Source organism: Rhodococcus sp. OK302 (genome assembly GCF_002245895.1).
In the GTDB taxonomy this organism is placed as follows: Bacteria; Actinomycetota; Actinomycetes; order Mycobacteriales; family Mycobacteriaceae; genus Rhodococcus_F.
The window spans coordinates 5,664,530-5,779,872 of sequence record NZ_NPJZ01000001.1 but is presented as its reverse complement, the minus strand read 5'-3'; the positions used below and the strand labels follow the sequence as shown (position 1 = coordinate 5,779,872).

The 115,343-nt window shown below is 61.1% G+C and carries 104 protein-coding genes, 3 tRNA genes and 2 pseudogenes (2 of these 109 running past the window's edge); 62 read left to right on the top strand and 47 right to left on the bottom strand.

What is annotated here, in order from left to right; translation table 11 throughout:
• The 5 genes from egtA to BDB13_RS26345 form a co-directional block, all read left to right on the top strand.
• Positions 1–1,100: the 3' portion of an ergothioneine biosynthesis glutamate--cysteine ligase EgtA gene (gene egtA / locus BDB13_RS26365; RefSeq protein WP_094274382.1), read on the top strand. Its footprint begins 124 nt before the window's first position; only the last 1,100 of its 1,224 coding nucleotides appear in the window; its start codon lies beyond the left edge, outside the window; its stop codon occupies positions 1,098–1,100.
• Positions 1,100–2,440, top strand: coding sequence for an ergothioneine biosynthesis protein EgtB (gene egtB, locus BDB13_RS26360; RefSeq protein ID WP_176459672.1), 1,341 nt, complete (start codon positions 1,100–1,102; stop codon positions 2,438–2,440). The genes egtA and egtB overlap by 1 nt, the downstream gene beginning before the upstream one ends.
• A 1-nt stretch (position 2,441) precedes the next feature.
• Positions 2,442–3,188 (top strand): ergothioneine biosynthesis protein EgtC, encoded by a 747-nt coding sequence (gene egtC / locus BDB13_RS26355; RefSeq protein ID WP_094274381.1) that lies wholly within the window; start codon positions 2,442–2,444, stop codon positions 3,186–3,188.
• Positions 3,185–4,150 (top strand): L-histidine N(alpha)-methyltransferase, encoded by a 966-nt coding sequence (egtD, locus tag BDB13_RS26350; protein WP_094274380.1) that lies wholly within the window; start codon positions 3,185–3,187, stop codon positions 4,148–4,150. The genes egtC and egtD overlap by 4 nt, the downstream gene beginning before the upstream one ends.
• Before the next feature lie 191 nt (positions 4,151–4,341).
• Positions 4,342–5,556, top strand: a complete 1,215-nt coding sequence (locus BDB13_RS26345; RefSeq protein ID WP_094274379.1) for a PQQ-dependent sugar dehydrogenase — start codon at positions 4,342–4,344, stop codon at positions 5,554–5,556.
• A gap of 6 nt (positions 5,557–5,562) precedes the next feature.
• Here the strand turns inward: BDB13_RS26345 and BDB13_RS26340 are convergent, their stop codons facing one another.
• From BDB13_RS26340 to BDB13_RS26315, 6 genes are all read right to left on the bottom strand, one after another.
• Positions 5,563–6,174: a cyclase family protein gene (locus BDB13_RS26340; protein ID WP_094274378.1), complete on the bottom strand. Its 612-nt coding sequence runs from the start codon at positions 6,172–6,174 to the stop codon at positions 5,563–5,565.
• Complete coding sequence (locus BDB13_RS26335; RefSeq protein WP_094274377.1) at positions 6,174–7,754, bottom strand: SLC13 family permease; 1,581 nt, start codon at positions 7,752–7,754, stop codon at positions 6,174–6,176. Before BDB13_RS26335 ends, BDB13_RS26340 begins: the two co-directional genes overlap by 1 nt.
• A 134-nt stretch (positions 7,755–7,888) precedes the next feature.
• Positions 7,889–8,557, bottom strand: a complete 669-nt coding sequence (locus BDB13_RS26330) for a hypothetical protein (protein WP_206041052.1) — start codon at positions 8,555–8,557, stop codon at positions 7,889–7,891.
• Positions 8,558–8,796: 239 nt separating this feature from the next.
• Positions 8,797–9,777 carry a ribose-phosphate diphosphokinase gene (locus BDB13_RS26325; RefSeq protein ID WP_094274376.1) on the bottom strand — a complete coding sequence of 327 codons (981 nt, stop codon included), beginning with the start codon at positions 9,775–9,777 and terminating at the stop codon, positions 8,797–8,799.
• Positions 9,774–11,249: a bifunctional UDP-N-acetylglucosamine diphosphorylase/glucosamine-1-phosphate N-acetyltransferase GlmU gene (gene glmU / locus BDB13_RS26320; RefSeq protein ID WP_094274375.1), complete on the bottom strand. Its 1,476-nt coding sequence runs from the start codon at positions 11,247–11,249 to the stop codon at positions 9,774–9,776. The genes BDB13_RS26325 and glmU overlap by 4 nt, the downstream gene beginning before the upstream one ends.
• Positions 11,250–11,302: 53 nt before the next feature.
• Positions 11,303–11,373: transfer RNA gene (locus tag BDB13_RS26315), tRNA-Gln, on the bottom strand.
• A 164-nt stretch (positions 11,374–11,537) separates the two neighbouring features.
• Here BDB13_RS26315 and BDB13_RS26310 point away from each other — a divergent pair.
• The 12 genes from BDB13_RS26310 (at position 11,538) to BDB13_RS26260 (ending at position 26,120) form a co-directional block, all read left to right on the top strand.
• Positions 11,538–12,191, top strand: coding sequence for a TetR/AcrR family transcriptional regulator (locus tag BDB13_RS26310; RefSeq protein ID WP_094274374.1), 654 nt, complete (start codon positions 11,538–11,540; stop codon positions 12,189–12,191).
• A 189-nt stretch (positions 12,192–12,380) separates the two neighbouring features.
• The gene (locus tag BDB13_RS26305; protein ID WP_094274373.1) at positions 12,381–13,022 is read left to right on the top strand and encodes a ScbR family autoregulator-binding transcription factor; all 642 of its coding nucleotides are present in this window, start codon (positions 12,381–12,383) and stop codon (positions 13,020–13,022) included.
• A gap of 143 nt (positions 13,023–13,165) precedes the next feature.
• Complete coding sequence (locus tag BDB13_RS33160) at positions 13,166–13,294, top strand: hypothetical protein (protein WP_254922971.1); 129 nt, start codon at positions 13,166–13,168, stop codon at positions 13,292–13,294.
• A 48-nt stretch (positions 13,295–13,342) separates the two neighbouring features.
• Positions 13,343–13,654, top strand: a complete 312-nt coding sequence (locus BDB13_RS26300; RefSeq protein WP_254922970.1) for a holo-ACP synthase — start codon at positions 13,343–13,345, stop codon at positions 13,652–13,654.
• Positions 13,655–13,802: 148 nt separating this feature from the next.
• Positions 13,803–14,045 (top strand): acyl carrier protein, encoded by a 243-nt coding sequence (locus BDB13_RS26295; RefSeq protein ID WP_094274372.1) that lies wholly within the window; start codon positions 13,803–13,805, stop codon positions 14,043–14,045.
• An 8-nt stretch (positions 14,046–14,053) separates the two neighbouring features.
• Positions 14,054–15,232, top strand: a complete 1,179-nt coding sequence (locus BDB13_RS26290; RefSeq protein ID WP_254922969.1) for an acyl-CoA dehydrogenase family protein — start codon at positions 14,054–14,056, stop codon at positions 15,230–15,232.
• Positions 15,229–16,176 carry an amino acid--[acyl-carrier-protein] ligase gene (locus BDB13_RS26285; protein ID WP_441347218.1) on the top strand — a complete coding sequence of 316 codons (948 nt, stop codon included), beginning with the start codon at positions 15,229–15,231 and terminating at the stop codon, positions 16,174–16,176. Before BDB13_RS26290 ends, BDB13_RS26285 begins: the two co-directional genes overlap by 4 nt.
• Positions 16,176–17,162, top strand: coding sequence for a DUF1839 family protein (locus BDB13_RS26280; protein ID WP_094274369.1), 987 nt, complete (start codon positions 16,176–16,178; stop codon positions 17,160–17,162). Before BDB13_RS26285 ends, BDB13_RS26280 begins: the two co-directional genes overlap by 1 nt.
• The gene (locus BDB13_RS26275) at positions 17,162–19,711 is read left to right on the top strand and encodes a glycosyl hydrolase 2 galactose-binding domain-containing protein (protein WP_094274368.1); all 2,550 of its coding nucleotides are present in this window, start codon (positions 17,162–17,164) and stop codon (positions 19,709–19,711) included. The genes BDB13_RS26280 and BDB13_RS26275 overlap by 1 nt, the downstream gene beginning before the upstream one ends.
• Positions 19,712–19,814: 103 nt before the next feature.
• The gene (gene mfd, locus BDB13_RS26270; RefSeq protein WP_441347217.1) at positions 19,815–23,459 is read left to right on the top strand and encodes a transcription-repair coupling factor; all 3,645 of its coding nucleotides are present in this window, start codon (positions 19,815–19,817) and stop codon (positions 23,457–23,459) included.
• A gap of 7 nt (positions 23,460–23,466) precedes the next feature.
• Positions 23,467–24,294 (top strand): MazG family protein, encoded by an 828-nt coding sequence (locus tag BDB13_RS26265; RefSeq protein ID WP_254922968.1) that lies wholly within the window; start codon positions 23,467–23,469, stop codon positions 24,292–24,294.
• A gap of 344 nt (positions 24,295–24,638) precedes the next feature.
• Positions 24,639–26,120, top strand: coding sequence for a sugar transferase (locus BDB13_RS26260; protein WP_094274366.1), 1,482 nt, complete (start codon positions 24,639–24,641; stop codon positions 26,118–26,120).
• 59 nt (positions 26,121–26,179) lie between these two features.
• On the opposite strand, the gene BDB13_RS26255 is transcribed toward BDB13_RS26260, so the two are convergent.
• Positions 26,180–26,665, bottom strand: coding sequence for a YdcF family protein (locus BDB13_RS26255; RefSeq protein ID WP_254923064.1), 486 nt, complete (start codon positions 26,663–26,665; stop codon positions 26,180–26,182).
• A 498-nt stretch (positions 26,666–27,163) separates the two neighbouring features.
• On the opposite strand from BDB13_RS26255, the gene BDB13_RS26250 reads away from it, so the two are divergent.
• Positions 27,164–28,789: a hypothetical protein gene (locus tag BDB13_RS26250; RefSeq protein ID WP_141210697.1), complete on the top strand. Its 1,626-nt coding sequence runs from the start codon at positions 27,164–27,166 to the stop codon at positions 28,787–28,789.
• 17 nt (positions 28,790–28,806) lie between these two features.
• Here the strand turns inward: BDB13_RS26250 and BDB13_RS26245 are convergent, their stop codons facing one another.
• The 7 genes from BDB13_RS26245 to BDB13_RS26215 form a co-directional block, all read right to left on the bottom strand.
• A complete protein-coding gene (locus BDB13_RS26245) occupies positions 28,807–29,895 on the bottom strand; it encodes a cellulase family glycosylhydrolase (RefSeq protein WP_254922967.1) in 1,089 nt (362 codons plus the stop codon).
• Positions 29,896–30,124: 229 nt separating this feature from the next.
• Positions 30,125–31,210, bottom strand: coding sequence for a GH39 family glycosyl hydrolase (locus BDB13_RS26240; protein WP_094274363.1), 1,086 nt, complete (start codon positions 31,208–31,210; stop codon positions 30,125–30,127).
• The gene (locus BDB13_RS26235; RefSeq protein WP_254922966.1) at positions 31,203–32,285 is read right to left on the bottom strand and encodes a glycosyltransferase family 4 protein; all 1,083 of its coding nucleotides are present in this window, start codon (positions 32,283–32,285) and stop codon (positions 31,203–31,205) included. The genes BDB13_RS26240 and BDB13_RS26235 overlap by 8 nt, the downstream gene beginning before the upstream one ends.
• Positions 32,282–33,871, bottom strand: coding sequence for a flippase (locus tag BDB13_RS26230; RefSeq protein ID WP_094274362.1), 1,590 nt, complete (start codon positions 33,869–33,871; stop codon positions 32,282–32,284). The genes BDB13_RS26235 and BDB13_RS26230 overlap by 4 nt, the downstream gene beginning before the upstream one ends.
• Before the next feature lie 10 nt (positions 33,872–33,881).
• Positions 33,882–34,814, bottom strand: a complete 933-nt coding sequence (locus BDB13_RS26225) for a glycosyltransferase family 4 protein (protein WP_254922965.1) — start codon at positions 34,812–34,814, stop codon at positions 33,882–33,884.
• Positions 34,815–34,849: 35 nt separating this feature from the next.
• Positions 34,850–36,253 carry an O-antigen ligase family protein gene (locus BDB13_RS33155; protein ID WP_254922964.1) on the bottom strand — a complete coding sequence of 468 codons (1,404 nt, stop codon included), beginning with the start codon at positions 36,251–36,253 and terminating at the stop codon, positions 34,850–34,852.
• Entirely contained in the window at positions 36,250–38,043 is a 1,794-nt protein-coding gene (locus BDB13_RS26215) for an alpha/beta fold hydrolase (protein ID WP_094274360.1), read from the bottom strand. Before BDB13_RS26215 ends, BDB13_RS33155 begins: the two co-directional genes overlap by 4 nt.
• A gap of 156 nt (positions 38,044–38,199) precedes the next feature.
• Between BDB13_RS26215 and BDB13_RS26210 the strand changes: the two genes are divergently transcribed.
• Positions 38,200–39,336 (top strand): glycosyltransferase, encoded by a 1,137-nt coding sequence (locus tag BDB13_RS26210; protein WP_094274359.1) that lies wholly within the window; start codon positions 38,200–38,202, stop codon positions 39,334–39,336.
• On the opposite strand, the gene efeB is transcribed toward BDB13_RS26210, so the two are convergent.
• The 3 genes from efeB to efeU are packed head-to-tail and all read right to left on the bottom strand — an operon-like array spanning position 39,309 to position 42,629.
• A complete protein-coding gene (gene efeB / locus BDB13_RS26205; RefSeq protein ID WP_094274358.1) occupies positions 39,309–40,589 on the bottom strand; it encodes an iron uptake transporter deferrochelatase/peroxidase subunit in 1,281 nt (426 codons plus the stop codon). The genes BDB13_RS26210 and efeB overlap by 28 nt on opposite strands.
• A 1-nt stretch (position 40,590) precedes the next feature.
• Positions 40,591–41,721, bottom strand: a complete 1,131-nt coding sequence (efeO, locus tag BDB13_RS26200; RefSeq protein WP_094274357.1) for an iron uptake system protein EfeO — start codon at positions 41,719–41,721, stop codon at positions 40,591–40,593.
• A gap of 14 nt (positions 41,722–41,735) precedes the next feature.
• Positions 41,736–42,629, bottom strand: a complete 894-nt coding sequence (gene efeU / locus BDB13_RS26195) for an iron uptake transporter permease EfeU (RefSeq protein WP_094275221.1) — start codon at positions 42,627–42,629, stop codon at positions 41,736–41,738.
• Positions 42,630–42,786: 157 nt separating this feature from the next.
• On the opposite strand from efeU, the gene BDB13_RS26190 reads away from it, so the two are divergent.
• The 10 genes and pseudogenes from BDB13_RS26190 (at position 42,787) to BDB13_RS26150 (ending at position 51,410) form a co-directional block, all read left to right on the top strand.
• The gene (locus BDB13_RS26190; protein WP_094274356.1) at positions 42,787–43,572 is read left to right on the top strand and encodes a lytic transglycosylase domain-containing protein; all 786 of its coding nucleotides are present in this window, start codon (positions 42,787–42,789) and stop codon (positions 43,570–43,572) included.
• A 139-nt stretch (positions 43,573–43,711) separates the two neighbouring features.
• Positions 43,712–44,998: a phosphopyruvate hydratase gene (gene eno, locus BDB13_RS26185; protein WP_094274355.1), complete on the top strand. Its 1,287-nt coding sequence runs from the start codon at positions 43,712–43,714 to the stop codon at positions 44,996–44,998.
• Between the two features lie 20 nt (positions 44,999–45,018).
• Positions 45,019–45,669, top strand: coding sequence for an FtsB family cell division protein (locus BDB13_RS26180; protein WP_094274354.1), 651 nt, complete (start codon positions 45,019–45,021; stop codon positions 45,667–45,669).
• On the top strand, positions 45,666–46,211 hold the full coding sequence (locus BDB13_RS26175) for a DUF501 domain-containing protein (protein ID WP_094274353.1): 546 nt from the start codon (positions 45,666–45,668) through the stop codon (positions 46,209–46,211). The genes BDB13_RS26180 and BDB13_RS26175 overlap by 4 nt, the downstream gene beginning before the upstream one ends.
• Before the next feature lie 11 nt (positions 46,212–46,222).
• Positions 46,223–47,176: a Ppx/GppA phosphatase family protein gene (locus BDB13_RS26170; RefSeq protein ID WP_094274352.1), complete on the top strand. Its 954-nt coding sequence runs from the start codon at positions 46,223–46,225 to the stop codon at positions 47,174–47,176.
• 62 nt (positions 47,177–47,238) lie between these two features.
• Positions 47,239–47,312 (top strand) — tRNA-Leu (locus BDB13_RS26165).
• A 552-nt stretch (positions 47,313–47,864) separates the two neighbouring features.
• Positions 47,865–48,203 (top strand): hypothetical protein, encoded by a 339-nt coding sequence (locus tag BDB13_RS26160; protein ID WP_176459671.1) that lies wholly within the window; start codon positions 47,865–47,867, stop codon positions 48,201–48,203.
• A 19-nt stretch (positions 48,204–48,222) separates the two neighbouring features.
• Positions 48,223–49,932 (top strand): ABC transporter substrate-binding protein, encoded by a 1,710-nt coding sequence (locus BDB13_RS26155; protein ID WP_254922963.1) that lies wholly within the window; start codon positions 48,223–48,225, stop codon positions 49,930–49,932.
• Between the two features lie 385 nt (positions 49,933–50,317).
• A pseudogene (locus BDB13_RS31780) lies at positions 50,318–50,449 on the top strand (RNA-guided endonuclease InsQ/TnpB family protein); the annotation flags it as partial.
• Between the two features lie 142 nt (positions 50,450–50,591).
• A complete protein-coding gene (locus BDB13_RS26150) occupies positions 50,592–51,410 on the top strand; it encodes an SDR family NAD(P)-dependent oxidoreductase (protein WP_094274351.1) in 819 nt (272 codons plus the stop codon).
• Between the two features lie 57 nt (positions 51,411–51,467).
• Here the strand turns inward: BDB13_RS26150 and BDB13_RS26145 are convergent, their stop codons facing one another.
• Both BDB13_RS26145 and BDB13_RS26140 read right to left on the bottom strand, forming a co-directional pair.
• Positions 51,468–51,893, bottom strand: a complete 426-nt coding sequence (locus tag BDB13_RS26145; RefSeq protein WP_254922962.1) for a zinc-binding dehydrogenase — start codon at positions 51,891–51,893, stop codon at positions 51,468–51,470.
• Between the two features lie 95 nt (positions 51,894–51,988).
• A complete protein-coding gene (locus BDB13_RS26140) occupies positions 51,989–52,993 on the bottom strand; it encodes an acyltransferase family protein (RefSeq protein ID WP_094274350.1) in 1,005 nt (334 codons plus the stop codon).
• A gap of 143 nt (positions 52,994–53,136) precedes the next feature.
• Here BDB13_RS26140 and BDB13_RS26135 point away from each other — a divergent pair, with 143 nt between their 5' ends.
• The gene (locus BDB13_RS26135) at positions 53,137–53,409 is read left to right on the top strand and encodes a hypothetical protein (RefSeq protein WP_094274349.1); all 273 of its coding nucleotides are present in this window, start codon (positions 53,137–53,139) and stop codon (positions 53,407–53,409) included.
• Positions 53,410–53,620: 211 nt separating this feature from the next.
• Here the strand turns inward: BDB13_RS26135 and BDB13_RS26130 are convergent, their stop codons facing one another.
• On the bottom strand, positions 53,621–54,298 hold the full coding sequence (locus BDB13_RS26130) for a TerD family protein (RefSeq protein ID WP_094274348.1): 678 nt from the start codon (positions 54,296–54,298) through the stop codon (positions 53,621–53,623).
• Between the two features lie 310 nt (positions 54,299–54,608).
• On the opposite strand from BDB13_RS26130, the gene BDB13_RS26125 reads away from it, so the two are divergent.
• From BDB13_RS26125 to BDB13_RS26085, 9 genes are all read left to right on the top strand, one after another.
• On the top strand, positions 54,609–56,915 hold the full coding sequence (locus BDB13_RS26125; protein ID WP_254922961.1) for a putative bifunctional diguanylate cyclase/phosphodiesterase: 2,307 nt from the start codon (positions 54,609–54,611) through the stop codon (positions 56,913–56,915).
• 187 nt (positions 56,916–57,102) lie between these two features.
• Positions 57,103–59,268: a putative bifunctional diguanylate cyclase/phosphodiesterase gene (locus tag BDB13_RS26120; protein ID WP_254922960.1), complete on the top strand. Its 2,166-nt coding sequence runs from the start codon at positions 57,103–57,105 to the stop codon at positions 59,266–59,268.
• A 95-nt stretch (positions 59,269–59,363) separates the two neighbouring features.
• Positions 59,364–60,194 carry an SDR family NAD(P)-dependent oxidoreductase gene (locus BDB13_RS26115; RefSeq protein WP_094274346.1) on the top strand — a complete coding sequence of 277 codons (831 nt, stop codon included), beginning with the start codon at positions 59,364–59,366 and terminating at the stop codon, positions 60,192–60,194.
• 3 nt (positions 60,195–60,197) lie between these two features.
• The gene (locus BDB13_RS26110) at positions 60,198–61,106 is read left to right on the top strand and encodes a TIGR03619 family F420-dependent LLM class oxidoreductase (protein ID WP_094274345.1); all 909 of its coding nucleotides are present in this window, start codon (positions 60,198–60,200) and stop codon (positions 61,104–61,106) included.
• Between the two features lie 35 nt (positions 61,107–61,141).
• Positions 61,142–61,828: a nitroreductase gene (locus BDB13_RS26105; protein WP_094274344.1), complete on the top strand. Its 687-nt coding sequence runs from the start codon at positions 61,142–61,144 to the stop codon at positions 61,826–61,828.
• A gap of 75 nt (positions 61,829–61,903) precedes the next feature.
• Complete coding sequence (locus tag BDB13_RS26100) at positions 61,904–63,037, top strand: class I SAM-dependent methyltransferase (protein WP_094275218.1); 1,134 nt, start codon at positions 61,904–61,906, stop codon at positions 63,035–63,037.
• Positions 63,038–63,214: 177 nt separating this feature from the next.
• Positions 63,215–64,072 carry a Bax inhibitor-1/YccA family protein gene (locus BDB13_RS26095; protein WP_176459670.1) on the top strand — a complete coding sequence of 286 codons (858 nt, stop codon included), beginning with the start codon at positions 63,215–63,217 and terminating at the stop codon, positions 64,070–64,072.
• Positions 64,073–64,203: 131 nt separating this feature from the next.
• Positions 64,204–64,959 carry an enoyl-CoA hydratase/isomerase family protein gene (locus BDB13_RS26090; protein WP_094274342.1) on the top strand — a complete coding sequence of 252 codons (756 nt, stop codon included), beginning with the start codon at positions 64,204–64,206 and terminating at the stop codon, positions 64,957–64,959.
• On the top strand, positions 64,956–65,750 hold the full coding sequence (locus BDB13_RS26085) for an enoyl-CoA hydratase (RefSeq protein WP_094274341.1): 795 nt from the start codon (positions 64,956–64,958) through the stop codon (positions 65,748–65,750). Before BDB13_RS26090 ends, BDB13_RS26085 begins: the two co-directional genes overlap by 4 nt.
• 57 nt (positions 65,751–65,807) lie before the next feature.
• On the opposite strand, the gene BDB13_RS26080 is transcribed toward BDB13_RS26085, so the two are convergent.
• Positions 65,808–67,025 (bottom strand): acetyl-CoA C-acetyltransferase, encoded by a 1,218-nt coding sequence (locus BDB13_RS26080; RefSeq protein ID WP_094274340.1) that lies wholly within the window; start codon positions 67,023–67,025, stop codon positions 65,808–65,810.
• A gap of 123 nt (positions 67,026–67,148) precedes the next feature.
• A complete protein-coding gene (locus tag BDB13_RS26075; RefSeq protein WP_094274339.1) occupies positions 67,149–68,132 on the bottom strand; it encodes an SGNH/GDSL hydrolase family protein in 984 nt (327 codons plus the stop codon).
• A gap of 50 nt (positions 68,133–68,182) precedes the next feature.
• On the opposite strand from BDB13_RS26075, the gene BDB13_RS26070 reads away from it, so the two are divergent.
• Complete coding sequence (locus BDB13_RS26070; RefSeq protein WP_094274338.1) at positions 68,183–69,568, top strand: cystathionine beta-synthase; 1,386 nt, start codon at positions 68,183–68,185, stop codon at positions 69,566–69,568.
• Here the strand turns inward: BDB13_RS26070 and BDB13_RS26065 are convergent.
• Positions 69,532–70,011, bottom strand: a complete 480-nt coding sequence (locus tag BDB13_RS26065) for a hypothetical protein (RefSeq protein WP_094274337.1) — start codon at positions 70,009–70,011, stop codon at positions 69,532–69,534. The two genes, BDB13_RS26070 and BDB13_RS26065, sit on opposite strands and share 37 nt — an antisense overlap.
• On the opposite strand from BDB13_RS26065, the gene BDB13_RS26060 reads away from it, so the two are divergent.
• The 3 genes and pseudogenes from BDB13_RS26060 (at position 70,010) to ilvA (ending at position 72,719) form a co-directional block, all read left to right on the top strand.
• Positions 70,010–70,201, top strand: coding sequence for a hypothetical protein (locus BDB13_RS26060; protein WP_094274336.1), 192 nt, complete (start codon positions 70,010–70,012; stop codon positions 70,199–70,201). The two genes, BDB13_RS26065 and BDB13_RS26060, sit on opposite strands and share 2 nt — an antisense overlap.
• Before the next feature lie 67 nt (positions 70,202–70,268).
• Positions 70,269–71,441 carry a cystathionine gamma-synthase gene (locus BDB13_RS26055; RefSeq protein ID WP_094274335.1) on the top strand — a complete coding sequence of 391 codons (1,173 nt, stop codon included), beginning with the start codon at positions 70,269–70,271 and terminating at the stop codon, positions 71,439–71,441.
• Between the two features lie 115 nt (positions 71,442–71,556).
• Positions 71,557–72,719: pseudogene (ilvA, locus tag BDB13_RS26050) on the top strand (threonine ammonia-lyase).
• A 1-nt stretch (position 72,720) separates the two neighbouring features.
• Here ilvA and BDB13_RS26045 read toward each other — a convergent pair.
• Complete coding sequence (locus tag BDB13_RS26045; RefSeq protein ID WP_094274334.1) at positions 72,721–73,521, bottom strand: FAD:protein FMN transferase; 801 nt, start codon at positions 73,519–73,521, stop codon at positions 72,721–72,723.
• Positions 73,518–73,814, bottom strand: a complete 297-nt coding sequence (locus BDB13_RS26040; RefSeq protein ID WP_254922959.1) for a hypothetical protein — start codon at positions 73,812–73,814, stop codon at positions 73,518–73,520. Before BDB13_RS26040 ends, BDB13_RS26045 begins: the two co-directional genes overlap by 4 nt.
• 144 nt (positions 73,815–73,958) lie before the next feature.
• On the opposite strand from BDB13_RS26040, the gene BDB13_RS26035 reads away from it, so the two are divergent.
• Complete coding sequence (locus BDB13_RS26035) at positions 73,959–75,032, top strand: C40 family peptidase (protein WP_094274333.1); 1,074 nt, start codon at positions 73,959–73,961, stop codon at positions 75,030–75,032.
• A 74-nt stretch (positions 75,033–75,106) separates the two neighbouring features.
• Here BDB13_RS26035 and greA read toward each other — a convergent pair whose 3' ends face one another.
• Entirely contained in the window at positions 75,107–75,601 is a 495-nt protein-coding gene (greA, locus tag BDB13_RS26030; RefSeq protein WP_094275216.1) for a transcription elongation factor GreA, read from the bottom strand.
• A gap of 301 nt (positions 75,602–75,902) precedes the next feature.
• On the bottom strand, positions 75,903–76,328 hold the full coding sequence (locus BDB13_RS26025) for a DUF4307 domain-containing protein (RefSeq protein ID WP_176459669.1): 426 nt from the start codon (positions 76,326–76,328) through the stop codon (positions 75,903–75,905).
• A gap of 213 nt (positions 76,329–76,541) precedes the next feature.
• Here BDB13_RS26025 and mca point away from each other — a divergent pair, with 213 nt between their 5' ends.
• Genes mca through BDB13_RS26010 form a run of 3 tightly spaced genes read left to right on the top strand, consistent with a single transcriptional unit; the run spans position 76,542 to position 79,761 of the window.
• Positions 76,542–77,420, top strand: a complete 879-nt coding sequence (gene mca / locus BDB13_RS26020) for a mycothiol conjugate amidase Mca (protein WP_094275215.1) — start codon at positions 76,542–76,544, stop codon at positions 77,418–77,420.
• Positions 77,417–77,731: a hypothetical protein gene (locus BDB13_RS26015; RefSeq protein ID WP_094274331.1), complete on the top strand. Its 315-nt coding sequence runs from the start codon at positions 77,417–77,419 to the stop codon at positions 77,729–77,731. Before mca ends, BDB13_RS26015 begins: the two co-directional genes overlap by 4 nt.
• A 20-nt stretch (positions 77,732–77,751) precedes the next feature.
• Positions 77,752–79,761, top strand: a complete 2,010-nt coding sequence (locus tag BDB13_RS26010) for a thioredoxin domain-containing protein (protein ID WP_094274330.1) — start codon at positions 77,752–77,754, stop codon at positions 79,759–79,761.
• Here the strand turns inward: BDB13_RS26010 and trhA are convergent.
• Positions 79,754–80,422 carry a PAQR family membrane homeostasis protein TrhA gene (gene trhA / locus BDB13_RS26005; protein ID WP_094274329.1) on the bottom strand — a complete coding sequence of 223 codons (669 nt, stop codon included), beginning with the start codon at positions 80,420–80,422 and terminating at the stop codon, positions 79,754–79,756. The genes BDB13_RS26010 and trhA overlap by 8 nt on opposite strands.
• 163 nt (positions 80,423–80,585) lie before the next feature.
• Here trhA and BDB13_RS26000 point away from each other — a divergent pair, with 163 nt between their 5' ends.
• Complete coding sequence (locus BDB13_RS26000) at positions 80,586–81,353, top strand: isoprenyl transferase (RefSeq protein WP_094274328.1); 768 nt, start codon at positions 80,586–80,588, stop codon at positions 81,351–81,353.
• On the opposite strand, the gene coaA is transcribed toward BDB13_RS26000, so the two are convergent.
• Positions 81,350–82,282: a type I pantothenate kinase gene (gene coaA / locus BDB13_RS25995; RefSeq protein WP_094275214.1), complete on the bottom strand. Its 933-nt coding sequence runs from the start codon at positions 82,280–82,282 to the stop codon at positions 81,350–81,352. The genes BDB13_RS26000 and coaA overlap by 4 nt on opposite strands.
• 172 nt (positions 82,283–82,454) lie before the next feature.
• Between coaA and BDB13_RS25990 the strand changes: the two genes are divergently transcribed.
• From BDB13_RS25990 to BDB13_RS25975, 4 genes are all read left to right on the top strand, one after another.
• Positions 82,455–83,726, top strand: coding sequence for a DUF885 domain-containing protein (locus tag BDB13_RS25990; protein ID WP_254923063.1), 1,272 nt, complete (start codon positions 82,455–82,457; stop codon positions 83,724–83,726).
• Positions 83,723–85,030, top strand: coding sequence for a serine hydroxymethyltransferase (gene glyA, locus BDB13_RS25985; RefSeq protein ID WP_094274327.1), 1,308 nt, complete (start codon positions 83,723–83,725; stop codon positions 85,028–85,030). The genes BDB13_RS25990 and glyA overlap by 4 nt, the downstream gene beginning before the upstream one ends.
• 76 nt (positions 85,031–85,106) lie before the next feature.
• Positions 85,107–86,066, top strand: a complete 960-nt coding sequence (locus tag BDB13_RS25980; protein ID WP_094274326.1) for a patatin-like phospholipase family protein — start codon at positions 85,107–85,109, stop codon at positions 86,064–86,066.
• A gap of 283 nt (positions 86,067–86,349) precedes the next feature.
• Complete coding sequence (locus tag BDB13_RS25975; protein WP_094274325.1) at positions 86,350–87,690, top strand: PhoH family protein; 1,341 nt, start codon at positions 86,350–86,352, stop codon at positions 87,688–87,690.
• A 43-nt stretch (positions 87,691–87,733) separates the two neighbouring features.
• On the opposite strand, the gene BDB13_RS25970 is transcribed toward BDB13_RS25975, so the two are convergent.
• Genes BDB13_RS25970 through BDB13_RS25960 form a run of 3 tightly spaced genes read right to left on the bottom strand, consistent with a single transcriptional unit; the run spans position 87,734 to position 90,265 of the window.
• On the bottom strand, positions 87,734–88,138 hold the full coding sequence (locus BDB13_RS25970; RefSeq protein ID WP_094274324.1) for a carboxymuconolactone decarboxylase family protein: 405 nt from the start codon (positions 88,136–88,138) through the stop codon (positions 87,734–87,736).
• 29 nt (positions 88,139–88,167) lie between these two features.
• Complete coding sequence (locus tag BDB13_RS25965) at positions 88,168–88,596, bottom strand: limonene-1,2-epoxide hydrolase family protein (protein ID WP_094274323.1); 429 nt, start codon at positions 88,594–88,596, stop codon at positions 88,168–88,170.
• A gap of 10 nt (positions 88,597–88,606) precedes the next feature.
• Positions 88,607–90,265 (bottom strand): serine hydrolase, encoded by a 1,659-nt coding sequence (locus BDB13_RS25960; protein ID WP_094274322.1) that lies wholly within the window; start codon positions 90,263–90,265, stop codon positions 88,607–88,609.
• 132 nt (positions 90,266–90,397) lie between these two features.
• Here BDB13_RS25960 and BDB13_RS25955 point away from each other — a divergent pair, with 132 nt between their 5' ends.
• Positions 90,398–90,664 carry a hypothetical protein gene (locus BDB13_RS25955; protein ID WP_094274321.1) on the top strand — a complete coding sequence of 89 codons (267 nt, stop codon included), beginning with the start codon at positions 90,398–90,400 and terminating at the stop codon, positions 90,662–90,664.
• Between the two features lie 48 nt (positions 90,665–90,712).
• Here the strand turns inward: BDB13_RS25955 and BDB13_RS25950 are convergent, their stop codons facing one another.
• Complete coding sequence (locus tag BDB13_RS25950; protein ID WP_094274320.1) at positions 90,713–92,116, bottom strand: class II fumarate hydratase; 1,404 nt, start codon at positions 92,114–92,116, stop codon at positions 90,713–90,715.
• Positions 92,117–92,195: 79 nt separating this feature from the next.
• Entirely contained in the window at positions 92,196–93,230 is a 1,035-nt protein-coding gene (glpX, locus tag BDB13_RS25945; RefSeq protein ID WP_094274319.1) for a class II fructose-bisphosphatase, read from the bottom strand.
• Between the two features lie 179 nt (positions 93,231–93,409).
• Here glpX and BDB13_RS25940 point away from each other — a divergent pair, with 179 nt between their 5' ends.
• Complete coding sequence (locus BDB13_RS25940; protein WP_094274318.1) at positions 93,410–93,979, top strand: DUF4245 domain-containing protein; 570 nt, start codon at positions 93,410–93,412, stop codon at positions 93,977–93,979.
• Positions 93,980–93,998: 19 nt separating this feature from the next.
• Here the strand turns inward: BDB13_RS25940 and BDB13_RS25935 are convergent, their stop codons facing one another.
• From BDB13_RS25935 to BDB13_RS25925, 3 genes are read right to left on the bottom strand one after another with little or no spacing between them, the layout of a single operon-like run.
• Complete coding sequence (locus BDB13_RS25935; protein WP_094274317.1) at positions 93,999–94,229, bottom strand: exodeoxyribonuclease VII small subunit; 231 nt, start codon at positions 94,227–94,229, stop codon at positions 93,999–94,001.
• Positions 94,226–95,497, bottom strand: coding sequence for an exodeoxyribonuclease VII large subunit (gene xseA / locus BDB13_RS25930; protein ID WP_094274316.1), 1,272 nt, complete (start codon positions 95,495–95,497; stop codon positions 94,226–94,228). The genes BDB13_RS25935 and xseA overlap by 4 nt, the downstream gene beginning before the upstream one ends.
• Positions 95,494–96,096: a lipid droplet-associated protein gene (locus BDB13_RS25925; RefSeq protein ID WP_141210695.1), complete on the bottom strand. Its 603-nt coding sequence runs from the start codon at positions 96,094–96,096 to the stop codon at positions 95,494–95,496. Before BDB13_RS25925 ends, xseA begins: the two co-directional genes overlap by 4 nt.
• A gap of 119 nt (positions 96,097–96,215) precedes the next feature.
• Between BDB13_RS25925 and BDB13_RS25920 the strand changes: the two genes are divergently transcribed.
• On the top strand, positions 96,216–97,229 hold the full coding sequence (locus BDB13_RS25920; RefSeq protein ID WP_094274314.1) for a 4-hydroxy-3-methylbut-2-enyl diphosphate reductase: 1,014 nt from the start codon (positions 96,216–96,218) through the stop codon (positions 97,227–97,229).
• Here BDB13_RS25920 and BDB13_RS25915 read toward each other — a convergent pair.
• Complete coding sequence (locus tag BDB13_RS25915; RefSeq protein WP_254922957.1) at positions 97,207–98,349, bottom strand: DUF6542 domain-containing protein; 1,143 nt, start codon at positions 98,347–98,349, stop codon at positions 97,207–97,209. The two genes, BDB13_RS25920 and BDB13_RS25915, sit on opposite strands and share 23 nt — an antisense overlap.
• Positions 98,350–98,443: 94 nt before the next feature.
• Between BDB13_RS25915 and BDB13_RS25910 the strand changes: the two genes are divergently transcribed.
• Together BDB13_RS25910 and BDB13_RS25905 are read left to right on the top strand one after the other, a co-directional pair.
• Positions 98,444–99,619 (top strand): exonuclease SbcCD subunit D, encoded by a 1,176-nt coding sequence (locus BDB13_RS25910; RefSeq protein ID WP_094274313.1) that lies wholly within the window; start codon positions 98,444–98,446, stop codon positions 99,617–99,619.
• Positions 99,616–102,594, top strand: coding sequence for an AAA family ATPase (locus BDB13_RS25905; protein ID WP_094274312.1), 2,979 nt, complete (start codon positions 99,616–99,618; stop codon positions 102,592–102,594). The genes BDB13_RS25910 and BDB13_RS25905 overlap by 4 nt, the downstream gene beginning before the upstream one ends.
• On the opposite strand, the gene BDB13_RS25900 is transcribed toward BDB13_RS25905, so the two are convergent.
• Complete coding sequence (locus BDB13_RS25900) at positions 102,595–103,785, bottom strand: AI-2E family transporter (protein WP_254922956.1); 1,191 nt, start codon at positions 103,783–103,785, stop codon at positions 102,595–102,597.
• Positions 103,786–103,943: 158 nt separating this feature from the next.
• On the opposite strand from BDB13_RS25900, the gene BDB13_RS25895 reads away from it, so the two are divergent.
• Positions 103,944–104,381, top strand: a complete 438-nt coding sequence (locus BDB13_RS25895) for a hypothetical protein (RefSeq protein ID WP_094274310.1) — start codon at positions 103,944–103,946, stop codon at positions 104,379–104,381.
• Between the two features lie 24 nt (positions 104,382–104,405).
• On the opposite strand, the gene BDB13_RS25890 is transcribed toward BDB13_RS25895, so the two are convergent.
• The 3 genes from BDB13_RS25890 to BDB13_RS25880 all read right to left on the bottom strand — a co-directional run bounded on the left by BDB13_RS25890 (position 104,406) and on the right by BDB13_RS25880 (position 108,549).
• Positions 104,406–104,600, bottom strand: a complete 195-nt coding sequence (locus tag BDB13_RS25890) for a YbdD/YjiX family protein (protein WP_169632362.1) — start codon at positions 104,598–104,600, stop codon at positions 104,406–104,408.
• 2 nt (positions 104,601–104,602) lie between these two features.
• Positions 104,603–106,885: a carbon starvation CstA family protein gene (locus tag BDB13_RS25885; RefSeq protein WP_094274309.1), complete on the bottom strand. Its 2,283-nt coding sequence runs from the start codon at positions 106,883–106,885 to the stop codon at positions 104,603–104,605.
• 86 nt (positions 106,886–106,971) lie between these two features.
• The gene (locus BDB13_RS25880) at positions 106,972–108,549 is read right to left on the bottom strand and encodes an FMN-binding glutamate synthase family protein (protein ID WP_094274308.1); all 1,578 of its coding nucleotides are present in this window, start codon (positions 108,547–108,549) and stop codon (positions 106,972–106,974) included.
• Between the two features lie 57 nt (positions 108,550–108,606).
• Here BDB13_RS25880 and BDB13_RS25875 point away from each other — a divergent pair, with 57 nt between their 5' ends.
• The 3 genes from BDB13_RS25875 to ychF all read left to right on the top strand — a co-directional run bounded on the left by BDB13_RS25875 (position 108,607) and on the right by ychF (position 110,825).
• Positions 108,607–109,185 carry a class I SAM-dependent methyltransferase gene (locus BDB13_RS25875; RefSeq protein WP_094274307.1) on the top strand — a complete coding sequence of 193 codons (579 nt, stop codon included), beginning with the start codon at positions 108,607–108,609 and terminating at the stop codon, positions 109,183–109,185.
• Between the two features lie 57 nt (positions 109,186–109,242).
• Positions 109,243–109,668, top strand: a complete 426-nt coding sequence (locus BDB13_RS25870; protein ID WP_094274306.1) for a CD225/dispanin family protein — start codon at positions 109,243–109,245, stop codon at positions 109,666–109,668.
• A gap of 77 nt (positions 109,669–109,745) precedes the next feature.
• Positions 109,746–110,825 carry a redox-regulated ATPase YchF gene (ychF, locus tag BDB13_RS25865; RefSeq protein ID WP_094274305.1) on the top strand — a complete coding sequence of 360 codons (1,080 nt, stop codon included), beginning with the start codon at positions 109,746–109,748 and terminating at the stop codon, positions 110,823–110,825.
• A gap of 472 nt (positions 110,826–111,297) precedes the next feature.
• Here ychF and BDB13_RS33150 read toward each other — a convergent pair whose 3' ends face one another.
• Both BDB13_RS33150 and BDB13_RS25855 read right to left on the bottom strand, forming a co-directional pair.
• Positions 111,298–111,423, bottom strand: coding sequence for a hypothetical protein (locus tag BDB13_RS33150; protein WP_254922955.1), 126 nt, complete (start codon positions 111,421–111,423; stop codon positions 111,298–111,300).
• A 241-nt stretch (positions 111,424–111,664) separates the two neighbouring features.
• Positions 111,665–112,642: a pseudouridine synthase gene (locus BDB13_RS25855; protein ID WP_094274303.1), complete on the bottom strand. Its 978-nt coding sequence runs from the start codon at positions 112,640–112,642 to the stop codon at positions 111,665–111,667.
• Positions 112,643–112,852: 210 nt separating this feature from the next.
• Between BDB13_RS25855 and BDB13_RS25850 the strand changes: the two genes are divergently transcribed.
• Positions 112,853–112,925, top strand: a tRNA-His gene (locus BDB13_RS25850).
• A gap of 1 nt (position 112,926) precedes the next feature.
• Here the strand turns inward: BDB13_RS25850 and BDB13_RS25845 are convergent.
• The 3 genes in view from BDB13_RS25845 to BDB13_RS25835 are tightly spaced (at most 5 nt apart) and all read right to left on the bottom strand, a layout consistent with a single transcriptional unit that may run on beyond the window.
• Complete coding sequence (locus BDB13_RS25845; RefSeq protein ID WP_141210694.1) at positions 112,927–113,628, bottom strand: TetR/AcrR family transcriptional regulator; 702 nt, start codon at positions 113,626–113,628, stop codon at positions 112,927–112,929.
• Between the two features lie 5 nt (positions 113,629–113,633).
• Entirely contained in the window at positions 113,634–114,716 is a 1,083-nt protein-coding gene (locus BDB13_RS25840) for a TIGR03857 family LLM class F420-dependent oxidoreductase (protein ID WP_094275211.1), read from the bottom strand.
• Positions 114,716–115,343, bottom strand: partial view of a phosphotransferase family protein gene (locus BDB13_RS25835; RefSeq protein WP_094274302.1) — the 3' portion only. Its footprint extends 482 nt past the window's final position; the window shows 628 of its 1,110 coding nt (coding positions 483–1,110); the start codon falls outside the window, past its right edge; the stop codon is at positions 114,716–114,718. Before BDB13_RS25835 ends, BDB13_RS25840 begins: the two co-directional genes overlap by 1 nt.

The following is a 115,343-nucleotide window of genomic DNA, read 5'->3' as shown; positions in this document are numbered from 1 at the left end:
ACGGCGTCGGCGGTGAGCGTCCGTCGTTGGAGGCACTCGCCGTTGCCTTGGGGGGACATGCTCCTACCAGCATCAACGCGCAATCGCCGGCGATGACACTTCCCGGCGGGAGTATCGTCACCGTCGAACCCGGCGGCCAGATCGAACTGTCCTCCGCGCCGCGCACGTCAGCCCGGGAAGTCTGCGATTATCTCGAAGAAGACCGTAAGGCGCTGCGCGTTCTCCTTGCTACTCAATCCATCGAGATGACAGCTGCTCCGGCGGATCGGGGGCGCCCGCCGCACCGAATACTGCAGATGCCGCGATACCGCGCGATGGAACAACAATTTGCCGACATCGGGCCCTACGGCACCCTCATGATGTGCAACACCGCCGCTGTACAAGTGAGCGTCGACGCCGGAAGTAGTCCCGAAGCAATAGCGAGACGATGGCGGCTCCTCGGCGACATCGGGCCGGCACTGATCGCCGCATTCGCCTGTTCTCCACAGCTGGAAGGGATTCCGCGAGGATCGTGGGCATCGCAACGCATGCGGACGTGGCTCGAGCTGGACGCTCGACGCACCATGGCCGTAACGGACGCGGCGGACTATCCGCGGTGGGTACTCGGCGTGCCCCTGTTGTGCGTGCAGAACTGCACCGACGATTGGACTGCCCCACGGGGCGCCACGTTTGGAGACTGGATCGACGGGGCACTCGACTCCGAGATAGGGCGCGGCCCCACCGTCGAGGACCTGGACTATCACCTGTCCACGCTGTTTCCGCCGGTTCGCGCCGTCGGACACATGGAGGTGAGGTACATCGACGCTCAACCCGGAGACCTGTGGCGAGTACCGATTGCCGCGGTCGACGCCTTGCTTTCCGGGCCCGCCGTCATGCAGGAAGCGCGAGATGCGGCAGCATCGACGGCAGGTCGGTGGCGGGACGCGGCTGAGTACGGATTGTCGGACGTCGAGCTACGTTCGGCAGCAACCTCTCTGATGTCGCTGGCGGCCTCGTATGCGCCGGATCCGGAGTTCGTGCGACTCCTCGATCGCGCGGCTGAACGATGCTGTCGAGGTCTGACGTCGATCCAGGACTTGGCGCGGGTCGAGGGACACTGATGTCGATGGATGTCACCAAGATCGAGGTTGCCGAAACTTCCGTGGTCACCAAAGAATTCACGGAAGCCGTCCTTGTGCGGTCGCGGAACCGTTCACTTCTGCTCACCGATTGCCTCGATGACACCGAACTGATTGCTGCGCACTCACCACTCATGAGCCCTTTGGTCTGGGATCTCGCGCATATCGGTAATCAGGAAGAGCTCTGGCTGGTGCGCGATGTCGGCGGCCGTGAACCGGTGAGGCGCGACATCGACGAGTTGTACGACGCCTTCAAGCATTCACGGTCTTCGCGACCCGAGCTTCCGTTGTTGGATCCACGGCAGGCACGCCACTACATACGTACGGTCCGCGGCAAGGTGTGGGACGTCCTCGCCGCCAGCACTTTCAGTGGATCGCCGCTCGAGCTGAACGGGTTTGCGTTCGGGATGATCGCTCAGCACGAACAGCAGCATGCTGAAACCATGCTCGCGACGCATCAATTGCGTTCCGGCTCAGCGGTACTCGTAGCAGAACCGCCGCCGAGTGTCCGGCGCAAGCCGCTACTGGACGAGGTGATCATTCCCTCCGGCGCCTTCGTCATGGGTACGGACGACGAACCGTGGGCGCTCGACAACGAGAGAACCGCACATCAGGTGTATCTCACCGAGTACGCAATCGACAGATTTCCCGTCACCAACGGGCAGTACATCGAATTCATCGACGACGGTGGGTACTCCCGTCCGGAACTGTGGTCGAGGGAAGGGTGGCGCCATCGCATCGACGCCAAACTTCAGGCGCCACAGTTCTGGGAACGTGATGGATCACGCTGGTGGCAAAGAGTATTCGGTATCGACAAGCCGGTGGCCCTGCGCCGTCCGGTTGTTCATGTGAGCTACTACGAGGCGCAGGCGTATGCAACGTGGGCCGGGAAACGGCTACCCACCGAGGCTGAGTGGGAAAAGGCTGCGCGGTGGGATCCGGAATCCGGTCGCTCCCGCAAGTTCCCGTGGGGCGACGCGTTGCCGGACGAGAACCGCGCCAATCTCGGCCAACGGCACCTCAGTCCCGCCGATGCCGGGGCCTACCCCGAGGGGGCGTCGGCGCACGGCGTGCAGCAGTTGATCGGGGATGTCTGGGAATGGACCTCGTCCGGCTTCCATCCTTATCCCGGTTTCCATGCCTTTCCCTATCGTGAGTACTCCGAGGTCTTCTTCGGTGGTGACTACAAGGTATTGCGGGGAGGCTCGTTCGGGACCGACAGTGTTGCCGCTCGGGGAACCTTCCGAAACTGGGATCATCCGATTCGTCGGCAGATATTCTCCGGATTTCGCTGCGCCAGAACGCTGTCCGGTCGCCCCTGACATGTGCCGACACCTCGGGTACGTCGGGCCGGTCACTTCTGTCCGCGACCTCCTGCACTTCGGATCGCATTCGCTGGTGCGGCAGTCGTGGGCACCCAACGAGATGCGCGGCGGTGGAACCATCAACGCCGACGGCTTCGGTGCCGCATGGTGGCGAGGGGGCACACTCGGTCGCTACCGCAGCGTTTTGCCGATCTGGTCGGATCTCACTGTCGAGGAAACGCTTTCGCATGTCGACTCCGGGTCCGTCATTGCGGCAGTGCGTTCCGCGACGGAGGGAATGGCAGTACAGATCGGCGCCTGCGCTCCGTTTGTGGATGATCGCTACGCCTTCAGTCACAACGGAGCTGTTTTCGGCTGGCCCGAGTCGGTTTCTTCTCTGGCTGAGGACATTCCGGCGGTTCAGTTGTTGAACATGCCGGCACCGACGGATGCCGCACTGCTGTGGACGATGGTGCGACGCCGTCTGCAGTCGGCATCAGCGGAGTCCGCATTGACCACCGTCGTCCATGATGTCGAGGCAGCGGCATCCGGCTCGAAACTGAACCTACTGCTCGGCGACGGGAACGAAATGTGGGCGACAGCTTGGGGACACACGTTGTACGCGCTCGTCGACGAATCGTCGGCCCTGATCGCCTCGGAACCATTCGACGATTCGCCCGGTTGGGAGCAAATCCCCGACAGAGCATTGGTCTGCGCCCGTCCCGGGCACCTGATCATCACCCCGATCCCGATGGGAGAACGATGAGTACCCCAATGCTCAACGTCTATCTGACCCCGGAAGACTTAGTCGACGCGCTACGCGTCGACGCCCGTGCCGGGCTGACTGCATCTCCGAAGTGGCTCTCGCCCAAGTGGTTCTACGACGCACGCGGAAGCGAATTGTTCGAAGAGATCACACAATTGCCGGAGTACTACCCGACGCGCACCGAGCGGGCCTTGCTGGCGGACTGCGCGCCGGCGATCGCCGAGTTGACCAGACCGGAGATGCTGATCGAACTGGGATCCGGTTCGTCGGAGAAGACACGCTTGTTGCTGGACGCGATGAAAGGTTCGCTGCACACGTATGTACCGCAGGATGTTTCGGTGACCGCACTGGAGGGTGCCGCTCGTCAGATCGATGCCGAGTTCCCCGATCTGGATGTTGTCGGAGTGGTCAGTGACTTCACTGGATCGCTGCATCACCTACCCAACGGCGGCAAGCGGGCAGTCGCTTTTCTGGGCGGTACTCTCGGAAACCTGATTCCGGCTGAGCGCGCAGAGTTTCTCGCCGGTGTTGCCGCAGTGCTGGATTCGGGGGAGAGCCTGATCCTCGGCGTGGGGCTGGTGACCGATCCGGCTGTGCTCGTTCCGGCCTACGACGACAGTGTCGGAGTGACAGCGCAATTCAATCTCAATGTTCTCAGCGTTCTGAACAAGCAACTGGGAGCTGACTTTCCGATCGAAGCTTTCCGTCACGTAGCCCTCTGGGACAGTGAGAACCAGTGGATCGAGATGCGACTTGAAGCGTCGCGCGATCTTTCGGTGCGTATCGAAGACTTGGATCTGGAGATCACCTTCGCGAAAGGAGAGCAGTTGCGTACCGAAATTTCTGCGAAGTTCACGGTCGACAGTATTTCCGCGGAACTCGAGGCCGCGGGATTTGCGGTGCAGAAAGTGTGGACCGATGACGATCAGCGGTTCGCGCTGCTCTGTGCGGACCGGGTGTGATCGGTGCGGCTCCTGTTGTATTGATGCCCGTGCATAACTGTCCACAAACTGTCCCGGGATGCGGGTTTCCGCATAGAACGGCATCTAGTGGACGGTTATGCGCACGCATGCAGGCGATATTTGCCCCAATTATCCCTATTGACTGTTTATAGTGAGGCTTTGCAGAACGGTTGCCAAGCTGAGGAGCACGTGTGCGTCACCCGAAATATGCTGTCCTGACAGCAGCCACTATCGCGATTCTGACAATCCCGGTGACCCAGTGCTCGGCTCAATCACTGCCGTCGTCGGGGAGCCTGGGCTCACTGAACAGCGGCTCACTGAGTAGCAGCAGCGGTTCCCTGGGCAGCTCGGAAACCCCCACCGAAGACACGCTTCCCGAGCTTTCGGTCACCACAGTCTTGGACGGACTCGATCACCCGTGGGACGTTGTGGCAGCTCCCGACGGCGCGGTGCTTACCGGGCAACGTTCGGGTGGTTTCTTCGTCCGGAGAAGCGATGGCACGACCGGGTCGGTGAGCGCAGACCTCTCGGATCTCTACGCCAAGGTGGAGACCGGGTTGATGGGAACGGCTCTCGCCCGAGATTTCGAGCAGTCGCGAATTCTCTACACCTGCCAGGGATTTCAGGGCGGGGGAGTCACTGACATCCGAATTGTGGCCTGGACGGTTGACGCAGGATGGACGGCGCTTACCCGCACCGGAAACGTACTGACGGGAATCCCCGTGGAAGCCGGTCGTCACGGCGGCTGCCGGATCCTCGCAGCAGTGGACGGTACCTTGTTTGTCGGAACCGGAGACACCGCGATGCCTACTGTTCCGCAGGATCCGAACTCTCTGGGCGGCAAGGTATTGCACATCAATGCCGATGGAACGCCGGCAGCAGGAAACCCCAACCCGGCTAGCCCGGTCTACACCCTCGGTCATCGGAACGTGCAGGGTCTGGCGGTTCAACCGGGCACCGATCGGGTGTACGCGGTGGAGCAGGGCACCGGTGTCGACGACGAAGTGAACCTCCTGACGCCCGGCGGAAACTACGGCTACCGCCCGGACCGTTTGCCCGGATACGACGAGTCCGTGCCGATGACCGATCCGAGCAGAGTGCCGGGAGCCATTGAAGCAGTGTGGCGTTCAGGCAACTCGACGCTGGCCACCGCGAGCGGCGCCTTTGTGACCGGACCGCAATGGGGAGCGTGGAACGGGGCGCTGGTGATGGGCGCATTGAAGACCAAGAAACTGGTCTTCGTGCGACTGAGTGACGACGGTCGATCCGTCGACGCTCAGACCTACGGGTTGGAGAACCAGTTCGGTCGCCTGCGCTCGGTTACTCCGACTGGCGACGGTTCACTTCTGGTCACCACGGACAACGGCACCAACGACAAAGTGCTTCGAGTGACTCCGGTGTCTTAGAAACCGTCAGTGCCAGGCGATAACCCGGCACGGTCCACCGGAGCCGCCGGCATGGGTGGGCGCACCGATCATCACGGTGGCGCCCACCGGTGGAAGCGTCGACAAATTGGCCAGGGCCTCCACCGCGTATTTGCCTGAGCCCAGTGCGTTTCGGTGAGCGCCGTAGGTTGTGCTGCGGCCGGCGACGAGGTCTGCGACGGGGATCTTCTCCACGGTGATTCCGTCTGCACTGGCATGCGCGGGCGCGTCGATGTGGGTGCCGGTGTGTTCTCCCATCCGAAGTTCGTTCAGATAGAAAGCGCTCTCAGTCAGTGAGCCCAGCGACCCTACTGACCCCAGCGATCCGCCTGTCGACGCGATACTTGCCAGATTCTTCATCTCGAACGACGGTGCACCCGGCCAGACGGGAAAATCTGTCGTCAGCACGTGAGTGAGATCGACCAGTGTGGAACCGCCAGATGGAAGCGCTGCCGGGGCTGCCGACGCGGTTCCGCGGGCGAGCGCCGTTGCGCCGAGCGCGGTAACGCCCAAAGCGGCGAACATCGATCGCCGGCTGACTTTCCGGTCTTCGCGTCCGATCGATTCGTACACCTGGGACAAGAGCCGCGGTGAGCACATCAGAAACTCCAGATCACCGGAATCAGTACCGTCGCGACTACCAGGAACCACAGGAGCAGCGGCAATCCGAGCTTCCAGTAGTCACCGAACTTGTAGCCACCCGGACCCATCACCATCATGTTGGCGGGAGTCGCAACCGGCGTCAGGAACGACGCGGCGGCGGCAACGGTCACCGTCATCAGAACCGGCAGTACCGAAATGTTCAACTCAGATGCCACGGACACTGCGATCGGGGTGATGATCAATGCCGTCGCAGTGTTGCTGATGAGCTGACCGAGTGTTGCCGTCACGAGGAACAGACCGGCGATCACGACATAGGGGCCGGAGTCGCCGACAAGGTCGACAAATCCGTTGGCCAGCTTCTCGGCCGCACCGGTTTGTTGAATTGCCGTGGACAGCGGGATCATTCCGCCGACGAGGATCAGGGTGGTCCAGGAGATCGAGCGGTGTGCCTGCTCGACGCTGATGACGCGCAGCAGGACCATCGCGCAGGCAGCGAGCAGACCCGCGATGGCGGACGGGACGATGCCGAAGGTCAGCATGATCACCATGGCTGCGACGACGGCCAGGGAGAGGACGGCGCGGGTGCCGAGCGGTGCGGCCTGCTTGCGAATCAATGCGGGCGGATCGACGACGAGGACGTTCGGGTCGACGGAGGTGCGTGCGTCCAGGTCGTCCCAGCTGCCCTGGAGCAACAAAGTATCGCCGGGTGCCAGGTGGACGCCGTTGGGTCCGCAGTTCTCGCCGGCGCGCTGGACGGCGAGGATCACGAGATCGCCGCTGTCGGTCACCATGCCGGGAAAAACCTTGTCGCCGATGATCTCCGAACGCGGCGGCACGATCACCTCGACGACGCCGTCTTCCTTGGTGATGAGCGGGGCTTCGGATTGATCGCAACCGCCCGCGATGCTGTATTGCTGCGCGAGCGTTTTTGCGTGGCGGCTCAGATCCGGGGACATCGAAACGCCCGCGCGGTGGGGGAGCACACGCGGGCCGAGAAATACTGCGATCGTGATGGTTCCGAGTACCAGCGGTGCACCGATCAGGGTGAAGTCGAAGAACCCGAACGCGCCGGCACCGGCGTCGGCGGCGGCGTCCGAGACGATGATGTTCACCGGAGTACCGGTCAACGTGAGCATCGAACCGGCGTGCGCGGCGAACGCGAGGGGGAGTAGCAACTGAGAGGTGGATCGGCCCAGCCGAACGGCCAGGACGACAACCATCGGGATCAAGGCAGCTACTGCTCCGTTGACACTGATCAACGCGGTCAGCGCCGCAACCAGCAACATGATCGCGCTCACCAACCGAACCCGCGAATCACCGACCTTGGCGAGCAGTTTCTCGCCCGCCCACGTAGTTACGCCGGTGGCGTCGAGCGCCTCACTCACGACAAACAGCGCGGCGATGAATACGACTGTCGGATCGCCGAATCCGGCCAGTGCCTGCTCCATCGAGATCACCCCGGTCGCGTACAGTGCCAGCGCTGTTCCGATTGCGATAATTCCGACCGGGATCCGGCCGATGACAAAGAGCGCCACGACTACGGCAAGCACGACAAAGGTGATGGTGATGTCATTCACGATTCGTAAAGCTACCTGCGATCGGGCAACCGCCCCGCATCGCCGTGTCGGTGGATGAGTTGAAGCCGTGCCGGGAATACAGAACGGCCCCATCTCGACAAACGAGACAGGGCCGTGGGACGGACGCGAGGGAATTAGTTGGAGGCGGCGATGCGAGCCTTCTCGAGGGCAGCCAGCGTGCGGAGCACAGTTGCTTTCTGCTTGTTGAGATCGCTCAGACGGGCGCGAGCCGGAAGGCCCTGAGCGAGTTCGGCGACCTTGATCTGCTCGTCGACGGTGCCGAGCTGATCAAGAAGCCCCAGAACGCGCGTCTGCAGCGTGTTGATGTCGACGGTGTCCGTCTTCACCGGAGCGGCTACGCGTGTCGCGGTGCCGGTGCTGGAGGGGCGAGCGGCGCGCGCGGGTGACGTGTCGGCGACGACGGATGCGGCGCGGGGGCGAATTGCCTTGCGCACGGCGGTTGCGTCGGGAAGGACGTCCATTCGGATTTCGTTGAGGACGCGGCGAGCTTCGCGGGCGGTGACGCGGTACTCGCGCTCTTCGTCGTCGTCGGACTGCAGCGTTCCGCCGAGCGGGCGCAAGCCGTACATTCCGAGGAAGCGCTTGGCGTCGTCGATGATGCCTTCGTTTTCGCGGCACTTTTCGCAGCGCGGTTCATTGCGGAACATTTCGACGGAGGTGTCGTCGCCACACCAGACACAAGATCCTGGGCGCCACCGCCGGACCGTCGGAACTGATGAATTCAGTGAATGAGATTCTGGCCGGGATTCCAAGGTTTGCGCGTCGATCACGACGAGCCACATTAGGCGAAGTTTGCGGGGCGGTGAACACCGGCCCAACATCGACCTGGGATTCTCCACGAGGGCGTGATCAAGATCATGCCGATTGTCGGATTTGGCGGTATCTGTGTGTCGCGCAAATGGTTTCGTGAAGACTGATCGGTCTGGTCCGGATGTGGGTACACCAGGCTCGGTGAAATGCGAAGGGCGCGTATCGGGGACCGTGAAAAAGTCGCCGATACGCGCCCGTGGACACGCTAGAACTATGCGCTGCCGTCGAACAGTGAAGTCACAGAACCATTCTCGAAAACTTCCTTGATGGTCCGAGCGAGCAGAGGTGCGATGGACAGAATCGTCAGCGTCGGGAACTGCTTGGACTCGGGGATCGGGAGCGTGTTGGTCGTGATGACCTCCTTGGCGCCGCAGGCAGCCAATCGCTCGGCAGCCGGATCCGAGAAGATGCCGTGGGTGGTGGCGATGATGACATCACCCGCACCGGCGTCCTTGAGAACCTTGACGGCGCCGGCGATGGTGCCGCCGGTGTCGATCATGTCGTCGATCAGCACGCAGGTGAGTCCGTTGACGTCGCCGACGACGCGGTTGGACTTGACCTGGTTCGGGACCAGAGGGTCGCGGGTCTTGTGCACGAACGCCAGCGGAGCGCCGTCGAACGCATCGGCCCACTTCTCGGCAACTTTGACGCGGCCGGCGTCCGGGGAGACGACGCAGATGTTGTCGGTGCCGTAATTCTCTTTCACGTACTGGGCGAGCTGGCCCTGCGCGTGCATGTGGTCAACGGGGCCGTCGAAGAAGCCCTGGATCTGGTCGGTGTGCAGATCGACCGTGATGATGCGGTCGGCGCCGGCGGTCTTGAGCAGATCCGCGATGAGGCGAGCGGAGATCGGCTCGCGTCCGCGGTGCTTCTTGTCCTGACGGGCGTACGGGTAGAACGGCAGAACTGCGGTGATGCGCTTGGCGGATCCACGCTTGAGAGCGTCGATCATGATGAGCTGCTCCATGACCCACGTGTTCAGGGGCGCCGGATGGCTCTGCAGAACAAACGCGTCGGAGCCGCGAACAGACTCTTCGAAGCGAACAAAGATCTCACCGTTCGCGAAATCACGCGCAGTCTGCGGAGTGACGCGGATATCGAGTTCCTTCGCCACCTGCTCAGCCAATTCGGGATGCGCTCGACCCGAGAACAACATCAAGTTCTTCTGGTTGTCGATCCAATTCGCGGTCACTGGTTCATGCCATCCTTTTGTACTTGCTGATCTGTGCGCTCTGATTCCGCAGCCGTTGCAGCTGCAACGGCTGAAGGAGTGCCGGGACGTTTCTTCTCGACCCAACCCTCGATATTGCGTTGCTGCCCACCCGAGACTGCGAGAGCCCCCGGCGGAACGTCGAATTTCAGTACCGTGCCGGCGCCGGTGTAGGCACCGTCACCTACTCGAACCGGAGCGATGAACATGGTGTCCGATCCGGTCCGGACATGCGACCCCACAACAGTACGGGTCTTGTTCACCCCGTCGTAATTGACGAAGACGCTCGAAGCTCCGATGTTGCTGTGATGGCCGATGGTGGCATCGCCGACGTAGGTAAGATGCGGAACCTTCGAATGTGCGCCGATCTCGGCGTTCTTGGTCTCCACGTAGGCGCCGAGTTTGCCGTGGGCGCCGAGGTTCGTTCCCGGGCGGATGTAAGCGAAGGGTCCGACCGTGGAGTCCTCGCCGAGCGTCGACCCGCTGGCGTGTGAACGGACGACAGTTGCTCGGGCGCCCACCGTCATATCCGTCAGAGTTGTATCCGGGCCGATCACAGCGTCTTCGCCGACCGAAGTGGTACCGGTCAGCTGCACTCCGGGAAGCAGCGTGACGTCCTGCTCGAGGGTGACGTCGCAGTCGATCCACGTACTCGCGGGATCAACGACGGATACTCCGGCGCGCATCCACTTTTCGACGATCCGACGGTTCAATTCGCGACCCAGGGTAGCGAGCTGCACACGATCGTTGGCGCCGGCGACGAGAACCGAATCCGCGATGTGCTGCGCTCGAACTCGTTTTCCGGCTCGTCGGGCGATCATGATCACATCGGTGAGATAGAACTCGTGTTGCGCGTTGTTCGAATCGAGCGATGCCAGTGCGTCGCGCAGCGTCTCGAAATCGAAGGCGTAGACGCCCGAGTTGACCTCGGTGATCGAACGCTGCGACTCGGTCGCTTCCTTCTCCTCGACGATGGCGTTGACTTCGCCGTCGGTAGTGCGCAGGATCCGGCCGTAGCCGGTGGGATCCGTAGCCGTGGACGTCAGCACCGTCACGGCGGCGGCCGGTGCGCTCGTGTGGCGCTCGAGAAGGTTTGCGATGGTCGTGCCGTCGAGGAGGGGGACGTCGGCGGCGGTGACCAGGACGGTGCCGCGGAAATCGGCCGGCAAGCCTTCGAGGCCGCAACTGACGGCGTGCCCGGTGCCCTTCTGCTCGTCCTGCACCGCGATGGTGATCGAGCGGTGCAGATCTGCGGCGACGGATGTCACGGCTGCGGCTACTCGCTCACGATCGTGTCCGACGACGGTCACGAGATGAGTCGGATTAAGGGCCGCCGCGGCGTGGAGTGAATGCGCGAGCATGGTTCGGCCGGCGAGAGTGTGCAAGACCTTGGGAGTTTTGGACTTCATCCGAGTGCCTGCACCCGCTGCGAGAACGATCACGGCGGTTTGCACTGGTTTGAGCTCCCTCTATAGATCAACAACTGCGGCAGATCATCAACTACCAGCTCCGCCGCCAGGACTCGAACCTGAACTATCTGAACCAAAATCAGAGGTGCTGCCATTACACCACGGCGGACTGCCACGCTCTCCGTACCTTTCGGTGGATTGCGCGAGAGAATAATCGCATGCCGACCCCACGTAGGTCGAACCGCTCCTCGGTTTCGGGTCGCGAGGTGCCGATAGGCTTGCTTCCACAGGTGCGGTAACAACCGCCCGACGGCACGGTGGAAAGAGGCAGTCATGGCAACGGTTCCCGGTCCGACGGGCGGTGACCGCGCACCCGAGCGAGCGATTCGGGTCCGGATGACGGGCACCCAGCGTCGCCAGCAGTTGATCGAGATCGGTCGGGCGCTCTTTGCCGAGCGTGGATACGAAGCAACCTCGATCGAGGAAATCGCTCAGCGTGCCAACGTGTCGAAACCGGTCGTCTACGAACATTTCGGCGGCAAGGAAGGTTTGTACGCCGTCGTGGTCGACCGGGAGATGTCGAGGCTGCTGGAGATGGTCACGTCTTCGCTGTCCCAGAATCGCTCGAGAGTTCGAGTCGAACGGGTTGCGTTGGCTTTGCTCACGTATGTCGAGGAACATACCGACGGCTTCCGGATCCTGGTTCGCGATTCGTCTGTCGTGGCGCCCAGCGGTACTTATTCCAGTCTCCTCAACGACGCGATCAGTCAGGTGGGATACCTCCTGGCCGGGGACTTCTCGCGGCGTGGATTCGACCCCGGACTAGCAACGATGTACGCGCAGGCGCTGGTCGGAATGGTGTCGACGACGGCTACGTGGTGGCTCGACGAGCGCTCGCCGTCCAAGGAAGTCGTAGCAGCGCACTTGGTGAATTTGTGCTGGAACGGGCTCACCAATCTCGAGGCCGACCCTCAATTGGAGGGTTAACGCAGGCGTGCCTGTCGGTAGAACCGGGATCGCAGTCTAAGCTGTGTTGGCTGTATCACGATCGTTTGATGGACAAATGCGATTTGTTTGTAAAGGTGCGCCGAAAGCTGGACCGTGCCTTCCATTTTGACGCTGTGAACGGGTGAGGGTCAGGATGCGTTCGATGTGTGGTTATTGGAGGCCGGATCGATGGTGAGGCAGGAACGGGCGGAAGCCACCCGTGATTCGGTACTGCGCGGAGCGGCGGGCGTATTCATACGTCTGGGGTACGCAAACGCCAGTTTGAGCGAGATCATCGCTGAATCGCAGGTGACCAAGGGGGCGCTGTACTTCCACTTCGGTTCCAAGGAAGAGCTGGCCAGGGCGGTGATCGATGAAGGTGCGGCCCGGTTCGACGCCAAATGCGAGCTGTGGTTGGACCGTCGGACACCGGCATTGGAATCGCTGATCGGCATATCTTCGGTGACGGTCGACATCGGTGCACACGACGTGCTGGTTCGGGCGACATTCCGTTTGCTGGTCGAGATCGGTGACTACCGGGGATCGGGGCCCGCAACATTCGACGTCTGGCTCGACATCTTCCGGGAACTCGCCAGTCGCGCTGCCGACGAGGGCGACTTGCGTCATGACGTCGATTCATCGGACATTGCACGTTTCTTGCTTCAGATGGTGTCGGGTGTCCGATTGGTAGCGGCGGCGACCGGAACTGTGCGCGAGTTGTCCGAGTCGATGAAGTCGTCTTGGAACATGGTCCTGCCGGTTGTCGTGCCTGAGTCGAAGGTCGAATACTTCCGTCAGTTCGCTGCACGACGTCTTGGGACTGAACACTGAGCTCAGGCTAGGTGTAGGCAATCGCGGACGGGTGTTTCCGGGGTTCGGAAACCGCTGCTCTCGTTGTGTTCCCGAGTTTCGCTCTGTGGGCATTTCATGGTGTTGGCACTTTGAAACAAACCAAGAGTATGTTTGATGGGTAGTTGAATGTCCGTCGGTCCGATCTTGCTGACCATCTGGACGTTGCGGTATGTTCTCTGGGTAGCCAGGCAGTTGCTGCACTGATCGGGTTGGTCATGGCGGACGGGTTCGACGACAGCAAGTCGGTGTAGCGGGCGGTGTAGGGGGCCGCCCGGTACACCGATGGAAGGGGTAACCAGATGAGCAGTGGGCGCATGCCGGCCGTCGACCCTCGGGATGTCGAATCTCGAGACTTCGGACCTCGGATTGGTTGCGACGTCGTCAACGTTGTCGACATCAGTCGGAGTATCGATCTTTTCGGACGTCGTTATCTGGAACGGACGTTCACAGCGCACGAGTTGACGACGTGTGACGGTCCGGCCCGCGATCAACGACTGGCTGCTCGCTTTGCGGCCAAGGAAGCGGTGGTCAAGGTTCTCCGGCCACTCGACTCGGCGCTTCCGTGGAATTCGATCGAGATAACGCGAGAACTGTGGGGGGATGTGGAGTAGTACTTTCCGGTGAAGCGGCGAAACTTGCCTTAGCGCAAGACCTTCAAGATTTTCAAGTATCTATTTCGCATGAGGCGGACGTCGCCATCGCAATGGTGATTGCCACGCGCTGCGACATTTCGCAAAAAACAGAAGGACGATGTCACCGATGAGTGATCAGGCAATTCGCAAGGTGCTCGTGGAGCACGGTCGGCTCGCAGTCGACGTCAGTACGATTGATGTGGAAGCCGATCTTTACGAATTGGGGTTGACATCCCACGCCAGTGTCAATGTGATGCTGGCACTGGAAGATTCGTTCGATATCGAATTTCCGGACGAGTTGCTGCGCAAGAGTACATTCGCGAGCGTCAAATCGATCGAAGACGCATTGATCGGTCTGGGTGCCGCGTGAGCATGCCGATGTCCGAGTTAGTCGTCGGAACCGCCCACGAACGAGCGCGACTCGTTGCGGACGAGGTTGCCGCACTGTGGGCCGACGAGGTCGACACAGAAGCGCGCTTTCCCGCAGAAGCAGTTGCTGCGATGCGTACACAGCGGTTGCTGTCCGTGGCCGTGCCGACGGAGTTCGGCGGTGAAGGGTTGTCCTTGCGTGAGGTCGCCGAGATCGCACGGATTCTCGGATCACGCTGCGCCGCCAGCGGAATGATCTTCGCGATGCATCAGACCCAGATCTATTCGTTGGTCAAGCACGGAAATACCGAGGCACTTCGGGCATTTGTTGTCGAGGTCACTGCGAATCAATTGTTGCTCGCATCTGCAACCACGGAACTGGGTATCGGCGGAGATGTCAGCCGAAGTTATTGTGCGGTCGAAGATCTCGGTGGTCATTTGCTGTTGATCAAGAATGCACCTGTTATTTCGTACGGCGAGGACGCAGACGCGATAGTCGTCACGGCTCGCCGAACACCGGAAAGTCAGCCTAATGACCAGGTGCTCGTCGTCTGCCGTCGAGCTGATCTGACGCTGGAGAAGACTACCGACTGGAATACCCTCGGACTGAGGGGCACGTGCAGTGCCGGATATATCCTTCGAGCCACCTCCACCCCGGACATGGTGGCGAAGACACCGTATTCCCAAATCTCCACCAACACCATGCTTCCGGTCTCGCATGTGGTGTGGAGTTCGGTCTGGCTGGGTATTGCGGATGCAGCGCTCGAGAAAGCGCGCAAGTATGTGCGTGCAGCAGCCCGGAAGCAGCCGGGAGTTTCATCTCCCGGTGCTCTACGGTTGGCCGAAACTGCAGCTGCAGCACAGCAATTCGCCGATCTTGTCGATTCATCTGCTCGTCGGTACGACCTCGCTACGCAGACCCGAGACGGGTCCGACGAGCTGGCAACCACCGATAGCGTCGGTTTTGCGTTGTCGATGAACAACTTGAAGGTCACCACGTCGATCTCGGTGGTGGAGATCATCGGCCAGGCAATGCTCATCTGCGGGATCTCGGGTTATCGCGAGGACAGCGAGTATTCGCTCGGTCGGCATCTCCGTGATGCACACGGCGCCGCGGTAATGGTGAACAACGATCGAATTATGGCGGGGTCTGCCCAGATGGCTATCGGATACCGAGGAACACTGTGACGACTAGTACCGAAACTGATGTTTTCCCTTCTGAACTCGACCTTGCCAGGGCGGAGTTTCAGCGAGAGTTGTTGGCAGGCGGCCTCCTTATCAAGACTGATGTGGACGGTTTGTACGGACGCTCCGGGGTTTTCGAGGACATCATCGACGGCATCGATCGCGTGGTGGTGGCAGCAGGTCCCGGGTCATCGGCGACACGCCTGCGCTTTCCTCCTGTTTTTCCGCGGACCAGTTTCGAACGGACCGATTACATCGCGTCCTTCCCGAATCTGACCGGTGCGATCAACACGTTCACCGGAAGCAATCTTGATCACGCTCAGTTGCTCTCTGATCGTGCAAGTGGTGAATCGTGGGACCGCTACCTCCGGCCGACCGAGACCATGCTGGTCTCCGCTGCCTGCCATCCGGCCTATGCCCAGTACTCGGGCGTCCTCCCCGAGGGTGGAGTGCTGCTTGATATCTACGGTTTTTGCTTCCGTCACGAACCCGCGATTGACCCGGCGCGTATGCAGGCGTTCCGGATGCACGAGTTCGTGACCATCGGCGATGCCCACGCGGCGGCCGCTCACCGTGAAACCTGGATCCGACGCGGACTCGGGGTCCTCGACGAACTTGGCCTCGAGGCCACGCCGGTCATTGCAAATGATCCCTTCTTCGGGCGGGCCGGCCGTATGTTGGCCGCAAACCAACGCGAAGAAAATCTGAAGACGGAGTTGGTCGTTCGACTCTACGGCGACCACGACGAGGGCACTGCGATCGTCTCGTCCAACAATCACCTCGACCACTTCGGCCAGACGTTCGGAATTACGACGTCCGATGGCGAGGTTGCTCACAGTTCCTGTGTCGGATTCGGAATGGAACGTATTGCTTTGGCGCTCTTGCGGACACATGGCTTGAAGGTCTCAGGCTGGCCGGCAGAAATTCGCGGACGTATGGGTTTGTGATGGCACGCCTCCTGGATATTGTCCCCGACGGGTACTCCTCGCACGCCATTCACCGCGATGATCGAGTGTGGGCGCAGACCAACTGCTACCTGGACTTGTGGATCGAGGTGCTGCATTCGCTCGGGCTTGACCCGGTGCCGGCCTTGGCCTGTGCTTTTTCGTCGCGGTTCGACGGTACGCAGTGGACTTTTCTGAAGCTCAAGGCCGAAGACATTGTGGCGCTGTACGGAATCGACGTCGCAGAGATGAATGTCTGGCGAGCTCCGCTGGTACATATCGAGGACAATTTCGAGGCGGGGATGTTGTCGACCGTGGAGGTCGACGGCTATTGGCTTCCCGACACATTGGGGACGAGTTACCATGAGGCGCATACCAAGACCACGATCGTTCCCAATCGGATCGATCGGGTAGCGGGAGAGCTCGAGTACTTCCACAACAGTGGATACCACGTTTTGCGGGGTGAAGATTTCTCCGGTGTTTTCGACCTCGATCGTTCGAGTTTGCCGTCGTTCGTTCCTTACGTCGAACAGATTCGACTCGCTCCAGGCTATGCAATGAATGCCGGGAACGTCGCGGAAGTTGCGCGTCGAAATGTTGCAGTCCGTCCGCCGGGAAATCCGGTGCGCGAGTTGGGCCGACGAGTGGTCGAGGATTCCGAGTGGGTCCAGGCGGCAGGTATGGATGCGTTTCATCTCTGGTCCTTCGGTTTGTTGCGTCAATGCGGTGCCAGCGCTGAACTTGCGGGCGATGTCAGCGAATTTCTCGACACGGCAGGGTTTTCCGGAACAGTGGAGGCTGCCGCAGGCTTTCGCAAGGTTGCTGCGGGAGCAAAGAGTGTTCAATTCCAGATGGCGCGTGCGGCGAGGGGACGCGCCGTGGACCCCCGTGATCAACTCGACGAGATGGCCGTGTCCTGGAAGAATTCCATGGAAATCATTACGTCCATCGTCGGAGTCGAATCGCAGCGCCACCTCAGGCTGGTGTGATGGCACGCTACTCTCGAGCAGATTTGCTTGACGGAGCAGATTGGCGTTGTATCGCAACAGATCCCGGGGTGGTTTCGAATCCGGCTGAGCTGGCCGCGATCGCCGGGGAGTGGCACCGGGCGACGGTACCGGGAACCGTGGCGGGGGCGATTCGCGATGTGGATGGGCCCGGGCCCATTGATATCAAGTCGCTCGACACCATGGACTGGTGGTTCGTTACTCGGGTGGCCACGACCGGTGAGGGGTCGTGGCTGCTCCACTTCGACGGGCTGACAGCTTTTGCTGATGTCTGGGTAGACAACACGTTGACCATCTCGTCGGAATCGATGTTCGTTCCCGGTGAAGCGATCGTGACTCGTGATACGACGAGCGGGCGTGAGATCACGATCGCCATCCACTTTCATTCGATGGCAGCGGTATTGAGTTCCCGTCGACCACGCGGCCGGTGGCGTTCGGCTTTGGTCCGCGAGCAAGGGTTGAGGTGGATTCGTACGACCATGCTGGGGCGGGCGGCGGTGTTTTCCGGAGTTCCGGTTCCGGTGGGGCCGTGGCGAGGCGTCCGATTGCTTGATACCCACAAGGTTGGTGTTGTTTCGCGGGTGTTGGAGGCCAGCGTCAATGACGATGCAGGTCAGGTCGAGATCACCGCACGGCTCTCGGGTTTGCCGAGCGGTGTCGTGGCTGTCGCGGTCGTTGTCGGTGCGGTACGTGGGTCGCTCGCCGTCAAACCTGGCAGAGACGGACTGTCCGACGTCACGGGTGTCGTCGAGATTCCCGACGTGGATCTCTGGTGGCCGCACACGCATGGCGTCCCGCACCGGTACCCGGTGTCGATCGAGGTCGGCGGAAAGGTGTTCGAGCTGGGGAACGTCGGTTTTCGCAGCCTCGAGGTTGATCGAACGGCGGGCGGATTTCGCCTGTCGGTCAACGATATTGACGTGTACTGCCGGGGCTCGCTGTGGGTGCCTACCGATCCGATCTCCTTCCAGTCCGAGACCTTGACAACTCAGGTGCTCGAACGGTGCGCCGGCGCCGGCGTGAACATGCTTCGGGTTCCGGGAACCATGGTGTACGAGAGCGATCATTTCTGGAACGAGTGCGCGCGGCTGGGTATTCTCGTCTGGCAGGATGCGATGCTCGCGACGCTCGATCCGCCGGACACTGCAGAGTTCTTTGCGCTGTTCTCAGCTGAGATACGTACGTTTCTCCGGCGCGTCGGCGGTAATCCGGCCCTCGTGGTCTTCTGTGGTGGAAGCGAAACCGAGCAGCAACCGGCCATGCTCGGTTTGGTCGATCAGAAGATCTCGATCATTCACTCTCAGTTGCCGTCGTTGATTGCAGATCTCGCACCCCACGTCGAATACGTGACGTCGTCGCCGTCCGCTCCGCCCGAGCGAGAAGAGTTGGTTACCCACGTCGGTAGCGGTATCGCGCACTACTTCGGAGTGGGTGCATACCGTCGTCCGCTCGACGACGTGACGCGCGCGCGAGTGCGATTTGCGGCAGAGTGCCTGGCATTTGCGATTCCGCCTTCCAACAACGTGATCGAATCCGCATTCGGTTCTGTTTCGGCAGCGGGGCACCATCCGGCGTGGAAAGCGGCGGTTCCGCGCGACAACGGTTCGTCGTGGGATTTCGAAGATGTTCGCGATCATTACGTCAAGACGCTGTTCGGAGAGGATCCGAGCGAGGTGCGCTGGTCCGATCCCGAACGGTATCTCGACCTGGGCCGGGCAGCGATCTGTGAAGCGTTCGGCGCAGTCCTCGGCCATTGGCGTCGAGCAGATTCCGGATGCGACGGAGCCCTCACCCTGGCACTGATGGATCTTGAACCGGGGCCGGGATGGGGAGTCCTCGATTGGCAGGGCACCCCCAAAGCGCCGTGGTACGTGCTTCGGCGCTACTCGAAACCACTGGCTCTCATCGTCACGGACGACGGAATGGATGGGCTTCGTCTCGATGTCCTGAACGAGACTGCGCAACCGGTCGTCGGCGAAATCCGCATCCGGGCGCACAGCCGGTCCGGGATCGTGCCGGTGAATGCCGTCGCCGCGGTCAGGATCGAGGCTCACGGAAGCCAGAGCCTGTCCGTCGACACCGTCGTGGGACGATTCACCGATCTCACTCATGTTTTCAAGTTCGGCCCGGCCAATTATGATGCCGTCACGGTCACCCTCGAAAATTCCGAGGGCATGGTGCTCGACGAGGTGGTGCACCTGTTGGGGAGCGTCGCCAGGCCTTTGGAACGCTCGTTGGGACTCTCGGCAATTGCACGCTCGGTCGGCGAAGAGGAGTGGGTCGTCGACGTTACGTCCGAAGGCACGGCGCAGTACGTTTCGCTGGACCTGCAAGGATTCGATCCGGAGGATTCCTGGTTCCATCTGGCACCCGGAGGCTCGCGGACAGTGAGGTTGCGCCGCGTCGGTCAAGCGAAGATGGTGATCGGTCGGGTGAGGGCGCTCAACTCACATGCCAGCGTGGCGGTCGCGCCGCCGACGGTGGCCGATCCTCCTCGAGTGTCGACACCGAAGCGGGTTCCGCGTAGATAGGGCGCGCTCGCGGATAGAATCAACTCGGTGTCACTCACTCTTGAAGTGGTGACGCCCGGGTTGTTCGTCCGCAGCTCGTCGTTACCGCTGAGGAGCGCATTCGTTGACTGCCCTGCCGCCCGCTGCCCAGACTTTGCTTGCCGGACTTGCCGAGGCCGCACTCGCGGACACTGCATTTACTGCGGTGACCGAGGCGATCGGCAGCGCCAGACTCGATATCGTTGCGCCTAAGCCGGCGAGACCGTTCGTCGCGGCTGCGCTCGCAGCGCACAATCCGGTGCTACTGGTCACTGCGACGGGTCGTGAAGCCGACGATCTGACTGAGGAACTCACCGAGATGATCGGGGGTTCCGTCGCGCAGTTCCCGTCTTGGGAAACGTTGCCGCACGAGCGGTTGTCACCGAGCGCCGATACCGTCGGGCGACGCATCGAGGTGCTGCGTCGGCTCGCACGTCCGGACGACGCGTCGTACGGCGCTCCGTTGCGTGTTGTGGTGACGACGGTGCGCTCGCTGGTTCAGCCGATGGCGCCCGGGTTGGGGGAGATCGAGCCGATTACCTTGCGAGCGGGCACCGAGATCGACTTCGAGTCCGTGCTGGTCCGACTCGTCGAGATGGCGTACACGCGCGTCGACATGGTGGGCAAACGAGGTGAGTTCGCGGTTCGTGGCGGCATTTTGGACCTCTTCTCACCGACTGCCGATCATCCTGTTCGAGTCGAATTCTGGGGCGACGAGGTCTCGGAACTGCGGTATTTCTCCGTCGCAGATCAGCGGTCACTGCCTGATATCGACGTCGACGTCGTGATTGCGCCACCGTGTCGGGAATTGCTGATGACGCAGGACGTCCGGGATCGGGCAGCGAAGATCGCAGCCGAAAACCAGGCCGACGCGTCGCTGGTGGAAATGCTGGACAAGATCTCGGCGGGTATTGCAGTCGAAGGCATGGAAGCGCTCCTGCCGGTGTTGAAACCCGGTGAACTGCAACTACTTTCCGATATTCTTCCGGACGGAACCCATATCGTTCTGTGTGATCCGGAGAAGGTGCGCACGCGCGCAACGGATTTGGTTCGAACCGGGCAGGAGTTCCTGGAAGCGTCCTGGACTGCGGCATCGATCGGCGGTGCGGCGCCTCTCGATACGTCCATTCTGGCCGGCGAGTCCGGTCTGGGTGCCTCGGCCTATCGGTCGTTGCGTCAGGTACGCGAGTCCGCAGAAGCCGGTGGGCGTCCGTGGTGGACCATCAGCCCGCTGGCGTCGGGCAACGGCGAAGAACTGGAACTTCCGATTCAGGCGGCCCCACAGATACGTGGATCCGACGACCTCCTGGCCGAACTTTTTGTCAGTCTCCGAGCGCATGTGAGCACCGGTGGGCGTGCGGCAGTCGTCGTCGCCGGCGCTGGTACCGCAAAGCGCATCTACGAGCGACTCGGCGAGGCCGAGGTTCCGGCCACGATGCTCGAGCCCGGCGCGGTTCCGGCCCGTGGTCAGGTCTCGGTGTTGCGCGGATCGTTGCACGACGGTCTGGTTCTGCACGGCGGTAGCAGTGTGCCCGGGCAGGGTGATGTGCCGGGAATGGTCATCGTCACCGAAGCCGACCTCACCGGCAATCGGGTTGCCGCAGTCGGTGACGGCAAACGACTACCGGCGAAGCGTCGTAACCAGGTGGATCCGCTCGCGCTTGCCGCCGGCGACATGGTTGTTCACGATCAGCACGGCATTGGGCGGTTTGTGGAGATGGTGGAGCGCACCATCGGCGGCGCGCGACGCGAGTACCTGGTCATCGAATACTCCGCCAGTAAGCGTGGGCAGCCCGGAGACCGGCTGTTCGTGCCGATGGAGTCGCTGGATCAATTATCCCGCTACGTCGGTGGCGAGATGCCGGCGCTCAGCAAGCTCGGCGGATCCGACTGGGCCAATACAAAAACAAAGGCACGCAAGGCAGTTCGCGAGATCGCCGGCGAGCTCGTGCAGCTCTACGCTGCGCGTCAGGCAGCCCCCGGGCACGCGTTCGGCCCGGATACACCGTGGCAGAAGGAACTCGAGGATGCGTTTGCCTTCACCGAGACCGTCGACCAGTTGACGGTGATCAGTGAAGTCAAGGGAGACATGGAAAAACCCGTCCCCATGGACCGCGTTGTCATCGGCGACGTCGGCTACGGCAAGACGGAGATCGCAGTCCGCGCAGCGTTCAAGGCTGTTCAGGACGGCAAGCAGGTTGCGGTTCTGGTCCCGACGACTCTGCTTGCGCAGCAGCATCTTCAGACCTTCACCGAGCGGATGGCATCGTTCCCGGTCAAGGTTCGTGGGCTCTCACGCTTCACCGATGCGCGAGATTCCAAGGAGATCATTGCCGGGATGGCCGAGGGCGAGGTCGACATCGTCATCGGAACACATCGTTTGTTGCAGACTGCCGTCCGCTGGAAGGATCTCGGTCTGGTCATCGTCGATGAGGAGCAGCGATTCGGCGTCGAGCACAAGGAACACATCAAGGCGTTGCGTACCCACGTCGACGTACTCACGATGTCTGCCACCCCGATCCCTCGTACGCTGGAAATGAGTATGGCGGGTATCCGGGAGATGTCGACAATTCTCACGCCTCCCGAGGAACGTCATCCGATCCTGACGTACGTCGGCGCCTATGCGGACAAGCAAGTTGCCGCGGCAATTCGTCGTGAACTTCTGCGTGACGGTCAGATCTTCTATGTTCACAACCGCGTGAGTTCGATCGGCAAGGCAGCCAAGAAGATTCGTGAACTCGTTCCGGAAGCGCGCGTCGTGGTCGCGCACGGACAGATGAACGAGGACACACTCGAGAAAACTGTTCAGGGATTCTGGGAGCGAGACTTCGACGTCCTGGTGTGTACCACCATCATCGAGACCGGGCTCGATATCTCCAATGCGAACACGCTGATCGTCGAGCGCGCCGATTCGCTCGGGCTTTCGCAGCTCCATCAGTTGCGAGGCAGGGTCGGGCGTAGCCGCGAGCGCGGATACGCATACTTCCTGTATCCCCCCGAAAAGCCGTTGACCGAAACGGCCTACGACCGCCTGGCCACTATTTCGCAGAACTCCGATCTCGGTGCCGGCATGGCCGTCGCTATGAAGGACCTCGAAATCCGTGGCGCCGGTAACGTTCTCGGTGCCGAGCAGTCCGGTCACGTAGCCGGCGTCGGATTCGACCTCTACGTGCGGTTGGTCGGCGAAGCAGTCGAGGCGTATCGGGCAGCGGCAGACGGACGTCCTATCACCACCGACGATGCGCCCAAGGAAGTCCGGATCGACCTTCCCGTCGATGCGCACATTCCGCCGGATTACGTCACCAGCGATCGGCTCAGGCTCGAGGGCTACCGGAAGATCGCTGCCGCAACGGATTCCGACGGCATTGCAGCCGTAGTCGAGGAACTCGTCGACCGTTACGGGCCGATACCGGAAGAAGTCCGACGTCTTGTTTCCGTGGCGAAGCTGCGACTCCTGGCTCGGGAGTACCAACTCGAAGAGGTGGCGGTCACCGGAACGCAGATCAAGGTTGCGCCGATGGCATTGCCGGATTCCAAGCAGATCAGGCTCAAACGGATCTATCCGAGCGCGCAGTACCGGGCAACCACAGGCTTGGTGCAGTTGCCGATGCCGCGAACCGGTGGTGTCGGTTCCGATCGTCTGCGTGATGTGGAACTGCTCCAGTACATCGCGGACTTCATCCTGGCGCTCGACGGTCGGGCAGCCGGCGCTGTTGTCATGGAGGCTTGAGCGCGTCGTGGCCGAAGTATCTACCGTCGTACTACTCGATCCACTGCGGCCGGATGTTGTTCCGATCGAAGCGGTTTCGTTCTTGTCCGGACCCGTCCAGATCGACGGCACGGTGCCGGAACCGGTTCGGGTAGCCCTACCTCAATCCACAGCGGGGGCTGCGGTGATCGTGATGATGGACGGCGATGGCCCGCGGATTGCGGCCTTGGCTACGTCGGGTGCTCGGATAGTCCGGGCGGCGCCTGTGCACGGCGACAGATTGGTGGAGGCAGCTTCCATCATGGACCGGTTGTGGAAGCGCGGCGGGTGGGAAGCTACGCAGACACACGAGAGCCTCTCGGTCTATCTCGTGGAGGAGACGTACGAGGTGCTCGACGCCATCCTCAGCGGTGATGAGATCGACCTGCGGGAGGAACTCGGTGACCTTCTGCTTCAGGTGCTGTTCCATTCGCGTATCGCGCAAGCACATGGTGTCTTCGAGTTGGACGACGTCGCCGGCGCGCTGATCGACAAGTTGGTTCACCGCAGTCCGCACTTGACGAGTTCCGGAGTAGTGGACATCGCCGAGCAAGAGTTGGCGTGGGAGCGACTCAAGGATGTGGAGAAGGCCCGCGCGTCGTCGATGGACGGCATCGCCAAGTCGCAACCGCCGATACTGCTGGCGAAGAAGGTGATGAACCGGGCAGCCCGAGCCGGGGTGACCGAGATCATTCCCCAAGCAACGTTGGAAAGCTTGATCGAGCGGTGTCGAGAAGCTGACGCAGCGCTTGTCGACGCCCTCGACCTGCTGATCGCCGAAGTTCGCAACTGGGAGACTCAACAGTCTCGTGCGTAGCAGGCTTTGCGCGGTACGTCCGTGATTCCTGGTAATTAGTTGGCAATCTCTCGGTAGCTCGACGCTCTCGAGTGCACTGCAAACAAACCTGAGGTATGTTTGCGTACGGGAAGAGCGCAATGCGGTCGGATTATGCAGGAATTGGCCCCTGGTCAGCAGTTTGACGAAGGGGTTGGTGGGGGAATTTTATTAGCGTCAGTCGACGCCAGGCACGGCAACCGGCGGGGTGTTGCCGTTCCTGGATCCCACAGTTGGTTAATGATCAGCGATTTCTGGAAAAAGGCCCGATACGGCCCGCGACTCAACCCGCGACACCAATCGATGACAAGAAAGACTGATGACCAATGAGCGTTCATGCTGAGGTGGGGATCCAGCCGACGGCACTGCGGAATTCGGCTGATCTGAGTCGGGACTGGCGGCGTGCGTATCGGCGCAGAATTGCGATCACCGACTCCGTCACCGTAATTCTTGTGATTGCGCTCGCGCAGTTCGGCAGTGTTTGGCCCCATCCTTTCGAGTGGTTGACTCCGCTCAAGGTTGTTGCATCCGTTTTGCTCGGTGTGCTGTGGATGATCACGCTTTCGCGTGGTCGTAGTCGCCATCAATCGATGTTGGGAGACGGCGGCGACGAATACGAGCGTGTTCTGTTGGCAACCGGTCAAGTATTCGGACTCGGCGCACTGGCCGGGATCGTTCTCGGCGTCGAAATTGCTCGAAGCTACCTCATGATCGCTCTGCCACTCGGCTTGGGTGCCTTGCTTCTCGGCCGGTACCTCTGGCGTCGAGATATTCGTAACAAGCGAGCGTCCGGGCAATGCCGGAACGCAGTTCTGCTGGTCGGTGGGCATGCTTCCGTTGTTGCCACTACGCGGTCCTTCGTACGAGCGGCATCGGCAGGATATGACGTCGTGGGCACCTGCATTCCGCGTCGCGCCACGGTGCTCGACGACCACATAATGGTCGACGGTGCTCATGTTCCGGTGTTGGGCAATGAATTTGAAGTGATCGAGGCCATGCGGGCATGCAATGCCGACACGGTCATCGTGACCGGCACCGAAGATCTTGGCCAGGTCGGAATCCGCAAACTGATGTGGGATCTGGAAGCAGAAGGTGTCGATCTTGTTGTTTCGCCGGTCATTGCGGATGTATCCAAGGCCCGACTGATGTTTAGGCCCGTAGCCGGGCTGCCGCTCATTCACGTCGAGCGTCCACGCTACGAAGGCGCAAACCGTTGGGCACCGGCAATTTTCGACACTCTGTTCGCGGTCTTGATGATCCTGCTGGTTGCGCCCGTCATGATTGCGGCGGCAGTCGCAGTCAAGGTCACATCGAAAGGCTCTGTTTTCTACAAGGCGGAGCGCATCGGATTGAACGGGAAACCGTTTCCCATGTACAAGTTTCGTACGATGGTCGCCGGTGCAGATCAACAGGTCGTCGATCTGATGGGCGACAACGAGGGTGCGGGCGGTGTGCTCTTCAAGATGCGCGAAGATCCGCGCATCACACCGATCGGCAAGATTCTCCGCCGGTTGAGCATCGACGAACTTCCGCAGTTCTTCAACGTCATTCGCGGTGAAATGAGTGTCGTCGGTCCGCGTCCGCCACTTCGGCGCGAAGTCGAGATGTACGACGACGAGGTGTCTCGCCGGTTGTTCGTGAAACCCGGTATCACCGGACTCTGGCAGGTCAGCGGCCGTAGTGATCTCTCGTGGGAAGAATCGGTTCGTCTGGATTCCTCGTACGTCGAGAACTGGTCAGCGGCACAGGATCTTTCGATCATCGCGCGTACGGTGTCCGCTGTGGTTCGCAGTGATGGAGCCTACTGAACGGGGTCCGCGCAGGCTCGGGTTCCATCGCTGCTGACCGCTAGGACAAGCCTGGCTGGTCAGCAGCCGGCGCGCAAATTTCTGAGATATCCAGCAGTTTGATAGACGTAGTTGAATGCCCATGTGCGGAGCGATAGCTCAGGACGGCTCGCAACCATCAGCAGTTCACCGGAATAGCACCGCGAAATAATGTATCGAGCTCGCGAGATATGAGGAACGAAGGTCACGACAATGACGGTGTTCCAATCATGCAGGCGCGCAAGCCGTTCGATCTCGAACCCTTCGCCTTCTGTCGTAGATGGGGACGGTACAAAACAGTCGACCGGAAAATCGAATGATCCTTCGCATATCGATCGCATCTTTTTGTCGTTGTTGCCGTATGGATTCGAGAAGACAATCCGTGGTGCGTAACCTTGCCTCATCAAGTCGAGGCCCACTTCCTCACGCCCGTCGTGGGCGCCACCGAGCACGACAATCGCATCGGCAGCGTGTGGCTGGTCAAGCTTGGGTGCGACATAGACCGGCCAACCTGCGATTGTTGTCATCACGAGCGCTGACAGTGAAATGGCCGCGGCCTTCGAGACTTTCGACATCTTTTTGATATCCCGATGATACCCGGATCAAGGAACAACGCATGAGTAGATGGCAAGATCCCCTGCCTGTCGCAGTAGTCTACGTCTTACGAAATGCATACGGGCAAAACATGTCTGGTCTTGTTCCGTCTACAAGTCTTCACATCTTGGAGGATGGTTGGTGGATGGCCCTGACGGGCGCACCCGACCCTAGTTGCAACCTGGCACTGATGCACGATGGTGACGTGCCGGAGGTACCCGCCGATGTGGTCGAGGGCTCGGGAGCTTCTGGGTAGCTGATTAGCAGACTTCGGGTATGTTTATAGAGATCTAGCAAACTGCTGGTTTCTTTTGTTGGTCGTTTAGAGTTTTGCCGAGCTGGAGGTTTTCGACGTGTCAGATGTGCGGACTAGGGACGCAGTGATTCGTAGAGAGCTGGGCGTGCCGCCAACATTCGACTTGGTTGGCCACGTGCGAAATTTGTCGCGAGTGGTCCTTCCTGCGCTGGTGATCGCATTGATTGTCGGTGGCTTCGTGTACATGGTCAGAGGAAGTGCGACGCCGGTGTACGAATCCGATATCGTCGCGGAAGTCCAGACCGGTGCGCAGGTTGTGGTTACCGATGCCAACCTGGGCCAGATGGTCGCGCCATACATAGCGCTATCGACAGATAGCGCTGTAGTTGCCGAAATTGAGCGGAAGATGGGCAACGGGTGGGCCGGCGCTGACGTTTCGAGTCACATAGCGGTGGCCCCTGGAACTTCACCCGCGCTGGTCTTCGTGAAGGCGACAGGATTCAGTCAGGACGAGTCCGACAAGCTTGCGCGCGTCGTCGTGGAGACATTGAGTGATGCTCAGGGGCAACGCAATGCCGAAACTCTCGATCGACGGACCAAGATACTGACCGACGACATCGCGCGGCTCAACTCACAGTTGGCGGCGGCGCGCCAAAAGAGTATCGACAACTACGAAACAGCCAAGGATGATCCGACAGTCGCAGCGGATCTTGATGCCAGGCTCGAGCAATTGAGGCAACTGCGCGCTGCAGAGTCAAATTCTGACAGGTTGCAATTGCTGTCGGCGCCGTCAGGGACGGGACTTCCTGTTGCCCCCAAGCCGTTTGTCGAATCTGCGGTGGCCTTCCTGGTCGTCCTGATTCTGGTGGCAGAGATTCTCGTGGTATGTCGCGGACGTTTCAGTTCTCGCGTCACTGATGCCTGGGCCCGTCGTACCGCGAAGAAATTCGGCGCGTCACTGCTCGTACAACACTCTTCTGTCGCCGAGATGCCGTCTAATGTCGCGCTCACGTTGAGTCAACGCACGAGCCTGGGAGATCACGTTCTCGTATTGGTCGGGGAGGGCGTAGACATGAACTCGTGGGACGTGCCGGAAGGCTTGCAGGCGCGTGTATCCGTCCATGCATTGAGCTCGAACTGGTGGAGCGTCGTCGATTCCAGCGGCACAGCGTTTGCGATTGTTGTCGTTTCGGCACAAGATGCTGATCAAAGTGAAATCGCCAGTTGTCTTCGGACTTTGGCGGAAGTTGATGTGGCGCGGTCGTTGGTGTTGGTCGGACCGGCAGCGCCCGAACCTGTCATCGACTTCATCACATTGTCCTCGCTACGGGGTCGGAGTGGTGATACGAAACCGGTGAGTTCGGCTGCAGTAGTGGGAGAGCCGATGTTGCGGGAAGACACGTCACTGCATTTGCGTGGAGTCACGGAAGATGTGAACGGAGTCATGGGAGCTCCATCAAGTAGTGCGAAGGTGGCGTCCGGACCAGTGGTTGATTCCGGTGACCGTAGAACACGAGCGGGGTTGATCGATGCGCAGACTGTGACGATCGACCGTCGACGGTTGTCGGCGCTGGAGCCTGAGAAGCATCCGTCTCCGGTGGAAAGCCCACGAGCAGTCGATGCTGGTGACCTCGACGGAGTTGATGTCGTTAATCACGTCGACGATATCAACTCCGAAGCGGCTACCGAGCGAATTATGTTGAACACCAGTAAAAAAGGCAAGACTCGAGATGGTCGGCCAGTTTCACGCGTGGGACTACTGAGGCATGAAGGAACCCGGGGTACGTCCAAGGTGGACTGACCGTCGGCGGAGTCAGATCAAATTTTGGGTGTAGTGCACCCACCGATCGCTTGCTTCACAGCGTCCAGTGCGGGTTTCGGAGTGAAGTTCATTGTCATCAGTCCGAAGTTCTGCTCGATGTCACTGGTGTTGGTTCCGCGATCACGCATGCTGTAGATGAAAATTCGCTCGATGTACCCGAGTGAATTGGCCTGTGCGAATCCGTCGGCGATGATACTGGCTTGAAGTTGGGGGCTGACAGCGGTCGGTCCAGTTCCGGTGGGAGCGCCGAATTCGGTTGCCCAGACCTTCTTTCCGCTGTCACCATTCTTGACCATCGTCTCTCGCATGAGGCGAATTCGGTAGAAGGTGTTCCAGCTTTGAGTGGACGCGTCGGAGGGCAACGCGGGCCAACTGTAGGGGTGTATGGAGAAGGCATCGAAGGACGATTTCGCCCCGGCAGCGTAGAGGGAGTTGAGATACGTGACCGGTGAGATGTCGGAACCGTTGTCGACTGCCGGCGCCAATCCGCCGTTGAGAATCTTTGCACCAGGTTGTGCGGCTCGAATGCTTGCCGCTGCGGCCTTCAGCATTGACGTGTAAGTATTGGCATTGGGCTTCGGGCGGAAGAATTGAGCGAGATTCGGTTCATTCCAGATCTCCCAGGTGCTGATCTTGTTCGAATAGCGTTGTGCCGCTTGCTGTGCGAACTTGGCATACGCTGCAATGTCGGATGGGTAGCCGTGACTGTCGGCGGCTCCGGCAATGCGTGCCCACGGAGGTGTGTAGGTGACGATGGCAAGAAGGCTCAAGCCTTGTAGCCTTGCCCGTTCGACGACACGATCGGTTGCTGACCAATTCTGTTGGCCCTTGGTTGGTTCGACTGCCGACCAGTCGATATCGAATCGGAGCCATGTGGTGCCCGCATTCTTCATTGCGGTCAACTCTGCATCAAGGTCGTTTTGCGAGAGCCAGTTCAAGGGGGCGCCGCCAGCGATGCCGAAACTGGCAGAACTGCAAGTCGATGGTGGGGAAGTTGTTGGAGGTGGAGGGGGAGTGGAGGTGCAGGCACTCAACGATCCGACGGCAAGGGTCAGGGAACACAGGAGGAATCGAAGTCGACGCACGTCGACCACCTTCTTTCCACAGGGGTCGCGAAACAGGGGCCACAATAAGAGGATGGATCCGGATATCGCTGACGAATCCGGCAATAAGTAGAATTGCACGAATTCGGTCTGTGGGGAGCAGTCTCGAGGTCGGTTCTTCAGCACCTGTGCTTGCTTGTGAAGGCGATTGGAATGCGTCGGTTGGTATTGTCCGATTTTTTCTGAATGGGGATGAAGTTGGCGAATCTTTTCAGAAGCACCCTCCAGTTTTGTTGGCATTTTCCAGGACGGTCATTGCAGGCTTCGGATCGGAGTTTGTGTCCAGAAGTCCGAAGTTCTGTTCGCGATCCCCTAAATCGGATCCAAGGTCCTGGAGGCTGTAAACGAACAACTTGGAGACGAATCCGAGCCTGCGGGCCTCGTTGATTCCGTCGCGGAGAATTTCAGCTTGAACGGCCTCTGTGACAGCTTCTGGACTGCTGCCGGTTGGCGAACCGAATTCCGTTGCCCAGATTGACTTGGCTGTGTCGCCGTTAGTCACCATGGTGTCGTGCATGAAGCGCATTCGGTAAAACGAGTTCCAACTCTGGGTGAGGGCATCGGACGGTAGTGCGGGAAAGCTGTACGGATGCATACCTACGATGTCGAAATAGGGGCCAGCTCCAGTGTCGTACAGATCGGACAGAAAGGTCGTGGGGCTGATATCCGTACCGTTGTCCGTTGCGGGGGACAGGCCACCGGACACGATCGTCGCATCGGGCTGAACCTTTTTGATCGAGGCGCTCGCAGCTGTCAGCATCTCCGAGTAATACCCTACGTCTGGCGCAGGGTTGAAGAACGACTGGAGATTAGGTTCGTTCCAGATCTCCCAGGCAGATACCGCGTCGATGTAGCGTTCTGCAGCAATACCTGCGAAGTCACCAAATGTTGTGGGGTCAGCAGGGCGAGTGTGACTATCCGCTTCCGAATCCGACGCGGCGCGAGCCCATTCCGGTGTATAGGTGATCAAGCCGAGCACATGGAGTCCGCTGGCCTTCGCGGCCTCGACGAGTCGGTCAGTTCCTGACCAATCGAACGTTCCCTGTGTGGATTCGATAAATGACCAGTCGAAGTCGAATCTGATCCAATCGGAACCCGAGTCCTGAATATCCTCGATGACCTTGTCTATTTCAGGCTGACCTAGTGCAGTGTAACCAGAACCGAGGGCTATGCCGGTGCTGTCGGTGGACGGAGCTGGTTCGCATGGCTTACTCGATTCGGAGACCGACGACTGAACGACAACTCCGAGGACAACGAGAACCACTGCGGCTGCTGATAGGCGAAGCGCTTTAGTCACGAACGAGTTCCTCGAGGAGCGCCGGTAGGTTCTTTCGGATGTCATAGCGCTCAACCACTCTTTTTCGACCAGCGCGCGCAAATGTAGATCGCGCGCATTCGTCGTTCAACAGTCTGGCGATTTCTGCAGCTAGTTGGGCGGGGTCATCAACTGCGATGAGGGAACCCGCACCGTCCGCGAGTAGCTCGCTCGTTCCCCCATGGTCGGTTCCGATGACGGGCACTCCGAGGCTCATGGCTTCGAGAACTACCAGCGGACTGGCCTCAGGAGAGGTGCTGGCTGAGATAGCGAGGTCCCAGTTTCTGACGGTGGACAGTGAATCGACGTATCCAAGGAACCGGACACGGCCCCTCAAATCGGGTTCTTCGGAACGTTGTTTTAACACTTCGGCATACGGCTCGTCTCCGGGAAATGGGACACCGGCAATTTCGAGTAATACGTCAGGCGTTCTGGCAATTGCCTCCAACAGGACGGTGTGGCCCTTCCACGGAGTGATAGATCCGATTATGCCGACAACCCCGGGCGCGGGGGATTGAACTACCGCGATTTCGTCGGGTACCGCAACACCGAGTCGCGCGATCGTAGTGGGGATGCCTAGCGCGCGTACAGGTATTGCTGTGGGCCCGGAGACGGAAACTGCTCGTCGGATGGAAGGCTTGGCAATGCGGACGACAGTGCGTTGTTTGGTGTTGGAGAGCGTGTCGTGAATGAGCCAAGTTGCGCCGCCATCGACCCGGCCGAATCTGATTGCCGGCAATGCAAACAGGGAATTGACGATCACTTTTGCATTCTCGGATCGCGTACGGGACGCGATCATGCGTCCTGCGATTCGCCAGTTCTTCACCACGGTAGCGATAGCGAGAATGCGATTGATGCCACCTTCCCCCTTGAGCGCGAGGCTCGGTATTGGGAGAACTTCGCAGATGTCAGTGACTCGCTGAGTCAGCGGGCCGTCCGGGCATACCAAAATTACGGTGGCCCCGCTTTCTTTCGCGAGTTGCATCGCCTGAATCATGACGAGTTCGGCTCCGGAAACCTCTCCGGTGTGACTGACGAAGATCAGTGTTCGAATCATGTGTTGTCTCCACCGGGTTTGATGAGCGCCAACAGGGTTTTCCCGTTGGAGATCGGAACGACTACGAAGATTGCCGCGATTACGACAGGTGCGGCGATCGACACGAGAAGCCACGGAATGGAAAATCGTTCGACGCAGATGGTCCCCACCGTCGTGACCAGTACGCCGATCGCTGTCGTCGCGACGACAGGGATAGCAGGAAACAGGTTGTGGGCAGGAACTGTTCGAACTACGACGATCCAAATCGCAATGAACAGAAGCATTTCGGTGACAACTGTTGCAATTGCGGCGCCGTTGAACGAGAAGCGAGGGATGAGGACAAGGTTGGCAACGATATTGAAACCGAGTCCGGCCAGCGCCACCCAGGGGTACGTGCGATGCCGTCCACTGGCTATCAGCACCATCAGGCCGAGTTGAGTTAGCATCGAAAAGCAGGCACCCAAGACGAGGAGTCGTGTGGAAGTTCCTGCAACAGTGAATCTTTCGCCGTACAGCAGTGACAGGACTTCGGTTGCCGCCGGCCAGAACGCCGCGATGGACGCGCTTCCGAGAATGGCAAGGACGATGAACGCTTCACGACTGCGCTCCCGAAAGATATCGAGTTTGTCAGGCCATGAGGAGACGAGGAGTGTGGTTACGGGGGTGACGACGGTGATGGCGACGATCTGTAGAAGATCCGCGAACTTGTATCCGATGCTGTACAACCCGACAGAATCGAACGTGTCGAGTTTGCCGAGCATGAGGACGTCGATTTTGGAAAGCAATGTGATGAAAGCGAATCCGATGCTGAGTGGGATCGCTTCGATCAGCATTTCTCGCCACCGTCGAAACTGGGCGCGCGAGGCGGGGAGCGGGCCGGCGACACCCTTGCGAACACCGCGGATCTTGATGACGGCAGCGACCACTTCGTTGATTACTGCTGGAATCACGAGGATGATGAGGAGGGGTTGCCACAGTACAGCTGCGATTGTCGCCATCAGCTGCGCAAGTTGTCCGGCGCCTTCGGCAACTGCCACATAGGTCATCTTGAGACGACTCTGGTACATCACCGAAAGCGCGTGACTTGGTGTCGCGACAACGACGACGAGGCCTGCAATCGCAGTCGCTTCGATGACTTCTGCGGGGTATCCCATTATCCAGACGTATCCGACAGCCAAGACGTATCCGAGCAGTCCCAAAGCGATGCGTAGCGAGATGAATGCGGTTGTAACCAGCGAGATTTCCCAAGGATTGCTCTCGACCAGTTTTGCAAGTACAACTCGTCCGACGCCGAGATCAGTGATGACGGAAAGCAATCCGAGCAGACCGAAGATCAATGAGAACTGACCGAATTGCTCGGGGCTGATTGCGCGAGCGATCAAAACGGAACCGGTCCAGCCCATTGCGGCGACGGCGACTCTACTTCCCAACATGATCGCCGTGCTACGACGGGCCGCGTTTGCCGTCAACTCAGGTGTTAACGGTTGGTGAATCTTGGTTTCTCGTTCGAGGCGTTCCTTCTCGAACTTCAGTTGCGCAGCATGCTTCAGTTCGGCGAATTTACGAGGTGACACATGGTCGGTATCGGAGGATCGGCGGTCTGTCATAAAGCCCAACTCATACGTCCAACCCGGCAGTCCGGTATGCCTCGACAGTGAGCTCGGCAGTTTGTGCCCAAGTGAATCGGGATGCAACTCGAGGCGCTGAGGTGCGCAGGGCCGCATTGTATTCGGAGTCGTTGATCACCGAGCGGAGCGCACGCACCCATGAATCCTTGTCGTGTGTGTGGACTAAGGCTGCGGCGTCGTCCGCAAAATCAGGCAGTGCCCCGACGGCGCTGGCGACGACAGCACTGCCACATGCCATCGCCTCGAGTGGCGGGAGACCGAAACCCTCGTAGTGCGACGCGTACGCAACAGCAGTTGCTGCAGAATATAGTGCTGGAAGATCTTCTGTCGCAACGTAGCCAAGGCCGATCGCGGAACTGGGTGCGTCAGGTCCGCGAGATCCGGACCCGGCGAGGACAAAGGGTATTGATAGTTCGGAGCAGGCATTTGCAACCAGTGCGACGTCTTTGCGCGGTTCGATGGTTCCGACTTGAAGTACAAATCGCTCAGGTAGGCTCAAGCGGTGACGGACCTCGGCTACTTCGGTAGGCGTTGGTACCGTGGCCCACGGTGCAGGTGCTAGTGGAGTGACGATTGCCTCGCGGCCGCTCAGTGATTTGATTCGCTCGGCGGTAAAGTCGGACACGGCGATGAGCACATCAGCCTTACGCAGGGCCATCGACAGTAATTGGCGTTCGCCGGCGGCTCGGAATTTGCTGAATGCCCAGGGAACATCGAATACCGCCATATCGTGGAACGTCGAAACAGTCAGTCCCGCTTGCCTGATCGGGAGATCGACATCGAGACTGTGGTACAAAGCCGACCCGCGGATCGGCACCATCGCCCACGCTGCCCTTCTGGCACCGGCGACCACTGGTCGCGGGATGACACTCAACGATGCCGGAATCTCGGAGACTGCGTCGCTCTGGATCGAGGCACTCAACTTTACCGTTCCATTGATCAGCGGGGCAATCTCTTTCAGGACTTCGCGAGCGTAGGTCTGTACTCCGCCTCCGCCTGGGCGGAGGGCCATCGCGCCGAAGGTGATTCCTGAACCTCCGTCGTTGCTTGTACGGAGTGATGTTGGCTCAATGCGCATCCCACAGTTCCAATCAGTAACCAGAAGTACAAGTCGAGAGGGAAAATCTCGAAGTACGTAGCGAACACCGACGCACAGGCTGCGGCGATGATGGAAGCGCTGACACCCAAGGCGAAGGCGCCGTCCTGTCCGGGGAGCACTCGAGAGCTTCTGAGTGCAGTGAGTGCTGCGGAGATCAGGAGTAGGGCGAAGATCCACATCCCGACTGGACCCAGTTCGACAAGGACTTTGATGTAGTAGTTGTCGGGTTGGTATGGAATCAGCCCAAGAGTGGTTGCTGCTTTGATGGTCATCGTGTTCAGCATCGGGTGGGCGGTTTCGGCAGCTTTCGCGGCCGCGGACCCAGTTGCTCCAAGTCCCTGGCCAAGCGGATGGACAAACAACGAACTGATCGTCGACGACCAACCGCTGCCACGCTCCGACAGGCTGTATGAGGAGAACAATGGCTTGACGACGGAGGCCGGTGCGACCAGCAATGCGACTGGAACTGCGGCAGCGATACCGGCGAACAATACAAGCAGAGAACGATATCGGTAGATCGCCAGGTAGAAGAGACCGACAGCGAGCGCGATATAACTGGCACGCACGATGGAAACCCCCATCCCTGCGATCATGAGCGGAGTTGCGGCTAGGAAGATCTTGTTACGCAAGCGTTTTGGATCAGCGAGGCTGACTGATATACCGATGATCAGGCTCATACTGACAAAGAGTGCAAATGCGAATGGGCCGGTGAACGTGCTGAAGCTGCGAAGCAGCGAACCGGTAATTCTGATCTGTTCGGTGTAGCTGTAGCCGAGTTCGACAAGATATGCAGGCCCGACGATTTGCTGGAGTAGTCCGATCGCCGCAGTGAAGATGCCCATACCCATGAGGATCGTGACCAGATGGTCTCGATCTGTTCGGGTGAAGGGCGTACGCCAGAGGATGACCGGGATCAACGCGTAGAAGTATGTGATCTTGATCGATACCAGTCCACCTAATCCGGAAAGGATCAGTGCGGACACAGATCCCATGAGCACCCAGGCGACTGCTGCCGGCCACCAGGGCATCGATGGACGTACGGCCTGTTGGCGATTCGGACTCACGAAGGTGCACAACAAGGTCAGCAGGATCAAGCCCTCTTTCCATCCGGCCAAGGATTGCCCGTTCGGGACGATTGCCAGCAGGCCGTGAAGGGGCGCGAGAAGCGCGAGGAGCAGGAGCCCTCGTTGTGGTCGTCTGTAGAGGGCAACTGCAAGCGGGGATGCAGCCATCACACCGAGCAGCAAGATCGCGGGGTTCACACCGTTGTCCGCTTCGCATCAGTGCTGCTGATCGATCGTCGTGTCGAACTGCCGAATTGTGTTGTTATCGCAGAGATCGACTCACGATGGATGATGCTTCGCAGGTCGCGATGGTAAGACGGGTGGTCTCCGATACTGGGCATGACAACGTCGAAGGTGTAGCCACGGAGCATCATTCGTTCGATACCTTGCGCGCCGCGCTGGTGGTGGAACCACTCCGCGTCGGCGGGTGAGAGAATGGCCTTCGTGTGCACGCCGCGCCGGTAAAGTGCGTCGAGCATGACTTCGGGAACCTGAGTTATTCCATTGTTGCCCAGTATCTTCCATGCGAAGTAGGGAAGTCGTGCCTGCAACAGTGTCTTGATTCTCGCCCGGAAAGGCAGCTCTATCGTGTCGCCTTCAGGACTTATTTTCGGGGATTCGGGTAGCACTGCGTCTGTGAGAGCTCGCTTCCTTCGCACTGACCACAAGATCATGTTGACGAGAATCGTTGACCGAGCACCCACCTTCAGTGCTACCGACGCGGCAGTCCAACCGCCCGAACACAATCCCGCCAGAATCAGGTTTTCGGGAGCTGCTCCAAGTGCAGCGACGGCCGTCATCGCATCATCGTCTGCCGAAAGTGAATATACCGACGTCGGGTTGTTTGCATCGATGCGCCCGGTGTCACCGACGCCTCGTCGGTCGAACCGCAAAGTGGTCACAGAGTGCTCAGCGGCTTCGCGCGCAATCTTCACCCAAGAACGTCCGGGACCGATGCGATGCTCGATGGCAGTTGTGAAGAACACCAGCCCACGTCCAGGCTCCGGGAAGGAAGCAGACTGAGCTTCAAGAGCAGGTTCGGCGGCGGGACTCGCAGGATGTGTGCGGATCGCGAAAAGTTGATGGGCACCGACTCGTTCGAGTGATTCGTAGACTTCCTCCCCACTTGCAGTCACGGCCACGCGCGCCGTGGGCACGATGATGGGGGCGAAGGCATCGGAATCCTCCGGCGCATTTTTGTCGATCCAGTCGGCGATCTCGTGGATGTAACCGTACGGAATATCGACATAGAAGCTCGGGGGAGACGTGAAGGTTTCGTGATTCTCCAGAACCAGAACGTCAGGTTGAATCGTCGACGTCAGTCGGGTGATTGCACTGCTGTCTTTCATCGATGACCGGACGGCGAGTAGGGCGCGCGGATTTCCCGGAAACGGACCGTTGATGCGACTGGTCATGAGTTCGTCGGCACATTCGGGCGCCAACGTTCCACCCATGATCGACACGCGTGGGTCGGCAGGATCGTCTTTGCCCACACTGATTGCGTAAAACGCGCGCTGTTCCCTGACGTAGTTGCGCCCATTGATGATCGGATCCCAAAGGACGATCGAATTGATAGTCCCGCACTCCGCGAGCGCTGCAGCAGCCAAGAGCGCACCGAGTCGCAGTCCGACAATACTCACGGACTGCGCACCGCTCTTTCTTACATAATCGATGGCACTGACAATGCTGTCCTGCCAACGGCGCATTGCGTCGGGAGCATCTTCTGCACCGGCTGAATCACCGACGGACTCGTAGTCGAAACGGAACGCCACGATCCCGCGGGCCGCGAGCTCGTCCGCCAGGAGTCGCATCCCGCGGTAAGTATCGATGTGTTCCTTGCCGATGGGCGAGCACAGCACGACAGCTTCGCGGGCAGTGCCCGACTGCGGTACATGGACGAATCCGAGCAGCGGTGTCTCTGCCGGTCCGAACCACGTTGCCAGTTGAGTCTCGATTGGGATCACTCCGTGTAGTGCGGACAGGGCCATGAACTGACGTTCTCGCAGACCCCGAATTGAGCCGGGATGAGCTAGCTGATTGAGGTTGCCTGTATGTTGCTGTCAAACATACCATCGGTTTGTTTGATGATGCATTTTCCGTCAACAGGTATCTGATCTAGCCCAATGGGCATACGGGAGTCCGATATGGCAGGTGTACTCGTCCATGAATGGATCGAGCGTTCAGGCGGAGCTGAGAAGGTGCTCGACGAGTTCGTTCATTGCTATCCGGATGCGGATTTGTACTGTCTCTGGAACGATGCGCCGGACCGGTACCCGGCCGCGATTGTCCGTGAAAGTATCCTGGCCAGGACGCCACTGAGGGGGAGAAAAGCGCTGGCGCTCCCGGCGATGCCGTTCACGTGGCGCGGGCTCGAGAATCGGGACTACGATTTTGCCCTGATCAGTTCACATCTGTTCGCGCACCATGCAACATTTGCCGGAGGATCGGCCGAACTTCGTAAGTTCGTCTACGTTCACACGCCGGCTCGGTACGTGTGGAATCCGGAACTCGACGAGCGAGGAAATTCGCTGCCGGCGAGGCTGGCCTCTCCGTTCTTGCGGAAGGTCGATCGCAAGCGGGCATCGGAAGGTGCGTCCTTCGCGGCCAACAGTGAGTTTGTCAGTAGCCGCATAGAGCGTGCTTGGGGTGTGCAGTCGAAGGTCATTTATCCGCCGGTCGATGTTGTTCGAATCGCCGGGGTTGCCGACTGGCGTTCGAGGTTGACGCAGGAAGAGTCTCAGTTACTCTCCAGTTTACCTTCGTCGTTTGTTCTCGGCGCTTCGAGGTTTATTCCGTACAAGCGACTCGACTGGGTGATCAAGGCTGCGGAGAAGGCCGGCATCGCGGCCGTGGTTGCAGGGTCGGGGCCGGAGGAAAAGCGACTGCGCGCGATGGCGTCGGCAGCGTCCGTGCCCGTTCGGATTCTTCATCGGCCCTCGGACGCAATGCTGTTCGCTCTGTATCAGCAGGCGCTGGCCTACGTATTTCCGCCGATCGAAGACTTCGGGATCATGCCGGTGGAGGCGATGGCAGCCGGTGCGCGATTGATCACCAATAGTGTTGGGGGTGCGTCGGAAACCGTTGTGCAAGGCGTCGACGGACTGCATTTTCACGACGACCGGTGGGAGTCGATTGCGGAGTGCATCCTGAATATCGACAGCGTGAATACTGCTCGATCGAATAATTATGATAAGTACTCTGTGGGGCGGTTTCATGCCGAGATCGCGACGTGGACAGGCATCGAAGCGGCTACCTACGTGAACAGTGTGGAACCCCAGTAACTTCCACTCGAAAGTCCGCCGGGGCAGGCAAAGACTGCGGAACCGACGTGCTGGATGTATTCGTTCAAAGCGTCGTGCCGCGAAAGGTTTTGCTGCATCGGAACAAACTGTTCGACGGGATTGCGACAATAGGCCACAAAGAACAATCCGGCATCGAGGTGGCCGAATCCGTCTGACCCTTCCGTGAAGTTGTATCCGCGCCTCAGGATTTGGATTCCACCCAACTCCTGGGCTGAGGCAAGGCGGACGTGCGAATCGGCGGGAATGACAAAGTCGTGTCCGACCTTGGAGTCGAGATCGAGTTCGTCGAACTCGTCCTTGCCTCCGAGGGGTGCTCCGCTGCGCTTGTCGCGCCCGATGACGGCTTCCTGCTCTTTGAGTACTGCGCGGTCCCACTGCTCGATCAGCATTCGAATTCGTCGGGCGACGAGGAATGATCCGCCGGCCATCCATTCTTGATCGTCGACGGCGTTGACCCAGACGTGCTCATTCAGCACTTCGGGGTCCTCGGCCTTGATATTTGCAGTTCCGTCCTTGAATCCGAAGAGGTTTCGCGGAGTCGCCTGAGTCGTCGATGTTGACGACGTACGGCCGAACCCGAGTTGTGACCACTTCACCGAGGCCGTGCCGAACGCGACGCGGGCTAGGTTGCGGATCGCGTGGACGGCTACCTGCGGATCGTTGGCACACGCTTGAATCGCGATGTCGCCGCCGCTGCGATTCGGGTCGAGGTTGTCGGCGCGGAAATGCGGAAGATCCAGCAGTGCAGCGGGTTTCTTGTCGGCCAGACCGAAGCGGTCGTCGAAGAGCGACGGGCCGAACCCGATGGTCAGGGTCAGTTGCGAAGGCGCGAGGTCGAGGGCCTCGCCGGTGTCGCTCGGCGGCGCATACGGACCGTCGCCGGTTGCGCCGTCCTCGGTTGCTTCTTCACCCTTGGTCATCCGTTCTGCCATCGCAGTCCAGGTCTGCAGCAGCGCGATCAGTTCGTCGCGTGACTTTGTTGTCACGTCGAAAGCCACGAAGTGCATGCGATCCTGCGCGGGCGTCGAGATGCCGGCCTGATGGTCGCCGCGAAACGCGACTACATCATCGTGATCGGCAGAGTTTCCGTTGTCAGCGGTGACTCGGCCGACGACGGCACCCGCGCCGGCCAGTACGGCACCGGCGCCTACCGCGCCGAACAGTCGACGACGTGAAAGACCTTGTGGTGCTGAGTTTTCCGGAACGGATGAACCTTCGGATGAATCGGCCATATTACTGTCCTGCAACTACTTCCTGAACTTGGCTGACCTCGGCGGAGAGCGCATCGATCTTGCGTGAGAGTTCCTGACGCTGAGCCTCGGTGACGGTGTCGTAGAACACGAATCCGTCGCCGATGCGGAACTGCGCCAGCGTTGCGTCGAGATCGGCAAAACGATCCGAAATGCGCTGGGCAAGTTCCGGGTTACGTTCCTGCAGAATCGGATTCAAAGCGGCAATCGCGGCCTGGGAACCGTCGACATTGGCCTGGAAATCCCAGAGGTCGGTGTGCGAGAAGATGTCTTCTTCGCCGCTGATCTTGGATGTCGAGATCTCGTCGAGCAGCCCCTGGGCGTCGCCCGCGATCTTGGTGGGGTCGATCGAGTAGTCCGCAGCGTTGACCTGATCTGCCAGGTATGCGATATCTACCTTCAACTGATCTGCAACAGCATTGGTATCGGGCTGAATTCCGGTGACCCACAAGTCTTTTTCGAGGCGGTGGAAGCCGGTCCAAACCTGACCCGGCTCGAGATCGGCCTCACGCAGATCGAGCTTCGGGTCGAGCTCGCCGAAGCTCTCGGCCTCGGGTTCGATGCGCTCGTAATAGGTGCGAGCAATCGGGAACAGCGCCTTGGCCTGCTCGATGTTGCCGGCCTGGATCGCGGCAACGAACTGAGCGGTGGTGTCCTGCAACGCCACGATCTGGCTGCGGATGTATCGGCGGTAACCGTCGGCGGCCTCGGCGAGCTGACCACTTTCGTCGGTGGCTGCCTGCGAATCGCCGGTGACGACGAAGTCTTGGCGGATACCGGTTCCGACCATGCCGGGCTTGCAGGCAAGTTGGTACGTCGCAGCTTCGGGGAGCGTGACGATCAGCTGACGCTGCAGGCCGGGGCCGATGTTCTCGACTTCACCCATCGCTCGATCGCCCTCGGCGAAGACGTAGAACTCGGTGACCTTCGAGCCGTTGTTCGTTACCTGGAAGGTGGTCTTACCCGTTGTACCGGTGGTGGCACTGATGTCGCACGAGTCGTCGGTGGCAGTGACGATGACGTCGCCGTCGCTCGCCGTCGACTTCTCGGTGCACGCCACAAGTGAAAAGGGAAGTGCCGCAGCCGCCATGAGCGCGAGGGTGGATTTACGCATCGGAGAAATGCCTCTCAGGATTCATGAGTTTCGGAAGCAGAGATAGTCGTCGCAGCGGCGGGCGCCGGTGACGATTGTGGGCGTAGGAACAGTGCGAGCACGACGACCAGATAGATCACCCAAGCCGACGCTTGCAGAACCGTCGGGTCGGGACGGAAGTTGAAGATGCCGGCCAGAACCGTGCCGTACCAGGTGGAGGGGTCGTAGCCGGTGAGGTTGAAAGCGAAGTTGCCGGCGCCTGGCAAGACGTTTCCGGTCTGCAGGGCGCGAATACCGTACGAGAGGATTCCGGCAGCTACGACGATGAGGAAGATTGCGGTGTAACGGAAGAACGTCGTGAGATTGAGTCGGAGGGCCCCGAAGTACATGGCAACGGTCAAGACGGCGGCCACAAGAATTCCGAGCAGCAGGCCGATAAGTGGCCATGAACTGCCTGCCGTGTTCTCGGCGTAACCCACCATCAGGAGTGCCGTCTCGACGCCTTCGCGGCCGACGGCGAAGAACGCGAGAGTCAAGATCGCGACAGGCCCGGCGACGAGTGCCTTCTCCATGCCGGCTTTCAGTTCACCCGAGATGTTCTTGGCGGCGGTTCGCATCCACAGGACCATCGCGGTCACGATGACCACGGCAATGAGCGACGCGATTCCGGCGATGACCTCGGCGGTCAGTCCGTCGACTGTCGAGGTTCCGTAGTGGATCGCAAAGAAGATGATGGCCACCATGACGACAGCCGCGAGGACACCCAGCCACACCCATTTCAACGCGTCTTTGCGCTGGGCCTTGACCAGATAGGCGGCCAGGATCATGACGACGATGCCGGCTTCGAGGCCTTCGCGGAGCCCGATCAGGCCACTGCCGAAAAGCTGGGTGGCAACCGAGGGGGTGCTTGCGGCAGCGAGTACCGACACGGACACGGGGACTCCTGACTGGATGACTGAGATGCACGATTTAGGCTAGGGCAGCCTTAACTCAGACGAAGATACTCCACATTTTTTGTCGGCTCTGAGCCCCCACCAGGACTTTTGCATTTCTTTACCATTAGATTCGGGCCTTCGTTCGGGTCGCATGGATGATGGGGACGTGCACCCAAACCCCGCCAAGTCCTCGAGACCGCGGCGCTTCGTACGCGCTGTCGCCGCGCTAGCTGCCGGAACAATCCTGGTGGGGGCGGGCGCGGCAGCCTGTGGATCGGATGAGCAGAAGGTCGTGATTCCGGAAGGAATCCCGCCCGGAGTGGGGGCGCCGACGCCGCCGATCGACATCAACGCACCCGGTCGCAGTGCTGATCAACTCGCAGATTGGGCAGCAGGTCTGAGCGGTGATGTCGGAATCGGCACAACAGCACTCGGGGCCTATGGCTATGCAGCAGCTGTCATGACGGAAACGTTGCCGGGTTGCGGAATCGGATGGACGACCCTCGCCGGGATCGGAAGCGTCGAAAGCCGCCACGGAACGTATGACGGTTCGAAAGTCTCCATGTTGGGACAGGTTGCCCCGGCCATTCGCGGAATCCCGCTCGACGGCGGACCCGGCGTAGCCGAAATCGCAGACACCGATGGCGGCATGATGGACGGCGATCCGGTCCACGACCGGGCCATGGGGCCCATGCAATTCATTCCCGAAACTTGGCTGAAGTGGGGCGTCGACGCCAATGGTGACGGGAGAATCGACCCGGACAACATTGACGACGCAGCCCTCACTGCGGCCCGGTATCTGTGCGCGCGTGGGGGAGACCTGACGACCGCCGCCGGGTGGCAACAGGCGCTGATGGCCTACAACCTGTCCGGTGACTACCTGGCGCTGGTCCGGGACCGAGCGTCGGCGTACTCGGTGGGAACACGACCCGACTGAATCGAATGACCGCAGGTCGGGCCGATGTGTAAGCGTCGATCAAGAAGCCGTCGGCCGCTGCGGTTAGGCTGTGTGCTGGCACTACGGAGGCCACGCACAGCGTGCCCCAATGCGAAGCCCATCGAAGGAGAACCACACAGTGGCCAGTATTGAGCAGGTCGGAGCTCGCGAGATCCTCGATTCCCGTGGCAACCCCACGGTCGAAGTTGAGGTTCTGCTCGACGACGGAAGTTTCGCGCGGGCGGCAGTGCCCTCCGGCGCGTCCACCGGTGAGCACGAAGCCGTCGAGTTGCGCGACGGTGGCGCTCGCTACGGCGGAAAGGGCGTCGAGAAGGCAGTCGAGGCAGTCCTCGGCGAGATCGCGCCCGCGATCATCGGTATCGACGCCACCGAACAGCGCACTGTCGACCAGGCGCTGCTCGACGCAGACGGCACCCCGGATAAGTCTCGTCTGGGTGCCAACGCTCTCCTCGGTGCTTCGCTGGCAGTTGCCCGCGCCGCAGCCGAGTCCTCGGGCCTGGAGCTGTTCCGTTACGTCGGTGGCCCCAACGCCCACGTTCTTCCCGTCCCGATGATGAACATCCTCAACGGTGGCGCACACGCCGACACCGGCGTGGACGTCCAGGAGTTCATGGTTGCTCCCATCGGCGCACCGAGCTTCAAGGAATCCCTTCGCTGGGGCACCGAGGTCTACCACTCCCTCAAGTCTGTTCTGAAGGAGAAGGGCCTCTCCACCGGTCTCGGTGACGAGGGTGGATTTGCGCCCGACGTTGCCGGCACCAGGGAAGCTCTCGACCTCATCACGATCGCTGTCGAGCGGACCGGCCTCAAGCTGGGCGTCGACGTCGCACTCGCACTCGATGTTGCTGCCACCGAGTTCTACACGGACGGCACCGGCTACAAGTTCGAAGGCAAGAACCGCACGGCCGCCGAGATGTCCGCGTTCTACGCAGAGCTCATCGACGCGTACCCGCTCGTGTCCATCGAAGATCCGCTGGATGAAGACGACTGGGACGGCTGGGTTTCCCTCACCGACCAGATCGGCAACAAGGTTCAGCTTGTCGGTGACGACCTGTTCGTCACCAACCCCGAGCGCCTCGAAGAGGGCATCGTCAAGGGCGCGGCCAACGCACTGCTGGTCAAGGTCAACCAGATCGGCACCCTCACCGAGACCCTCGACGCCGTCGATCTTGCACACCGCAACGGCTACAAGACGATGATGAGCCACCGGTCCGGCGAGACCGAGGACACCACCATCGCCGACCTCGCAGTTGCCGTCGGCAGCGGCCAGATCAAGACGGGTGCACCCGCTCGCAGCGAGCGCGTCGCCAAGTACAACCAGTTGCTGCGGATCGAAGAGAACCTCGGTGATGCCGCTCGTTACGCCGGCGAGGTCGCATTCCCGCGCTTCGCATTCGAGGCCTGACAACAATTTAAGTATCGGTAGTGTCTGCACAGCGCGGTAAACCACGATCCCCCGGCGGAAGTCCGGGGGGTCGTGGTTCCGGGCGTGGCGACAGTGCTCGCCGCGGCAGAACTACCAGCGCACGACGCGTCCGTGGTGCCGACGCCGAAGCTGCCGACAGCACGGCAAAGGCGTCCTCGGGCCGGTTCTGGTCGAGGCTGCCTAGTACCGACAACACCGTTTTCGGGCTCTCGACTTCGCGCGCAGTCGTTCTCGCGATGGTCGTATTGATGTTGGCGTTGACGTTGGCAGTTCCGTTGCGCACGTACATCTCTCAGCGTTCCGACGCCGCGCAGATTGCTGCCGAGCGAAGCGTCCTGCAGAAGGAAGTCGACGAGCTGCGCGCCCAAAATGCACGCTTTGATGATCCCGCATACATCGAAGCTCTTGCCCGGGAACGTCTTCGGTACGTCAAGCCCGGTGAAACACCGTTTCAAGTTCAACTTCCCGGTGACTACAAGGAACCCGAGAAGAAGAAAGTCAAAGAGACCCCGCTGACAGGTCCGTGGTATCGCGATCTGTGGCAAACGATTTCGGAACCGCCAGTGGTGCCCGAGACAAAGCCAAAACCGGCACCTGCGCCGGCTACCCCGACGCAGCAGCCAGAAGAACAAGGAGTACCCACCGGGTGAGCAATCAGTCCGAAAATTCCCCCAACGTCGCGCAGGCGGATCTTGATGCCGTCGCAGCTCAGTTGGGCCGTGAACCGCGCGGAGTGCTCGAGATTGCTTACCGCAGTCCCGACGGCACACCCGGTGTAGTCAAGACAGCTCCCAAACTTCCTGACGGAACACCGTTTCCGACGCTCTACTACCTCACGGATCCTCGTCTGACCGCTGAGGCCAGCCGCCAGGAATCTGCCGGTGTGATGCGTGAGATGTCCGAGCGTCTGACGCAGGACCCCGAGCTTGCCGCGGCCTACCGCCGGGCCTACGAGTCGTACCTCGCCGAGCGTGACGCCATCGAATCCCTCGGCACCGACTTTGCCGGCGGCGGAATGCCGGACCGCGTCAAGTGCCTCCACGTCCTCATGGCGCATTCGCTCGCAAAGGGCCCGGGTGTCAACCCGCTCGGCGACGAGTCCGTTGCGCTGGCAGGTCACGGCAAGCTCCGTGGCACCGCTATCCCCGCCGACTGGCCGGGCATCGACGCCGCGGTTGATCCGGAGAAGTGAGCCCCAGACAAGTGACTCGACGCGTCGCTGCCGTCGACTGCGGCACCAACTCCATTCGTCTGCTGATCGCGGACGTCGGTACTGATGGTCGATTGGTCGACGTCCGGCGCGAGATGCGGGTTGTTCGACTCGGTCAAGGCGTAGACGCAACAGGGTCCTTGGCGCCCGAAGCCATCGAACGCACTCGCGTCGCGCTGGTCGAATATGCGGGCATGATCGCCGACGCGGGAGCAAGTGCCGTCCGGATGGTTGCCACCTCCGCCACTCGCGATGCATTCAATCGCGACGATTTCTTCTCGATGACTCGCGACGTGCTGGGCAGCGTTATCCCCGGCTCCGGTGCCGAGGTCATCACGGGCGACGAAGAAGCACGTTTGTCGTTCAGTGGTGCTGTGGGAGAACTGGATCCGTCCGAGGGGCCGTTCGTGGTCGTCGATCTCGGCGGCGGATCCACCGAGTTGGTTCTCGGTGACTCTGCTGGCGTCGTAGCCGCGTATTCCACTGACATCGGCTGTGTGCGGATTACCGAACGGTGCTTGCATTCCGATCCCCCGAGTGCGGAACAAGTCGCTGAGGCAACAGAATTCGCTTCGGCGAAGCTGGCCGAAGCATTTGATGCAGTGCCCATCGAAAAGGCTCGCACCTTGGTGGGCGTCGCCGGAACCATGACCACGCTCTCGGCAATCGCACAGGACCTCCCGGATTACGACGCCGACAAAGTGCACCTGTCGCGAATTTCGTTCGAGAAATTGACGGACGTGTGTGACCGGCTCACCGCGATGCCTCGTGTCGATCGCGCAAAATTCGGACCCATGCATCCCGGTCGCGTCGACGTGATCGGCGGCGGAGCCATCGTCACCACGGTTCTGGCGCGAGCCTTCGAGGAGAAGGCCGGGATCACGGAACTTGTGGTCAGCGAGCACGACATTCTCGACGGTATCGCAATGTCGATCCCTGTCGAATGACAGTCTCCACCGCCCGCTAATGTGATGCCTGTTGTTGTCGGTAAGCCGTCAACAACAGGGAAGCCCCCATAGCCCAATTGGCAGAGGCAACGGACTTAAAATCCGTCAAGTGTCGGTTCGAGTCCGACTGGGGGCACTCAAATCGCCGCAGGTAGAAGTCAGTACTTAAGTTTCTGGCCGAAAGCGTCCGCACAATGGGCTTTCGAACCAAGCAACCACTTCATCCTTCACGGACTGTGCGCATCGGCATCGGCACACTCACCTGCTGGCGCCGTACGCCAGTGTCCCTGTCTCACAAAGCATATGCAGAACGGTTGCTCTGAGGCAGGTAGAAGCGGCTACGGAAATGCTGATTCCCCGAGTTTGCTTCGATTGTGGTCGGCGACTGTCGAGATGGCCGGTGGCTGGTCCGAAGCGGTACTTCGAAATACTACAGGTTGACGAAACTAAAGCCACTGGCTACAGTGATGCCCGTCACGCAATATCGGGTGGAGAACGGTAGTCCTCGCGAATTTAAGTTCTTCTCGTGTGGAAGGCGGCTGCCGGTCTTCGGGCCGGGGTGTCGAACGTAGGTTCCGCCAAAGGCGTTCGTCTCAAATGTCGTTATTGCGTCTCGCGGTTCGGCGCCAAGGTGAAAAGTGGCGAACTGTCTACCTGTGCGTCGCGTCTCTCGCCGATGGAGGTTTGAATGCCTGAATTGCCTATTCCGAATTACGATCCGACCACGCTTGTCCTCTGTGCCGTCGTGCCTGAGCGTTTGTTGTCATGGGAACTGCGAGCTACCGAGATCTGCGCAGACGCTGCCCGACGTGATCAGGTAATCGAACACATCGCAGAGAATCGTTGTCTCTACTACTCCACGGATGCGTTCCTTGGCGTGGACGCACAAAAAATCATGGACGAACACGGTGATTGGGTTAAGCGTGCATTTGATGAAACTGCTATCGCGCTAAAAAAGCGCAGCGAAAGGATCTATGCCGATCATAATCCTCGAAATCGGCTGTCCTACGCTTCGTGGGGGGAGTAGTTTGCTCAGGGTTCGTCAGATGAAATTGGCGCAGATCGGTCGCGTCAAGCTGGCTAAAAACAATCAGGAAAGTAATTCAATGTCCACAAGATCGACGTTAGCGCATGGAGTTCTGTTTATGAATCTAAAGGATAGCCGGTTCGTCCGGGGCCTAGCGGTTATGGCTGTTAGCGCAGTGGTGCTGACAGGCTGCGCGGGCTCGAGTACGTCAGACGGCAACAGCGTGACGTCGTCCGATCGCCTGACGGCAACCCGTGGGATTGTGGGCGACCAGGCGATCCCTGGCGCTCCCACTGAGGGCGGGAGGCTCAGCTTCGCGGCGTACATGCCCATAACAAGTCTCGACCCCACAGTCACTCCGCCAACAGGCTCCACGGGTGGCACCGAGATGGCCGCGGTCTACGACGTGCTGATGCGCTACGACGCGGATTCGGAGAAGTTCGAGCCCCAGATGGCGAAGTCGCTCGAGGAGAGCGTCGATCACTTGACGTGGACCTTGACACTGCGTGACGGGGTGCGGTTCAGCGACGGAACACCGTTTGATGCAGACGCCGTGGTGGCCAGCATTAATCGATACAACCAAAAAAGGGGTATGTTCGCGCCATTGTTCAACGAGGTGGTACAGAACATCACGGCGAAGGACCCCGCTACCGTGGAGTTCACGCTGAATAAGCCGTGGCATAACTTTCCCGCCATCCTTTCCTATGGGCAGGGCATGATCGTGGCCCCCTCGTCACAGCAGGGCGATAAATTCACGCCCATCGGAGCGGGTCCGTTCACAGTCGAGAATCTGCAGCCGTCGCAGCAGCTCGATCTGAAGGCCCGTTCGGACTACTGGGGCGGTAAACCGCACCTCGACGCTCTCCGGTTCGTGGCGATTGCAGGTGAAAAGCCGAAGATCGATGCTCTGAAAACTGGCGGCGTCGAGATGATCTACCTTCGGGACGCGGACACCGTCAACGTAGCCAAGGACGCTTTTCCCGGTTTCCAGGATTTCACCAATATGTCGATGATCGGCAATATCAATAATTCACCAGGCCGGCCGGGTGCTGACCCAGTGGTCCGTCAGGCCATGGCGTACGCCGTTGATCCGGCGATTTTGAACGAACGGGCCCGTGCCGGGGAAGGAACTGGTGGATCCGACATGTTTGGACCGCAATCTTTCTGGCACGGGGAGGTCGCCGGAATCTTGCCCGATGCAGTCAAAGCCCGGCAGTTGCTGGACCAAGCGAAGGCGGGCGGCTTCGACGGAAAGATCACTTACGTCGCCGTCAACTCCCCCGACGCTCAGCAGGTTGCCTTGGCGGTGCAGGCGCAGCTCAACGCAGTCGGCTTCGACATGACGATTGAGTACGCCAATACCACCACCGATATGGTCATGCGTACAATTATCAATCATGACTATGACTTGTCGCTTGGAGCGCTGGATATCTCCGATATCGACCCCGAGGTTCGTTTGTTCAATGCGCTATCCAGCACGCGGAATAGCACTATCGGACTGAAGAGTCCCGAGATAGATGCCCTGCTCAGTAATATGATTTCGGCGCCGGATGATGACGCCAAACGGGCAGCGATCAATGAAATTCAGGTGATTGTCAACAAGGAGCAGCCCTTCCTGACGTGGTCCTCGACTGGCAACGTCTTTATGGCGTGGTCGGACAATGTCTATGGTGTGAAGCCCACAGTGGATCTGATCATGCTTTTCGACAAGGTATTCATCGGAAATTGAGTATCAGCTGATGCAGCTTGCGGAGGACGAACGCTCCGAAAGCTGGCGGAATATCATCGCCTCTATCTACGAAGTTGATCCATCTGGCGCCGGATGTGCACTTTTGCTGTGCTTGTAATCCGACCGAGATCGGAACGGATAAATGCGCGGATCAATTGTGGTGAGAATACGGCGTGCAGGACGAAATTGGTCTTGCACGCCGGTTCCTGCCCTTCCCTGTCAGGATTTGATGAGGCACTCGGAGACAACCGAGATCATTCAGTGAGGGGATGAAACGGGCTCTTCGACTTTGTGTGGGGAATCAGCATGAAAACTGACGTGCGGTGCCTTGCTGTCGACGGGTGCGATGAATGTGTATCCGCTGAGCGGAGTTCTCGCGATTGCGTCTGATCGTCGTACGTTCGCGTTGCAGAAAACGGTGTACGCCCAGGTCAAGGCACTCGGGTTGTCGGCGCAACCAGCGGTCCGCGTGATCAAGAAAGTCGCCGACGCCTACACCACCCGGACAGCGAACCTCTAAGCCGGAAACTCGTTGCGCATCTCCGGTGCACGAAGACGTCGCGACTGTCATCGATTGTCCTGTCCGCCAATGAACTTGGTAGTCGGTCCACTTCTTCTGTGACCCGAAGGCCGCACACAGTCTCTCGATCGGAGTTTGCATGACTCAGGACCCTGCGCCGTCTGTCGACCGCGCCGAAAGTGACAGGATCGTCGACTACCGCAGTCGGTTTGACCTGTCGCAGCGCCGATATCTTGTGCTCGGTGGCGGACAGGGAATGGGGCGGCAGATCTCTCATGCGCTCGCTCAGCTCGGTGCCACAGTGATCGTCGTCGACATCGACAGGGAGCGTGCCGCCGGCGTATGCGCGGAGATCGGCCCAGCTGCCACGGCCGAGCAGGTCGACGCCACCGACGACGCCGAAATGGCCGCGTTGGCCGAACGTGCGGGCGAGATCGATGGCGTTGTCGACGTCATCGGCATGGCGCGATACGGTCCGCTGCTCGACATCACCGACGACGACTGGCGTTGGGAGGAGACCATCGTCTTGCACCATGCGGTCCTGACGATCCGTCGTTTCGGCGCCCGGTTGCGCGACCGCGGCGAGGGATCCATCACCTTCGTCTCGTCAGTCTCCGGGATCGGCAGCTCACCGGGGCATGCCGCCTACGGCGTGTACAAGGCCGCACTCGGGTCGCTTGTCCGCTCTGCGGCAATTGAGCTGGGACCGTTCGGCATTCGCGTCAACGCGGTGGCTCCCGGGTTCGTCATTACGCCCCGGATCTCGGCGATCCTCGACGCCGACGCGGTCGAGAATACCCGCACCCAGATACCGCTTCAGCGTTTGACGATGCCGGCCGACGTAGCAAGTGCCCTGGCTTTCCTGGTGAGCGACCTCGCCCGGACGATCACCGGACATGTGATGGTCGTCGACGGCGGAGCCACCAACAAGTACCCGTACGACATGTCAGGTTTCTGAGTCGGCCGACCGCAGTCCGGTGCTCTTACGTCCCATTTCCCCCAAATCCCGACCAGTTCAGAACCCAAGAGTCACGATCCGGCCGGACCGATATAGGTCGAGGTACTTAGGTATGTCTGCGCCCGGTCGTGACGAACCGTAGCGGCAGCCCAACACCGAGCGATCCATGTAGAACGTGGCGGCCGGAACAGACAGCTTGGCGTCCGGGCCGGCGACACCGAGCATGATCAACTGCTCACCCCAGTCGAGCATGTCCATCGCTTGGCTGGTGATCGCCTCGCCGCCGACGCAGTCGAAGACGTGGTTGGCCCCGCCGTCGGTGAGCTCGCGGACGGCGGCGACGGTGTCACCCGCGGTCGCATCGATGCAGCACTGCACGCGGCCGGTTTTTCGGTCTCGCAGTGGGTTGATTACGGTCAGGTTCGGTCGCCTGAAGCAGACGTGAATGCCGAACTGCTGAGTGGTTATTGGACGCAACCGCATGCAGCAATCCTCAACTGCCGTCGCGGTTGACCCGATGGGTTAGCGCTGGGGAGGCCGGCAGGTTTCGGGTGTCGGCCTCCTCATTTCGCGGTGGGTCAGGCGGTCTTCTGTAGGACCAGGCGACGGGGGAGCGTGTACAGGCCGGGCACTCTTTGGGTGACTCGGTGGATCCCGACGCACGCCAGTGTCACGACAACCGTCAGGGCCAGAGATGTCACGATCGGGGAGAACTCCGACAGTGGGCCGTCGAGGTAGACGACTGCGAATGCCAGCAGGAAGTAATGCAACAGATAGATCGGCATCGTGTTCTGTCCGAGATATTCTGCGAATCGGCCACCAGGCAAGGCATCGAGGTATTTGCAGAGAATGAAGGTTGCAGCGACGCCGACAATGCTGGCAACGGTACGAACTCCGGGGACTTCTTGCGCGTCGGCGATGTACGCGAGCGCTGACACCGCGACAAATGCGCCGGACGTGAGGGCGAGCGCAGCAAAGCCGCCACGTTCGGTGGCGTCGACGATCAGGTTTCGGAATCTGCAGGCTACGAGGAAGTAGACGAAGTAGGTGAAGATGCTGTCCCATTCATAGTCACCAGTGGTGATGGTCGAACTGGAGAACAGGATCGAAATTGCCGCAGCAACAACGATAATCGGTGCAGTCGGTAGTGCGGACACAAGCCTCGCCACGGCGTAATAGAGTGCGAGCGCGTAGATGAACCACAGTGCGCCGGACGGCAGGATCATCGAGGTGGCGAGGCTGATGGCAGTGCCGGCTTCGCTGGAATCGAGCGGCCAAGTGACGAATGAGAACACCGCGAATCGGATGGCGGACCACAGTACGTAGATCCACATGAACAGTGCGATTCTGCGTGCGAAGAGATGCGCCCAGGTGCCGGTGACGTGCTTGCCGGCAAACAGTCCGGCCGCAACGAAGAACAGAGGCATTCTGACGGAGACCATGAGATTGTCCGCGCTGGTGAGGGATGCGCTCCCGGCGTCGATCGCGTCGAGGAATATTACGGAGTGATGGAAGACGACCAGTACGATCGCCAATCCTCGTGCATAGTCGATCCACCCGACTCGATTTTGTGCAGATGCCATGGCGCAATCATCGACCCTGCGTGAATTCGATCTAAGACAACGCGCTGGGACGAATGTCCTAGTCTTTTCGCCAGACGTCCTGCCTCGCTTCAATTTTCGTGTATCGGTATGTTTCCCGTCATTTGGGTGAGCGAAATCCGTGAATGAATCCTCCTGCAATCCAACAGGTTGCGGCCGTCGCGATCGTCACACCGATGGAAGCGATGACGTGGGAACTCGAAACCCACACCATTACTCCGAGGACTACTGCGACGACGATGATCAGCGCCGAGTCCATTCGCTTCGCCCACATCCGGATCACCAGTTCTGCTTGTGAAGGTGTTGAGAAGAACTGCTTCTCTGCCGCGATACCCGGGCTGGAGGTGAATGAAACAGCAAGCGATTACCGTGAAATCGCTGTATCGACCGGGTGGTGATGCCGACCTCGTGGGTCGGGCATCACCGCCGACCGCACCAAGCACATGCCGCAGCCGACCCGCTATCCGTGTCGAGTTGACCCCTCATGTCTGACCTGACCGAACTCGAGCCTAATCACCCACGCGGCTGAATTGGGAGAAACCGTACGTTCTCATACTTCTAGCGGAGTGGCGGGAGTGATGTCTCCGCCGATAGTCGTAGAGCGTTCGACTATTTGCGTCCCGCAGCCCATTTCATGCCCCAACTGTAAGCACGGTCGAGGTCCGACTGGCTGCCGTCGATGTACTGCACCTCCCGCGTCACGCTCACTCCTTGACCGGAACTTTGGATGAGCGCGATCGCACAGATACGGGCCTGATTACTGGCCGAATCCAACCGCACCTCCACTTCGGGTCCACTGGTCGGGTACAGGGTGACGACACCGTCGACCGCAGCCCAGTTGGGGGCGCCGTCGTAGATCATCGCGAAGATGAGGATCCGTCGGAAAACGCTGGGGTCGGCGAGGTTGACGTGCATGTTTTCGCCGCCGGTGTTCGAGCCACTGCGGTCGTCGCCGTCCAGTTGGATGAACGGTGCACTGTTCAACGCACCGAAACTGTTGCCCAGCGCCTGGACGACACCTTTGGAGCCGTCGGCGAGTTCGTAGAGGCAGCCGAGGTCGAGGTCGACGGCACCGGATCCTGCGCCTGCAAGTTTGGCCAGGAATCCTTGCTTCTTGGGTGCTGCTCCTTGTGACCAGTTCAAATTGACGCGCAAGTTTCCTTGGCGTTCGCCGGCTTTGGCGAGGTTGACGGTGGGCGCAGCCTTGGTGAGGGTGATTTTGCTCAGATTGACCGAAGCCGGGGAGGACGTGGACTCCCCGGGTCGTCGGGTGTAGTCGATAGCCATCGTTGTTGTCCTTGTCTGGCTGAAAACTCCGTGGATGTGATGGGCGATCAGAACCCATTGTTACTGATGTCCGGTTTTGGTGACGGGTGAGACGTCGATGCCTCTGAGCGCGTAACCCGGACCGTCGCGCGTCGATGTTGCGGGAAAGGATTCATATGTTTGCTGTCGGGCCATACCGTCTGTGTATGTCTTGCAGAAAAACGCTTGGACGTTTGCTTTAATGAGCTATCGCATAGTTACGAGACAATTGCTCAAAACGTACAAAACGACGCAATGCGTAGTGGCTTGGTCCAAGGAGTGAGGGGTCTCGGTGGTATTCGAACCACGATCGCACCTACTCAGTCAGTCACGTGCACTGACAGCTGCGCAACGACGTGATGTCCGGAGCAGGCAGATTGCCGTCAGCTTCAGCGTCCTACCGTGGGCTGCGGTGGTACATCTGCTGACCGTGATCGGATTGTCGATCTACGTCATTCCGAGTGACGGCGGATTTCTGGCGAGAGCCTGGCCTATCGTCGCGGGCACTCTCGGGCTGGTCGGTGCGTACGTGGGGTTCGCGATCAAACGAGGAACGATCGTGGCGTCCGACCGCCTCGGATATCGCTTCTTGATCATCGAGTTTGCTGCTGTCGGCCTCCTGTATTCGGTTCTTGCGACCCTCTTGTACCCGATTCTCGACGACGTGGGGGACCTTGTCTTGACTGCGGCGCTGGCGGCGATAGTCGGCGCAGGCACTCTTGCGACGGCGATGCTGCGTTCGTTGGGAGTCACCTGGGTACTGGCGAGCACGGTGGTTCTCGGCGTCGCGTTCTGGCTGCAGCCAGGCCCGGAATTCGGGCGCATCCTGGCCAGCTTGGCGGTGTACGGGTGCGCCTTGATCGGCGGCGCGGTCGTGGTGTCGGGAAATCTCGAAGCCCGCTACCTGGCAGAACGAAGTGCGGCAGCGCAGGGTGCTGTTGCACAGATGCTGCTCGACGATTTCGAGGGGAATGCCGCCGATTTCGTGTGGGAGACCGATCGGAAGGGCAAGTTTTCGCGGATCCCCACAAAGCTCGCGATGGGAGGTGGGCTGGATCCTGATTCACTGCTGGGTTTGTCGTGGCAGGAACTATTTACCGAACTGGGAACCTTCGAGTTGGCTGGTGGAATCGATGCGTTGTCGGAAATCGAGCGGGCGCGTCAGTCGAAAGGCGCGTTTGCCGACATCGTGATCCCGGTGCGTGTGAACTCAGACATGCGGTGGTGGAAGTTGTCGGGCAGACCGACGCCGGGGCTTGCACCCGACGAACTGATGTGGCGAGGTGTCGGCTCGGACATCACCGGGGTGAAGGCACAGAGCGACGAGATCGTTCGGATGGGCAAGGTCGATGCGCTGACCGGCATGCCCAATCGCCACACCTTCTGGACGGAACTCGAGCGCAGTATTCGCGAATCTCGGCAGAGCCGAAATCGGCTTGCCCTCGCCGTTCTAGACCTGGACAACTTCAAATCGGTGAATGACACGCTGGGACACTCGATCGGCGACGAGGTGTTGATGGCGGTGGGTGCCAGGTTTTCCGCTGTCGCAGACGAATCGCAACTGTGTGCTCGACTCGGCGGCGACGAGTTCGCAATCCTGTTCCGCGATATCGACGATTACGAGAGCGTGCGCACTCTGCTGCAGTCTTACGCAGATTCACTCCGTGAGCCGATTTCGGTATCGGGAACCAGGCTGGAAATCGGGTGCAGCATCGGCTTTCACTTTCCAGGCGACGAGCGTCTGTCCATCGACGATCTGATGGTTGCTGCGGATTTGGCACTGTATGCGGCAAAAGAATCGGGACGCGGAACGATCCTCCAATACCGGCATTCGATGCAGCTGGTGGCCGCCAGACGCGCAAATCTTTTGGAAGACATCGGAAACGGCGTTTCTGCCAGCGATATCGAACTGAGATTTCTGCCCCAACGCGATGTGGCCACGCACGCGATAGTCGCAGTCGAGTGCGAGGCAACATGGCGCAATCCGAGGCTGGGGACGGTACCGGCCGCGGAGTTCATGGGGATCGCGGAGGATGCCGGGTTGGCGTCGGTTCTCGGTGCAACGGTGTTCGAGCTGGCGTGTGGCGCCGCGTCGCGAATGCCCGATGACATTCGCGTGGCAATCACCGTGTCCGCGCGTGAACTCGAATCGGATTCGTTTGTCGAGCATCTTGCAGCTGCACTGGACCGGTGGGGCATACCGCCTCGTCGAATCGAGCTACAGCTCACCGAATCGTCGGCGATCTCTGATCGAGCGAAGGCGGGAATCCGTGGAGCGGCGAGACTCGGGGCTTCGTTAACCGTCGACGAATTCGGAACCGGATTCTCTTCGCTGGCTTCACTGTCAGGTCTACCCTTCACCCGCGTCCGCGTCGATCAATCGTTCTCGGGAGCTGTTCCGGGGCAGTGGCCGATCCTTGCCGCCGTCGTCACCCTGGTCGATTCGCTGGGGATGGAAACCGTGATGTTGGGTGTGGACAGCGAGGAAGAACTCTCTGCCGCCGCGGAGATGGGGGCTCGAACGGTGCAGGGTCGCATTGTCGGTGACGCGATGGCGCTCGATGACCTGATGCGGATCTTCTCGGTGATACATGACTGAGCCCGGCGGGTTTCGGCGGCAGTCAGTCAATGTCTTGCTGCGCCTGATCGATCCGATGTGGAGGGGTGACTACGCATCGAACTACGAAGAACGTCGTCTCCTCCAACGACGATTGCAATATTCTGCGCGCGTCCAACCTTGGACATTTCTTATCGCAGCGATCGCGCTGAGCATCATCGTTGTCTTGATGCCTGTCGAAACCGGGTGGTTTCGATGGGCGTGGGCTGTACTCACTCTCGGATCGAACATCGTACTGAGCATCTTCTGGTTCACACGTGCCCGGGCTCGTGATCCTGATCGATCGATCGGCGATCTGGTCGTGCTCGCAATTCAGGTGATCGTGTGGGGGCTGCTTCTGGGCTGGTCGGCAATAGTTCTCTATCCGATTCTCGGAGCCGGCGACGAGTTGACGGTGACGGCTATCTTGCTGGGCGGCATTGCCGTTGGGATCTTTCCGATCGTCATGTACCGCGGCGTGACGATCATCTGGATCGTATTGGTCAGTGCCGGTGTGGGATGGGGTTTCTCGACCGAACCGGGTTCGGAGCGGTGGGTCCTGATCGGGATCCTCACAGGCTACGCGGTAGCTCTGTACGGCGGAACTTTGGTGTTGGCCAATGTCTTCGAGCGGAGGCTGCGCGCGGAACTCAATGCCGAGGATCAACGGGATCTCGTAGAGCTGCTCCTCAATGACCTCGAGGACGGTGCTCAGGACTGGTTGTGGGAAACCGACGGGGACGGGGTGCTGGGCACGGTCTCGCACCGTTTTGCAGAACGCCTGGCACTCCCGGTTTCGGAGATTCGTGGCCGGACGATGCTCGACATCCTGGTCGGCATCGGTGCGAATCGTACCGAGTCGGGTCGTCTTGCGCTGAGTGTGCTCGGCAAGTGCTTCGAGCACAACGACGAATTCCGAGATGTCGAACTCGATGTCTGGGTGGGTGGCCGATTTCGTCGGTGGTCGATCTCGGGACACCGCACAAACGACACACACAGCAGTACCGACGAGCCCTCCGACGACGGCTGGCGCGGTGTCGGTTCGGATATAACCCGTGCGCACCGCCAGCGGGAGTACATCTTGGAACTAGCGGAAGTGGACTCGATCACCGGTCTGCGCAATCGGTATGCATTTACCGCGCGATTGTCGTCGATGATCAACGACGGGGCGAGCGTCTGGTTGGGCATGCTCGATCTCGACAACTTCAAATCGATCAACGACCGCTGGGGCCACAGCGTCGGAGACAACGTTTTGCGTGACGTGGCCGCTCGACTGAGCGGAGTGCTGCGTCCGAGCGAAATGTGTGCGCGACTCGGAGGCGACGAGTTCGCTGTGGCGTTCTGTGACATCGAGAACGAAGCCGAGGTCAATGAACGGTTCCAGGAGATTATCGACGCCATCGACGTCCCATTTCTGTTCGACGGGAAATCGATTCGGGTTCGTGTGAGCCTGGGGTACGGCTCGCTCCCCGGTGACGCGGACAGTCTCGAGGATCTGGTGATTGTCGCGGACCTTGCGCTCTATCACGCCAAGAACAGTGGCCGGAATCAGATTCGACCGTTCGATTCGACTTTGCGTGAGCGTGCCCAGGGGAGGGCGCGGGCATTACTCGATCTTCGGATGGCCTTGCAGAACAACGAGTTCGAACTGGCATACCAGCCGCAAGTATTGGCGACTTCCGGCAAGGTTGTGGGGTTCGAAGCATTGTTGCGGTGGAATCACCCTGTTTCCGGGCTGGTCGGACCGACTGATTTTGTCTCGGTTGCCGAAGAGACCGGCCTGATCGTGCCTATCGGTGCGCAGGTGTTGCGTGTTGCGTGTGCTGAAGCTGCAACCTGGCCTGAGAATGTGCGCATCGCGGTGAATGTCTCTCAGGTGCAGCTGCGTTCGGTGGGATACGTCGATTCGGTTCGTGAGGCCCTGCGTGAAACAGGATTGCCGGCGGCAAGGCTCGAGATCGAAGTGACCGAGTCGTTGGTCATCGACGACACGGAACGCGAGGTTCTGGTGCGTATCGCCGCGTTGGGTGTCGGTATTGCCATGGACGATTTCGGTACCGGCTTCTCTTCGGTCGCGAGTCTTTCCCTTCTGCCTCTCGATCGGCTGAAGATCGACCGTACCTTCGTCAACCAGTTGGACGTCGGCTCGGACGCTTCGAGAAGCGCAGTGTTTCGAGCCATTGTCGATATCGCGGAGTCGATGGGGTTGGAAACCGTCGCCGAGGGAGTCGAGACCGAGCGGCAACGTGCCATTGTGGCCGAGTGTGGGTGCCGGGTGATTCAGGGTTTCCTCGAAGGGCGGCCCATGTCGGCGTTGGAAATTCCTGCTTTCATCACGTCCCGTGAAGAAAAATAGACCACGATCTACCGCTGAGTGAGAATGTCCGGAGTTTTCGGCCACTGAATGTGTGATGGTCCTCGCAGTCAAAGCTTTGGTCGACGTGCGGAAGGATGCTTGCGGTGCACAGTTCTGCGTATTCTCCCGGCCCGATGTTGGTAGGCAAGAAGGCAGTGGTGACGGGCGGCGCACACGCCATCGGTGCCGCGATTGCACGCGCCTACGCGTCACACGGTGCTGAGGTTCTGGTTGTCGACGTCGACACCGACCCGGTAGTAGAACTCCAATTCGACACCGAAGCAGGCGGTTCGGTGACGAGCCTGAGCTACGACGTCCGGGAACCTGTTGTACCGCAAGAGATGATCGACTTCGAACCGGATGTTCTGGTGAACAATGTCGGTCACTTTCTCTCGCCGCCGCAGCAGTTTGTTGCCACGACGCCACAATTCTGGTCCGAGATGGGCAACATCAACTTCGATCATGTTCTGCGTCTGACACATTCCTTGTTGCCCGGCATGGCCGAACGCGGCTCGGGCGGATCGATCGTGAACCTGACGACGGTGGAGGCGCATCGAGCAATCCCGGGCCACAGCGTGTACTCGGCATACAAGGCTGCACTGACGCAGTTCACCAGGAGCCTGGGCGTCGAAGTCGGTCGAACCGGAGTGCGGGTCAACGCGATTGCCCCGGACCTCATCGAATCGGTGCAGGTGCCGTACCGAAAGATCGTCTCCGACGACGACTGGTCGAAATGGCCGCAGTGGGCGCCGCTCGGCGGTCCGGGTCAACCCGAAGACATAGCCGGACCGGCACTGTTTCTTGCGTCCGATCTCTCCCGATACATCACCGGCACGGTCATCCACGTCGACGGCGGCTCCCATGCTGCCGGTGGCTGGTTTCCCCGAGAAGAGGGCGGTTGGACCAACCGCCCCCGAAAGGCCTGACACATGGCAACTTTGAGTCTCAATGTTCCGAACTTCGGCGCTACCCTGGCTGCGGATTCCTACGGCAAGCTGGTGCAGGTATGTCAAAGCGCGGAAGCAACGGGATTCGACCGGGTACTTGTCACCGATCACGTCGTGATGGGCTCGGACAACTCTGCGTACACCTGGTCGGCGTTTCCCACAGAACCCGACGCGAACTGGCTCGAACCGCTGACGGTGCTGGCTTTTGTTGCCGGACAGACCAAGACGATTCGTCTGGGCACAGGCATCGTGATTGCAGCACTACGTGGGGGAGCGGTGCTGGCCAAGACCGCGGCAACACTTGACCTACTTTCAGGTGGCAGGTTCGATCTCGGAGTCGGAACCGGCTGGCAGGAACGTGAATACGAGGCCGTCGGCCTGGATTTCGGCAAACGTGGACCGCTACTCGACGACGCGCTGGCCGTCTGCCGAGCACTGTGGACCTCCGCACCCGCGAGCATTGATACGCCGCGCCTGACGTTCGACGACGTGTACTGCGCGCCCCGGCCGGCTGCAGGAATCCCGATCTGGGTGTCAGGGTCTCTGTCCAAGGCCGTTGTTCGACGCGTCGCGACGTGGGGTGACGGCTGGATTCCGATCATGGGTGCCGGCAACGACGATCTACGCGAGGGTGGCGACGTCATCCGCAAGGCGATGGTCGACCTGGGACGGGACCCCTCCGACCTGCAGATTCGCGGGCGTCTGACCGTCGTACGCGCATCGGACGGATCCATCGACCTGCCCGCCACCATGCTCGGCGCCGAGCAGCTGGTGGAATCGGGTGCGACCGACGTGCTGGTGGCGTTGGCAGCAGTCGATCCCGACCCTGATGCGGCAATGGCTATATTCGGGGAATTGGTGTCGGCCTTCCGTGCGGTCACGCCAGCTTGACTGCCACACGTTTGAGATATCGAGGAGACAGACACATGACCGAAAGCACCATCGTAGGGTCGAGCCTGGACGCACTATTGGATGCGCGAATCAGTTGCCGCGCCTACGAGGATCGTCAGGTTCCTCGCGACGTTATCGAGGAGATTCTGCGACTCGCGCAGAAGACGCCGTCGTGGTGCAACACTCAGCCGTGGCAGGTCGCGATCACGGAAGGCGAAGGGACGCAGCGATTCCGCGAGGGCCTCGGAGCCTACGTGATGTCTCATGCACAGGAGTCCGACTTCGAGTTCCCCCGGGAATACCAAGGCGTCTACAAGGCACGACGTTTCGAGTGCGCGATGGCGTTGTACTCGAGCGTCGGAATCGCCGAGGGTGATCGCGCGGCCTCCGGCGCTCAAACAATGAAGAACTTCGAACTCTTCGGGGCGCCGCACGTCGCAATCATCACCACCGACGAAGCTCTGGGAACGTACGGTGCCGTCGACTGCGGCCTCTACGTCAACACCTTCCTCCTGGCTGCGCAGAGCCTGGGCGTTGCCACCATCCCGCAGGCCGCGCTCGCCGGAAGTTCCAAGTTCATCCACGAGTTCTTCGGAATCGACGACACTCGCAAGGTTGTGTGCGCCATTTCCTTCGGCTACCCCGACAGCGATCATCCGGTGAACGGCTTCCGGACGACGCGCGAGGCCGTGGAAAACGTCACGCAGTGGGTTGCGAACTGACCTCGTTGTTGGTCTGGTCACTGCAGGGTTGACGAATTGAGTATTGGGGTGCCCGGCCGCAATACACTGGTCGACATGTCCGAGACTCCCGAACTGTTCGATCGACTCCGCCGCTTTCCCGATATCGAGGCACCCAATCTGTTTGCCGTCGACGCGGCTGATCGGCTGATTCTCGACGAGGCCGCCGACGCACTCGCTGCGGCACCGTCGGGAACTGTGGTTGTCATCGGCGATCACTACGGCGCACTCACTGCCGGCGTTGCAGTGGTGGCCGGGCAGTCCGGTGTGCGGGTTCATCAGGATCCGCTCACCGGAGAACTGGCATTGGCGAACAATGCCCGCGAACTCGGCTTCGCCGACGCCTACACGTCGCACGGGCTCGATGCGGATCTGCTTCGTGGTGCTCGCGTCGTCCTGATGCAGTTGCCGCGAAGCCTTGCCGAACTGGCAGAAATCAGCCAACTCGTTGCCCTCCACGGCGACCCGGAGGTGCTCGTGTTCGCAGGCGGACGCGACAAGCACATCACACCGGCGATGAACAAGGTTCTCGCCGAATCATTTTCATCGGTGAGTGCGTCACGTGGACGCCAGAAGTCGCGGGTCCTCAAGGCCGCGGAGCCGAAGTCCGACGTAGCAGTCACGTTCCCCAAGACCGAGTGGCTCGACGAGTTCGGCCTCGACGTTGTTGCGCACGGCTCCGTATTCGCCGGCGCGAGCCTCGACATCGGAACCCGCTTGCTGCTCGAAAATCTCGGCAAGATCGCCATCACGCCCCGAGACATCGTCGACCTGGGCTGCGGTAGTGGCATTCTCGCGACCGCGATCGCTCTGAAGTTTGCGGACGCACAGGTGATTGCCACGGATCAGTCGTCGGCAGCGGTCGCGTCGTCGCTCGCAACCGCATCGGCCAATGGGGTGGGCGATCGAGTACGTGGACTGCGCGACGACGCCATGAGCACCCTGCCCGATGCCAGCGTCGACCTGGTTCTCTTGAACCCGCCGTTCCATGTCGGTGCCGCCGTTCACACCGGTGGCGCGCTCAAATTGTTCGAGGCAGCGGGCCGTGTCCTGCGTCCCGGTGGAGAGTTGTGGACCGTACACAACGCGCATCTGGGTTACCGCGAACCTTTGAAGGCTGCTGTCGGTGCGAGTGAGGCTATGGCGAAGAACGCAAAGTTCATCGTCATGAAATCGATCAAAGCGTCTTAATATCGGAGAGTGTTGATATTCCCGCAACGCGCCGGGAACCACACCGACTGCTCCGACGTTGTAAATTACGAGTGCTTTACTTTTTGAAAGTACACGGACCGTGTCGAGAAACTCGGATCCGTCCGGCGAACCCGCGACATACCCGTCGCAGGTCACCACGATGAAGGGATGATCACGGTGCGCACCACTAGCAACCCGGTGTTCCGCAATCTGCCCAAGCAAGAGGGCAACGGATACGCCTCGTTCGGATCTGCGACGGCGGGCGCCACGCAGGCCACCCAGCAGTTCGGTCAGCCGCAGTACGCGCCGGCCGAGCCCTACCAGACCGGTCCCGTATCGCGGGCCATGACGATCGACGACGTCGTCACCAAGACGGGCATCACGCTCGGTGTTCTGTCGTTGACGGCGATCATCTCGTACTTCCTGGTGTACAACGATCCGGGTCTCGCGACGCCGTTCGTGATGGTCGGCGGCTTGGTTGGCCTTGGTCTCGTGCTGGTGGCGACCTTCGGCCGCAAGATGGACAACCCGGCCATCGTGCTCGCCTACGCCGCTTTTGAGGGTCTTTTCCTCGGTGCGCTGTCGTTCCTGTTCACCGGTCCGATCGAAGCCGCCGGCGGTGTATCGGCCACGACGCTGATCTCGCAGGCTGTTCTCGGTACCTTCGGCGTGTTCTTCGGCATGCTCGTGGTCTACAAGACCGGCGCAATCCGCGTCACCCCGCGCCTGACTCGCATGATCATCGGCGCCCTGATCGGCGTCGTGGTTCTGTCGCTGGGCAACCTGGTGGCCAGCTTCTTCATCGACGGCGGACTGGGCCTGCGTGACGGCGGGATGATGGCCATCATCTTCAGCCTCGTCTGCATCGGTCTGGCCGCATTCAGCTTCCTGCTCGACTTCGATGCCGCTGATCAGCTGATCCGCGCACAGGCGCCGGAGAAGGCAGCCTGGGGCGTCGCTCTCGGCCTCACCGTCACCCTGGTGTGGCTGTACGTCGAGATCCTGCGCCTGCTGAGCTACTTCAACAGGAACTGATACAACTCCTAGCTTTACAAGAAGGGTCTCTGCTTCGGCGGAGGCCCTTCTTTTGTCGGCGTAGTCGGGTTACCTTCAATAGCCGAGCAAGTGCTTGGTTCCCGTTGAAGTGAAGGGCGTACGTACAACCCATGTCGACACCAACAATTGAACCCGTCCTAGTCTCCGATGCCGGATCTGTGCGGACAGTGACGCTCAACAACCCCGGTCGACTCAACGCCTTCAACCCGGCAGGGTTCCGCGCACTGACCAAAGCGCTTGACGACGCGGCAGCAGATTCAACCGTCGCGGTGGTGGTCATCGAAGGTGCGGGCAAGGCGTTCTCGAGTGGCGTCGACCTGCGCGCACTTTCCGAACCTGGTGCGGACACAGCTGATTTCGGGCTCGCGTTTGCGCCGCTGATCGTGGCTTTGGTGGAGTTTCCGAAACCGCTGATCGCTGCGGTGCATGGTGCTGCCGTCGGAATCGGACTGACAATGCTGCTTTTCTGCGACGTCGTCTACGTCGCCGAGGATGCCCGATTGCGGGCCCCGTTCACGTCTTTGGGTACTGCGCCCGAGGCAGCGAGTAGTTGGATGCTACCCAAGGTGATTGGCACACAGCGTGCTTCGGAACTTCTGTTGACCGCTCGGTGGGTGAGCGGCGTGGAAGCTGCCGAGATCGGCATTGCCGTCGCTGCGGTTCCGGTCGACCAACTGCAGGCGCGTGTGCAGGAATCAGCCGCGCAGATCGCCGGTAACGTCGGACCTGCCGTCCTGGCCGCGAAAAAGCTTCTGCGCCAAGGCTGGGTGGAAGAAGCGCGCGCCGCAGTTCAGCGCGAGGACGATGCTGCGCGAGAGTTGATTCGACAGTTGGGGAGTTTCGCAAAGGGAGCGCTGCCGAATTGAGTGACGGACACAGCTCAGCAGTCCTGCTCGAGGAACAACACGGACGAGTTCGGATACTGACGCTCAATCGTCCCCGCGCGCGCAACGCTCTCAGTTCGGAGTTGATCGCTGCGACGCGCGACGCTCTGGCCCGGGCGGACTCGGACGACGAGGTCGACGTCGTCATTCTGACGGGAACGGATCCCGCTTTCTGTGCCGGTTTGGATCTGCGTGAGCTGGGAGGCAGCGGTGAGAATGCTGCCCTCGTCTCGGAACAGGAAGTCCCCATTGGGCATCCGTGGCGGCCTCTGTCCAAGCCGGTGATCGGTGCGATCAACGGCGCGGCGATCACCGGGGGACTGGAGTTCGCGCTTGCGTGCGATTTCCTCATCGCGTCCGAGCACGCGAGTTTCGCCGATACTCATGCCCGTGTCGGGGTTCTGCCCGGTTGGGGTTTGACGTACCGGTTGCCGGCAGCAGTGGGAATGGGCCTGGCACGCCGGATGAGCTTGTCCGGAGACTTCCTCAACGCGGAGCAGGCACTGCGCGCGGGTCTGGTCACCGAAGTGGTGCCACATGATCGATTGATACCGGCGGCTCTCGCGGTGGCCGAGTCCATCGTGGGGAATGATCAACCCGGTGTTCGGGCCCTACTCGATTCGTACCGGCGAGCGCAGGAGCATGTCGCGAATCAAGCTCTCCAGGTGGAGGATTCGACGTCGAAAAAGTGGATGGCAGATTTTGATCCGTCGCGAGTAGCGGAACGTCGTCAAGCTGTTATGGACCGCGGCCGGAGTCAGACCGCAACCTGACTACGAAAACAGCCGCCCAGCAGATGCCGGGCGGCTGTCATCGTTAAAGGCGGGGGATCAGCTGAGGCGCTCGATCACCATTGCCATGCCCTGTCCGCCGCCGACACACATGGTCTCGACGCCGAAGGTCTTGTCCTGCTCGCGCAGGTTGTTGATCAGGGTGTTGGTGATGCGGGCACCGGTCATACCGAACGGGTGGCCCAGAGCAAGCGCGCCGCCGGAGATGTTGAGCTTGTCTTCTTCGATGCCGAGCTCACGAGCGGAACCGATGACCTGAACAGCGAAGGCCTCGTTGATCTCGAAGAGGTCGATGTCGGAGATCGACTTGCCGGCGAACTTCAGGGCGTTCTTGACGGCCTGGATCGGGCCGAGGCCCATGATCTCGGGGGACAGACCCGAGACGCCGGTGGAGACGATGCGGGCGAGGGGCGTGAGGCCCAATGCCTTTGCCTTGGTGTCGGACATGATCACCAGAGCGGCTGCGCCGTCGTTGAGCGGGCAAGCGTTGCCGGCGGTGACGGTGCCGTCGGGACGGAAGACGGGCTTGAGGCCACTGATGGCTTCGTAGGTGGTGCCGGCGCGCGGGCCGTCATCCTTGGAGACGACGGTGCCGTCAGCGAGGGTGACCGGCGTGATCTCGCGCTCGAAGAAGCCGCGGTTGATGGCTGCCTCGGCCAGGTTCTGGCTGCGGACTGCAAAGCGGTCCTGGTCCTCGCGGCTGATGCCGGTTGCCGAAGCGACGTTCTCGGCGGTCTGGCCCATGCCCAGGTAGACGTCGGGGATCAGGCCCTCTTCGCGAGGATCGGTCCAGGCGACTCCGCCTTCGGCGAGCTTCGCGCTACGAGCCTGAGCGGCTTCGAAGAGCGGGTTCTTGGTGTTGGGCATGCCGTCGGCGTTGCCCGTGACGAAGCTGGAGACGGACTCGACGCCGCCGGAGATGAAGACGTCGCCCTCGCCTGCGCGGATAGCGTGCAGAGCCATACGCGTGGTCTGCAGCGAAGAGGAGCAGTAACGGTTGACCGTCACGCCGGGGAGGAAGTCGTAGCCGAGCTGAACGGCGATGACGCGGGCGATGTTGAAGCCCGACTGGCCGGCAGGCTGGCCGCAACCGAACATGAGGTCGTCGATCTCGGTGGGGTCGAGCTCCGGGATCTTGGCCAGCGCGGCGGCAACCATCTGGGTAGCGAGGTCATCCGGGCGGATGCTCTTGAGCGAACCCTTCATTGCGCGGCCGATGGGCGACCGTACTGCTGAGACGATTACTGCCTCGGGCATGAAAACTCCTTATGTGTACTGCTCTTTAGACGCACAGATGTGTCGATTGGGCAGGGCAAGTTGATTGCAGCTTCGAGTGTCAATTTACGTTGCTTACCCGAAGCAGCGGGCAGGCAGTCTCACTCAGTCGCCCGCAAGCTGCTGAACTGCAGGTTTCGGGTGCAAGCCTGCGCGGTTCAGCACTCTGGCCAACCGAGCGGTCATCGTTTGTGCCTGCGCGGCGTCGGAGACCTGCGGGAGATCGGGCAGCGGTCCGCCCTTCCATTCACCCAACGCCGAAGCGAGTACCGGCACGATCTGCCGGGCCGCGAGTTCGTATCCCGCGGCCGACGGATGGAAACGATCAGCCGAGAACATTGTGTCCGGTGAAGCCAGGAACTCTTTTGCCAACAAATCTGCCAACGGAACGGGATGACCGCCGGCGGCCTTCGTCGCCGACGCCTGTGCCGACGCCAACCGATGGCCCCATTCACGTACGACGGTCCGCAGTGGTTGCGGAATGGCCGTGACAACTCCCAGATCCGGGCAGGTCCCGACAACGACGACGGCGCCGCTGCCGCGTAGGCGTCGTACCGCGTCTCCCAGTCGCCTTGCCGACGCGTGAATCGCGTTCTTTGCGGTCACGTCGTTGGCCCCGATCAGGATGACCGCAGCGTCAGGCGGGGCTCCGGCAATGAACATGGCGTCGACCTGGCCGCTCAAGCCGCGTGACGTGGCACCGCCGATAGCTTTGGTGCTCAATCGGATTCGTTTCCCGGTTTCGTCGGCGAGTAGTTTCGCGACCCGAACCCCGGGGACCTCGTCGGCTGTCAAAGCGCCCACACCGGCTGCCGACGAATCGCCGAAGATCATCAGGTGGAGATCAAAAGGGACGCCCCGCCACCATCGTTCCGGTGTGTCGACGCCCGGTGCGTACACGCCGTCGGCTTCGGGTGGTTTGGCGATATTGCGCCCGATGACACCGCGAGCGGCGCCGGCTTGCGACATCAGATAGTGGTAGGCCAACCATGTGGCGGTGCCGGCGCTCGATCCGGCCACGACGGTGGCCACAGACGCTTTGATCCCGGACCGACTCACACTGGCCAATCTATCCGGATCCGACGTCATTCGCGCGGCGTCTACGAGCGGCGATTCGCCGGATCTGAGAGCATGGAGCGATGCGCATCGCGGAACACGTCGTAGACCTGATCGGGAACACCCCACTTGTCAAGCTCACGTCCGTCACCGGCGAGAATTACGGCACGGTGGCAGCCAAGATCGAGTACCTCAATCCGGGCGGCAGCTCCAAGGACCGCATCGCCGTCAAGATGATCGACGCGGCCGAGGCTTCCGGAGAATTGAAGCCGGGCGGCACCATCGTCGAACCGACTTCGGGTAACACGGGCATCGGACTGGCGCTCGTCGCTCAGAAGCGCGGCTACAAGTGCGTATTCGTCTGCCCCGACAAGGTTAGCGAAGACAAGCGAAACGTCCTGCGTGCGTACGGAGCTGAGGTTGTCGTGTGCCCCACGGCCGTCGCACCCGAGCACCCCAACAGTTACTACAGCGTGTCCGATCGACTCACCCGTGAAATCCCCGGCGCCTGGAAGCCCAACCAGTACTCCAACCCGGGCGGACCGGAAAGCCACTACGAGACCACCGGCCCCGAGATCTGGGCCGACACCGACGGCAAGGTCACGCACTTCGTTGCCGGCGTCGGCACCGGCGGAACCATCACCGGCACCGGCCGTTACCTCAAGGAAGTTTCCGACGGCAAGGTCAAAGTTGTCGGCGTCGACCCCGAAGGCTCCGTCTACTCCGGCGGAACCGGGCGCCCGTACCTCGTCGAAGGGGTCGGCGAAGACTTCTGGCCCACCGCTTACGACCCGTCCATTCCCGACGAGATCATCGCCGTTTCCGACGCGGATTCCTTCGAGATGACGCGTCGACTCGCTCGTGAAGAAGGCCTCCTCGTCGGCGGATCCTGCGGCATGGCCGTCGTTGCAGCTCTCGAAGTAGCCAAGCGTGAAGGCCCCGACGCGCTCATCGTCGTACTGCTTCCGGATGGTGGCCGCGGCTACCTGTCCAAGATTTTCAACGATCAGTGGATGGCGTCGTACGGCTTCCTGCGTACCCCGCTCGACGGCAAGACCGACGTCCCCACCGTCGGCGATGTGTTGCGCGGAAAGTCAGGGGAACTGCCCGACCTCGTGCACACCCACCCGTCGGAAACCCTGCGCGACGCCATCGAGATTCTGCGCGAATACGGCGTATCGCAGATGCCGGTAGTCGGTGCCGAACCCCCCGTCATGGCCGGTGAAGTCGCGGGCAGCGTGACGGAACGCGACTTGCTCAGCGCGGTCTTCGAAGGCCGTGCGCAACTTGCCGATTCGGTCGAAAAGCACATGAGCAAGCCGTTCCCGCTGATCGGATCCGGCGAACCGGTCTCGGCTGCCACCAAGGCGCTCGGTGACACCGACGCCCTCATGGTCGTCGACGACGGCAAGCCCGTCGGCGTCATCACCCGTCACGATCTCCTGGGTTTCCTGAGCGCAGGTTCCTGACTCAGCCGAGTTCCCTCATGGGCGGTAGTGTCGCCGTTCATGGGGGAATCATTCAGGGGATATTTCTGTCTTTTTGTCGCGGCCGTGGGCCTTTTGACGGCTTCGTGTAGTTCGTCAGTTGTCGGCACGCCGCAGGCGGTGTCGGGATCTACTTCGGGCGCGTCGATTACGGGTTCTGCGACTACGACGAATACATCCACGACGAATACATCCACGACGAATACATCCACGACGGTGACATCCACGACGGTCGCCCCGGCTGCGGTACCTGGTGGCCGGCCGACTGATTGTGACTCGCTGGCATCGGTACTGTCCGCCCAGGTGCGCGGGGCGACGCAATCCGAACCCATTCCCAATATGTGCCTCTGGATCAGTTCGGGCGGACTCCAGTTGAACGTATCCGTCATGCACATGAGCTCCCCACCTTCCACGGTCGAAGCCATGCGCAAGTCCAACGGCTATACGGTTCAAGATCCACGGCTGGCCGAGTTGGGGGCTGCTGTGAAGGGTGGTCCCGTTGTCAGCGCTATTACAACGGATGTCCTCGTCACGCTGATAGTGATGGGCCCCACGGTTGATGCCGAACTGGGAGTCGACCTTGCCATTCAAATCCTGCAGTACCTCAGGAATTGACCAGGTAGGCGGTGCGGATACGACGCTCGGACCCGCTTCTGCGTGTTGCGCCTATTAGTCTGGTTGTATGAGCGAGCAGCGCAGCAAAGCCGACAACGTCAATTGGCAGGGTTTCTCTACGAAGGCGGTGCACGCGGGTTACGAACCCGACCCGCTGACCGGGGCCGTCAACGTTCCGATCTACGCGAGTTCGACTTTCGCGCAAGACGGAGTCGGCGGGATGCGCAACGGCTTCGAGTACGCCCGCACCGGCAACCCCACCCGTCGACCCCTCGAAGCAAACCTCGCGGCTCTCGAATCCGGAAGCTACGGCCGAGCTTTCAGTTCCGGTATGGCCGCAACGGACTGCCTCCTCCGCTCGGTACTGCGCCCCGGTGATCACCTGGTGATTCCGGACGACGCGTACGGCGGAACGTTCCGGCTCATCGACAAGGTCTTCACGCAGTGGGGCATCGAATACACCCCGGCACCGGTTTCGGACGTCGATGCGGTGCGGGCTGCAATGCGCCCCAACACCAAGCTGGTTTGGGTGGAAACCCCCACCAACCCGCTGCTCAACATCGGTGACATCGAACTTCTTGCCGAGGTCGCCCACGAGGGCAATGCAAAGATCGTGGTGGACAACACCTTTGCCTCGCCCTACCTGCAGCAGCCCCTTCAGCTCGGCGCTGACGTCGCATTGCATTCCACCACCAAGTACATCGGTGGGCACTCCGACGTCGTCGGCGGCGCACTGGTCTGCAACGACGAAGAACTCGATCACGCATTTGCGTTCCTGCAGAACGGTTCCGGCGGTGTTCCCGGCCCGTTCGACGCCTTCCTCACCTTGCGTGGCATCAAGACGCTGGCGTTGCGGATGGAGCGTCACAGCGACAATGCCGAAAAGGTGGTCGAATTGCTCGACGGTCACCCGGCCGTCGCGAGTGTCATCTACCCGGGCCTCGCCTCGCACCCGTCGCACAAGATTGCAGCCAAGCAGATGCGACGCTTCGGCGGCATGATCTCGGTACGGCTCAAGGGCGGCAAGGCTGCAGCTCTCGACCTGTGCTCGCGCACCGAAATCTTCACGCTTGCAGAGTCTCTCGGCGGCGTCGAATCCCTCATCGAATTCCCCGGCGCAATGACCCACGCGTCGACGGCCGGTTCGGCGCTCGAGGTTCCCGACGATCTGGTTCGCCTGTCAGTCGGTATCGAGGATGCATCCGACTTGGTCGGCGATATCGAGCAAGCGTTGTCCTGACCATTTCGGCTGTGCGCCTTTGTTAACCGCGGGCGGTTAACAAAGGCGCACAACAGTGGAGGTGCGTGTGAATCTCGAACAGATCCAAGCCGCACAACAGCTCCTTGCTCCGGTCATGCGTCGTACTCCGGTCGTGGCTTCACGGGTACTGTCCGAACGAACCGGGCTGGCGGTGAGCTTGAAATGCGAAAACTTGCAACGCACAGGGTCGTTCAAGCCTCGTGGCGCGTACAACCGCATCGCCAACCTCTCCGAACAGGAACGTGCGGCGGGGTGGTCGCAGCCAGCGCCGGCAACCATGCTCAAGGAGTGGCGTGGGCAGCCACTGAATTGGGCATTGCGTCGACAGTCTTCATGCCGACCGGTGCGCCCCTCCCCAAACTCGTTGCCACCAAAGCCTACGGAGCTCAGGTGCACCTGTTCGGGTCTACGGTCGACGAAGCGCTGGTGGCGGCGCGGGAGTTCTCGGCACGGACGGGCGCTGTACTGGTCCATCCGTTCGATCACGAGGACATCGTTGCCGGGCAGGGGACAGTGGGACTCGAGATTCTCGAGCAACTTCCCGACGTCGGAACCGTTATCGTGCCCACCGGCGGCGGCGGACTGATCGCCGGTATCGCTGCGGCGATCAAAGCAGTACGACCCGAAGTTCATATCATCGGCGTGCAGGCAGAATCAGCGGCAGCCTGGCCTGCGTCCCTCGCTGCCGGAAAGCCGATCGCAGTGGCGTCGATGTCCACGATGGCCGACGGTATCGCCGTGGGCTGTCCGGGTGAAGTCCCCTTTGCCGAGGTCGCGTCGCACGTGGACGCCGTCGTGACGGTCACCGAGGATGCACTCTCCAAAGCGCTGCTGCTCTGCCTCGAGCGTGCGAAGCTGGTGGTGGAACCGGCCGGTGTTGCTGCGGTGGCAGCATTGATGACGCACACCCCTGACGACCTCGGCCTGATCGGACCGGTCTGTGCCGTGCTGTCCGGCGGCAACATCGATCCGTTGCTTCTGACCCACGTCATTGCACATGGATTACGTGCGGCGGGAAGGTTTCTCGGCGTTCATGTCACTATCGCCGATCGCCCGGGTGGACTGATATCGCTTCTCGAGGTGGTCCGGGCGAACGGCGCCAGTGTGGTGGACGTCGTGCATTCTCGTACCGGCGCGGAGTTGGCGCTCGATGAAGTGGAAGTGTTCCTCACCGTCGAGACTCGCGGTCCGGACAACAAGGCGGCTCTGTTGGCGGCGTTCGATCGAGCCGGATATGCCGTGCGCCTACAGAACTGAGCTAGTCGTCCGGCCAGCCCACCAGCGTCGTAACCCGGAACTCCTGGTCGACAAGCCTGGCCGGACGATCCAGTTTGTGCAGCCAATCGATGGCCGAACCACTCATACTCACGGCCACACGACTGAGTGCTGCTGCCTCCGCACAGGATTCAGCGATCACGGACACCGTGCGCCACATGGGTGTTGCCGTCGATTCACGGGCTAGCGGTTTGACAGTGCTGGCCGTGGCGATCCCGCATCCGGAGGGAATGGCCACCTGGCAGGTGGGATCGCCCGGTAGGTCTTGGACCTGAATCTGCCAGCCGTTGTCCGGCGGTGGCCCGGCCACGGCAATATCGCCTCCCAATGCCACCAGAACCCCGCAGCCCAGAAGTTCTGCGGTAGTGCCGGCGCAATGATCCGCCGAACTGGCGCGGGCAGTGGCCGACAGATCGAGGATTGCTCCGGCGGGGCCGAATACTCGGTTGCCCTCGACACGAATCTTCCACCAGGAATGGGGATCTTCCGAACCCGCCGTCGGCGTGAGCTTGCCGTCGGTGAGCCGAGCAACTGCCAATGCGTCGCCCAGGAAATGCGCGAACATCGGTGTGACAGTTGCGCCGTCGGTTTCGAGTGAATCCGAATCGGATCCGAACCTGCGGATCTCGGAATCGGCACGGTCACGATTGGTGGCGGCGTCGGCAGCGGTCAGGTAGCCCCTCACCAGATTTGCCGCTGAAGCCAAAGCCCCGGGATCGGTGACGACGACACGAGCCTGGACACCCCAGGTGAGCCATTCGGTTGCGGCGCGCTGCGCGTTCACGAACCGTTGGAGACGGCGTCCGGAGTTCCGAACCCGCTGGACACGATCAGCCGTGAGGCGGTGGATTGCTTCGTGGTGTGCGTGGAGACGGCTGAACTCGCGGCAGTAGTGGAAGGGCTGGAAAGGAGGGACAGTCCGCCGCCTGCCAGCGCGCCCGCCACAGCTGTTGCGGCGAGTGCGAGCTGAACGGGTCGGTATCCAGTGGTGCGAGCCCGAGTGGGCCATGTCCGATCGTCGCTCATGAACACAGCCTGCCCGTCGAACCTGAGAAAAGCCTTGGGGTATGTGGTCATTTGAGTAACGTCTGGCTTAATGAATGAGACATTGGTTACAGGATGGTTGAGTCCGGGCGGCATCGAATGCATGTTCGAAATCGTAGACGTTGCTGCCGACAAGTTCTGTGGGCTCGAAGATTGACCAGTTACCGGAGGTTTTACATGGCAGTGGGTGTCCTGGCGATCACAATGTCGATCGCCACTGCACTGGGCGTGATGGGGGCAACCCTGGGAACGCCCGTGCCCGTCGAGAAGGAAGACGGACAACGTACAGAAATCTCACTCGCAGCCTGGAACGGGCCGGCACGAATGCAAGACACCGCCGACGGCATCGTGCCGTCGGTACCGTCCAACTTCCCCGGTGCGGCCTTGGCGCCGGTCGGTGCCGTTGCCGTGTTTGCGCCGTGGCTCAAGAAGGCAGGCGCTCTGTGTCCTGAGGTCACTCCGGCCGTGATGGCATCGCTCTACTCCTCCAAGAACGGCTTCAAATACGGTCCCGGAACCGAAGTGTCTCCGGAAGGCGGACGCGGTCCGGGCGGATTTACCACCGCTGCCTGGACTGCCTACGGCAAGGATGGTGACGGCGACGGAAAGATGGACATCCAAGGCGTCGCCGATCCGGTGATGACCTCCGGGTATCGACTGTGCGAACTGGTGAAACAGGCACAGTCGTGGCAGCAGGCCGGAGAGGTCGAGGGCGATACCGTCGAACTGGCTCTGGCGGCATACGACGTCGGACCGGACGCTGTTCGCGCAGCCCGCGGTGTTCCGCAGGATCAGCCCGCGGCAACTTTTGTCTCGCAGGTCACGTCGCTGCAGGATTCGTTTGCACTGATGCTGGCGCCGTTCAACTACAACAACCTGGCTGCTGCGGTCGGCGGCGTCGTCGAGGCCGGATTGAAGTTCCTCGGTCTGCCCTACGTGTGGGGCGGCGGCAATGTCAACGGGCCGTCGATGGGCGGCTTCGACTGCTCAGGTCTGACGTCGTACGCCATCCACGCCGCAACCGGAGTCACGCTGCCTCGGACGTCGGAAACCCAGTGGGGTGTCGGCGTCGAGATTCCGTTGGATCAAGCGCAGCCCGGTGATCTTCTGTTCGGCAACTGGCAGGCCGGCGGACCAGGCCATGTTGCGATCTACGTCGGCAACGGTCAGATGCTTCATGCGCCGACGTTCGGTGACGTGGTGAAGGTCGGCCCGATCTTTGCGGGAATGAAGGCCCGCCGAGTGATCTGAACGTGGACTGACAACAAAGAAGCGCCACCCGAATACGTTCGGGTGGCGCTTCTTTCGTTACTTCTTGGAACTGATCAGCTGTGGTACGGCTCTGCGCTGAGCAGAGTGACCTTCATGGTCTTGCCGTTGGGCAGGTTGTACTCACGAGTGTCGCCCACCTTGGCTTCGAGCAGCGAGCCGCCCAAAGGAGAGTTGGGGGAGTAGACCTCGAGCTTGGCGTCACGAGCGCCCTCTTCGCGGGTCGCGATGAGGAAGGTCTCGGTGTCGCTCTCGTCGCCGTCGTAGTACACCTTCACGACAGAACCCGGCAGTGCGACGCCGGACTGGGTGGGTGCTTCGCCGACCTTGGCGCTGTTGAGCAGATCCTGAAGCTGACGGATCCGAGCTTCCTGCTGTCCCTGGTCCTCGCGAGCAGCGTGGTAGCCGCCGTTCTCCTTCAGATCGCCCTCTTCGCGGCGCTCGTTGATTTCAGCGGCGATGATGGGGCGATAGGCGATGAGCTGGTCGAGTTCCTTCTTGAGCCTGTCATGTGATTCCTGGGTAAGCCAGGTCACCTGGGTCTCGGTCATCTCGATCACTCCCTAGTAGTCGGAGCCGGGGGCTCCCTCGACAGATCACTGCGACAGCAATGAACCCACTGCGACAGCAATGTGTTCACTGCGACAGCAATAAAACAACGGCTCGAACGCACCTGGATCAGGTGTGATCTTGCCGTCACCGCAACAGTTGACGCCCAACCTGGCCGTCAATGCAGCAATACACGGTTCCACCCGGAACCGTGTATCAGGCGATTCTATCACGCAGGACTACCCGCCCCGTCCGAACTCAAACGTTCGGCGGGGCGCGTAGCCCGCAATTGTCAGGTTTTTGTCAGGCCTTGGTCAGATACCCCGGGACATCGAAACTACATCCGTAGACGTCGGCCATGCCTGGCGGCAAGGACGTCTTGATCTCGGTATTGAACTCGAGTGTCTGGTACTCGGACGGAGGCACGTAGACCTCGCGTCGGCCCGTCTCGGATCCGTCCTTGGAGCGGGCGCGTACGACGCACACAGCTTCTCGGCTGGAATCGTCTCGTGTGACGGTGAACCGAATTTTCATGGTCGAGTTGTCGGCGATGTCGTAGGAGATCGTCTCGGTCTCGATTTCCTTGACCGAAAATTTTGTGTACCCGACAAAGGCGATACCGGTGCCGACGACGATGACGAGTGCGGTCAGAGCCCACACCAGCCACCTGCGGGAACCGCCTGTGCGACGTGCGTTCGGGTACCGATCTTGGGGAAGCGGTTTGCTCATCACTCTGCTCTCGAAGACTCGAGTTCGTGTTCTACGCAACCTCGGACTGGGGTCATGGCTGCATCAGGAACTCTCGGGTGGAACTATAGAGGACGGGCCCAGCCGCACTGTCGGTAGGTTTGATGGCAACGAAAGAACGTCGAGCAGTGCACAGTGCGTGAATCAAAGACGCCGGCAACGGCTAGAAGGTAAGAAGTTGAGGTGAACGAACACGTGAGCGGATTCCGGCTCATGGCCGTCCATGCCCATCCCGACGACGAGTCGAGCAAGGGTGCGGCGACCACCGCCCGTTATGCAGCAGAAGGCCACGAAGTGATGGTCCTGACGCTCACCGGGGGTGAACGTGGCGACATTCTCAACCCGGCCATGGACGTTCCCGGAGTGCGCGACCGGATCACCGAAGTGCGTCAGGAAGAGATGGCTGAGGCCGCTCGCATCCTCGGCGTGCAGCATCGTTGGCTCGGTTTCGTCGACTCCGGTCTGCCCGAGGGCGATCCGCTGCCGCCGCTGCCGGAGGGCTGCTTCGCGGTAGTTCCTCTCGAAGAGTCGACGCGTGCTCTGGTGAAGGTCTTCCGTGAGTTCCGTCCGCACGTCATCACGACGTACGACGAAAACGGCGGCTACCCCCATCCCGATCACATTCGGTGCCACGAGGTGTCGATGGCTGCCTACGAAGCGGCCGCAGATCCCGAGTACTTCCCCGAAGACGGCGAACCGTGGGAAATCAAGAAGGTCTACTACTCGCACGGATTCATCCGTAAGCGACTCGAACTCTTCCAGGAGGAGTACGAGCGACGCGGGGAACCGTTCCCGATGGCCGACTGGCTCAAGAAATGGAAGACCGAGCGCGGCGACGCGATGGTACGTGTCACCACGCAGATCACCTGTGGCGACTACTTCCCGCAGCGCGACGACGCTCTGCGTGCACACGCGACGCAGATCGACCCCAACGGTTCGTTCTTTGCCGTGCCGCTCGATATTCAGCAGAAGATCTGGCCCACCGAGGAATTCGAACTCGTTAAGACGCGGGTCACCACGTCCATCCCGGAAACCGACCTGTTCGCAGGTCTTGAAGAGGACGTTTCGAAGTGAATGCACTATCCGCCGAGGTAGTTCTCGGCACCACACAACTGCTCGCTCAGAGCCCGAGCAACCCGTCGGGCCCGGAGTTCGGAAAGTCGTCGCCCGTCGGCCTGGTTGTTGTTCTGGCATTGTTCGTCGGCGTTATCCTGCTGGTCATTTCGATGAATCGTCAGCTCAAGAAGCTGCCCGAGACTTTCGAACCGGAGCATCCCGAGCTCGATCAGCAGGCTGACGAGGGAACCGATCGCGGCGCGATCCCGACGCCGGACGCAGCAGGTTCCGCCGTCTCGACCGAGAAGACTCCGAAGCAAGAATCCTGACCTAGGCGAAGGTAGTGCTGATGGACCCGCGGATGCGTAACACCTTGAGCGGGTCCACCAGTCCCTACCTGCGTCAGCACGCCGACAATCCGGTCCACTGGCAGCAGTGGAGCCAGGATGCGATGGACTGGGCGCGCGAACGCAACGTGCCGATCCTGCTCTCCATCGGTTACTCGGCGTGCCATTGGTGCCACGTGATGGCACATGAGTCGTTCGAGAACGACGCGATCGCCGAGATCATGAATACGAACTTCGTGTGTGTGAAGGTGGACCGCGAAGAGCGCCCGGACATCGACGCCGTCTACATGAACGCGACAGTCGCGATGACCGGTCAGGGCGGCTGGCCCATGACGTGTTTCCTGACTCCGGACGGTTCACCGTTCTACTGCGGCACCTACTACCCGCCGACTCCACGCGGCGGAATGCCTTCCTTCACGCAACTTCTCGAAGCGATTGCCGATACCTTCACCAATCGTCGCGGTGACGTCGACAACGCGGCGGAGTCCATCGTGACCGAGTTGCAACGCGCGTCGGGCGGCATTCCCTACGGTCCGCCCATCGACGCGGCTCTGCTCGACGGCGCGGGTCGTTCGATCCTCGGCGACGAAGACCTTCCGCGCGGCGGTTTCGGCGGCGCCCCCAAGTTTCCGCCGTCCGCACTCCTCGAAGGGCTGCTCCGCCAGTTCGAGCGAACAGGTTCCGACGAGGTTCTCGGCGGAATCGAGCGCACCGCCGAAGCCATGGCTCGCGGCGGTATCTACGACCAGTTGGGCGGCGGTTTCTCTCGCTACGCCGTCGACGCCGAGTGGGTCGTGCCGCACTTCGAGAAAATGCTCTACGACAATGCGCTGCTGCTGCGGTTCTACGCTCATTGGGCTCGTCGTACCGGTTTCGACTTGGCAACTCGCATCACCGAAGAAACCGCGAACTTTCTCCTGCGTGATTTGCGCACCGAAAACGGTTGTTTCGCTTCGGCTCTCGACGCAGACACCGAGGGCGCCGAAGGACTCACGTACGTGTGGACGCCGGCGCAGTTGGTTGACGTGCTCGGCGAAGACGACGGGCGCTGGGCGGCAGAGTTGTTCCGTGTCACCGCAACCGGAACCTTCGAAGAGGGCGCGTCGGTGTTGCAGTTGCTCCGCGATCCCGACGACTGGGCGCGGTGGCAGACGGTGTCCGACGCATTGCGCGTCGTCCGAAAAAACCGTCCGCAACCGGGCCGAGACGACAAAGTTGTCACGGCCTGGAACGGGCTGGCCATCACGGCGTTGACGGAAGCCGGTCTGGCACTGGACAAACCCGAATGGATTGCGGCGGCGGCTGATTGCGCGCAGAAATTACTCGATTTACACCTCGTTGATGGCAGATTGCGACGGGCGTCGCTTGGCGGCAATGTCGGTGAGTCCACAGCTGTGCTCGACGACTATGCAGCGCTGTCCACCGGGTTGCTCGCGCTGTATCAAGCCACAGGGTCAGCAAACTGGCTCGACGCGGCCCAGGAACTGCTCGACGTCACCGTCGACGATTTTGCTGATCCCGCCGAACCCGGAAGTTGGTTCGATACAGCAGATTTCGCCGAGGTATTGGTCACTCGCCCGCGTGATCCGCTGGACGGTGCAACACCGTCGGGAGCGTCGAGCGTCACGGAAGCGCTATTGACGGCGGCGGCACTGGTCGAGGACCCTTCGCTCTATGCACAGGCCGCCGCCGATTCCCTGGCCCGCGCACGCATGCCGCTCGAACGTGCGCCGCGCTCGGCGGGGCACTGGCTGGCAGTGGCGGAGGCGTCGTTGCGTGGGCCGATTCAAGTGGCCGTCGTGGGTGGGGGCGATCTTCTCGAGGTTGCTCGCCGACTCGCGCCGGGCGGCGCCGTCGTAGTCGGGGGAGAGCCGGATTCCTCACCGCTTCTTGCGGATCGGCCATTGGTGGACGGTGTTCCGGCCGCGTACGTCTGCCGCGGATTTGTGTGCGAGCGGCCGGTCACCGACGTGATCGGGCTTGCCGCGCAATTGAACTTGCCGGTCAGTTGAATACGACGAGCCAGACCGCGATGTAGTGGCAGATCGCCGCGATCACGGTAGCGGCGTGGAAGAACTCGTGATGTCCGAAGGTCACAGGCCACGGGTTGGGCCATTTGGTGGCGTACAGAATCGCGCCGACGCTGTAGAAGATTCCGCCGACCAGCAGGAGCACCATGGGCGCTACGCCCACCTGGTGCGTCAGCTCGCCGACAACGGGCACGATGGCCCACCCGAGGAGCAGATACAGCGGTACGCCTACCCATTTGGGGGCTGTGGGCCACAGCATCTTGAGGGCTACACCGGCCAGAGCGCCGGCCCAGACAATCGCGAGAATGACCCTGCCTGTCTCGGCGGGTAGTCCGAGCATCGCGAATGGTGTGTAACTGCCGGCGATGAACAGAAAGATCATCGAATGGTCGGCGCGTTTCATCCAGATCCGGCCTTCGACCGTTTGCCACTGGATGCGGTGATAGGTCGCGCTGATGCCGAACAGGCCGCAGATCGTGATGCTGTAGATCGCGGTGGCCCACGCGGCCTTGGCGCCCACTTGTGCCCCGGCGACGGACACCAGAACTATGCCCGCGGCGATGGATACGAACAGTGCCCACAGATGGATCCATCCGCGCATGCGTGGTTTGACCGGAAGCTCCTCGAGTCCGAATGCCGTCATCCTTCAACCTCTCTCGGACCTGAACTTCTAACCTACGGTACCGTAGGTTACGTATCAGTAGCATAACTTACCTGCAGGTTTTCAACGCACTGAAGTTGAGTGACGGCGCTCGCAAACGCACCAGGCGACCGGGCGTAGTCTTTGACACCATGGTGATGTCACGGTGAATCTGCGCGGACTGGCGTACAGCATTTATGAGCGGCGACTCCTGCGTCATCTCGACGGGCTCGCCCACCCACGGCATGTGGCTGTGATGTGTGACGGCAACAGGCGATGGGCGCGTGAGAACGGATTTGCCGACGTCAGCCACGGCCACCGTGCCGGCGCACTCAAAATTTCGGAACTCCTCGAATGGTGTGAAGCGGCCGGAATCGAGATGGCCACCATCTATCTGCTCTCCACCGAAAATCTGCGTCGCGATCCCGAAGAGTTGGACACCCTCCTCGAAATCATCACTGAGGTCGTCGAAGAAATCTCCGGCCCCACCCGGAACTGGAGTGTGAAGATCGTCGGCGCTCTGGATCTGCTTCCATCCGAGCAGTCGCGGCGCCTCCGTGAGGCTGCGGACGGGACCAACGGATGCACAGGCACGCACGTCAACATCGCGATCGGATACGGCGGCCGTCAGGAAATCGCCGACGCCGTCCAGTCGCTACTGAGCGAAAAGCTGAGCGAAGGGCTCAGTAGTGACGAACTGGTGCAGGCCATCACTGTCGACGGTATCGATGCTCACCTGTACACGTCCGGGCAGCCCGATCCTGATCTGGTGATCCGTACGTCAGGCGAACAGCGGCTCTCCGGGTTTCTGTTGTGGCAGAGCGCTTATTCGGAAATCTGGTTCACCGAGGCGTACTGGCCGGAGTTTCGTCGAGTCGACTTTCTCCGGGCCCTGCGTGACTACGCCGCGAGGCACCGGCGTTTCGGAGTCTAGAGCTTGCGCAGGCGCAACCGATTGATCGTGTGATCGGAATCCTTGCGCAGCACCAGCGTTGCGCGAGGCCGGGTGGGGAGGATGTTCTCCACCAGGTTCGGAAGGTTGATCGAATTCCAGATTTCCTTGGCCGCGATGGTCGCGTCGCGGTCGGACAGCCCCGAATAGTGGTGGAAGTGGTCGTTGGGGTTGGCAAACGAGGTCCGGCGCAGCGCCAGGAACCGCTGGAGGTACCAGGCTTCGATGTCCTCGATCCGGGCGTCGACGTAGATCGAGAAGTCGAACAGATCCGAGACCATCAACCGTGGTCCGGTCTGAAGTACGTTGAGGCCCTCGATGACCAGGATGTCGGGCTGCCGGATTAGATGAAACTGGCCGGGGATGACGTCGTACGAAGTATGTGAATAGACCGGGGCTGCTACCTCTTCGACGCCGGACTTCACTTCGGTCACGAATCGCAGAAGCTTCCGGCGATCATAGCTTTCGGGAAAACCCTTGCGGTGCATGATGCCCCGACGGTTCAGTTCCTTGGTCGGATACAGAAATCCGTCAGTCGTCACGAGGTCGACACGAGGGTGATGGTCCCAACGAGCCAGCAATGCTTGCAGCACACGGGCTGTCGTGGATTTTCCGACGGCGACGGATCCGGCGACTCCGATGACGAAGGGGACCTGTCGATCGGGATGCTTCTCGCCGAGGAACGTCGCGGTGGCCGCGAATAAACGCTGGCGTGCTGCAACCTGGAGGTGGATCAGACGAGCCAAGGGGAGATAGACCTCGGCAACTTCTTCCATATCGATCTGCTCGCCGAGACCACGGAGGCCGTACAACTCGTCCTCGGTCAGCACCAACGGCGTCGACTTGCGGAGGGTGCGCCACTGCTTGCGGTCGAACTCGACGTAGGGACTTGTTTCGCTGGTACGTGCCATCAGCACAGCTCGCAGGCGTCGAGAATCGGCAATGTCGATCGAACAGACGACGCGTGTGAGCAAGCCAGGCGCGAAGGCGCACGATCCGAGTGCATACCCGAATTGTGCTTGGTGGCACCGTGAGAGCTTCCGTCGGGTCGGATTCCGGGCGCGGGCGCTAGGCTGGGGCGTTATGGATGCCGACTCGCTCGTACGCCGATATCTGCTGCTGGGACTGGGTTTCGACCGGCTCGAAGAAGGGTTTGTCGATGCTTTCACGGGCGACCCCGCTTTACGACGGCAAGTGGAGAACGCGCCCAAGCCCGATCCGCGTGAACTTGCCCGCACGGCACGCGAACTCCGCGGCGACTTGCCGCTGAGCGGATTGAACGACGAGCGCGCGCACTTCATCGACGTTCACCTCCGGGCTCTGGAATGCTCGGGGCGCAAGTTCGCCGGTGACGAGATCGGCTTTGTCGACGAGGTCGAGGCGTACTTCGACGTCCGGATCAGCAAGGGCAACGAGGACAGTTACAGCGGCGCGCATCGGCGGATGAGTGAGGTTCTGCCTGGTCCGGGATCGTTGGCCGAGCGCGTACTGGCGCATCGAAAGGCCGACGAGATTCCAGCGGCAAAACTCGGCGAGTGCGTCGACGCGATGTCGAGTGCCCTGCGTGATCTGGTTCGCGGCACCTTCCCGTTGCCGGCGTCGGAAACCGTCGAATACGAAGTGGTGGGGGACAAGCCGTGGTCGGGTTTCAACTACTACCTCGGTGATTACCGGTCGAAGGTGGCGATCAATTCCGATCTGCCGCAATTCATGGCGAACCTGCCGCGGTTGATCGCCCACGAGTCGTACCCCGGACATCACACCGAGCATTGCCGCAAGGAAGCCGGATTGGTCGGCGCCGGCCAGCTCGAGCAGACGCTGTTCCTGGTCAATACGCCCCAGTGTCTGATGGCCGAAGGGCTGGCGGATTTGGCGCTCGAAGCGATAGTCGGACCCGACTGGGGATTGTGGGCGCAGGAGATCTACGCCGATCTGGGGTTGGACTTCGACGGCGAGAAGGCGCAGCGGTTGTCGGCGGCGTCGGGTCAGTTGATCAGCGTTCGTCAGGACGCGGCACTGATGCTGCACGACGAAGGCCGTAGCCACGACGACGTCTCCGCATTCCTGGAGCGATGGTCGTTGTCGACGCCGGAGCGCGCTCGGCAGTCACTTCGATTCCTGTCCTCGCCGCTGTGGCGGGCGTACACCAGCACCTACGTCGAGGGATATCGATTGCTTGGTGGATGGCTCGATCAGGCCGCAACGGAATCAGACCGCCGTGATCGATTTCGGCGTCTACTGGACGAGCCGCTGGTGCCCAGTTCGCTACGTTCGGCACCGGGTGGAGATCAGTTGGGCGAGGTTCGTAGACTGGACCCATTCGATTCCGCATCCACCTTGGAGATTCCTCGATGACCGCTGTGCCCGGCTCCGACGTCAACTCTGCATCACTCGCCGAACTGGACCCCGAGGTCGCGCAGGCGATGGCCGGTGAATTGGCTCGTCAGCGCGACACCCTCGAGATGATCGCGTCGGAGAACTTTGTTCCCCGCTCGGTTCTGCAGGCTCAGGGCAGCGTCCTGACCAACAAGTACGCCGAGGGCTACCCGGGACGCCGTTACTACGGTGGTTGCGAGCACGTCGACGTCATCGAAGACCTCGCACGTAACCGTGCGAAGGAACTTTTCGGTGCCGAGTACGCCAACGTCCAGCCGCACTCGGGCGCACAGGCAAACGCTGCCGTCCTGATGGCTCTGATGAACCCGGGCGAGAAGCTCCTCGGCCTCGACCTCGCTCACGGCGGTCACCTCACGCACGGCATGAAGCTCAACTTCTCCGGCAAGCTGTACGACTGCTCGTCTTACGGCGTCAGCAAGGACGACCACCGCATCGACATGGATGAGGTCCGCAAGATCGCCCTCGCCGAGAAGCCGAAGGTCATCGTCGCCGGCTGGTCCGCGTACCCGCGTCAGCAGGATTTTGCAGCGTTCCGCGCTATTGCCGACGAGGTCGGCGCTTACCTGTGGGTCGACATGGCGCACTTCGCCGGTCTGGTTGCCGCTGGTCTGCATCCGTCGCCCGTCCCGTACGCCGACGTAGTCTCCTCAACCGTCCACAAGACCCTCGGTGGCCCGCGCTCCGGTCTGATCCTGGCGAAGAAGGAGTGGGCCAAGAAGCTCAACTCCGCAGTCTTCCCGGGCCAGCAGGGTGGACCGCTCATGCATGCCATCGCGGCCAAGGCCGTCACCTTCAAGATCGCTGCCGGCGAAGAGTTCAAGGACCGTCAGGCACGCACCCTCTCGGGCGCACGCATCCTCGCTGAGCGTCTGGGCAACAAGGACGTCGCAGATCAGGGCATCAGCGTTCTGACCGGCGGCACCGACGTCCACCTGGTTCTCGTGGACCTGCGCAACTCCGCACTCGACGGCCAGCAGGGCGAAGACCTTCTGCATGAGGTCGGCATCACCGTCAACCGCAATGCAGTTCCGTTCGATCCGCGTCCGCCGATGACCACCTCCGGTCTGCGTATCGGCACCGCTGCGCTGGCAACTCGCGGATTCGGCGATGCCGAGTTCACCGAGGTTGCCGACATCATCGGTACCGCTCTGGCCGGCAATGCCGACCTGGTTGCACTGCGCGCCCGTGTCGCCAAGCTCGCTCTCGACGTCCCGTTGTACGACGGACTCGAGGACTGGGGCTTGCTCAGCAAGAACGTCTAAATAGTCTCTTCCCGTCGGCCCGGTACCCAGTGTGGTGCCGGGCCGTCGGCGTTCTTGTGGCGCCTACGATGGTCGGATGGCTCAACCACGGACAGTTGCATTGGCGCTCGGTTCCGGTGGCGCGCGGGGCTACGCCCACATCGGCGTCATTCAGGTACTCGAGGAACGCGGCTATTCGATTGTCGGCGTTGCAGGTTCGTCGATGGGCGCGCTGATCGGGGGCTTGTACGCGGCGGGGAAGCTCGACGAGTTCACCGAGTGGGCGATCTCGCTGAAGGCCCGCGATGTTGTTCGATTACTCGACGTCTCCATGTCGGCTCCCGGGGCGATCCACGCGGAGAAGGTACTCGGGCGGGTACGCGAGATCCTGGGTGAGACGTGCATCGAGGACATGCGCATTCCGTTCACTGCCGTTGCCACCGACCTGGCTGCCGGTAGGTCGGTGTGGTTTCAGCACGGTCCTGTCGACGCGGCGATTCGGGCGTCCATTGCCATCCCCGGCGTCATCACCCCTCTGGTTCTCAACGGCCGCGTGTTGGTGGACGGTGGCATTCTCGATCCACTTCCCGTCGCGCCGACGCTGTCGATCCGTGCAGATCTGACGATCGGGGTCAGCCTCGGGGCCGAGGCTCGCGAGAGCCGGACACCGGCGCGAGTGGGCACGGAACCACGTCCCGTCGACGAGTGGGTAGGCCGATTCAAACGTGGCACTGCGCAGTTTCTCGATCGGGAGACGGTGAAATCAGTGGTGTCTCGATTCGGTGGTCACTCGACGGGTATCGGTCTGGACGAGGTGAGTCTGGACGAGGCTGGTCCTGATGTCGCTCCGAAGATCGGCCGGTTAGAGATCATGGGTCGATCACTCGAAGTTGTGCAGTCCGCACTCGCCCGGTATCAGCTCGCCGTGTATCCACCGGACGTGCTGATTCAGGTGCCGCGCAAATCAGCTCGGAGTCTCGACTTTGCGCGGGCCACCGAGATGATCGCGATCGGCCGGGCTTTGACCGAATCTGCGCTCGACGCCGAGGATTTCTGAAGTCTCGCCCCGATGAATCACACGAGTGGCATTTTGTTACCTGGCGTTCACTCGAAAGGCGGCCAATTTCGTAGCGCGATAGCGAGAACCGAAGTACCGTCGGCAGTATCGAGTAGCGCAGAAGTTACTTGTGCGGGAGGTTCTGATCGTGACTGAAAAACTCAGTGCGAGAGGGCCGGCGCCCGGCCCTTGTTTCAGCTGACACTTGCGTCATCTGACACCAGAGCCGTCCGGTCCAGCGAGTTGAGTTTGCGCGGGTGCCGCGCAGGCCAAGGAGCCCAACGTGACTGCATCACGCTCTGTCTCTAACCGGAATTACTCGGGAGATGCACTTCGCACCTATGTATTGGATACGTCGGTCCTCTTGTCGGATCCATGGGCTGTCACACGATTCGCCGAGCACAACGTGATCCTTCCCCTGGTTGTGGTCAGTGAACTCGAAGGTAAAAGGCATCATCCGGAACTGGGGTGGTTTGCCCGAGAGGCGCTTCGCATGCTCGACGATCTGCGCATCGAGTACGGCCGCCTCGACAGGCCGGTTCCGATCGGTACCGAGAACGGCACCTTGCAGGTAGAACTCAATCACACTGATCCCGCGGTCCTCCCCATCGGATTCCGTACGGACAGTAACGATTCGAGAATTTTAGCCTGCGCCCTCAACCTTGCAGCCGAAGGCAAGGATGTAGTTCTTGTCAGTAAGGACACACCGCTGCGAGTCAAGGCCGGCGCCGTCGGACTTCCGGCCGATGAATACCACGCTCACGACGTCGTACCGTCCGGATGGACAGGCATGACGGAAATGGGTGTGGCGTCGACGGACATCGACGAACTGTTCAGTGAAGGCTTCCTGGACCTCGACGAATCTCGAGATCTTCCGTGTCACACCGGGGTTCGGCTACTGGGTGGGTCGTCGAGCGCGCTGGGCCGGGTCACCCCGGACAAACGGATTCAGCTGGTCCGCGGTGACCGTGAAGCCTTCGGTCTGCACGGGCGGAGTGCGGAACAGCGTATTGCGCTCGAAATCTTGATGGACGAAAGCATTGGAATCGTCTCTCTGGGAGGCAAAGCGGGCACCGGCAAGTCGGCCTTGGCGTTGATGGCGGGCCTCGAAGCAGTGCTCGAGCGGCGCAGTCAACGCAAAGTTGTTGTCTTCCGGCCACTGTATGCCGTTGGCGGACAAGAACTTGGCTACCTGCCGGGTAGCGAGAGCGAGAAGATGGGCCCGTGGGCTCAGGCCGTCTTCGACACGCTCGACGGGTTGGCTTCACCGGAAGTTCTCGAAGAGGTCCTGGCCCGCGGAATGTTGGAAGTCTTGCCGCTCACGCACATTCGCGGACGATCGCTTCACGATTCATTCGTGATTGTCGACGAGGCGCAGTCGCTGGAGCGAAATGTGTTGCTGACGGTGCTTTCTCGGTTGGGGACGGGATCTCGCGTCGTACTGACGCATGATGTCGCGCAGCGGGACAACCTGCGGGTGGGTCGTCACGACGGAGTTGCAGCAGTGATCGAAAAGCTCAAGGGCCATCCGCTTTTTGCGCATATCACTCTCACTCGCAGTGAACGTTCACCCATTGCAGAGTTGGTGACCGAGATGTTGGAGGAGTTCGGTCCGACGCCGTAATGAGATTCTCCCCGTGCGACTTTCGTGTCGCACGGGGAGAACGTTATGCCTCGAGAGGTCCGAGTTCCGTGTTCAGCACTTCCTGAACCACACGCATCGCGGCAAGTCCGGCCGGCGCGCCGCAGTACGCGCTGGCATGGATGACGGTTTCCACGATTTCGGTGCGGGTCAAGCCGTTTCGCAGGGCTCCGCGCACGTGGCCCTTGAGTTCGTTCTCGGCGCGCAAGGCAATGAGCATGCCCAGGTTGATCAAGCTGCGGCTACGACGGTCCAACCCGGGCCGCGTCCACACCGATCCCCACACATTCGCGGTCACGAAGTTCTGTAGCTCTTCGCTGTCGGTTCCCCGGGTTCGATCGAACGCTGCATCGACAAAATCGGCGCCCATCACTTCGGTTCGCACAGCCAATCCGGCGTCGAAGGAGTCGGGTGTGTTGTTCTCGGTCATCGCGGATCGCTCTCTTCCGGCAAGTATTGTCAGGCCGGAGCCAGCCTACTGCGAGTGCCGCTACCGACAACTGCCTGCCCGACTGCGGTCAGCACACCCCACAGGAAGTCCCGCAGACTGAAGTAATCGCGCCACACCGCGATCTTGCCGTCACGCAATTCGAAGGTTCCGCACACCCAGAACTCGATGCGCAGCGGACCCACGATAATGGTGTCAGTGCGTTCCGTCAGGACGGTGACGTGGTCGCCGACGATGTTGTGCATGTCGGCCTCGAACCTCAGCGACGGTTTTGTGACAAGGCGAAGGGCTCGTGTCACTACCTTCTTGCCTCGTAGCGTCGGTAGCGAGACGTTCTGCCAGACGATGTCGTCTGTCATCAGTTCTGCGGCACCGTCCACATCGAAATCGGTGAGGGCACGGAACATCTTTCGAACTGTTGTGACCGAATCAGTATTCATCGCGTCCCCTTCACGAACTCTTGACGAATGTCCCCAAGCCGTCCTGGTCGAAGTACTCCAAGGTTAACGAGTTTCCGTCGAAAACGGCTTTGGAAATCGTTCCGATCGGTGCATTCTCGCTCTCGGGACGGAACGTGAAGGTATTGCCGTCCCACTGCGTCAGCGGGTAGGTGACGTCGGCTGGACCCAGCGTTAGTGTCAGCGCGCCGTTCACCTCGGCTACTTTTGCGGGACCCCAGTACGAGTTGTCGTACGTGCCGATCAAGTCCGAGAGTGGTGCCGACGGACCTGGGTTTGCGGGCGGGCTCTGTCCGGCAAGCTCACCTTGCGGGTTCATCTGAGCGGTGAGCATCGCCTTGTACGGTGTGCGCCAATCCCGGGTGATCTTGCCGTATTCGACGAGGTCCGCGAATTCGGCGTTGAGTGCCTCGGGAACTCCCGTCGGGCTGCCGTTGGTCAGCGTCACGATCCCGACGTCGGCCGACGGAATCATCAGCACATTGGTAGCAGCACCCAGGATGAACGCTCCCGAATGACTCAGCCGCACACGGCCGGACGGACTGTCGGACACGTTGAATCCGTATCCGTAGAAACCTGCTCGCTCACCGAGTGTTGCCGGGTGATGCGAGATGACCTCCGGGCTCACAGCGGGAACCAAGGCGTCGGTCTCGACGATCTGTTTGCCGTTGTATTCGCCGCCGCCGAGGACCATGTCCATCCACTTGGCCATGTCGTTGGCTGACGAGCTCACTCCGCCGGCGGGAGATTGGGCATCGGGTTGCCGCACGACGCCGGACGTGTATTTGCCGTCGTAGAGTTGGTGGCCGACAGCGCGATTCTCCCGCGCTTGGTAGTCGGCAAACGTCGACGAGGTCGACGTCATGCCCACAGGGCCGTAGATAGCGTTCTGAGACAGCGCTTCCCAACTCGTTCCAGCCGCGGCGGCGACGGCTTCGGCACCCGCAGTAACCCCGAAGTTCGTGTACTCGTACGTGATCCGGAACGGGTTGAGCGGGAGTTGGCGAAGCTTGTCGAGGACCTGAGTTCGGTCGAATCCGATGTCCTCGAGAGCGTCGCCGGCGTGGTCGGGTAGTCCGGACCGATGAGAATAGAGATCGGAAATCTCCAGGTGATCAGTGACCCAGGGATCGCTGAGGGCAAAGTTCGGCAGCTCTGACTTCACCAGAGTGTCCCAGCCGACCGTTCCGACACCGACCTCATGCGCGACAACCGTGGCACCGACAGGCTTGGACAGCGACGCGAGCTGGAACACCGTATCGGCGTCGACGGCAGCGTCTTTGCCTTGCTCGCGTACGCCGAATCCTTTGGCATAGACGGTCTTGCCACCATGAACGACGGCGATTGCCATGCCCGGCACTCCGGAACTGTCCATGAGCTCCTGGGCCAGCCCGTCCAGTTTTCCGACGGCAGCATCGATCTGCCCATCCGGGATCGGCACACCGACATCGAGGCCGGGGGTGGAATCGCTGACGACAGGGCCTGTGGAACTGGTGTTGTTGCTCGAGTCGTCCGACGCGCATCCCGCGACCAAGGCGAGGGTGAGGACCACGGGAATGGTCAGTGCAAGGGCGCGAGTCGAGTTTCTCCGGGCTCTGGACACGAGAGTCTCCCTGGTTGGGCAATCATCGAGTTTGTTCGGTTTCTCCATTGTCGACGAAATTGGGGACCCAATTCCGGTGAATGTGGAAATGCGCCGAATATCGATCCGTACGTGGTTACGTTGGAGCCAGGACTGCCGACATCATCCGGCCGTCGGCACGAAGGGAGACGAGGAAGATTGATGGATATCGAATCGGGTGAAGGATCGAGTGGGTACCTCTACAGCATCAGCGATTCCGGTGATCTCTACCGTGGCCTGAAACTGAGCGGCGGCGGTACCGCGATCGAGGCGTATCTGGAGCAGTCGGATACGTGGGTGGCGAGTCCCGAGGATTACATCTCTCGTTCCTTCTGCACGGGGGAGTTCGAGCGCATATCGCAGGATGACGCCGAGTCGATTATCGACGAGGCGCGTGAAGCCCGGAGCCAGTGGTCGGATGAGAGTTGACAGCAGTCCGACGGCCAGCCGATAGGTGTGTAGTCGCCGGTCGCATTCTCAGTCCTTGACCTTCGCCATCGCAAGGACATCGAGACGCTTGTCGAGTTCCTTCTCGCTGAGCTTGTCGGGAACCAGTCCGCGTTCGATGACGACCTGACGGATGGTCTTCTTCTCCTTCAACGCTTGTTTCGCAACGGAGGCGGCTTCTTCATAGCCGATCGCCGAGTTCAACGGAGTTACGATCGACGGCGAGGATTCGGCAAGTGTCTTGAGATGCTCCTCGTGGGCAACCAAACCGCTGACGCATTTGTCTGCGAACAACCGAGAAACGTTGGCCAGCAACATGAAAGACTCGAGCAGGTTGCGCGCCATCATCGGAATGTAGACGTTGAGTTCGAACGCCCCAGCTGCGCCGCCCCACGCGATGGCCGCGTCGTTTCCGATCACTTGAGCCGCGACCTGGGTAACGGCCTCCGGCAGAACGGGATTGACCTTGCCGGGCATGATCGAGCTACCGGGTTGCAGGTCCGGCAGCGCCAGCTCGCCGAGGCCGGTCAGCGGTCCCGACCCCATCCAGCGAATGTCGTTGGCTATCTTCGTGAGTGAGACCGCAATGGTGCGCAGAGCTCCCGAGGCTTCCACCAAACCGTCGCGGGCAGCCTGAGCCTCGAAGCTGTTCTTGGCCGGAACCAAAGCGTCGACGCCAGTTGACTTGACCAGCTCGGCAACAACTTTGGGCCCGAATCCGTCCGGCGCGTTCAATCCCGTACCCACGGCGGTCCCGCCGATCGGTAGTTCGCCGAGGCGGGGGAGTGTGGCCTGGATTCGCTCGATGCCGGCTTCGATCTGGCGAGCGTAACCGCCGAACTCCTGCCCGAGAGTCACCGGAACGGCGTCCATCAGGTGGGTACGCCCGGACTTGACCACCGTTTTCCATTCGGCGGACTTGGCTGCGAGAGCAGCCTGTAGATGTTCCAGTGCCGGAACAAGATCCGTGACTACGGCTACCGTCGCCGCGACGTGCGTGGCCGTCGGGAAAGTGTCGTTGGACGACTGCGACATGTTGACATGATCGTTCGGATGTACGTCCACGTCGTTGGCCTGCGCGATCGACGCGATGACCTCGTTGGCGTTCATGTTGGAACTGGTGCCCGAGCCGGTCTGAAAGACGTCGATGGGGAACTGATCGTCGTGTTTGCCGTCGGCAATCTCATTGGCTGCCGAGATGATGGCATCGGCTTTATCCGCGTCGAGAAGGCCGAGATCCTTGTTGACCTGAGCGCAAGCGGCTTTGAGAAGGCCCATGGCGCGAATTTGAGTGCGCTCGAGGGGTCGGCCGCTGATCGGGAAGTTTTCGACTGCGCGCTGAGTTTGCGCTCGCCACAGTGCATTGATGGGCACCCGAACTTCACCCATGGTGTCGTGTTCGATTCGGAACTGCTGCTCGCTGCTGTCCGTCATTACTCCAGATTAGGGGCCTTCGGCCCCCGTGCGCACTTTTGGTAGTGGTCACTACCAAAAGTGCGCACCGGGCGAAGCCCTAGAAGGTCAGTCGATCTGCGCCTTCTTCACCGTCGAAATCGACGGAGCTGTACTCGCGAAGCTTCTCGAGACGGTGGTACGCGTCGATCATGCGAACGGTGCCGGACTTGCTACGCATCACGATGGACTGCGTGCTGGCGCCGCCGCCGTAGTAACGAACACCGCGCAGGAGGTCACCGTCGGTGACGCCGGTGGCGCAGAAGAAGACGTTCTCGCCGGAGACGAGATCTTCGGTGGTCAGGATCCGATCGAGATCGTGGCCTGCGTCGATGGCCTTCTGACGCTCTTCGTCGTCCGTCGGCGCAAGCTTGCCCTGCAGCGAACCACCCATGCAACGCATAGCGGCTGCGGCGATGATGCCTTCCGGCGTGCCGCCGATGCCGACGAGCATGTCCGTGCCCGACTCGGGACGAGCTGCAGCGATAGCGCCGGCAACGTCACCGTCGGAAATGAGGCGGATACGTGCGCCGGTGTCGCGAACGTCCTGGATCAGCTTCTTGTGACGCGGGCGGTCCAGGATGCAGACGGTGATGTCGGAAACCGACGCCTTCTTGACCTTGGCGACGCGCTTGATGTTCTCGGAGATCGGTGCGCTGATGTCGATGACATCGGCAGCGTCCGGTCCGACAGCGATCTTCTCCATGTAGAACACGGCCGACGGGTCGAACATCGCGCCGCGCTCGGCAACAGCCAACACGGAGATCGCGTTGGGCATGCCCTTGGACATCAATGTGGTTCCGTCAACCGGATCGACAGCGAAGTCGCAGTCCGGGCCGTCGCCGTTGCCGACCTCTTCGCCGTTGAACAGCATCGGCGCTTCGTCCTTCTCGCCTTCGCCGATAACAACGATGCCGCGCATGGACACCGACGAAACGAGCTGACGCATCGCGTCGACAGCAGCGCCGTCGCCACCCTCTTTGTCGCCACGGCCTACCCAGCGACCCGCAGCCATTGCGCCGGCTTCGGTGACTCGGACCAATTCGAGAGCGAGGTTACGGTCCGGGGTCTCACGATGAGTGCTGCTGGCCGTCATGTGCGGTGCCTCCTGGCGCGTTCGCGGTCGACGGGGTGTGTCGACGCAGTGGTTACTTCAGGCGTGATTCTCCCAGATGGGAGCCACTGAGTGCGTTGTCGGGTCAGTGCAGCGGTGATTTGTCGCTCTAATCGGGACCGGGAATCGTATCTACCGCCGAGTACCTGGATACTGGGGACGTGGCATCGAAGAAACCCCGCATTCTCGAAGACAACAAAGACATGGTCTGGTCTCTCGTACCGTTGGTGCTGTTCTGCATCATCATTGCGGGCATCGCCAGCCAGTGCACGTTCAGCCCGGGAGGCCCGACACAGGGGCCGATCCCGACCGTCGACATCGACGCGGCGCTGAACTACGACGCCAAGGAACTCGGCTTTCCGATCCGCAACCCGGGAACTCCGGGCGGATGGACACCCAATTCCGGTAGTCGCAAAGTGGTCACCGGTGACGGTGGCGGCGATTCCAGCACTGTGGGATTCATCACCACTGCCGGCAGCTACATCCAGCTGACGCAGAGCAACGCCGAAGAATTTCCCTTGGTGGCCTATGTCGCCGGCGGTCAGCGATTCGCGACCGGTGTCGAAGACGTCGACGGTCACACGTGGAACGTCTACGGCGGCGAGGGTGTCGAATCCATCTGGGTGACAGACATCGACGGCGTGCGCCTGCTGATCACCGGAGCGGCTCCGGCCGAGGACTTCACGACCTTGGCGCGCAGCGTCGGGCAAGCTCAGCCGCTCACACCGTAAATCGGGGCCGCAGGCGGGGTTACTCGTCTGCGGCGGAGAGTGCCGTCTCGACGCGGGCTCGCGCACCGGCCAAGTGCTCTTCGCAGCGCTTGGCCAGGGCTTCGCCGCGCTCCCACAACGACAGGGACGCATCGAGGTCCAAGCCGCCCTGCTCGAGGATCTTGACGACGCCCACGAGTTCGTCGCGGGCAGCCTCGTAGCCGAGTTCGTTGATGTCGATTTCGGCGGCGTTGTTGTCGGTGTTGCTCATTTTTCTCTTCCCATCACTGCGGCGCGCACGGCGCCGTCTGCAAGTCGAACTCGTATCTGTGTTCCGGGCGGCGCATCCTCGACTGAGCGCAACACTTCCGGATCGCCGTCGGCAACGATGCGCTGTACGACGGCATAGCCGCGGGCCAGCGTCGCGGCAGGACCGAGCGTCGTCAGTCGTGCCCGAAGGTGTTCGACGGTTCTGGCTTCGGAGTCGATCAACCGGGTGACATCGCGTCGGACTGCGCTCTGAAGTCGTTCGATCTCTTCGCCCCGGCGGTCGATGGCCAACAGCGGCGACGCCATGACCGGACGTGTCCGCAGTTGCTCGATGAGATTCGACTCTCGCCGGACCCAGCTCCGCAGGGCAGCAGCGCTGCGATCGCGGAGTTCGGAAACCAAGGCTGCTTCGGCAACTGCGTCGGGAACAACCCGCTTGGCAGCGTCGGTGGGGGTGGCTGCGCGTAGGTCGGCGACGTGGTCGCTCAACGGGCTGTCCGGCTCGTGTCCGATCGCACTGACGATGGGCGTCGTGCAGGCGACGATCGCACGGCACAGTGCCTCGTCGGAGAACGGAAGCAAATCTTCGACGCTTCCGCCGCCGCGCGCGAGGATGATGACATCAACTTCGGGGTTGGCGTCGAGATCCTTCAGGGCCTCGATGATCTGAGGCACTGCGGTCGGTCCTTGGACCGCGGTGTTGCGTACCGCAATCGCGACAGCCGGCCAGCGGCGCTGCGCGACCGATACGACGTCTTTCTCGGCTGCGCTGGCGCGTCCGGTGATCAAGCCGATGGTTCCGGGCAGGAACGGCAACGGACGCTTGAGCCGAGGATCGAACAGGCCCTCGGCGGCGAGTAGTGCGCGCAATCGTTCGATTCGGGCGAGCAGTTCACCGATGCCGACGGCCCGGATTTCGGTCACCCGCAACGAGACTGTGCCACGTCCGGTGTAGAACGAGAGCTTCCCGAACATCACGACCCGCGAACCCTCGGTCAGCGGGACCGGAGAATTGTGCAGCAGTTGCGGTGAGCAGGTGACGGACAACGACATGTCTGCCGACGGGTCTCGGAGAACCAGAAATGCAGTCCGGGTTCCGGGACGCGCATTGATCTGCGTGATCTGACCCTCGACCCAGATGCTCCCGAGTCGGTCGATCCAACCGGCGACCTTCGCGGAGACGGTACGGACAGGCCACGGCTGCTCCGGGGAACTGGCACCGGAACCGGCCGAACGTTGCGGTGTTGACGGACCCTGTGTGGAAGTCACTTTGCCTTGGCTGTGGTGATGCGGTTGGTCAACATGGTCTGGAACGGTGCACGTGCACGCGTTGCATTCTCGTAGTCGAGGAGCGCCGAGAGGTCGCCGACGCTCATCGCCTTGATGCGGGCTCGCAGTTGTGCGAGTGTCAGATTGGCGTAATCGAGTTCGGTGACGATTTCGGGTTCCGCACCTCCGGCCGTGGCCTCGGTGTCGGTATCTGCCTCTTCCGAAGGAGTCTCGTCGATGACACCGTCGAGGGTTTCGGCCGAGGGATCCACCGAGTAGAGCGCAAACCGGCCGGCGTTGGTCGACGCGGGAGCACTGTCCGGCGCAGTGCCGTTCGAGCGCGGGGTTGCTGCGTCCTCGTCGAAAACAGCCCATTCCGGCTGCTCGTCGTCGCCGGACCAGTTGATCAGGGCAAACGCCTGATCCCCTTTGATGGCCAGTGATGTGATCGACTGCTGGAGTCGCATGCTCGTTTGCAGCATCTGGCTGACGGCCGTCATCGGCAGAGCGACTGCGGTGGTCGGAAGCTTCTTGGCCTCTTCCAAAGCAGTGACGGCGAGTCCTGCGGCGACGCGCGCCACGAACGGGGGTCGAATCATTCTCACAGCTTGCCGCAAAGCACCGACAATCGGTAGCCGACTGGCCAGCGGTGTGAGCTGGTACCTATCCGAACCTTCGTCGAAGTGGTGTATATCGAAGGTGCAAGTAGGCTGGTCGCATGTCTTCTGCTGTTCCTCTCAATCTCGGTATCGCGCGCTCGACGGATTCGCCGTCAATTCGTAAGGGCCCCGGCAAGCGGGTCCTTCTGGCAGAGCCACGTGGCTACTGCGCCGGCGTCGACCGCGCGGTGGAGACCGTGGAAAAGGCGCTCGAGAAGCACGGCGCACCGATCTACGTGCGTAAGGAGATCGTTCACAATCGCCACGTCGTGGAGACGCTGGAAGATCAGGGCGTGATATTCGTCGACGAGACCGACGAGGTCCCCGAGGGTTCACTCCTCGTGTTCTCGGCGCACGGCGTATCGCCGGCCGTCCATGACTCCGCGGCCGAACGTAACCTCCGCACGATCGACGCGACCTGCCCGCTCGTCACCAAGGTTCACCAGGAAGCCAAGCGGTTCGCCCGTGACGATTACGACATCCTGCTTATCGGTCACGAAGGCCATGAAGAGGTCGAGGGCACTGCTGGTGAGGCACCCGATCACGTCACCATCGTCGACGGCCCCGACTCGGTCGATTCCGTCACGGTTCGTGATGAATCGAAGGTCATCTGGCTCTCCCAGACAACGTTGAGCGTCGACGAGACCATGCAGACAGTTGCGCGTCTGCGTGAGCGATTCCCCAACTTGCAGGATCCGCCGTCCGACGACATCTGCTACGCCACCCAGAACCGTCAGGTTGCGGTCAAGGCCATGGCACCCGAGTGCGATCTCGTGATCGTGGTCGGCTCACGCAACTCGTCCAACTCGGTGCGCCTCGTCGAGGTCGCCCTGGGTGCCGGCGCGAAAGCGTCGTACCTGGTGGATTACGCACGTGAAGTTGATCTGGCGTGGCTCGACGGCGTCGAGACGGTCGGCATCACGTCCGGTGCGTCGGTTCCCGAGGTGCTGGTTCGTGGAGTCATCGATCTCTTGGCCGAGCATGGCTTCAACGACGTACAGTCCGTGACCACTGCCAACGAAACTCTGGTGTTTGCGCTTCCCCGGGAGCTCAGGGCTTCACGCACGTCCTGAAACGACAACGCATGAAATAACAAACCCCGGAACTTTTCAGTTCCGGGGTTTGTCGTATCAAGTGGCAGTCAGCTCGGTGTCTCGTCGCGATCGCGGTATCGGACACGAGGTGCCGGGTAGGCCGGTAGGTCGGCCCCGACCGGGCGGCGACGTGGGGCGGCGGTACGTCTGAGTCTCCGGAGGCGAAGAACGGATCCATGCGTTCCTCGGAACGACGTTGGCCGGCATCGGGAACTCGACTGTTCGGAACACGGCCTTCTGGAACACGGCCTTCCGGAACCCGGCGTTCGCCGTACGACGGGTATTCGCGGCGTTCGCCGACTGGCTGAGCGCGAGGCTGGGCGTGGTTCGGGGGCTGGTAGCGAGCGTCGGCAGGAGCGGAATTACGACGCGGCAGCGGACGGTTGTATTCGGAATCACGAGGCACTGGCGGACGCTGCGAGGGACGCTCGGAGAGGCCACTGTGCGGCGCGTGGTCGCCGCTGCGTCGTCGTGGTTGCGGTGCTGCTGTGTCGGTTGCGGAGACCGGGGGCCGGTTCTGCTCGGCGTTGCGCCGGCGACGTTGCTGAGAATCAGGTGCGGGTTCGGGCACCGGGGCAGAGTCGGCTGCGGCGGAACCACGCGAGGTCGGCGACGGTGTTGCCGTGCGGCGGCTTCGAGTGGATCGAACGGGCCGCGTGGGTCGCTGATGCAAGAGGAAGTACCGGAACCCGCCGATCGCAAGAACTACGACGGTCGCACCCAACATGACCGGGAAGCGATTCACCAACGGCAATGCGACGTTGATTGCAATGTCTCGAAGCGCGGTGCTGTTGTCCTTGCCGATCAGTGTTTGCGCTAGCGGCACGAACACGAACATCAGCAGCGGAGGTTGAGCCATGGCGGTGAACAGCGAATTGTTCGCTGCGGCGATTACGGCAAAAACGCAACCGAGAAAGTAGAACGTCGAAAACGCCGAGGTCAGTTCTCCGCCGCCGCCGGACGCATCGATCAGAACGCCGACGGAGGTGAGACCAGCGGCGAGCAGAATTACTCCCCACCAAGGCAGGCCGGGGACTGTGACGATCAGAGATCGCTTGTCCAGCGGTACCCCGGAGCGAGCACGTTGGGTTGCAGACACACATTGACATTAGCCGCTCTCGCCGTGCGAGCCGTGTTTGTGCCGGTCGTGGCACCGCGATTGTTTGTCGGTGGCGTCCTCTAGCGTCACTGCCATGAAGATCTTGCACACGTCTGATTGGCACATAGGCCGCACTTTCCATGGTGTCGACTTGTTGGCTGATCAGGCCAGTGTGTTGAGCACGATTGCGGACTTCGTTCGTGAGCACAGCGTGGACGTCGTGGTCGTTCCCGGCGATATCTACGATCGGTCCATCCCGAGCTCCGACGCGGTCACGGTGTGCAATCGAGGGTTCGAGGCGATTCGTGACGCGGGTGCTGTCATCGTCGCCACATCCGGAAATCACGATTCGGCGGTGCGGTTGGGGGCTGGCGCGTCGTTCGCTGCTGCCGGCGGTTTGCATCTGATCACGAGGGTTGGTCAGGTCGATTCTCCGGTCGTCGTCGAGGACGAATTCGGGCCGGTCGTCTTCTACGGGATTCCGTATCTCGAGCCGGAGATCACGCGGGTTGAGTTGGACGTGCCGCGGGCACGTACGCACTCGGAGGTTCTCACTGCAGCTATGACGCGAGTGCGGTCAGATCTCGAGGTGCGACAGGAAAATGCTCCGGGCACTCGATCTGTGCTGCTTGCTCATGCATTTGTCGTAGGTGGTGAAGCGACGGGTGAGGAACGATCGATTTCGGTTGGCGGTGTCGAGACTGTGCTGGCCGGTGAGTTCGACGGTGTGGACTATGTCGCATTGGGTCACCTCCATTCGCCTCAGATGTTGACGGATCGAATCTGGTATTCGGGTTCACCGTTGCCGTACTCGTTCGGTGAACGCAGTCATGGCAAGGCCACGTTGTTGATCGAACTCGACGCGTCGGGGCTCGTGTCGGTTCGGCGTCTCGAGCTTCCTTCGGTTCGTGGGCTGCGCCAATTGACGGGCACTCTGGAAACGCTGCTCAGTTCCGCCGATCTTGCCGATGCCGAGGATTGCTACGTTTCGGCCGTGCTGACAGATCCGGTGCGGCCGATTGACGCTATGCGACTGCTACAGGGGCGTTTTCCTTTTGCCGTTCATCTCGAATGGCAGCGGCCCGAAGGTGATTCGGAACTCAAATACCGTGATGCAGTCCGAGGGCGCAGTGACATGGAGATTGCCCAGGGCTTTGTCACGGCTGTTCGGAGCGATCCCAGTGAGAGCGAGATCAAGCTGATGGAAGATGCTTTGAGCACGGCAGAGCGCGCCGACGAAGCGACAGCAGAGTTGGGTATGACGGCATGAGGCTCCACAAACTCGAGGTCACCGCGTTCGGTCCGTTTGCCGACACCATCGAGGTCGACTTCGACAAACTGGGGGCTGACGGCCTGTTCCTTCTCCACGGAGATACTGGCGCCGGCAAGACCACGGTTCTCGACGCCGTGGCGTTCGCTCTGTACGGCAGGGTGCCCGGTGCCCGAAATGAAGGCAAGCGTCTGCTCTCCGATCATGCGCCCGCAGGTTCGGTACCGCAGGTGTCACTCGAGGTGACCATCAGCGGACGGCGCCTGAAACTTGTTCGTAGTCCAGAGTTTTCGCGTCCGAAAAAGCGTGGCAGCGGATCGATCGTGGAAAATGCCAAGGCCACTTTGGAGTGGCTGGACGGCCGCGGCGAGAACCTTTCCCGCATTCCTGATATCGGCGACGAGGTCAATCGTCTGATGGGAATGAGCGCCGATCAATTCTTCCAGGTAGTCCTGCTACCGCAGGGGGAGTTCGCCAAGTTCCTGCGAGCGGAGAACGACGAGCGCGGCAAACTCCTCGAACGGCTCTTCGACACCAAGAAATTTGTGTCGGTGGAGGCTTGGTTCGACGAGAAAAAGAAGGCCAGCGCCACCGCACTGGCCAACAAAGAGCAGGCAGTTTCGTTGTTGCTCGCCAGGGTCGAGACGGCGGCGGGCCTCGAAGTGGGCGCCGAGGCGCATCCTCTCGAATGGTCACGCAAACTGCTCGCAGAGTCACGGGACGGCCGCGACGCAACCGTGGCCGAGATGGAAAGTGCGAAAGCTGCTGCGAAGCAAGCTAATCAGAATCTGCACGTCGCGGAGCGAACCGCCGACCTGGTGCGTCGGCGAGATCGGGCACTCCTGGATCTCAATGCAGTGAACGCTGGTGCCGCAGATCTGGCATTGGTTACCGGAGAACTCGCTACCGCAAAATTGGCGCAGCCCGTGGCTGCTATCGCCCAAGATGCGGAATCGGCGCAGGCGGCGGTGGCGTCGGCTCTCGTCGCAGTCGAGAGCGTGGTGTCGAACTACTCGGCACGAGGTGGTCCAGACCTTTTCGCTGGTGGAGTGTGGCCGCCGCTGGAGGATGAGCGCGAGCAGGTAGCGGCGCAGGTTCGAGCGTGGCGAGACGAGATCGTGCGGCTCGACTCCGTAGTCGAGGAATCACGCAACGCAGATGCGGCGGAGTCGGAGACTCGCACGCTGTCAGTGCGACACGCGGCGTTGACTGTACGGACCGGAGAGATTGTGCGTGAGCGGGCTCAGTTACCCGATCAGTTGCGCACTGTCGCAAGTGAACTCGATGCTGCGCAACGAGCTGAAGCATCGTTGTCCGGACTCGAATTGGCACGGGCCGCGGCAACGGATTCAGCGACGGCGGCACATGAACTACGCGTCGTGCGTAAGCAAGCCGAGGCGGTCCGCGTCAAGGTGCTCGACGCCCGTGAGGTTCATCAGGAAGCGCGCGGGCGTTGGCTTGACCGTGTGCAGACGCGCATCGAGGGTATGGCCGCAGAGTTGGCAAGTTCGCTCCAGCCCGGCGACGCCTGCCAGGTGTGCGGCTCGCCGGAGCATCCGGCTCTCGCTCAACCAGCAACCGACAGTGCGACCGAGGCAGATGTCGAGAAGGCAGCAGTCCGCGAACGCGCAGCAGAATCGGCGTTGAGCGCTGTTGTGGAGCAGGAGAGCGCGCTTGCGTTGGAAATCGACCGACTGATCGCTCGCGGCGGCGAGGGTGATCTCGAGGAACTTGATCGGCTGCGTGCCGAGGCACAGTCAGCACTCGATACCGCGAATTCCAAGGCCAGTCAGGTGGGGGAGTTGGTTTCGCGTCTGGCGGTGCTGAACGGTCGCGACACCGAACTCGAGCAGGAATCTGCAACGGTGTCGACAGAATCGGCGACAGTCGCCGAGCGAATCTCCGCACTCACGATTCGTGCCCAGGAGATTCGCACCGCGATTGTTGCTGCCGCCGGCGAGGATTCAAGCGTTGCTGTCCGACGAGCCCGATTCGAGGCACTGGCTTCGGCTGCTTCGGCGGCGTCGGACGCCCGGGAAGATGCGACGAGGGCGCAGACTCGGGCTGTCGAACTGTCGGCCAAACTGAGTGATGCCGCGGCGGCAGCAGGCTTCGACACTGTTCCGTCGGCACTCGACGCTGTCCGAACGTCCGCACGGATCGCCGCGATGGAGGCAGAGGTCGGCAAGGCCCGCGACCGCGAGGTTGCTGCACGTACAGTCTTGAACGACCCCGACGTCGCTGCGGTGCAGGACGTTACAACCGTGGACGTCGACGGACCCAAGCAAGTTGCAACAGAACGAGGCGAGGCCGTCGATACTGCTGTAGCCGCAGCGTCTTTGGCCGCGAATCGTGTTGCAGACCTCGAACGGTTTACCGCTCAACTCGAGAATGCCTACGAGGCAGTAGCGCCGCATCGGGCGCTTCACGACGAATTGGCGGCGCTCGCCGACGTGATCGCAGGCAAGGGGCAGAACAACCGGAAGATGTCCTTGCGGTCGTACGTGCTCGCGTCGAGGCTCGAGGAAGTTGCATTGTCGGCTTCGGTTCGCCTGCAACGGATGTCCGGTGGGCGCTACGAGTTCGTCCACAGCGACGAAGCTGGATCACGAGGTCGCCGCGGTGGCCTGGGGCTCGACATCCGCGACGATTTCACCGGCGTCGTAAGGTCGGCGAAGACGCTCTCCGGTGGTGAGTCCTTCTTGGCTTCACTGTCTTTGGCGCTGGGTCTTGCCGATGTCGTGGCCGCAGAATCGGGTGGAGTTGTTCTGGACACCATGTTCATCGACGAGGGCTTCGGCACGCTCGACGCCGACACCCTAGATTCTGTGATGGGCGTTCTGGACGAGCTTCGTGACGGCGGCCGAGTCGTCGGAATTGTGAGCCACGTCGACGAGATGCGGCAGCGGATCCCGAGTCGCCTGCACGTCATTCGGGGACGGGCAGGCTCCTCGGTGGAAGTGATCGCCGGCTGATCAGGCCTTTTGGCCCTCCGGAAGTGCGTCGTTCTCATCCACGACGATGTTCGGCGTATCGCTCTCGGACACCGGTTCGTTGTCGATGGTCTGCAGGTCGATCTGCTCACCGATGTAGCGGATCACCACTGCGGTGACAGCTGCGACGGGTACTGCCAGGAATGCGCCCACAATTCCGTAGAGGGAACTGCCGGCGGCAACTGCGAGCAGGACGATCACCGCATGCAGTTTCATGGACTTGCTCTGCAAAACCGGCTGCAGAACATTTCCTTCGATCTGCTGCACCAGCAAGATGAGGGCGAGCACGATCATTGCCGTGGTGAATCCGTTGGCCACCAAGGCAACCAAGACTGCCAGTGCTCCGGCGACAAATGCGCCGACGATCGGGATGAAGCCGCCGATGAACGTGAGAATAGCGAGTACGGGTGCCAGGGGGACGCCGAGGATCAACAGTCCGGCCCCGATGAATACCGCGTCGATCAAACTCACCAGAGCCTGCGTGCGGATGAATCCGCCGAGGGTGTCCCACATCCGTACGAGGACTTCTTCGAGATGACGGCCGGCCTTTCCGCCGCTCACCGAATGCAGCCATGGGATGAAGCGGGGGCCGTCCTTGATGAAGAAGAACGACAAGATCAGCACGAGGCCGAGTGTCACGAGAAGGGAACTCGCGGTGCTCACTCCACTGAATACGCCGGAGGCAATCGCTGTTCCACTCTCCTGGACCTTCGCGATGACTGAATGGACGGCATTGTCGATCTGATCGTCTTGCAAGTTCAGGGGTGGGCCTTGTAGCCAGTCCTGAACTTGATTGATGCCTTGAGTGGTCTTGTTCGCGAGCTCAGGGGCTTGGCTGACCACCGAAGGAACGATTCCGGCGATCACGCCGGCGAGTACTCCGATGGAGAGAACCAAGGTGATGCTGGCTGCTGCGGCGGGAGGCATACCGCGTTTGATCATTCCGCGGGTGGGCGGCCACATGACCGTCGCCAACACTATGGCCAGGGCGATAGGCAAGATGATCACCCAGAGCCGTGCGATCAGCCAACCGAAGATCCATGCACCCACTGCGATCGCAGCCAGTACCAGCGACCATTTGGCCAGCCACATTCCGCCTTGCCCGATGATTTCGCCACGGTCACGCTTTCGCGCTGGGGTGGGCCCGGTTGCCGCGTTGTCTTGCTCGCTCACTGATCGTCCTTTCGGTCGGCGCAGGGTTCTCCTTGCCGATGTGAATCCGGTGATCTCGCTCGACTGATCGTATCGACTGGGAGAAGTTGCGTAAGCAGGCACGATTGCGACATGCATTTCGGTACTTGTGACACCGGTACGCGACTAACATTTCTGTTATGAAAATCGCAGCAGCAGTTATGGCAGCCGCAATTGTTGTTCTCGGGCTGAGTGCATGCAGTACCGAGAGCAAGGACGACGCCCAGAACCAGGTCAACAACGCTCTGACCAGCGGGCAACAAGCGTTGGAGAGTGCAAAGGGGTCGGCAGGTTCTGCATTGGAGAGCGCCAAGCAGTCAGCCGGTACTGCAATCGATCAGGGCAAGTCAGCTCTGTTCGTTGCGACTTTCCGAGGCGCGTATGCGCCGTTGGCGGCCGATCGTGATGACGCGGACATCGAAAAAATCCTGACGACGACCTGCACTGAAGTCGCGAAGGGGACTGACAAGGAGGCTGTGGAGAAGGAGATCATCACACTCGCCGAGAACAACGGCACGGCTCCGACGCAGGAACAGGCAGGCCACATTTACGAATTGGCGAAGGCCGCTTGCCCCTGAACCGTGTCATGAAACGGGGTGTGGTCAGCAGCAGCGGGCGCCGGGGTTGGCGTCCGCTGCCGCGTGACGTCGACGCCAGAATTCTCGTTCGCTCATAACCGGAGCATCAGCGTGGTGGCGGCGTGCGTGTTCGACGTATCGTTCGTAGTCCAAATCGCCCATCACCGAGCGCACCCACCACAGGACACCGCGCAACCCCGCAACGATCTTGTTTGTCATGGTCAGTGACCACCTCCGTGTGCTGCGCCGGGTGCCCTCACTTTGCCGGCCTTGATCAGTTCGTCCCACTCTTTCTGCACGGTTTTTTCGGCTGGGGTCGTGAGGAATCCGGCGGGACCGAATATCTTGGAGGGCTCCTCCGGCGATTCGGTTGTGGGCAAGCCGCCGGCGTGGAAAGCCTTGATACACACGATGAGTCCGGCGATCACGACGATGAGTACGAGGACAGCGAACGTGATCGACAGTGTTCCCTGAATAAATGTGTTTCGAATGACGGCGTCGATGGCTTCAGGCGTCTTGGCGGATCCGAACGAGGTCTTTCCAGCCTCTTTCGCGTCCTTGAATGCATTGTGTTGTGCCCAGTAGCCGATGGATGTATTCGAGGAGAAGATTTTCTGCCACGACGCGGTCATGGTTACCAGCAGATCCCAGAACAACGGCACTGCCGGAATCCACGCCCATTTGAACAATCCCTTTTTCATCACGACCGCCAATACGACGGTCAGTGCCATTGCTGCGAGAAGTTGGTTGGCGATGCCGAACAGCGGGAAAAGCGTGTTGATGCCGCCGAGTGGATCGGTAACTCCCATCAGCAGAATCGCTCCCCAGGCAGCAACGACGATCAGGGAACAGAGCCACGCGCCGATGCGCCACGACGGGTCCTTGAACTTCTTGGCGGGACCACCGAAGTTGCCGAGTGAATCCGAGAGCATGAATCGGGCGACGCGGGTACCGGCGTCGATCGTCGTGAGAATGAACAAGGCCTCGAACATGATCGCGAAGTGGTACCAGAACGATTTGAGTGAGGAACCGCCGAAGACATCGCTGAGGACTTGGGACATACCCAAAGCGAGAGTCGGTGCGCCGCCGGTACGCGAGATGATGGAGTGTTCACCCACGTCGGCGGCGGCTTGGCTCAGGACGTCGGGGGATATAGGGCCGCTCGAAAGGTTGAGGCTGTTGACGTAGTCGGCTGCAGTTTCCGGTGTTCCGCCCGTCAGAGCAGCCGGAGCATTGAGGGCGAAGTACAGATGCTGATCAAGAATGCAGGCGGTGACAAGAGCCATGATCGCCACGAAGGATTCGGTGAGCATGCCTCCGTACCCGATCATCTTGGTCTGGCTTTCCTTCTCCAACAGCTTGGGAGTGGTTCCCGACGCGATGAGTGCGTGAAAGCCGGACAGAGCTCCGCAGGCGATGGTGATGAACAGGAACGGGAACAGTGAACCTGCGAAGGCCGGACCGTTTCCTTCTGTTGCGAAGGGCGTTACCGCCGGCATGTTCAGGAGAGGACGGGCGACAAGAATTCCGATGGCCAGCAGCGCAATCGTGCCGACCTTCATGAACGTCGACAGATAGTCGCGCGGTGCGAGGAGCAGCCAGACGGGTAGGACCGACGCGGCGAATCCGTACGCGATCAGCATCCAGGCGATGACTACCGGGGAAAACGTGAACCAGTTGACGCCCCACTCGGTATCGGCGACCCAGCCGCCCGAAATGATGGCGAAGAGCAGCAGGACAACGCCGATCAAGGAAACTTCCGATACTTTTCCGGGGCGGAGGTAGCGGAGGTAGACGCCCATGAACAGGGCAATCGGAATGGTCAAGGCGATGGAGAAGATGCCCCAGGGGCTTTCGGCCAGCGCGTTGACAACAACAAGTCCGAGCACCGCGATGAGGATGATCATGATGACGAAGACGCCGATCAATGCGGCGACTCCACCGACGAGGCCCAGTTCTTCGCGGGCCATCTGGCCGAGACTGCGTCCGCGCCTCTTCGATGAAATCCACAGAACCAGAAAATCTTGCACAGCCCCGGCGAAGACGACGCCGATGATGATCCACAGTGTTCCGGGGAGGTAGCCCATTTGAGCGGCGAGGACTGGGCCGACCAGCGGGCCGGCGCCCGCAATTGCAGCGAAGTGATGGCCGAACAGAACTCGTCGGTCGGTCGGCATGTAGTCCGTGCCGTTTTCCATGATCTCGGCGGGGGTGGCGATGTCGTCGCGAGGTTTGACGATTTTGCGTTCGATCAACCGCGCATAGAACCGGTAGGCGATGAGGTAGGTGCAGATCGCGGCCAATACGAACCAGACGGCGCTGATGTGCTCGCCGCGCACGATCGCGATCACGTACCAGGCGACGCCGCCCACCAGTCCGAGTATCAGGAACACGACGCGTGCGGTCGGTGAGATGGGGGTGCGATCCACTACGCCGACGGGTGGCAGGTCAGGATCTGTTTTCAGGTACTCGATATTGGGCTCGGGTGCTGCTTTCAGACTCATCGACGAACTCCGTCCAGTCGCACATGTGTGTCCTGCATCACTGCGGTGCACTTGTCACTGTAAGACTCGGAGCGATTGTCCGCAGGTCAGAAACGAAGCGAGTCGGCATCGATCCAATCTGTGAGCCAACTCTGTGGTGGAGACTCGAGAAGTTCGGCCGGCATCAGCCATTCGTAGAGTTCGGCGTAGGTGCGTGTTGTCAGGCCGTCGACGCGGCGGTTGAGCATCGACGGTTGTAGTTCGTCGAAGGATTCGAGTCCCATGGACGCGATCATCTGACTCGCGCTTGCGACTGTCGCCTTCTGGAATCGGTACACACGCTCTGTCTTGTCCGGGACGTCAAGTGCGCGTGTGCGCGCCGGGTCCTGGGTTGTTACCCCGACAGGGCAGCGATTGGTATGGCACATCTGAGCTTGAATGCAGCCGACCGCAAACATCATTGCGCGAGCCGCCATGGTGAAATCTGCGCCTTGCATGATGCGTTTGACTATGTCGGAACCGCTGGCAACCTTGCCCGACGCTCCCACCTTCACCTGGTCACGTAATCCGGTGCCCACCAAAGCGTTGTGGACGAGCATCAGGCCTTCGGTGAGCGGCATACCCATGTGATCCTCGAACTCGACCGGCCCTGCGCCGGTGCCGCCCTCGGAGCCGTCGACGATGATGAAGTCGGGAGTGATGCCGCGTTCGATCATGGCCTTGCAGATACCCAGGAATTCGCGACGCGATCCGATACACAGCTTCATGCCGACAGGCTTGCCGCCGGAGAGCCGGCGCAATGTGGCTATGAACTCGACCAGTTCGACAGGCGTCAAAAATGCGGTATGCGCTGGTGGTGATATCACCGTCTTTCCGACGGGAACCCCTCGGGTTTCGGCGATTTCGTGCGAAACCTTCGCTCCGGGAAGGACTCCGCCGAGTCCAGGTTTGGCGCCCTGCGAAAGCTTGATCGAGATGGCTTTGACCTGATCGGATGTTGCGTGTTGGGCGAACTTGTCGGGATCGAAGGTGCCGTTGTCGGATCTGCAACCGAAGTAGCCGGAGGCAATTTCCCAGATCAGATCGCCGCCATGCTTGCGGTGGTACGGGCTGATGGCGCCCTCGCCGGTGTCGTGGGCGAATCCGCCGCGTGCCGCACCCGCATTGAGCGCTTCGATTGCATTGGCGGACAACGAACCGAAGCTCATTGCCGACACGTTGAGCAGGGCGATGTCGTAGGGCTTGGTGCAATCACGTCCGCCCAGACGGACACGCGGAATTGTGTCGGGAGCGGTGTGCGCTCGGAGCGAATGAATCATGAACTCGTAGCCGACGGCGTTGACGTCGCGCTCGGTGCCAAACGGTTCTTCGGCGAGAGTCCCCTTGGCGCGCTCGTACACCAGATCGCGTGTCTCCCGATCGAAAGGAGTTCCGTCGGTGGACGATTCGATGAAGTACTGCTGAATTTCGGGTCGGATTTTCTCCAGGAGGAACCGTGCGTGGCCGAGAATCGGGTAGTTCCGCAAAATGCTGTGTCGGCGTTGCAGTACGTCGTAAGTCCCGACGCCGGCCAAAGCGAGCAGCGGAACTCCGATCACCCACCATCCGGGCGAGACAAACACTCCGAGCATCGCGGCACCGAGGCCGAGCGCCCACATTACGAACACGATCAGCAGTCGAGTCACTCCGCGAGCCTAGGCGCACACTCCGACACACACCGGCCAAGTTCTAGGATCACAACCATGAGCGCAACCAGATGGCAGTCCGAGCGTTCCGAATCCGATTCCCGCGAATACATCGAGCGTTTCGACAATCTGGCGCAGCAGGGCGCGGATCTGCATGGAGAGGCCCGGTTTGTCGACGCGGTAGTGGCTAGGGGCTCGCGAATCCTGGACGCGGGTTGCGGGACGGGGCGCGTCGGACTCGAACTCGCGCGGCGCGGGCACCTGGTGACGTCCGTCGACCTCGATCCCGTCTTGATCGCCGAGGCTCGCACGCATCCCGAACTCGACGTGCATCTCGGTGATCTCGCGGAACTCGATCTGGGTAAGAAGTTCGACGCCGTCGTCGCAGCCGGAAATGTATTTATCTTTCTGGCACGCGGTACCGAGCAAACCGTCCTGCGCAGGCTGGCAGATCACCTCGAACCGGGCGGCGTACTGATCACAGGCTTCGCGACGGACTACGACTACGGCGTCGAAAACTTCGACTCGGACCTCGCTGCCGTCGGGTTGCGCGTCGAGCAGCGGTTCTCGACGTGGGATCTGCGTCAGTGGCGCGCCGACGCGACCTGGGTTGTCACTCTCGCCCGCAAGAATTAGGCCCGACTGTCCGTTAGGTTCTCAGGAACAGTGTTCGAACCTATCTATGGGGTACCGATGACAGATCCACAAGATCCGAAGAATTCCTACGAGGCAGCGCCTCCGTACAACCAGTACGGGGCAGCACCGCAGGCTCCCAGCGCCGAGCAGTACCCGAGCGGTCAATACACAGCTCCGCAGCAATACAGTGCGGCGCCGACGTACGCGGCCCCGCAGTACGGTCCGCCGAAGTCGAATGCAGGCTGGGCTGTCGCGTCGATCATCTTCTTCTGGCCGGTGGCGTTCGCCGCCTTCAACCACCTGCACGACATCTACCCCAAGTGGGCGATGGGTGATCATCAGGGCGCGCAGTACGCGTCGGATCGTGTGAAGAAGCTCGGCCAGATCTCGCTCGGAATTTTTGTGGGTCTGATTGTTTTGTACTTCATCTTCATCATCGTGATTTTCGCCGTGGCGGGCAGTTCGATCGACAACACGTACTGAGGTGGGCCGAGGCGGTTGCCCTGAAACTCAGGGCGACTGCCTCGTGCAATGGCGGCACGCCGTAGAATCCACAGATCGTGAGCCTTACCCTCGGAATCGTCGGACTGCCCAACGTCGGCAAGTCCACCCTCTTCAATGCACTGACCAACAACGACGTGTTGGCTGCGAACTACCCGTTCGCAACCATCGAACCGAACGTCGGCCTGGTCGAGTTGCCTGATCCGCGGCTGCAGAAGCTCGCCGAGATCTTCGGTTCCGAGCGCATTCTGCCTGCGACGGTGTCCTTCGTCGACATCGCCGGCATCGTGAAGGGCGCTTCCGAAGGTGCCGGTCTGGGCAACAAGTTCCTCGCCAACATTCGTGAAGCCGACGCAATCTGCCAGGTAGTTCGCGTCTTCGCCGACGACGATGTCATCCACGTCGACGGCAAGGTCGATCCGGCTTCGGACATCGAGGTCATCGAGACCGAACTCGTGATCGCGGACATGCAGACCTTGGAAAAGGCGCTCCCGCGTCTGGACAAGGAAGCGCGCAAGAACAAGGAATTCAAGCCTGCCTACGAAGAGGCTCTCAAGGCTCAGGAATTCCTCAACGCCGGTACGACGCTCTTCAGCGTCAAGGACAAGCTCGACTTCGCGCTTCTGCGTGAACTGAGCCTGCTCACTACCAAGCCTTTCCTCTACGTCTTCAACGCCGACGAGTCAGTGCTCACCGACGCCGCGAAGATCGCCGAGTTGCGCGCTTCCGTCGCACCGGCCGACGCCGTATTCCTCGACGCGAAGGTCGAGCAGGAACTCCTCGAACTCGACGAGGAAGACCGCCAGGAAATGCTCGACTCCATCGGTCAGACCGAGCCCGGTCTGTACGCGCTCGCTCGCACCGGTTTCCACACCCTCGGCTTGCAGACCTACCTGACGGCTGGTCCGAAGGAAACTCGCGCCTGGACCATCCACAAGGGGGACACCGCGCCTCAGGCTGCCGGCGTCATCCACACCGACTTCGAGCGCGGCTTCATCAAGGCTGAAATCGTGTCCTTCGACGATCTCGTCGAGGCTGGTTCCATGGCCGCAGCCAAGGCTGCCGGCAAGGTCCGCATTGAGGGCAAGGACTACATCATGGTTGACGGCGATGTAGTGGAGTTCCGCTTCAACGTTTAGAATCCCTGTTCAGAGGGTCTTTCCTGGCTCTCCGTCCGCAGTGGGTCCGCAACGATGGCCGACCGAGTTCTGATGCCAAGGGGGCCGTTCTCGTCAGGGAACAGCCAGGCATGCGGTTGCTGCCAACGAACTGACGCGCATGTTCCGCCAAGATCTCGAGCAGCCTGTCGGGGGTGATGCGCTCGGTCGGATCCTCGGCGAGCATCTTGTCTCGTTTGGCGGCACGTAGAACTGAGCGAGCATTCTGGAACCGTGTCTTGATCGTGCTTGGCTGCAGGGGGACATGCCAGCGCACGACGGGCCGATCACGTTTGGGGAGCGCTGGCACACACGACGGATGGCCCCCACCCTCACAGGTGGGGGCCATCCGTCGTCTATAGAACAGGGCGATGCTCGTAGGCGTTCAACCCTGCATGGACGAAACATGCGATCTCACGCGTGGGAGCCGCGCGAAAGCCGCCTCGCGCGTCGGTCAGCTAGCGGAACTCAGTGAACGGGCGATGACACTGGCGACGCCGACCACGACGAGACTTCCGAAAGCCCAGCTGGCAAATCCGGCAATGTTCTCGGCCAGCGTGAAATCGGGGGACGAACCCATATCTAACTCCTTCAAGTGGTAATGGATGTGCAGCGATATCGGCTGGATGCCGAAGAAACGACAGTCCCGGGCGCCTCACTCGCGCCTCGTTGAGTGGAGCGTCCGGCGCGACCAGGCCAGACGGTACTCGCATGGCTGCTGGCAGAGAATACCAAAGACCGTTCACATTGAGTGTTGTTTAGCGCACTCGCCATGATTGCCCGGATTGCCCCGACCACGTTCCCAGACGGCAGGCGGGCGCTTAGTCGTCCGACGTGGGGATCTCGCTGAGCGTCCGGCGGGTGACAAACCGCCGCGGTCTCCCCGACAAGGGATCGGTGAATTCGAGTTCCCTCGCGAGCAATTGGAGTGGGAGGGAATGATCGTCCGGCGCGTCGGGCAGCAGATCGGGGTATCGCCGGTCACCCAGAATCCCGGCGCCGAGGGCCGCCAGATGCACCCGCAACTGGTGCATCCGTCCGGAGTGCGGACGTAGAACCGTCTGCAGCACAGTACGTCCGGAGGCGCTCACGCCCGTGCCTTGCACCTCGATCAGGGTCTCGGCGTTAGGTTCACGGCTGGCGTCCACGACCACCCGCAACTCGCCGCGCCGAGCCGTGATGTGGTTGCTGTAGACGAGGGGGACTTCGCGTCCGTCGAGCGCCGGCGCGTCCTGGTCCCACGTGGGCGGTCGCGCCGACACAGCCTCGTAGACCTTCGAGACCTGCCGCTTCTCGAACAGTGACTGGTATGCGCCGCGCGTCGCGGGGCGGGCCGAGAACATCACCAGGCCCGCGGTGCCGCGGTCGAGTCGATGGATCGGGGTCAGATCCGGGTTGTCGAGGCGGACCCGCAGTCGGACGAGCGCCGACTCGCGCAGGTAGCGCCCGCTGGGGGTAGTCGGGAGAAAATGCGGCTTGTCGATCACGACTAGGTCGTCGTCGACGTGCAGGATCTCTTCGTGGAACGGCACCGGGTCCTCCGCCGGTAATTCGCGGTAGTACCAGACGAACTGGTGTGCGCTCAACTCTGTGCTTCGGCAGATCGAATAGCCGTCGATACCCACGAATTCGCCGTCGTCGAACCGCCGATAGAGGTTTTCGGAGTCCAGGTGGTCGAACTTCGCCACGACGTACTCGGCGATCGTCGCCCACGGCCCAGACGCCGGGATGCGTAGGCGCGTCGGGCCAACTCCGTTCTTGACAGGCAGCGGTGGGGGCATCGACACATTGGCCATCATCCCATCGGCTGCTGGTCAGTCCGCGCGCCGGGCCGTTGATTCGGTGGGGCATTGACGGGGACGTCCCCGCGGGGACGTTTCTCAGATCGGGACCGGTAGCTGTTCCGCAATATGCACTCGTCCGGGATAAATCAGTAGCGCGAACTACAGAAGGGTCCGTAGGGTTTCGACAGACAACACGACCGCGGCCGAAAAGTGCTGCAGTCCACACCTTCTGTAGCTCAATTGGTAAGAGCACCCGACTGTGACTCGGGCGACGGCGGATCGTAACCGCCCAGAGGGACTCAGTTCAGATATGCCACAAGCACTTCCGCGAGCGTCCTGCGGGCGACGTCGAGTTCTGACGTGAAGCCAAGCTCCCGCTCATTGCTGAGGCCGCGAACTGCTGCCGGAAGCAAGCATCGGACGTTGTACAGCTTGTCGGGGGAGAGGTCGAGACCGTCCATCAGGTAGTCGAAGCCCTGAATCCAATCGTGTTCGCGGGCCGCGAGAGCTGCTGCCGTCCGGGGATATTCGGCGATAATGTCCGAGCGCTGCGCCGGCAGCCAGGTGCGCAGTGCGGTGAGTGCCCGCCCCTCGGTTGTCGCGAGGTAGATCCACACGGATTCGATGACGGACTCGACCCGCTCCCGCAGTGACCCTGTCAGAGCCGGCCACGGACCAGGATTCTTGGCCCAACTCCGTGCGTGGATCTCGGTGGCCACGGCAACCCACAGGCCATCGAGATCACCGAACTGATGCTGCACGGTTCCCCAGGAGACGCCCGCCTCCTTCGCGATGCTGTTCGCAGAGACGGGTTCGCTGCCGCTGTCGGCCAGAGCGTGGATGGCGACGTCGAGCAATCGCGCTCTGGTCTCGCGGCCGCGCTTGTTCAGACGCGTGCCGGCAGCCGACAGTGTGGCTGGGGCCGGGACGGCCACCAGCCACTGCGCCAGCGCTCGAGCAGCCTGTGGGGATTCGCTCACCGGGTCCGGGGATCCGCTCACGGGTTTCAGGCGAATCGGCCTGGATTGACTGCGACGGCTTTGCGTAGCGTCGGCCGATTGTCGCGATACGCCGCGACGACCGGCGCTAGTTCCTGCGGGGTGGCGCCGTGCATGATGACCGAGTCCACGCCCAGATCGAACTGCCGGGCAACGGTTTTCGCGCAGTCCTCAGGCGAGCCCGTGGCCGCCGCGCCCAGCCATTCGGCGGGAATCATCGCGTCGAGCTGTTCGAGCGTTTCGATCGAAGCACTGGCGTCGATGGGTCCGGCTGCGGCTGCGTTCGCGAAAAGGTCGGTCGACCGCATTCGCTCCCACACCACTGGATCCCACTTGTTGGCGCGGACCAGAACGTCCGGGTACGCCTGCAGATAGGTGGCGAGCCTGCCGGCTCGGCGACGCAGACGGTCCTCCGCGGGGAGAGTGTCGCTGACTGTTGCCAGGCACGCCCAGATCCGGACGCTGTCGGGGTCCTTGCCCGCTCGTTCGGCCCCGCGGCGCACGGCCTCGACCGACGACTCGGTTGCTTCGTCGGAGAAAAACGTATGCAGCACAACGAAGTCGCAGATTTCTCCGGCCATTTCCATGGTCTTGGGTCCAACGGCGACCATGCCGATGGGCGGCGAGTCTTCCAGCCCGTTGACGTGACGCAGCATCGGCCATTTCCCGGCGGGCCCGTCGTGGTTGAGGATCATTTCGCCGTCCCACAGGCGGCGCAGGATGCCGATGTAGTCGCGCAGCCTGGCTTCGGTCACTATGGGAAGGCCGTTGGCCTGCCAATAAGCATCCATGCCGCGGCCGAAGGCCAGGGCGAAGCGTCCGTCGGTCAGTGCGTGCATCGTTGAACCGATGGTTGCAGTGATCGTGGGATGCCGAGTGTGGGGGTTGGTGGACGGGGCGATACCCAGGCTGGTGGTGCAGCCTGCCAGCGCGCCGGACAAGACCCCAGCGTCCTTCACTGTGAAGCGCTCACCAACATGGCAGGCACCCAACCCGAGTGCCTCCGCTTCGCGAGCCTCGGCGAAGATCACCTTTGCATCGGCTGGATGCCGGGTCACCGCGTAGTAGCCGAGTTCGTTCAGTTGGTCTATCACGTTGCCGCCGTTTCCAATTCGTTGAGCAGGCTCTCGAACAGTGATCGATGAAACATGAGGGTCTCGACGTCGTCGGGTCGCTCGACCTCCCCGAAGTGGATGGACCGGGCTCCGGTGCGCATGAACAGCACGCCCCAGTTGACGGCGCTGTAGAGGTGGTACCAGCTGAGGTCTCCGACCTCGACGCCGGTGAGCTCTTGATAGGTCGCGACGATCTCTTCCTCGCGCATGAAGTCCGGCATGCCGGGGAGCCCGAAGTTTGTTGTCATCGCCTCGAAGGAACGGTGCGCGAAGATCAGCCACGACAGGTCCAGTTCACGTGGGCCGACGCTTGCCATCTCCCAATCGAGCACTCCGACCGGCTCGAAATCGTCGTACATCACGTTGCCTAACCGGGCGTCGCCCCAGACCAGCACCGTTTCGGTGGTCTCCGGCAGGTTGGCTTCCAGCCACTCCAGTGCCCGCTCGATCAGCGGCGAGGCGCCGAGATCGCGCTGCGCGAACTCGTACCAGGCGCGGGTGTGGGCGAGGTTGCGCGCCAACGCGGTCGTGCCCGGTTCCTTTGGATCGAGGAAATCGAAGACCTTGTCTGCATCGGGGATTGAATGAAGCGCCGCAAGTGCT

What these genes read in the sequence shown, in the direction of transcription:
- BDB13_RS26160 (WP_176459671.1), top strand. Translation starts at nt 47,865, where the DNA reads ATGCCTGAATTGCCTATTCCGAATTACGATCCGACCACGCTTGTCCTC.
- BDB13_RS26150 (WP_094274351.1), top strand. Translation starts at nt 50,592, where the DNA reads ATGACTCAGGACCCTGCGCCGTCTGTCGACCGCGCCGAAAGTGACAGG.
- efeO (WP_094274357.1), bottom strand. Translation starts at nt 41,721, where the DNA reads ATGCGTAAATCCACCCTCGCGCTCATGGCGGCTGCGGCACTTCCCTTT.
- BDB13_RS26135 (WP_094274349.1), top strand. Translation starts at nt 53,137, where the DNA reads ATGAATCCTCCTGCAATCCAACAGGTTGCGGCCGTCGCGATCGTCACA.
- BDB13_RS25925 (WP_141210695.1), bottom strand. Translation starts at nt 96,096, where the DNA reads ATGATTCGACCCCCGTTCGTGGCGCGCGTCGCCGCAGGACTCGCCGTC.
- BDB13_RS25920 (WP_094274314.1), top strand. Translation starts at nt 96,216, where the DNA reads ATGTCTTCTGCTGTTCCTCTCAATCTCGGTATCGCGCGCTCGACGGAT.
- BDB13_RS26215 (WP_094274360.1), bottom strand. Translation starts at nt 38,043, where the DNA reads ATGGCCCTGTCCGCACTACACGGAGTGATCCCAATCGAGACTCAACTG.
- BDB13_RS26210 (WP_094274359.1), top strand. Translation starts at nt 38,200, where the DNA reads ATGGCAGGTGTACTCGTCCATGAATGGATCGAGCGTTCAGGCGGAGCT.
- BDB13_RS25855 (WP_094274303.1), bottom strand. Translation starts at nt 112,642, where the DNA reads ATGATGGCCAATGTGTCGATGCCCCCACCGCTGCCTGTCAAGAACGGA.
- BDB13_RS26110 (WP_094274345.1), top strand. Translation starts at nt 60,198, where the DNA reads ATGGCAACTTTGAGTCTCAATGTTCCGAACTTCGGCGCTACCCTGGCT.
- BDB13_RS26070 (WP_094274338.1), top strand. Translation starts at nt 68,183, where the DNA reads ATGCGCATCGCGGAACACGTCGTAGACCTGATCGGGAACACCCCACTT.
- BDB13_RS25875 (WP_094274307.1), top strand. Translation starts at nt 108,607, where the DNA reads ATGAGCGCAACCAGATGGCAGTCCGAGCGTTCCGAATCCGATTCCCGC.
- BDB13_RS25950 (WP_094274320.1), bottom strand. Translation starts at nt 92,116, where the DNA reads ATGACGGACAGCAGCGAGCAGCAGTTCCGAATCGAACACGACACCATG.
- BDB13_RS26340 (WP_094274378.1), bottom strand. Translation starts at nt 6,174, where the DNA reads ATGTGCTCACCGCGGCTCTTGTCCCAGGTGTACGAATCGATCGGACGC.
- coaA (WP_094275214.1), bottom strand. Translation starts at nt 82,282, where the DNA reads ATGGCACGTACCAGCGAAACAAGTCCCTACGTCGAGTTCGACCGCAAG.
- BDB13_RS25955 (WP_094274321.1), top strand. Translation starts at nt 90,398, where the DNA reads ATGGATATCGAATCGGGTGAAGGATCGAGTGGGTACCTCTACAGCATC.
- BDB13_RS25980 (WP_094274326.1), top strand. Translation starts at nt 85,107, where the DNA reads ATGGCTCAACCACGGACAGTTGCATTGGCGCTCGGTTCCGGTGGCGCG.
- BDB13_RS26065 (WP_094274337.1), bottom strand. Translation starts at nt 70,011, where the DNA reads ATGGCTTCGACCGTGGAAGGTGGGGAGCTCATGTGCATGACGGATACG.
- glpX (WP_094274319.1), bottom strand. Translation starts at nt 93,230, where the DNA reads ATGACGGCCAGCAGCACTCATCGTGAGACCCCGGACCGTAACCTCGCT.
- BDB13_RS26105 (WP_094274344.1), top strand. Translation starts at nt 61,142, where the DNA reads ATGACCGAAAGCACCATCGTAGGGTCGAGCCTGGACGCACTATTGGAT.
- BDB13_RS25990 (WP_254923063.1), top strand. Translation starts at nt 82,455, where the DNA reads ATGGATGCCGACTCGCTCGTACGCCGATATCTGCTGCTGGGACTGGGT.
- BDB13_RS26155 (WP_254922963.1), top strand. Translation starts at nt 48,223, where the DNA reads ATGAAATTGGCGCAGATCGGTCGCGTCAAGCTGGCTAAAAACAATCAG.
- BDB13_RS26290 (WP_254922969.1), top strand. Translation starts at nt 14,054, where the DNA reads ATGTCCGAGTTAGTCGTCGGAACCGCCCACGAACGAGCGCGACTCGTT.
- BDB13_RS26120 (WP_254922960.1), top strand. Translation starts at nt 57,103, where the DNA reads ATGCCTGTCGAAACCGGGTGGTTTCGATGGGCGTGGGCTGTACTCACT.
- BDB13_RS26035 (WP_094274333.1), top strand. Translation starts at nt 73,959, where the DNA reads ATGGCAGTGGGTGTCCTGGCGATCACAATGTCGATCGCCACTGCACTG.
- greA (WP_094275216.1), bottom strand. Translation starts at nt 75,601, where the DNA reads ATGACCGAGACCCAGGTGACCTGGCTTACCCAGGAATCACATGACAGG.
- egtB (WP_176459672.1), top strand. Translation starts at nt 1,100, where the DNA reads ATGTCGATGGATGTCACCAAGATCGAGGTTGCCGAAACTTCCGTGGTC.
- BDB13_RS26040 (WP_254922959.1), bottom strand. Translation starts at nt 73,814, where the DNA reads ATGACCACATACCCCAAGGCTTTTCTCAGGTTCGACGGGCAGGCTGTG.
- BDB13_RS26055 (WP_094274335.1), top strand. Translation starts at nt 70,269, where the DNA reads ATGAGCGAGCAGCGCAGCAAAGCCGACAACGTCAATTGGCAGGGTTTC.
- BDB13_RS26280 (WP_094274369.1), top strand. Translation starts at nt 16,176, where the DNA reads ATGGCACGCCTCCTGGATATTGTCCCCGACGGGTACTCCTCGCACGCC.
- BDB13_RS26310 (WP_094274374.1), top strand. Translation starts at nt 11,538, where the DNA reads ATGGCAACGGTTCCCGGTCCGACGGGCGGTGACCGCGCACCCGAGCGA.
- BDB13_RS25965 (WP_094274323.1), bottom strand. Translation starts at nt 88,596, where the DNA reads ATGAATACTGATTCGGTCACAACAGTTCGAAAGATGTTCCGTGCCCTC.
- BDB13_RS33150 (WP_254922955.1), bottom strand. Translation starts at nt 111,423, where the DNA reads ATGGGTTCGTCCCCCGATTTCACGCTGGCCGAGAACATTGCCGGATTT.
- BDB13_RS26010 (WP_094274330.1), top strand. Translation starts at nt 77,752, where the DNA reads ATGGACCCGCGGATGCGTAACACCTTGAGCGGGTCCACCAGTCCCTAC.
- BDB13_RS26090 (WP_094274342.1), top strand. Translation starts at nt 64,204, where the DNA reads ATGTCGACACCAACAATTGAACCCGTCCTAGTCTCCGATGCCGGATCT.
- BDB13_RS26130 (WP_094274348.1), bottom strand. Translation starts at nt 54,298, where the DNA reads ATGGCTATCGACTACACCCGACGACCCGGGGAGTCCACGTCCTCCCCG.
- BDB13_RS26025 (WP_176459669.1), bottom strand. Translation starts at nt 76,328, where the DNA reads ATGAGCAAACCGCTTCCCCAAGATCGGTACCCGAACGCACGTCGCACA.
- egtC (WP_094274381.1), top strand. Translation starts at nt 2,442, where the DNA reads ATGTGCCGACACCTCGGGTACGTCGGGCCGGTCACTTCTGTCCGCGAC.
- BDB13_RS26145 (WP_254922962.1), bottom strand. Translation starts at nt 51,893, where the DNA reads ATGCGGTTGCGTCCAATAACCACTCAGCAGTTCGGCATTCACGTCTGC.
- glyA (WP_094274327.1), top strand. Translation starts at nt 83,723, where the DNA reads ATGACCGCTGTGCCCGGCTCCGACGTCAACTCTGCATCACTCGCCGAA.
- BDB13_RS26305 (WP_094274373.1), top strand. Translation starts at nt 12,381, where the DNA reads ATGGTGAGGCAGGAACGGGCGGAAGCCACCCGTGATTCGGTACTGCGC.
- BDB13_RS26275 (WP_094274368.1), top strand. Translation starts at nt 17,162, where the DNA reads ATGGCACGCTACTCTCGAGCAGATTTGCTTGACGGAGCAGATTGGCGT.
- BDB13_RS26260 (WP_094274366.1), top strand. Translation starts at nt 24,639, where the DNA reads ATGAGCGTTCATGCTGAGGTGGGGATCCAGCCGACGGCACTGCGGAAT.
- trhA (WP_094274329.1), bottom strand. Translation starts at nt 80,422, where the DNA reads ATGACGGCATTCGGACTCGAGGAGCTTCCGGTCAAACCACGCATGCGC.
- BDB13_RS26080 (WP_094274340.1), bottom strand. Translation starts at nt 67,025, where the DNA reads ATGCCCGAGGCAGTAATCGTCTCAGCAGTACGGTCGCCCATCGGCCGC.
- efeB (WP_094274358.1), bottom strand. Translation starts at nt 40,589, where the DNA reads ATGGCCGATTCATCCGAAGGTTCATCCGTTCCGGAAAACTCAGCACCA.
- BDB13_RS26230 (WP_094274362.1), bottom strand. Translation starts at nt 33,871, where the DNA reads ATGACAGACCGCCGATCCTCCGATACCGACCATGTGTCACCTCGTAAA.
- BDB13_RS25905 (WP_094274312.1), top strand. Translation starts at nt 99,616, where the DNA reads ATGAGGCTCCACAAACTCGAGGTCACCGCGTTCGGTCCGTTTGCCGAC.
- BDB13_RS26300 (WP_254922970.1), top strand. Translation starts at nt 13,343, where the DNA reads ATGAGCAGTGGGCGCATGCCGGCCGTCGACCCTCGGGATGTCGAATCT.
- BDB13_RS26235 (WP_254922966.1), bottom strand. Translation starts at nt 32,285, where the DNA reads ATGATTCGAACACTGATCTTCGTCAGTCACACCGGAGAGGTTTCCGGA.
- BDB13_RS26100 (WP_094275218.1), top strand. Translation starts at nt 61,904, where the DNA reads ATGTCCGAGACTCCCGAACTGTTCGATCGACTCCGCCGCTTTCCCGAT.
- BDB13_RS26190 (WP_094274356.1), top strand. Translation starts at nt 42,787, where the DNA reads ATGGATGATGGGGACGTGCACCCAAACCCCGCCAAGTCCTCGAGACCG.
- BDB13_RS26255 (WP_254923064.1), bottom strand. Translation starts at nt 26,665, where the DNA reads ATGACAACAATCGCAGGTTGGCCGGTCTATGTCGCACCCAAGCTTGAC.
- BDB13_RS26115 (WP_094274346.1), top strand. Translation starts at nt 59,364, where the DNA reads ATGCTTGCGGTGCACAGTTCTGCGTATTCTCCCGGCCCGATGTTGGTA.
- BDB13_RS26140 (WP_094274350.1), bottom strand. Translation starts at nt 52,993, where the DNA reads ATGGCATCTGCACAAAATCGAGTCGGGTGGATCGACTATGCACGAGGA.
- BDB13_RS26295 (WP_094274372.1), top strand. Translation starts at nt 13,803, where the DNA reads ATGAGTGATCAGGCAATTCGCAAGGTGCTCGTGGAGCACGGTCGGCTC.
- BDB13_RS25885 (WP_094274309.1), bottom strand. Translation starts at nt 106,885, where the DNA reads ATGAGTCTGAAAGCAGCACCCGAGCCCAATATCGAGTACCTGAAAACA.
- BDB13_RS26075 (WP_094274339.1), bottom strand. Translation starts at nt 68,132, where the DNA reads ATGACGTCGGATCCGGATAGATTGGCCAGTGTGAGTCGGTCCGGGATC.
- BDB13_RS26060 (WP_094274336.1), top strand. Translation starts at nt 70,010, where the DNA reads ATGCGCAAGTCCAACGGCTATACGGTTCAAGATCCACGGCTGGCCGAG.
- BDB13_RS25960 (WP_094274322.1), bottom strand. Translation starts at nt 90,265, where the DNA reads ATGGAGAAACCGAACAAACTCGATGATTGCCCAACCAGGGAGACTCTC.
- BDB13_RS25910 (WP_094274313.1), top strand. Translation starts at nt 98,444, where the DNA reads ATGAAGATCTTGCACACGTCTGATTGGCACATAGGCCGCACTTTCCAT.
- BDB13_RS25935 (WP_094274317.1), bottom strand. Translation starts at nt 94,229, where the DNA reads ATGAGCAACACCGACAACAACGCCGCCGAAATCGACATCAACGAACTC.
- BDB13_RS25890 (WP_169632362.1), bottom strand. Translation starts at nt 104,600, where the DNA reads ATGACAAACAAGATCGTTGCGGGGTTGCGCGGTGTCCTGTGGTGGGTG.
- BDB13_RS26330 (WP_206041052.1), bottom strand. Translation starts at nt 8,557, where the DNA reads ATGTGGCTCGTCGTGATCGACGCGCAAACCTTGGAATCCCGGCCAGAA.
- egtD (WP_094274380.1), top strand. Translation starts at nt 3,185, where the DNA reads ATGAGTACCCCAATGCTCAACGTCTATCTGACCCCGGAAGACTTAGTC.
- BDB13_RS25970 (WP_094274324.1), bottom strand. Translation starts at nt 88,138, where the DNA reads ATGACCGAGAACAACACACCCGACTCCTTCGACGCCGGATTGGCTGTG.
- BDB13_RS25895 (WP_094274310.1), top strand. Translation starts at nt 103,944, where the DNA reads ATGAAAATCGCAGCAGCAGTTATGGCAGCCGCAATTGTTGTTCTCGGG.
- BDB13_RS25870 (WP_094274306.1), top strand. Translation starts at nt 109,243, where the DNA reads ATGACAGATCCACAAGATCCGAAGAATTCCTACGAGGCAGCGCCTCCG.